The following is a 108319-nucleotide window of genomic DNA, read 5'->3' as shown; positions in this document are numbered from 1 at the left end:
GCTGCCAGGCGCGCACCACGCCGGCCACCGTGTTGCGGTCGGCAAGGCCGATCGCGGAGAAGCCCAGGAGCTTGGCCGCGACCACCAGTTCCTCCGGCTTGGAGGCGCCGCGCAGGAAGGAGAAATTCGACTGGATGCCGAACTCGGCATAGGGGATGACGGTCAGCGCGTTCATGCGAAGACCCCATGCATGAACCAGCGCGGCGCGATCCGCGAGACGCCGCCGTAAAGGCCTTGCCGGTAGAGCCAGTAGCGGCGGCCGTCGGCATCCTCGATGCGGAAATAGTCGCGTGTCGATATCGCAGCGTCGCTCGGCGCCGCGCGCCACCATTCGGCGGCGATGCGTTCCGGCCCTTCGGCACGCGTCACCCGGTAGAGCGCACGGCGCCAGCGGAAGTGCAGCGGCGGCCCCTCGGGCATTTCGGTGGCCGGCACCTCGATGGGCTCGGGCGCGCGGAACAGCCGGATTGGCCGCTCCGGCGGGAAGATGGTCATCGGCGCCTGCATCCTATCCGGTCTCTTCGGTGGCGTGGTCCGGCGCGGCGCCTCGGTGAAAGGGATGATGGCGACGGCGCGTTCCGGCAGATGGCTTTCGACGGCGACCGGCCGCAGGATCGCGCCCTCGCCCAGCCGGGCGCGGATGCGGTCGGCGAACAGCGCGATGTCGGCACCGTCATCGGTCGTCTCGCCTGTCAGATCGGTCTGCGGCATGTCGAAAGCGGCGGCGGCCAGTACGGAAAGCCGCACCAGGTCGAAGCCATAGCCGGCATCGATGTCCTGCTCGAGCGCGGCCAGCCTTTCATGGAACAGTTTCTGGATCAGCATGGGTTCGCGCATCGGCCGCGAGGTGCCCAAGGCGATGCGGCTGACGGCGCCGTCGACGCGAAACAGCAGCAGCGCCAGCGAGCGAGCGCCCTCGCCACGGCGCTCGAGATCGGTCTTCAGGGTCGTCGCCAGCAGGCCCACCAGCCGTTCGATGTCCTCGGTCAGGGTGACAGGCTCGGCGAGATGCCGTTCGACCGAAAGCGGCGCGACGGGCAGGCGCGGCGAGACCGCCTCGTCGAGGCGGCCAAGCGCCTGGTCGAGCCGCAAAAGCAAGGAGGCGCCGAAGCGGCGGGCGAGCGGCGCGCGCGGGGCGGCCATGACGGCGCCCGCCGTGCGCAGGCCGACGCTTTCCAGGCTGGTGCGGATTTCCGGCGCTATGCGCAGCGCGGCCAGCGGCAAGGGCGCGAGCAGCGCTTCCTCCTCGCCGCCCGCGATGATGCGGTCGCCGCAGAACCGTGCCGCCGCCCAGGCCGCCCCCGGTGTCGGGGCAAGCCCGGCGCGGACATCGAAACCCTGATGGAAGAAGCGCGACAGGATGTCGTCAAGCATGGCGCGTTCGCCGCCGAACAGATGGGTGCAGCCGGTGACGTCGAGAAACAGGCCGTCCGCCCCGTCCAGCGCCACCAGCGGGGTATAGCGGTCGCACCAGTCGGCAAGGCCTTCGAGCAGGCGGCGATCGGCTTCTGGATCGGCTTCGACGATGTCGATCGACGGATGCATGGCGCGCGCATCGGCAATCCCCATGTCACGCTTCAGGTGCAGCGCCTCAGCCCGCTCGTCGAGGGCCGAGATGCGTTGCGCGTTGCCCTGGCGATGGCTGATCACGAGCGGTGGGTGATCCGCCGACGGCCGGGAACGCCAGGACCGCCCCAGACGCTGCCGCAGGATCCTTTCGGCCGCGAGATAGGGAAACCACAGGGACAGGATTCTCTGTCCGGTATTGCCGGGCCCGTCTTTCTTCGCCCCTTCTTTCCTCGAATGCGCGTTCATCGGGGTTCCACTCCAGTGTGAATTGTCCAGGCAGGGCCGTGCGGCTCTTGCCGATGCTGATGGTGAAGGCGGGGCGGCCGATCGAACCGGCGAGCGGCCCGGCGACCGTGGCGCGCGGCACGGCCGGCGCCGGCGAGACGATGAGGCGGACAGGCGCCGCCGTCGGTTCGGGTTCGGCTGCCTGCCGCAGCAGGAACACCGGCCGGCCTGCACTTATCGCCCTGGCATGCAGCCGGCGCGTCGCGGTCAGGTCCAGCCGCTGCGGATTGCCGCGGATTTCGAGGATGACGGCGGCGAGCGCCGTCATCCGGGCGGCCTCCTCGGCGACCCACAGCGCATCGAGAAGCCTTGGCGCCTCGGAAAACAGCAATTGCCCGGGCTCGATGCCGAACGAGGCATGCAGCCCCCTGGCATAGGGAAAACCGGCCTCGCGGAAGATTTCCGTGGTGCCGATCCACAGCACCGGCAGCCCTTGCGCCTGCTTGAGGATCAGGCTGGTGAGCGACAGGGCGAAGCCGGCGACGGCCCCGGCATCGCGGGTTTCCAGGCCATGGATTTCGCTGAGCGCGGCTTTCGGCAGGCCGCCGCTCAGGGCGGCATCGAGGCGCTCGACACCAATGGGCAGAAAGGCATCCGGCAACGCCGCGGCCTTGCCGCGCCGGACGATGGTGAGATCGGCGCCGGGCGTGAGATCGGGCTTGGCAATCGCATTGGCGTCGGCATCAAGCGGCGCCGCGGCCGGCGCCTGCAGGCGCTCCGGCAGCGTTCCCTCGATCTTCGCGATCTGGCGGCGCAGGGCAAAAACAGTCTCCCGCGCCACGGCGTTCGTCGCCATGACGGTCAGCTTCCACTCACAATTGTTCCTGTTATGTTCCTATAGATTCCAGAGGGGGCCGGAAGAGTCAAGCAGAGTCACGAGGAATTTATTCCTTACGCCCCACACGGCACAGGCGTGGCGACCGGCCGATTTGCCTCGACCCGTCCGAAAGCCTATATGCCGGGATCAAAGGATAAAGCATGGCCCGCATCTACAAGACCCGTACCTGGCACGACCAGTTCTCGCCCTCGATGGAGGAATTGGAGTTCCTGGCGCTGGAGTCCTATGCCCATCTGCCGGAAGAGTTTCGCAAACTGACAGGTGAGATCGTCATCCAGATCGCCGAGTTCCCGACCGACGAGATCATGGACGATTTGTCGCTGGAAACGCCGTTCGACCTGCTCGGCCTGTTCGAGGGGCGCGGCATCGCCGAGCGTTGGAACCCGCAGACCGGCGAAGGCCCGAACCGTATCACGCTCTATCGCCGCGCCATGCTCGACTACTGGGCCGAAAACGAGGAAACGCTGGGCGACATCGTCACCCACGTACTGATCCACGAGATCGGCCATCATTTCGGCCTGTCGGACGATGATATGGAGCGGATCGAGGAAGCGGCCGAGTAGGCTATGCTGACATTCAGGTGAGGCCGGCCTGCAAATGGTGGTCCCCTGCGCTTCCGGTGCCCACGTACCCGAAAGTACGCTCCGCTCCGGTTCTCGGACACCACCATTTTCGACTCGGCCTGACCTGAATATCAGCATAGCCTGTGTCGGCGCCACGCACGATTACCAGTCGCTGAGCTTGGTGTCCGGTCCATACTCCTGACCGTCGACATCCTTCACCACCGCCTGGCCGCAGCGCATCGTCTTGGCTTTCTTGTCATAGGCGTAGGTCGGCGAGCCGAACAGGTGCCAGCCCTTGTTCAGCGCCGCCGTCACCTTGTGGCAGAAGCTGGCGTCGTCCGGGGCAGTCAGAAATCGATAGAGTTTCATGGTTCAGGTCCTGTCGTGAACAGCTTAGCCGGATCATGCGCCGATGGCGGCGGCCTTCGCCAGCAGTTTTTCGGCCTGCGCCAGATGCAGCCGCTCGACCATCCTGCCGTCCAGCGCGATCACGCCCTTGCCGGCATTTTCGGCAAGCGCGAAGGCGTCCTTCACCGCGCGGGCCTCGGCCACCGCCGCGGCGGATGGCGCAAAGGCGCGGTTCGCCGCTCCGATCTGCGCCGGGTGGATCAAGGTCTTGCCGTCGAACCCCATGGCGGCGGCTTCCCCGCATTCCCGAGCGAAGGTCTCCGCGTCGCGAAAATCGTTGAACACCCCGTCAAGCATGTCGAGGCCACCGGCGCGCGCTGCCAGCAGCATCTGCATCAGCCATGGCATGAGATAGCGGCGGTCCGGCGTTGCCAGCACGCCGGTATCCTTGATCAGGTCGTTTGTTCCGGCAACGAAACAATCCAGCCGCGAGGCGGGATCGCGGCCAAGCTCGGCGATGGCGCCGATATTGAGCATGGCCTTGGGCGTTTCGATCATCGCCCATAGTTTCACACTGTCGGGGGCGAAATTGTCGTCCAGCACATCGCCAACCTCGAGCACGTCGCGCGGCGTGTCGACCTTGGGCAGCAGAATACCATCAGGCTCGGCCTTCGCCATGGCCATCAGGTCGTCGGTACCCCATTCGCTGGAAAGCGCGTTGACGCGCACGATCATCTCGCGGCGCCGGCCAATCCGGTCGGCATACGGGCGGTTGGCGAAAATGCCGGCCAGCCTGTCGCGGGCGGCGATCTTGTCGGCCGGAGCGACGGCATCCTCAAGGTCGATGATGACGGCATCGCAGGAAAGCTGCTCGATCTTGGCCAGCGCCTTGTCGTTGGAGGCCGGGACGTAGAGCACCGAGCGGCGCGGGCGATAGGGTTTGGTCGTCATGCCCGATCTATGCCGGTTGCGGCTGGTCGAGGCAAGCCTGGAGAGGCAGGCATCAGCCACGTCGAAGTTGGCGCCGCCCCTCATTGCCCTGCCGGTGTCCAGCCGATAGATGGGTAACACTTTGAACCGGATACATAGGTAACAGTTTTCTCCCTCATGATGAGTTCGCCGCAGCGCCAAGCGGTCGGGGTGGCGCGGCGCTGCGGCGAACCAGTTTCATGGTCTTTTCGTCGATGAAGCCGAGCGGATGGGCATGGAAGCGCATCGCCCATTCGCCATTCTCAGTCTCCTCGATGGCGATCGGCTCGCCGGCCAAGGTGGCCGAGACATAGATTTCGGCACCCCGCCATTTGACGGCGCCGTTCTGGCGCACACCGCGCAGCGGACGAAAAGCCAATTGCTTGGCTTTTCGAACGACAAACGTCGCCTCGACCCCTGCACGAAAACTGCACGCGATTGCCGAAAACCTCCTCGGATCCGCCCTGCCGCCTCCCCGCCGGCCTGCCAGACAGGCGGCATGCATAAGCCAGTCAAACTCCCATGGTCCCTGCCTTACCGGCTGCGCAGCGAAGGCTGGTGGCTGGTCGAGCGGCCACGCGCGCAGCCTGCGGCGATCCTCATTCCTTTCATCCGCAAATGCCCGCCGGCAAATCGGCCGAAAGCCTTGGGGAAGAGGTCATGACGCCACTGTTCACCGCCGCGCCGGGCCATGGCGGCCGCCTCGGCGCAGCCGTACTGTGGCCTATCGCGGCCTCGTCTGGATGGGGCTGGTGGCGGCCGGGCTTGCCCTGATCATCGCCCGCATCGCGCTCGGAAAATCCAATGAATGGCTCTCGTCCGCCAATCTTCTGACGTTATCGGCGACGCTTTATGCCTGCTGCTTCATCAATTTCGCGGCAATGATCGCCACCTACAAGAAATGACCGGACAAGGCGTCCCCCTCGACGTCTGGCACCTGCGCTCGCTCAGCCCGGGCGCGTTTCCGGCGCTCGATCGTTTCCTCGATCACCAGGGCAGGACGGCTGGAGCCGGCGCTACACGCGAACTTGCCAGACTGCGTGGCGTCGACGAGGGATGGTACCGGAGCGCCCTGGAAAACTGGCGCGCCTGGAGCTTTCGCGACTGGCGCCTGCTCTTCTATCTCGACACCAGGGCCCTACCTGTGATTCCCTCCGTTTCCGAACCCTTCGCGCCGGGCCGCTGATCCATGCCGCATCATATCCTCGTCGCCGACGATGACCCGCATATCCGCGAAGTGATCTGCTTCGCGCTGGAGAAGGCCGGCATGAAGACGACTGCGGTTGCCGATGGCGCCGCCGCCCTGCAGGCGATCGAGCGGCGCGCGCCCGACCTCGTCGTGCTCGACATCGGCATGCCTGAAATGGACGGGCTGGAGGTCTGCCGGCGGCTGCGGCAGCGTTCCGACGTGCCGGTGCTGTTCCTGTCCGCGCGCGACGAAGAAATAGACCGTATCCTTGGCCTGGAAATGGGTGGCGACGACTACGTGACAAAGCCGTTCAGCCCGCGCGAGCTGGTCGCCCGTGTCAATGTCATCCTGCGCCGCGCCCGCCCGGCGGCGCCCGAACCGATCGACGACAGGGAGTTCGCTCACGGCAAGCTCGCCTTGGCGCCGGCCAGTCATAGCGCCAGCTTCGACGGCAAGCCGCTTGCCCTGACGGGCATCGAATTCTCGATCCTGAAAGGGTTTCTGGCGCGGCCGACGCATGTGCTCCACCGCGACGCGGTGATGGCCAGTGCCTATTCCGGCAAGATCCATGTCGCCGACCGCACCGTCGACAGCCATATCCGCAACATCCGCGCCAAGCTGGCGGCGGTGGGTTGCCCCGAAGTCATCGAGACCGTGCACGGCGTCGGCTTCCGGCTCGGCCGATGCGGCTGACGGCTTCGCGCAAATGGATCGGCCGCAAATGGCGGCCGCGCCTTGCCACCGTCGTCGTCGCCATCCTGATCCTGGTGATGGCCTTGCCGCTGGTCGGCCTGTTCTTCTTCCGCCTCTACGAGAACCAGCTGATCCGCCAGACCGAGGCGGAGCTGATCGCGCAAGGCGCGGCCATCGCCGCCATCTATGCGCAGGAGGTGCGCGACGCCGGCATTCTACCGGACAAGCTCGGCGCGCCGATGCCGCAGGCTGGTGGAAGCGCGAGCCGGGACCCCAATCCCGACGGGCCATACCGGCCGATCGAGCCGCGCCTCGATCTCGCTTCGGATTATGTGCTTCCGACAAGGCCGGCGGCTGTGCAAGCGACCGCCGATCCCGCCTTCGCCGCGATCGGCACGCGCCTGTCCGGCATTCTCGACGCGACGCAGAAAACCACGCTGGCCGGCTTCCGGCTGCTCGATCCCCGGGGCGTCGTCATCGCCGGGCGCGACGAGGTCGGGCAGTCGCTGGCCGAGGTCCAGGAGGTGCGCGCCGCGCTTGACGGCCGCTATGCCAGCGCGCTCCGGTTGCGCATTTCCGACCAGCCGGCGCCGCCGCTCTATTCGGTCAGCCGCGGCACCAGGGTGCGCGTCTTCGTCGCTTTGCCCGTGGCCGTCGACGGCCATGTCGCCGGCGTGGTCTATGTCTCGCGGACGCCCAACAACATCGTCAAGCATCTCTATGGCGAGCGCGGCAAGGTGACGTTGGCGGCCATCGCCATCCTCGGCGGCACCCTGCTCATCGGCCTGGTGTTCCTGCGCGCCGTCAGCCGGCCGATCTATGCGCTAATCGACCGCACCCAGCGCATCGCCGCCGGCGAGCGTGACGCGATCCGGCCGCTCGACCATCACGGCACCTACGAAATGGCGGAGCTTTCCGCCGCTTTCCTCGACATGGCGGAAAAGCTGCAAGCGCGCTCGGACAGCATCCAGACCTTCGCCACCCATGTCTCGCACGAGCTCAAATCGCCGCTGACGGCGATCCAGGGCGCGGCCGAGCTGCTGCGTGATTCCGGCTCGGCGATGGACGATGCCGAGCGGCGGCGCTTCTCCAACAACATCGTTACCGATGCAGGGCGGCTCAACCTGCTGGTCCGGCGCCTGCTCGATCTGGCGCGAGCCGAAAACCTCGCGCCCAGCGGCGAAAGCACCTCGGTCAGGTCGGCGCTGGCGCTGCTTCCTGTCGACACCAGGCTGGCGGTTCGCGTCGAGGCGGGCGGCGATCTGACCTTGCGCATATCGGCCGAAAACGCGGCAATCGTGCTAGGCAATCTCATCGACAATTCCGCCAGGCACGGCGCGACGCTGGTTTCGATCACCGCCGCAAGCGCCGGCGGCAAGGCGACATTGCTGGTCGGCGACGACGGCGCCGGCATCTCATCGAGCAACCGGGCGCGCATCTTCGAGCCGTTCTTCACGACACGGCGCGAGTCCGGTGGCACCGGCATGGGCCTCGGCATCGTGCTGGCCCTCCTGAAAGCGCATGATGGTATGATCCGGCTGGTTGACAGCGAGCGCGGCACGCGCTTCGAGATTATCCTGCCTGCCGCCTAGCTTCTCGATCCGCGGCTCGACTTGGAAAGGGCATAAAGCGTGCGCTACGACATCGTCATCATCGGCGGGGCCATCGTCGGATCCTCGATCGCCTACTATCTGCGTGAGGAAGGGTTTTCCGGCTCGATCGCGCTGATCGAACGCGATCCGCAATTCTCCCATGCCGCGACGACGCTATCCATGGCCTCGATCCGTCAGCAATTCTCGATTCCCGAAAACATCCGCCTGTCGCAATTCACGCTGCAGCTGTTCCGGCGGCTGAAGGAGACTTTTGGTTCCGATGCCGATATCGGCTTTCGCGAGGGCGGCTATCTCATCCTTGCCGGCGAGGCGGGGCTGCCGATCCTCAAGGCCAACCACGAGGCGCAGGTCGCCGAAGGCGCCGACATCCTTTTCGAGGATGCCGGCCAGCTGACGCGTCGTTTCCCCTGGCTGTCGGCGGAAGGCATCACCGCGGGCGCCTATGGCCGCACCGGCGAAGGTTGGTTCGACGCGCATGCGATGCTGATGCTGTTTCGCAAGGCGCTGCGGGACAAGAAAATCGATCTCATCACGGCTGATGTCACCGGCATCGTGCGGCAGGGCAACCAGGTTACCGGCGTGAGCCTCGACAATGGCGAAACGCTGGAGGCCGGCATTGTCGTCAACGCCGCCGGGCCGAATGCCGGCAAGGTCGCCGCCCTTGCCGGGCTGGCGCTGCCGGTCGAGCCGCGCAAGCGCAATGTCTTCGTCTTCGAGGCACGTGAGAAATATGCCGACATGCCGCTGCTGGTCGACCCCTCCGGCATCTATGTCAGGCCGGAAGGCTCGGTCTATCTCACCGGCGGCGCCGAGTCGGAAGAGGGCGACGGCCCTGCAAACCCCGGGGATTTCGAGGTCGACTGGCCGCTGTTCGAAGAGGTGATCTGGCCGGTGCTGGCGACCCGCATTCCGGCCTTCGAGGCGATCAAGCCGACCCGCGCCTGGGCTGGGCATTACGACTACAACACGCTCGACCAGAACGCGGTCATCGGTCCGCATCCGGAGGTCGGCAATTTCCTTTTCGCCAACGGTTTTTCCGGCCACGGCCTGCAGCAGGCGCCGGCGGTCGGCAAGGCGCTGGCCGAATTGATCGTCCATGGCGGCTACCGGACGATCGATTGCTCGCCGTTCGGATACGAGCGTGTCGCCGAAGGGCGCGCGTTCCGGGAATTGAATGTGATCTGAGGCACGGGACAATCATCGGGATTTGCCAAGGCGCCCCAAGGTCTTCGCCCTAGTCTGAAGTCGGGGCAACTATCTCATCGACAGCGAGAGCGTTGCCGAGCGCATGTCCCTTGGCCGTGTTGTCGAAGATGCCCCAGACCTCGGGACCCGATGCGGCGGCCTGCACCTGTCGGCCGATCCGGGCGAGGCTTTCGGCATCGTAGTCCGAATAATAGACGCGCGGCGCGCCATGCCAGCGGAAATAGGCAAGGCCGGGCCAGCCGCCCGGCACCGCGGCTGCCGGCACCGGCGCCGGGTCGGCGGCGACACGCGCGATGCGGCGGTCGGCCAGAAGCGCTTCCGCCTCGGCATCGAACCAGCTGGGATGGCGCGGTTCGCAGACCAGCCTCGTCTGGGTCCGCTTTTCCAACATGTCGAGGAAACCGCCCGCGACGTCCGGCTCGAACGGCAAACTCGGCGGCAATTGCACTAATAGCACGCTCAGCTTTGCGGCGAGGCCTTCGACCTGCTGGAGAAAGACATCGGCAAGCGTTTCGCAGCCGGCGAGACGATGTTCGTGGGTTATCGTCTTCGGCATCTTCACGGCAAAGCGAAAATTCTCCGGCACTGAGCCTGCCCAGCGTTCATAGGTCTCGCGACGGTGTGGCTTGTAGAAGGACGTGTCGATCTCGACGATGGGCAGCCGCGTGGCATAGCGTTCGAGACGGGAACCGGACTGCGGGAAATCATCCTTGTATGGCGTGGAAATCCCCCAGCCCGCCGTGCCTATGAACGTTCTGCGGTTTGTCATGCCTGGTGATGTGGCTCGACCGATGTGAAGATCAAGGCAGAACCGCATCGCTGCGGGGGGCGCTATTTTAAGCAGCCGCACGCCCTTGCGAGTCAAAATATCCCGCCAGCCAAGTGAGCACCCGCGCCCAGCCATCGGCATGCTCGGCAGCGGCTTCCGCCAAGCCGGCAAAACCGCCATGGCAAATGGTGAGCCGCGTGCCGGCGGCGACAGGCTGCAGCAGCCAGGCGACCGTGGTTTGCCGCCGGCCAAGCGTGGGATGGTCCCATGCATAAGCTCGCGTCTGCACGATCCGGCGCGGCGCTTCGATCTCCAGGAATTCGCCGCCCGCCGGCAGGCAGCTGCCGTCAGACGTGCGGACGACAACCGTCCAGCAGCCGCCGACGCGAAGGTCGGCGGACCATTGGACCATCCGGTAGGTGCCGGCAGACCCCCACCATTGCTCGATCTCCCTGCTGACCAGCGCGCGGAAGATGCGTTCCGCAGGCGCTTCTATCTCGGCGGATGCCATGATCGTTTCGCCATTGGTCATGCTCTGCACCGTGGGAACGTGCATCATGGAAGCCTCCGAACAAGTTTGTTTCGGTAGTGACATGATCCTTCATGCCTTGGAGGGCGGGCGCTCGAAACCCTTGCCGGTCTCGAGCAGGCTCTTGAGGCTGGCCAGCACCAGCGGCCAGCCCTTGGCGACATTCCCGATCAGTCTGTGCGGCCCATCGGCCTCGTGGGTGACGGCAAGCTTCATCAATTCGCCGTCCTGTTCGATGGTGAAGGTGCAGCGCGTGTAGCCGTCTTCCTTTACCTCGGGCATCCATTCATTGCGCCATTTGATGACGAGGCGCCGCGGCGGGTCGATCTCGAGGATCTCGCCACTGTCGGCGACGCGTCCGTCGGGAAAGATCAACTTCCAGCTGGAGCCCACTTTCCAATCGCTCTCCTGATAGGAGCAGAGGAAGAACTGCCGGTTGAATTCCGGGTCGGTCAGCGCTTCCCAAAGTTTTTCGGGCGTGGTGCGGATGTAGGTCACGTAAACGAAGGCGTTGCTCATGGCTCGTCCCTTTCAAGGCGTTTCTTCAAGTCGCTGAGGGCGGTCAGCCGTCCCCGCTCGAATTTGCCGATCCAGCGTTCGGCGATCTCGTTGATCGGAACCGGGTTGAGGTAGTGCTCCTTCTCGCGCCCCTTGCGGATGGTGGTGACGAGGTTTGCTTCTTCCAGGATCGCCAGATGCTTGGTCACCGCCTGGCGTGTCATGTCCATCTCCGCGCATAGCGCGTTCAGTGTCTGCCCGTTCCTGGCATGGAGGCTGTCAAGCAATTGCCGGCGTGTCGGGTCGGCCAGGGCGCGAAAGACGGCATCCATGCTCATGGCTTTAATATGCAACCATTTGGTTGCATGTCAAGCGCAAAATCGTGCGTCTTTGCCGGCCAGATGCGGTCACAGGAGAAAAATCAGCGTTCGCGGGAGAACCAGAAGGCGTCCGGCATGCGCTTCATGCCGATGCGCTCGTAGAAGCCGGCGGCGTCGGGCACGGAAACCAGGCTGATGGCGACGGAGGGGCCGAGTTGCCGCCGCGCCTCGTCCATCAGGCCCTTGCCGACGCCAAGCCCTTGCGCGGCTTGCGAGACGGCGAGATCGGAGATGTAACAAACCCAGGAGAAGTCCGTCATGGCGCGGGCCATGCCGATCAGCGGCTTGCCTTCGATGTCGAGACGCGCGGTCAGCACCAGATTGGCACCCGACAGCATCGCCTGCAGCCTGTGTGCGTCGTCGACGGGACGGATCTCGCCGAGGCCGGAGTCCACCAGCACACGGCGGAATTCGGCAACGCCGAGGCCAGTTTCACGGGCGTAGAGGACGTGGGAGTTTTCCGACATCGCGCCAGAGTGCACCGCCGGGCCACGAATTCGAAGCCGTTTTTGCGCGACCCCCAATGCCGGCGCGCACAAACAGTTGCCTTTTATTTGCCCGCGGCTTTGTGTAAACCGACCTCAACAAAATCCCTTGCAACGAAAACACGGGCCAAAGCCATGGAAAAATTCACCAAGCTCACCGGCGTCGCCGCGCCCATGCCGATCGTCAATGTCGATACCGACATGATCATCCCGAAGGATTATCTCAAGACGATCAAGCGCACCGGGCTTGGCACCGGCCTGTTCGCCGAAATGCGCTACAATGACGACGGTTCGGAAAACCCGGATTTCGTGCTCAACAAGCCAGCCTACCGCAACGCGCAGATCCTCGTCGCCGGCGACAATTTCGGCTGCGGTTCGAGCCGCGAGCATGCGCCGTGGGCGCTGCTCGATTTCGGCATCCGTTGCGTCATCTCGACCTCGTTCGCCGACATCTTCTACAACAACTGCTTCAAGAACGGCGTGCTGCCCATCACCGTCAGCCCCGAGGACCTGGAGAAGCTGATGGACGACGCCTCGCGCGGCTCCAACGCCACTCTGTCGGTCGATCTCGAAGCCAAGGAAATCCGGGGTCCCGACGGCGGCGTGGTCAAGTTCGACCTCGACGAGTTCAAGCGGCACTGCATGCTCAATGGGCTCGACGACATCGGCCTGACCATGGAGAAGGCCGGCGCCATCGCTTCGTTCGAGAAGCGCAACGCCGAACAGCGCCCCTGGGCCTGAGCGGCACTGTCCGGGACGGATAGCCCGGCCTCCCAGGCCGGGTTCGCGGCGACTGAAGGGAGGGACAGTCATGACACGTTCGCTTCTTGCCGGCATTTGCGGCCTGGCCTTGTTGCTGCCGCCTGCCGTCAGCGCGGTCGCGCAGACACAGACGCCCGCCGCGCAGCCGGCACCGGCAACGGATCAGTCGGCCGCCGGCCAGGGAACGAACGCCGCCGACGCTACCGACGACGACAAGCAGGCGCCGGTGCCGTTCGAGGGCGGCCAACTGACCATCACCCAGAAGGAACAGTATGGCGAGAAGGTGCTGGCTTTCGACGGCAAGGAGCTCGCCAGCAACTACGACGTCTTCTTCGACAAGATCGTCAAGATCGGCGATGTCAACGTCGCGCTGGTGGATGTCGGCGACGGTGGCAATCAATGTGGCCCGGCCAAGCTCATCGTCTGGAAGCCGAAAGACGGCAAAATCCAGACCACCACGGTCGAGCAGGACCAATGCGGCGCGCCGCCGGCAGCTGTCTCCGACAACGCCATCTATTTCGTGCCCTACCTTTTGCCGGGGGATGAGAAGCCGGCGCTGCAATGGTCGCCGACATCGGGGCTGACCACATCGGGCAACCTGACCTACATGCCGGAGCCCGGCACCGACTGGAAGGATATCGACCCGTCGAAATACGACAACATCATCGACGCCTTCCACAATGAGGCCGTCTACAAGGAAGCTGAAAAGCTGCTGGGTAAGGATATGTCCGACATGGCGACCAGCCTGCTGGTCGGCGGCGGCACGGAAAAGACCGCTTCGGGCGCCTTCTACGCCAGCGGCTGCGTACCGCATGATTGCGGCGGCAATGACGGCTTCATGGCGGTCGACCCCGCCAACCACAAGCTCTACTTCGCCCGCCGCGGCGACAATGGCCAGCCGAACGCATGGCCGGCGGTGACGACATGGCCTGCCGACGTGAAGGAAGCGCTGGACAAGGCGCTGGGCTCGCCGAATTAGTTTTTCGCTACTCCACGCTCGTCATCCTCGGGCTTGACCCGAGGATCCATGCCGTGATCGCGATCACAGGGCCCAGCGGGTCTGAACCGCGGCAACGCCTTGATGTCACGGCACGGATCCTATGGTCTGCGCTGCGTCGCTCCGCTCCTTGCTTCGCCATAGGATGACGATGCGGGGGATGCTCTGGCCAATCTCCGAGGTTGCGTATCGCCACGTGGTGACAACATTCCGACCGGCTTGGCCCATGGTCGGATCGGCCTCTTGCCTGCAAGATGACCTGAACAAACCTGCGGGGTCCTCCATGCGAAAACTCATCTCCACCGGCTCGCCTTTCGAAAAGACTGCCGGCTATTCGCGCGCGGTGGTGCAGGGCGACTGGTGCTTCGTATCCGGGACGACCGGCTACGACTATGCCACCATGACCATGCCGGAAACGGTCGAGGCGCAGACGCGCAACTGCCTGGCGACGATCGGCAAGGCACTGAAGGACGGCGGCTTCGACATGGCTGATGTGGTGCGGGCGCATTACTATATCACCGACCAGGCCTTCGTGGATGTGGTCTTTCCGATCCTCGGCGAGACCTTCGGCGACATCCGGCCGGCGGCGACGATGATCGTCTGCCAGCTCAACAAGCCTGAAATGAAGATCGAGATCGAGGTGACGGCGCTGCGGCGAACGGCATAGGGGGCGGAGCGATGGCGGTCCGGCGCATCGTAACCAACATCGCCACAAAGGATATCGCGGCGGCGAAGCGCTTCTATCATGACGTGCTCGGCCTCGATCTGCTCATGGACATGGGCTGGATCGCCACCTATGGCTCCGAGGAGCGGATGCATGTGCAGGTGAGCTTCATGGCGCAAGGCGGATCCGGCACGCCGGTGCCGGACCTGTCGATCGAGGTGGACGATGTGGACGCGGCGCTTGCCGATATGAAGAAGGCTGGCTTTGTCATCGAATACGGGCCGGCCGACGAGCCCTGGGGCGTTCGGCGCTTCTATGTGCGCGATCCCTTCGGCAGGCTGGTGAATATCCTTTCGCATCGGTAGGCGCCCACGGGTTTCTTGCGAGACGCCGGCGGGACAGCGCCCCCCTCTGCCCTGCCGGGCATCTCCCCCGCTTGGGGGGAGATTGGCTGTTTCGACGCCTCGCGCATCCCTGCAAGGTTCGAGATTGCGAAAGGCGGCGTGAAGTCTGATCTCGCCCCAAGTGGGGGAGATGGCCGGCAGGCCAGAGGGGGGCGCGAAGGATCAAGGCGATTGGTGCTTCGCACCAGTCATCCCCTTGCGCCGCAATCACTTGGCGTTTAGCAAAGCGCCGGTTCAAATCTTTCTGGGACGGTTTTCATGGCAACGAAGCATCTTTTCCTGCTCCCCGGCGACGGCATCGGCCCCGAGGCGATGGCCGAGGTCAAGAAACTGATCGCGGCCATGAACGAAAAGCTCGGCAGCGGCTTCGTCACCGACGAGGGCCTTGTCGGCGGCTGCGCCTACGACGCGCATGGCGCGGCGATTTCCGATGCCGACATGGAAAAGGCGATGGCAGCGGACGCGGTGCTATTCGGCGCCGTCGGCGGGCCGAAATGGGATGCGGTGCCTTACGAGGTGCGCCCCGAAGCCGGCCTGCTGAGGCTGCGCAAGGACATGGAACTGTTCGCCAATCTGCGCCCCGCCATCTGCTACCCGGCGCTGGCCGCCTCCTCCTCGCTCAAGCAGGAGGTGGTCGAAGGCCTCGACATCCTCATCGTGCGCGAGCTGACCGGTGGCGTCTATTTCGGCGAGCCCAAGCAGATCATCGATCTCGGCAACGGCCAGAAGCGCGGCATCGACACGCAGGTCTACGATACTTTCGAGATCGAGCGCATTTCGGGCGTCGCCTTCGAATTGGCGCGGACCCGCAAGAAACACGTCACCTCGATGGAAAAGCGCAACGTCATGAAGTCGGGCGTGCTGTGGAACGAGGTCGTCAGCCAGACCCACAAGGCGCGCTATCCGGACGTCAAGCTCGACCACATGCTGGCCGATGCCGGCGGCATGCAGCTGGTGCGCTGGCCAAAGCAGTTCGACGTCATCGTTACCGACAATCTGTTCGGCGACATGCTGTCCGACATCGCCGCCATGCTGACCGGCTCGATCGGCATGCTGCCGTCGGCCTCGCTCGGCGCGCCGGATGCCAGGACCATGAAGCGCAAGGCGCTGTACGAGCCGGTACACGGTTCGGCGCCCGACATTGCCGGCCAGGGCATCGCCAACCCGATCGCCATGATCGCCTCCTTCGCCATGTGCCTGCGCTATTCATTCGGCATGGTCGAGGAGGCCGATCGTCTCGAAGGCGCGATCGCCGCCGTGCTCGATGCCGGTCTGCGGACGAAGGACATCATGTCCGAAGGCATGACAGAGGTCGGCACGGTCGAGATGGGCGACGCCATCATCGCCAAGTTCCTGGCTTAGAGCAGTTCACCGTTTCACAGAAACGGCAATCTGCTCTACCTCTTTGTTTTGACGCAATCCCGGACGGAAAACCGTTCACACTTTTCCTGGAATTGCCTAGCCGAAGCGGGCGGCTCGGCCTCAGCGGATATCGCCGGCCAGCCGCCGCAGCAGGCCGACGAGCCGCGCCTCGTCCACCGGTTCGAAAAAGGCCGCGTCGGCGGCCTCTACGGCGGCGATGGCGCGCTGTGCCGCCGCCGCTCCGGTTGGAGTGACGCGGATCACCTTGGCGCGGGAATCCTTGGGGTCCGCCTCGCGTGCGATCAATCCCTTGGCCTCGAGCCTGGCGACGACATCCGACGTCATCTTCACTTCGGTCCCCGCCTGGGCGGCGAGTTGCACCTGGTTGGGCGGCTCGCCATCGCGGCCGAGCCACATGGCCGAGGCCAGGAGCACGAACTGGACATGCGTCAGGTCGAGCGGCGCCAGTGCCGCCGTCATGACGCGCTGCCAGCGCATGGTGGTTCGCCAGAGCAGCAGGCCGGGGCTCTCCGAAGGTCCGCCCTTGAAGCGTGTATTCAAGTCCTGTCCGTCAGCCACGGTTCGCCAACTCCTTTGCCTCTTCGAACAGCCTGGCCATCGAGGTGTCGAAATCGCCGCTGATCTGCGGCCCGAGTTCCGGTCCGACCTCGGCGGCCGACGGGCCCGAGATTTCGAGCCTGTGGGTCACCTGCGTGCCGCCTTCGACCGGCACCAGCGTATGCCGGAACAGCAGCGTCGTATCGCCGAACGAGGTTTGGTCGGCATAGGTGACGTTTTCCACGAGATCGACGATGGTGGATTCGAAGGTGTCCTGCCCCACCGGGGTCACCGAGACACGGGTGCCTTTGGCGAATGGCCCGTGCAGCACGAAGGTATCCGACCCTTCATAGGTCAGGCGGCCTTCATGCAAAGCCTTGAGCGCATTCCAGATGGCGCGAGCCGGTAGCGGGGAAATCGCGGTGTATTCATTGCTCCACATAATCTTGCCTCCATCCGTCTTGTCCGATCGATAAATCGATCTGTGCACAGATTATCTGTGCGCGGACTATAATGCAAGCGGAATCTTCAACTCCGACGCTGAACGGCGGATCTCAGCTATGTTAACCCTTGTTTCTCCGGCTGAGAAACATTCTCGTTTCCTTTTGGGGCTGGCCTCTAAACCCCAACCCCTGCCGGCACCGGCCCCCACGGGTTTTCACCGACCTGAGACGGCGCTAGCCCCAAGACCAGCACGGCCACTCCACCGATGATTGGGATGAAGCAGGGCAAGACAAGCCAGCCGCTCAGGCCGACGTCGTGCAGACGCCGCACTGTCAGCGCAATCCATGACAGGCCGAATACCGCCATGAAGATAAGGGCGGGCAGGTATCCTATCGAGCTCTTACCCGCATTGATGCCGAAGCCGTTGATGGCCAGATTGACGAGTATCCCGAAGCCAAGAAGCGCCGCCAGCACAACATTAAAGCACAGCCAAAAGGCCCAGAATTCCTTGCGGCGGGCACGTCCATCGAAATTGAAATAGTTCACGCTCACCGTGCGCCCGAAATAGGCCCACAGTCCCGTGGAACCCTTTTCGGCAGGTCGGCCTGGCCGTGGACCGGTGCTTGACGACGGTGTGATTGAGGCGGCCGTGGCTATATTGTGGGCCGTGCCGTCGTCCGGCTGGAACTCGACGAGCGTTCCCCTGACGAGGGGGATCTCCTGGCTTAGATCGGTACGCGAAAAGAAATAGCGCTTGCCGTCGGTTCCGTTGATGTACCCATAATTTTGATCCTGGTCGTAATGAACCACTGCTCCGCGCACACCCTGCCCCCCTAATCCTGTAGCAATATGCCAACTGCTACTACAGGTTGTCCACGATTGCAACATGCACGCAAAAAACTGCGACCGCGCCGTCGCTGATCGAGGCGAGCGGCGGGCTGATGCCGGCGATCGATTCCAACGATCAGGCCGGCTGGTACGCCGCGATCCGCAGGATGGCGGACGATCACGCCTGGCGATCATCGCTGGTGGAGCGCATCGCAAGGCAGCACCGGCCGACACGGCATCGGCAAGCTGGGCCGCCATCAAGGCCGGCCTGAAGGAGAGCGCGGCCAGGCAGCGCGCCGGACACCAGAGCGATTCAGCATCTGAGGCGATCGCTGACCCTCGCTAACTCTCTGTTTTTGAACAATTCCAGACGGAAAACCGCTACGCACTTCTCCTGGATTGCTCTAGGCGCGCAGATCGTGCCAGCCTGTCCTATGAAGGGCGTTTCTTCGTCTTGTGCTTTGGAGCACCGGCATTTTCGAATTTCGGCTTGCCGGGCTTTTTCGCCCACGGCTTTGCCTCATGCGCGGTTGCCGGGCGCTGATCGGCTGAAGCCGGTGCACGCTTCTCGAATTTGCGCTTCGGTGCGCTCGGGTCGAACGGCGCCTTGCCGCGATGCGGTTTCTTGTCCGGGCTTGGCGGCTGATAGCCGGCCCGCGACAGGTCCGGCGTGCCCTCGAGCCGCTTGACCGCGATGTTGCCCTGCAATTTGCGGTCCGGACCGATCGCGGCGAGAAAGCGGTCGGCCCAGTCGGCGGCGATCTGCACGAAGGTTTCCTCCGGCTGCATCTTGATGGCGCCAATCTCGCGCTTGGAGATGCTGCCGGCGCGGCACAGCATCGGGATCAGCCAGCGCGGCTCGGCATTCTGCCGGCGCCCGACCGACAGCGAAAACCAGACGCTGGCGCCGAAATCATCGCGGCGGCTGGGCGCCTCCTCGCGGCGGGCGAATTTTTCGCCTGAAGGCGTGAAGGGCGCGACATCCATGAGATCCTCGGGCGCCGAGCGGCTGGAACGGCACTGGCGCACGAAAGCGGCCGCCACCTGCTCGGCGCCGTGCTTGGAGAGAAGCGCGTCGATGAAAGCGCGTTCGTCCTCCTTCACCGGTTCGTCGAAGGCCGGATCGGCCAGGATGCGCTCGTCGTCGCGCCGCATGACGTCGTCGGCCGAGGGCGGGCTTGCCCATGTCGCTGTCAGCTTGGCACTCTGCAGCAGCCGTTCGGTGCGCCTGCGGGCGCTGTTGGGCACGATCAGCGCGCTGACGCCCTTGCGCCCGGCGCGCCCGGTGCGGCCGCTGCGGTGCAGCAGTGTTTCGGGGTTGGTCGGCAGGTCGGCATGGATCACCAGTTCGAGGTTGGGCAGGTCGATGCCGCGTGCCGCCACGTCGGTGGCGATGCAGACTTTGGCGCGGCCGTCGCGCATCGCCTGCAAGGCATGGCTGCGTTCGTTCTGGCTGAGCTCGCCCGAAAGCGCGACGACGGAGAAATTGCGATTGTTGAAGCGCGCGGTGAGATGGTTGACCGCGGCGCGCGTGTTGCAGAACACCAGCGCGTTCTTGGCTTCGTAATAGCGCAGCACGTTGATAATGGCGTTCTCGCGGTCGGCCTGGGCGACGTTGAGCGCCCGGTATTCGATGTCGAGGTGCTGCTTCTCCTCGCCAGCGGCCGAGATGCGCACGGCATCGCGCTGGTAGCCCTGGGCGAGCGTCGCGATGGAGCGCGGCACGGTGGCCGAGAACATCAGGGTGCGGCGATCGGTGGGCGCGGCGTCGAGGATGAATTCGAGATCCTCGCGAAAGCCGAGGTCGAGCATCTCGTCGGCCTCGTCGAGCACAACGGCCTTCAGTGCCGACATGTCGAGCGAATTGCGGGTGATGTGGTCGCGCAGGCGTCCAGGCGTGCCGACGACGATGTGGGCGCCACGCTCCAGCGCGCGCCGCTCGGTGCGCATGTCCATGCCGCCGACGCAGGACGCCACGGTGGCTCCGGTCAGCTCGTAGAGCCATTCCAGTTCGCGCGTCACCTGCAGCGCCAGTTCGCGCGTCGGCGCCACTGCCAATGCCAGCGGCGCGGCGGCACCGGAAAAGCGTTCGGCGCCATCGAGAAGCGTCGGCGCCATGGCGAGGCCGAAGGCCACGGTCTTGCCCGAGCCGGTCTGCGCCGACACCAGTGCGTCAGCCTGGCCGAGCTCCAGCACCGCCTTTTGCACCGGCGTCAGCTCGGCATAGCCGCGTTTTTCCAGCGCTTGTGCTAGCGCAGGAACGATACCTTCGAAGTTGGACATCTCGTTCTTTCGGAATTCAGGGTTCCGCGCTCATCATGGAGCACATACCGGGGCTGGCGCAGCGCCAGCCAAAACAATCTTGGCCGTTCGTACTTCCTGGCGCCGCTCTTGTACAGGGCAAGAGGTGGCGCTTTCCCTTCTCCCCCTGTGGGAGAAGGTGGATCGGCGCGTAGCGCCGAGGCGGATGAGGGGTGCTGGAAGGATCGCCGTCGGTGCCAAGCTGGAGCACCCCTCATCCGACCGAGCTTTGCTCGGCCACCTTCCCCCACAAGGGGGAAGGGAAGAGCAGCGCCGCGCGACCAATTGACTCCTGCCGCAAACCGCGTAAAAGCCCGCTTCGAACGGGATCGTTTTTCGATGCGCGGCCTCTCGATGGCTCCTCTTGCATTCGATGCCCCCTGCCACAATGTAAACCATTGGGCCGGGCGCGTCGGCGCGTCGCCTCGTTCCGGCAAAACCCTATTCTTGGCCAAGAAAACCACCAAAACCACCACCAAAACGGTGTGATTCCCTTGGCCTAACCACCCTCTCCCGGGTTCGGCCCGGGGGACGGAACCCGCATCGGCCGGCGGGTTTCTCCAACAACCAAGCGGAGAGGGACAGGAGATTTCGATGAGTTTCAAGGTTGCAGTCGTCGGCGCCACGGGCAATGTGGGCCGGGAAATGCTCAACATACTGGAAGAGCGCGGCTTTCCGGTGAGCGAAGTGGTGGCGCTGGCCTCGCGGCGCAGCATGGGCACGGAAGTGTCGTTCGGCGACCGCACGCTGAAGGTCAGGCCGCTCGATCAGTATGATTTTTCCGACACCGACATCTGCATCATGTCGGCCGGCGGCAACGTCTCCAAGGAATGGTCGCCGAAGATCGGCAAGCAGGGCTGCGTGGTCATCGATAATTCCTCGGCCTTCCGCTACGACCAGGATGTGCCGCTCATCGTGCCGGAAGTGAATCCCGACGCGATCTCGCTGTTCACACGCAAGAACATCATCGCCAACCCGAACTGCTCGACGGCGCAATTGGTCGTGGCGCTGAAGCCGCTGCATGATGTCGCGACCATCAAGCGCGTCGTCGTCGCCACCTACCAGTCGGTGTCAGGCGCGGGCAAGGAAGGCATGGACGAGCTCTTTACCCAGACCCGTGCGGTGTTCGTCGCCGATCAGGTCGACGTCAAGAAGTTCACCAAGCGCATCGCCTTCAACGTCATCCCGCATATCGACGTCTTCCTCGACGACGGCTTCACCAAGGAAGAGTGGAAGATGGTCGCCGAGACCAAGAAGATGCTCGACCCCAAGATCAAGCTGACGGCGACCTGCGTGCGCGTGCCGGTGTTCATCGGCCATTCGGAAGCGGTCAATATCGAGTTCGAAAAGCCGATCACCGCCGACGAGGCACGCGACATCCTGCGCGATGCCCCCGGCTGCCAGGTTTTGGACAAGCGCGAGGACGGCGGCTACATCACGCCGCTCGAATCGGCCGGCGAGGACGCCACCTTCATCTCGCGCATCCGCGAGGATTCGACCGTCGACAACGGGCTGTCGATGTGGGTTGTCTCCGACAATCTGCGCAAGGGCGCGGCGCTGAACGCCGTGCAGATCGCAGAATTGCTGATCGAGCGCGGCCTGATCCAGCCGAAGCAGAAGGCGGCCTGACGGCTGTCCACCTAGCGCTCACGGGCCGTTCCGCCGCTGCCGCAGCGGGCCCTGCACGGGCGCGCCGGACGACCGGCGGCCCGCCGTCGCGGGCTCGGCCTTCGGCCGTTGGTCCTTCTCCCCGTCACTATACGGGGAGAAGGTGCCCGAAGGGCGGATGAGGGGCAGCGCCGACCTATGAACGATCGCACCAAAATCACTCTGCGCCCGGCCATCGGTTCGGATGCCGCCGCCATCGCGACCATGATGCGCGCCTCGCTCAACGCTTTCGACTGGATGCCGGTGCTGCACACGCCGGAGGAAGACCTTTTCTTCATCCGCGACATCGTGCTGCCACGGCAGCAGGTGACGGTCGCCGAAGCCGGCAGCGAGATTGTCGGCTTCATCGCCGTCGGCGGCGAATGGGTGGAACAACTCTACCTTGGACCGGCCTGGACGGGGCAAGGCATAGGCAGCCGGTTGCTGGTCGACGCGACCGCTACTTTGCCGGTCGGGAAACTCCATTGCTTCCAAGCCAACATCGGTGCCCGGCGTTTCTACGACCGCCATGGGTTCCGTGCCGAAGCATTCGGCGACGGCTCGACCAACGAGGAAGGCCTGCCCGATATCCTTTATGTTCGCAGGCGCTGATTTCAGCCTGCGTTGTCCTTGGCCAGTTGTCGCAGCAACGTCAGCGCCTCCTGCGCTCGGTCCGTGGGGACGAACAGGTGGTCGTGATAAAAGCCCGAGACCGGATTGACGCCCATGGCGGCGTCGGCGAGCCGCGCGGTGATGGCGGCGAGGAAGCCGACTGCTTCCAGCGAGGAATGGATGCTCAGCGTGATCATCCGGCAGCGGAATGAAGCGGCCAGCCCTGCGGCGCTCGCCGCATCCCCAGTTACAATCAGCGTCGTGCCCTCGCGCTCGCGAAACATCATGACCGGATCGAGGCCTTCCGGCTGGAGAACGCCGGGCGCCAGCGTCGCGAAGACATAGGTGCCATCGAGCAATTCCGGCGTCATCGATGCCAGCAGCTTTTTCAGATCGGTCTCGCCGGTCATTTTTCTCGCCTGAACAGGGATGCCTCACCGCCGCGCATTTCCTCAATATCCGCAACTGCCGCATGCCGATAGTCCGCACACCGCGCGACATCGCGATGTCGCTGGCGGCCGGGCTTGCGCATCTGTCCGATCGCACAATACAGGAGTTGAGGGCCGACGCCGGTCCGTGAAAGGCCCTTCGATGATCGTTCGCCCGCGCCCCACCTTTCTGCAGCTGTTCTTCGTCATGCGCGGCTCCGTGGTGCCGCGCATCCTGCCGCAGATCCTTGGCTTCGCGCTTTATTCGGCGGTCATTCTGGTCGTGGCGCGCCAGTTTCACCTCGACCTCGGCGCCTTCAGCATCGCGCCTTTCGGGTTGGTGGGCGTGACCTTGTCGATCTACCTTTCGTTCCGCAACAATGCCGCCTATGACCGCTGGTGGGAGGCGCGCAAGCTGTGGGGCGCGCTGGTCTTCGAAATCCGCAATCTGGCCCGCGCCACCACCAGCCTCATTCCCGACCAGGTCGAGCAGCGCGCCCTGCTGATGGAGGCGCTGGCCTTCTGTCACTTCCTGCGCGGACAGTTGCGCAAGATCGACAGCGTGAAAGACGCCAGCGCCTTCATCGATGCCGAGGCGGAGCGGGCCGCAAGCTTCGCCAATCCGGCGGACGAGATGGTCAGGCGCATGGGCCGGCGCGCCAATACCCAGCGCCGGGGCGGTGACCTCGACGCGATCGGCTTCCGCATCCTGGATGAAAGGCTGGCGTCGATATCGGCCATCCAGGCCGGCTGCGAGCGGATCGCCGGCACGCCATTGCCCTTCGCCTATACGCTGCTGGTGCACCGCACGGCCTACATCGTCTGCCTGCTCCTACCCATCGGCCTGATCTCGACCGCCGGCTGGGCAACGCCGCTGTTCACGGCGCTGATCGCCTACACCTTCTTCGGTCTCGACGCGCTTTCGGAAGAACTCGAGGATCCGTTCGGCACCGAAGCCAACGACCTTGCCCTCGACGGCCTGTGCCGCGTCTGCGAAATCTCGGTGTTCGAGGCGCTTGGCGAGACGCCGCCGAAGATGATCCCCGCCGAGAAGTTCTACTTCTCCTAATATCCGGTCCAGCTTGCCGCCCGCGACCGAACGGATCAAAAAGACTCCAGGACCCTGTAGGATTGCCGCCCAGTGCCGCGTCCTTGGTTCGACCCCGCAAAAGGACTCAAACCAACCGGAGGAAAGAACCAATGAACATTTCCGAAGCCGCGCCCGTCTCGTCCGGCGCCTTGTGGACCGGTCGCGTGTTCAGCGGCCTCATCGTCCTGTTCATGATCTTCGACGGCGCCATCAAGCTGCCGCCGCTCGACGTGGTGACCCAGTCGATGGTGCCGCTCGGCTGGCCGGCCGATCCGAATCTCGCGCGCATGCTTGGCGCCATCGGCCTGGTCTCGACGGCGCTCTACGCATGGCCGCGCACCTCGGTGCTCGGCGCCATCCTGCTCACCGCCTATATGGGCGGCGCCATCGCCACCAACGTACGTGTCGACAACCCTTTGTTCTCGCACACGCTGTTCGGCGTCTATCTCGGCATCATCCTGTGGGGCGGCCTCTATCTGCGCGACCCCCGGGTACGCACGCTGATCCCGTTCAGCCGATAATTCCGGAGGAGAGAAAAATGTTCAGCACCATCCTCATCATCCTGGTCATCATCACTGCCGCCGTTCTCATCTACGCCGCGACACGGCCGAATGATTTCGTCACCACCCGCACGGCCACCATCAAGGCCCCGCCGGAAGCGATCTTCCCGCTGATCAACGATTTCAGCCGCTGGCCGACATGGTCGCCCTATGAAAAGATCGACCCGGATATGAAGCGGACGCTCTCCGGCGCGGCAAGCGGCAAGGGTGCCGTCTATGCCTGGGAAGGCAATGGCAAGGCCGGCAAGGGCCGCATGGAGATCGTCACTTCCGTTCCGTCCTCGCTGGTTTCGCTCAAGCTCGATTTCGAGAAGCCGTTCCGCGCCAACAACACGGTCGACTTCACCTTTGTGCCCTCAGGCGAGAACACCGCCGTCAGTTGGGCGATGCGCGGCAGCCGGCCCTTCATCGCCAAGCTGATGGGCCTGTTCATGAATTTCGACACGCTGATCGGCAGGGATTTCGAGGCAGGTCTCGCCAATTTGAAACGCAACACCGAGGCATGAGCGGCGTGGGACGCCGCTGCTTGTCCGAGCACGCGGTGCTCGATCTTCGATCTTTTCGGATCAAATTAGCCGTCTGAGAGTTAAGGGCTTGGCGGCGAGACGGCGACCCGCGTGTGAGAGGAGCGAAAATGAAGAAGATCTTGACTGTTCTGGTGTTGGCGACGGCGCTCGGTGCATGTTCGCAGACGGAAAAAGGCGCGGCCGTGGGCGGCCTTGGCGGTGCCGCGGTTGGCGCGGCCGTTGCCGGGGATCCGGTCCAGGGCGCTGTCGTGGGCGGTGCTGTCGGCGCCGTGGCGGGCGCCCTGATCGGCCATGCCAGCGAAAGCGGCCAGTGCCGGTACCGCGATCGCCATGGGCGGGTCTACATCGACCGCTGCCCGAGCGGCTATTGAGCGCTCTTGGGACCGCGGACAGCAGAACGGCGGGCATAGGCCCGCCGTTCTCGTATCCGCTAGGGATGCGAAGCGATTACTCCGCCGTGGCGGCCTCTTCCGCCGGCGCGGCGGCTGCGGCCGCAACAGCGGCAGCGGCGTCGTCCTGCGCCTTCTTCAGAAGTGCCGCGCGTTCCTGGGCCTTCTTGCCCGGCTCGGCCTTCTTCGGGTTGGAGCGGGCGTCGCGCTTGGCAAGACCGGCTTCGTCGAGGAAGCGCAGCACGCGGTCGGTCGGCTGGGCGCCGTGCGACAGCCAGTGCTTGACGCGGTCGGCGTCGACCTTGACGCGTTCGCCGTCCTTCGGCAGCAGCGGGTTCCACGAGCCGAGCGACTCGATGAAACGGCCGTCGCGCGGCGAACGGGCGTCGGCGACGACGACGTGGTAGTAAGGACGCTTCTTCGAGCCCGCACGGGCCAGTCTGATCTTCAGTGCCATTTCTTTTCTCCTAAAGCTCTGATTTCGTTGATGTGTTGGGTTGATCTCAACCCGTTTTCGTCACGCCGTTGGCAGCGGCGATCTGTTCGTGGTGCCGGATCACTTCGCGGACGACGAAGTTGAGGAATTTCTCGGCGAAGTCCGGATCGAGATGCGAGTCCTTGGCCAGCTGGCGAAGACGGGCTATCTGCTGCTGCTCGCGTGCCGGATCGGCCGGCGGCAGGCCATGCTCCGCCTTCAGGACGCCGACCGCCTTGGTGCAGCGGAAGCGCTCGGCCAGCATATGGATGAGCGCGGCATCGATATTGTCGATCGAAGCGCGGTAGCCGGCCAGGACAATGCGGGCGTCCGCCATGTCTTTTTCCTCGTTCACAGCGCGCCCCTCACTTCTTCTTGCCAAGGCCGGGCAGCCCGCCGCCACCCAGGCCCGGCAGCTTCATGCCACCAGGCAGGCCGGGCAGGCCACCGCCGGGGAGGCCGCCGGGCAAGCCCTTCATGCCGCCGAGACCGGCGGCCTGCGCCTGCTTCTGCAACGCTTCGAGCTGCTTGGGATCCATCTTCGACAGGTCGGGCATGCCGCCCATTCCACCGGGCATCATGCCGCCCCCCAAACCACCAAGTCCCATCTTGGAGGCGAGACCGCCCATCATGCCGCGCATCAGGCCGCCGCCTTTGCCCTTGCCGCCCATCGCCTTCATCATGTCGGCCATGCCGCGATGCATCTTCAGGAGCTTGTTGATCTCTGCCGCGTCGGTGCCGGAGCCGGCGGCGATGCGCTTCTTGCGCGAGTGCTTGAGAATGTCGGGGTTGGCGCGCTCGGCCTTGGTCATCGAGGAGATGATGGCGAGCTGGCGGCCGAACATCTTGTCGTCGAGGCCGGCGGCGGCCATCTGGTCCTTCATCTTGCCCATGCCGGGCATCATGCCCATGATGCCGCCCATGCCGCCCATCTTCGACATCTGCTGAAGCTGCTGGGCCAGGTCGTTCAGGTCGAACTTGCCCGACTGCATCTTCCTGGCCATCGCCGCCGCTTGTTCGGCATCGATGTTCTCGGCGGCCTTCTCGACGAGGCTGACGATATCGCCCATGCCCAGGATGCGGTCGGCGATGCGCTTGGGGTGGAATTCCTCCAGCCCGTCCATCTTCTCGCCGGTGCCGATCAGCTTGATCGGCTTGCCGGTGACGGCGCGCATCGAAAGGGCCGCACCGCCACGGCCGTCGCCGTCCATGCGGGTCAGCACGAGGCCGGTGATGCCGACGCGCTCGTCGAAGCTCTTCGCCAGGTTGACGGCGTCCTGGCCGGTCAGCGAGTCCGCGACCAGCAGGATCTCGTGCGGGTTCGACACCTTCTTGATGTCGGCCATCTCGACCATCAGCGGCTCGTCGATATGGGTGCGGCCGGCGGTGTCGAGAATGACGACGTCATGGCCGCCGAGCTTGGCCGCCTGCACGGCGCGCCTGGCGATGTCGACCGGGCTCTGCCCGGCAATGATCGGCAGCGTCGCCACCTTGGTCTGCTCGCCGAGCTGGCGCAGCTGCTCCTGCGCGGCGGGACGCCGCGTGTCGAGCGAGGCCATCAGGACCTTCTTGTTCTGACGCTCGGTCAGCCGCTTGGCGATCTTGGCCGAAGTGGTCGTCTTGCCGGAGCCCTGCAGGCCGACCATCATGACGACGACGGGCGCCGGCGCATTGAGATCGATGGCGACGCCTTCGGCGCCGAGCATGTCGACCAGTTCGTCATGGACGATCTTGACGACCATCTGGCCGGGCTTGATCGACTTCAGCACCGCGGCGCCGACGGCCTTCTCGCGCACCTTGTCGGTGAAGGAACGCACCACTTCCAGCGCGACGTCGGCCTCGAGCAGCGCACGGCGCACCTCGCGAAGTGCCGCCGAGACATCGGCCTCCGACAGCGCGCCGCGGCCGGTCAGGCCGTTCAGGATGGAGCCAAGGCGCTCCTGCAGCGATTCAAACATTCTTTGTCCTTTTCCCTGACACCCGGATGGTGCCCGAGAGGTAATGCGTCCGCGCCCCGTCTCCAAGCAAAACCCAGTCCAAGCAAAAGCAAAAGCCCAAAACCAAAAAGCACCCGGGGGCGCACAGCGCTGCCGGGTGTTGGCCTCCAGGATCTGTTTACAGCACTTGGCCTCCTAAGAGGTTTCGGCGTCCTGGTCGGCTTGCTCGGAGGGATACTCGTCGCGGAATTCGAGGCGTGTAGACAGGAAATCGGCGCAAGAGTCAAGACAAGGGCCGGGCAGCAAGGCGTATGGCGGCCCTGCGAGATGATTTTCATCTGCCCGTGTCAGCTGGCTGGCTCGGCTGTGTCAGCAGCAACCCTGAGCAGAGAGCGGGGATGAAGCAGCAGCACAATCGTCAGCAGGCTGCAGACGATGCCGATCATGGCGATGAGAACCGCGTCCGTCGTTGTCCAGCCCGGCCCTTCGAGCGGCGTGGCGGTGAACAGGGCGAAGGAATTGTAGCTTTCCTGATGCGAGATCAGCAGGAAGCCGGTCAGATTGTTGCCGAGATGGGCGCCAAGCGCGGCACCCAGATTGCCGGTGGCATAGACCACGAGCGTCAGCAGCAGCGCGAAAGCGGCGATCGAGGCCAGTACGCAGGCGTTGATGGCGGCGGATGAATTCGTGCTCCAGTGCAGCGCGGTGAACAGCAGGCCGGGCAGCAGCGCCCAGATGAACGGGCTTCTGAAGCGGTAGGCCAGACCGCGCAGCAGGTAGCCGCGAAACAGCACCTCTTCCGACGATGTCTGCAGCAAGGTGAGCGCGACGATCGGGATCAGGAACAGCAACCAGGACGACAGGCTAATCGTGCCGCGCGCGATCCCGGGATCCAGGAGGTAGAGCAGGATTTCGGATATAAGCGAGGTGATCAGCACCGCGACCAGCCCTTTGAGGAAATCCGGCCGGCAAACACGCCGGCTGTTGCCAAGAAGTGCCGACAAGGGTTCGCCATGGACCCAGCGCATCGCGATCCACAGGCCGATCCAGATTCCGGCGAAGGAGCCAAGCGCGCCGAGGATGCCGATGGGCGAGGCGAGGAAACCCTGCATCCCGCCGGCAGGCGCGGCCCCGCCCTTCGAAGCCTGCCAGGTGAACAAGGCATAGGTCCCGCCAACCAACACGATCGCGGTTGATATCACCCAGAACAGGACGACGATCCCTGTCCCGAAAAACAGTCGCCACAAGGTGGTTTTGTGGTTTGGCGAATGCCGGTAACGTTCGAAGGCGGCAGGGTCAGATATCACGACGGTTCCTTTGCCGAATCCATCACCTGCTGATCTAGCCGATGGGCCTGAAGACCGGAATCGATTTCGCAAAGGAGCGGCGCGCGCCTGCACTTCCCATCCAGGCGCGCGCCAGAAACATCGACTGGCCCTGCATGCTCGAGCGGCGGTGTTGTCGCGGCCGCTTGAGAAAGCCTATGTCAACGCATCACGTACATGATGCGCCGTGTCTGCGGGTCGATCAGCGCCTGCTGACCGTTCACATAGACATAGCGATATTTATAGTCCGGGATCGTGCGCAGCTCGACGGTGTCGGGCAAAGTCGCGCCAGTCACCACCTCGCCGTCGAGATAGACCGGGTCGACGCGGTGGGTATCGACGTAAGTCCGGATTTCAGCCGGAGGCGCGGGAAAGTCGCCCACGACCGGATCGCTGGAGATGATCGCGCCGGTATAATCATTCGAGTAGTTGCCGATGTCTTCCGGCGGCGAGACGATCGCGACGCTGGAACCGTGCGGCCGCTGCGTCAGCACCACCCGGCTGCCGCCGAAATCGGCCGTCACATAGTCGGAATAGACCCAGCCCTGGCCGCCCGCTTCGGCAATGGTGCACCATTTGCTGTTCTCGATGCAGCCATTGAGCGTTGCCGACTGGCCAGCGGCGAGCACGCCGATGACTGGATATTGCGGGCCGGGGCCGGCGCGCACATTGAGATCGGTGACGGCCGAGACGGCTGTGTCGGCAAGCGCGGCACCCGACATCACGGCCAACATGCCGGCGACCGCGGGAAACAACAGGGATTTCATGGGTTCTCTCCGTTTTCATGGTCCCTCGGCGGTGAAAACGGCGCAGCGGCGCATGCGTTCCGGCTAAAGCGCCGTTGCCAACTCACGATTTGTTCCCGCGTCTTTCGGCAAACCGGTCAGAAGGTCGTGAACGAAGGCCAGTTTTCGAGCCGTGACGTCCGAAATGACGAAGGGGTAGAGATCCGGCAGACCCATGCAGCGGTTGATCGAATTGGAGGCTTCCGACAGCACCAGCCAGCGGGCGAGGATCTTGTCGAAAGGCTCGGGTCTGTTCGCAGGCTCGGAAGGGGCTGCCTGCAGCCGGCCGCCGGTGTCGCCCCGCGGCAAGTCGTTGGCCTCCACCGTCTCCAGCCGCCCAAGCGGGAAGTTCAGCGCATGGACCATCTCCAGCGTGTCGGTGATGTGCAGATGGTGGGCCCATGTCTCGGCCCAGTCCTCCCACGGATGCGAGGTCGCATAGGCCGAGATGTGATCTTGCTGCCAGTCGGGCGCGGCACCATTGGCGTAGTAAGTCTTCAGCGCCTGTTCGTAGTCGGCGCGCTCGTCGCCGAACAGGGCGCGGAAGGCTTCCAGCCTTCGCGGATCGTCGCGGATCAGGCGGTCCCAGTAGTAATGGCCGAGTTCGTGCCGGAAATGGCCGAGCAGCGTGCGGTAGTTCTCGCCCATCTCGACACGGCGCTTCTCGCGCTCGGCCGAATCCGCCTCGGCGACGTTGAGCGTGATCAGGCCATTGTCGTGGCCGGTCAGGATGCGTTCGCCGCCGGGGCCGCAGCCGATCGGATCGGCAAGGAAGTCGAAAGCCAGGCCCACCTCCTCGGCGGGCGCATGCTTGGGCGCGACCGGCAGGCCGAAGGCGAGCAGCGAATAGACGGCACGCTTCTTCGCCGCCTCGACCCGGATCCAGCGGCGGCGGTTGCCGTCGACGGAGAGATCGGGGATCAACTGGTTCAGCGCGCAGGCACGGCAGAAAACCCGCCCCGGCTCGGCCATCCAGTTGCAGGCGCATTCATCGGCATTGGTGCATTGGATGATGCCGTCGACGCCGGACAGGACAAAGCGCGCCTGTTCGGGGTCGTAGAGCACGCGGCTGGAGCAGTTCAGACACCGGGCGTTCTCGAAGTACAGGCGGTGGCCGCATTGCGGGCAGTCGAAGAGTTTCATCTCGGTCTCGGCGTGCGGGGAGGTGTCGCTTCGAAAACGCGGGCCTTCATGCGTCGTTCCCTACGGTGACGCCAATCAGCAACACGGCAGGTGGATCAGCCAGGTCTCGGCCGCGTTCGCCACAATAAATACTTGATCGTAGGCAAATTCCCCGGCATTCGCCAGCACGGCGCCGCGGACGGTGACAAATGTGCGTTTCGCTGGCAAATTCGCAACTGGGACGTGAATCAGGCAACCAGGAGAACAGCATGGCATTTCTTGCCAAAAGTAGGATTTTAGCGGCCGCGGTGGTGGCTGTGCTTGGGCTTGCGACGACCGCGCAGGCGGCGCCAAGCTGTGGCAAGAGCGGCGCCGGCTTCGATGCCTGGAAACAGGATTTTGCCGCGGAGGCCAAGGCCGAAGGTGTAGGTTCGAGGGGTCTGGCGGCTCTTGCTGGCGCGACCTACGCGACAAGGACGATCGCCGCCGACCGCGCCATCCATAAGGCTTTCAGCGGTTCGGTGGATGATTTCATGAAGCGCCGTGGCGGGGCGGCGATCATTTCCAAGGGCCGTGCGCTGAAGAAGTCGAACGCGGCGTTGTTCGACCAGATCGAGCAGAACTATGGCGTATCGCCGGGTGTGCTGCTCGCCATCTGGGGCATGGAGACCGGCTTCGGTGCCTCCATGGGCAACCAGAACACGATCTCGGCCATTTTGACGCTGACCTATGATTGCCGCCGTCCGGACTATTTTCACCCGCATGCCATTGCGGCCTTGAAGCTGGTTGATCGCGGAACGTTGACCGCCTCGTCGGTCGGCGCCATGCATGGCGAGATCGGCCACACACAGTTCCTGCCCGGGAATGTCCTGAAATATGGCGTGGGGAGCGGAAACCTGCGCGACAAGGCCACTGCGTTGGCCTCCACCGCCAACTTCCTCAAGGGGCATGGCTGGCAGGCTGGCGCGAGCGCGCAGGCAAATATGGGCGCCATTGCCGGCTGGAATTCCGCGAGCGTCTACCAGCAGGCCATCGCCCGCATCGCGACCGCGATCGACGCCGACTGACCCGATCTTCGTCCAGCAGCAGGAGCCCGGCCATGTGCCGGGCTTTTGTTTGGTCGTAAGGAAAGCCGACGCCAGCGTCGGCTTTCTATTCTCGTCGAGCCCGGATATCAGCCGTTGCGATTGCGCGCGGCGAGCGTGCGCAGCCTCAGCGCGTTGAGGCGGATGAAGCCGGCGGCGTCCTTCTGGTCGTAGGCGCCGCGGTCGTCCTCGAAGGTGACCAGCGCATCCGAATAGAGCGTCTTTTTCGACTTGCGGCCGGTGACCATGACGTTGCCCTTGTAGAGCTTCAGCCGCACCGTGCCTTCGACATCTTCCTGGCTCTTGTCGATCATCGCCTGCAGCATGACGCGTTCGGGCGAGAACCAGAAGCCGTTGTAGATGAGTTCCGCGTAGCGCGGCATGAACTCGTCCTTGAGATGCGCGGCACCGCGGTCGAGTGTGATCGATTCGATGGCGCGGTGGGCCGCGATCAGTATGGTGCCGCCGGGCGTCTCGTAGACGCCGCGCGACTTCATGCCGACGAAGCGGTTCTCGACGAGGTCGAGGCGGCCGATGCCGTTGTCGCGACCGAGGTCATTGAGCGCCGCCAGCATGGTTGCCGGTGACAGCTTCTTGCCGTTGAGCGCGATCGGATCGCCCTTCAGGAACTCGATCTCGATCTCGGTGACGACGTCCGGCGCATCCATCGGCGAAACGGTGCGCTGGTGGACGAATTCCGGCGGTTCGCTCCACGGGTCTTCCAGCACCTTGCCCTCGGAAGAGGAATGCAGAAGATTGGCGTCGACCGAGAACGGCGCGTCGCCCTTCTTGTCTTTCGGCACGGGAATCTGGTGCTGTTCAGCGAAGTTGATCAAATCGGTGCGCGACTTGAACGACCAGTCGCGCCAGGGTGCGATGACCTTGATGTCGGGGTTGAGCGCGTAAGCCGAAAGCTCGAAACGGACCTGGTCGTTGCCCTTGCCGGTGGCGCCGTGCGCGATTGCGTCGGCGCCGGTTTCCCTGGCGATCTCGACCAGATGCTTGGAAATCAGCGGCCGGGCGATGGAGGTTCCGAGCAGATAGGTGCCTTCATAGACGGCGTTGGCGCGGAACATCGGGAAGACGAAGTCGGACACGAATTCCTCGCGCACGTCGACGACGCGGATATCCTTGATGCCCATCATTTCGGCCTTGCGGCGCGCCGGCTCCAATTCGCCGCCCTGACCGAGATCGGCGGTGAAGGTGACGACTTCGGCGCCAAGTTCGGTCTGCAGCCATTTCAGGATGATGGAGGTGTCGAGGCCGCCGGAATAGGCGAGCACGACTTTCTTGACGTCTTTGGCCTTGGACATTTCTGCTCCGTCGATGGCGGACGCCCTGACCGGGCATCACGGATGGTCGGAGCGCCTTTTAGCAGGAACGGCAAAGCGAGCAAGCAGGCGCGGCGCCAGACTGCTGATCCAGCGTGTAGCTGGGTGCTGAACACCGGCCAGGGAAACAACTTGCCGCAATCAAAGGCTGCATTTAGCTGTCGCATTTAATCAAGTTTTCATGCCCCGTCGCTAAAAGACCCGACGGAGCTGCGCCGGCCCACAGGACCGTGCCGGGGCAGCCTCGCTCGCTTCGTCGCGGGTATCCTCGGACTTGGGCCATCCTTGATGCGCGTTATATCCTGTATCATCACGGAGCATAATCTGTGGCTCGTTCTGCTGGCGGCGCTGATGTGCGTCACCGGATGCTGGGTGACGATCGGTCTGCTGGACCGCGCCAGGAAAACCGTTGGTGTGCAGATGCGGGGCTGGCTGTTCCTGGCCGCGGTCGCGGCCGGCTCCTCGGTCTGGTGTACGCATTTCATCGCCATGCTGGCCTACCAGCCCGGTGCGCCGATCACCTTCGATCCGGCGCTCACCATGATATCCCTGGTCATCGCCATGGTCGGAACCGGGACGGGCTTCGGCCTTGCTCTGGACAAAGGCCGCGGCCTGGCGCCGGAATGGGGCGGATGCCTTGTCGGATTGGCGATCTCAGCCATGCATTATACCGGCATGATGGCCTATCACGTGGCCGGCATCGTCGAGTGGGACGCCCGCTATGTCGTCGCGTCGCTGCTGATCTCGATGGTGTTTTCCGCCGCCGCGATCGGCCAGGCGGTGCGCCGGCCGTACCGCTGGTCGCACTATCTCGGCATCGGGCTGCTGGTGCTGGCGATCGTCGGCCTGCATTTCACGGCAATGGCCGCGGTGGTGGTGACGCCGCTCTCCTTCATCACCACGGGCACCAATCCCGATATCCTGGAAGCGATGGCCGTCGCGGTCGCCGTTGTCGGCCTGATCGTCGCCGCCACCGGCTTCGCCAGCTATCTGATCGACGAGCGCGGCCGGCTCGAGAGCTTCGAGCGGCTCCAGCATCTCGCCCTCAACGACGCGCTTACCGGTCTTGCCAACCGCGTCTCCTTCAACGACCGCCTCGACCATGAGATCAAACGTGCGCGCGAGGATCAGGATGCGATGACAGCCGTCATCGTCATCGATCTCGACCGTTTCAAAGAAATCAACGACCTCAGGGGACACGCGGCCGGCGACCAGGCGCTCAAGATCATCGCCCGCAGGCTGGCGAAACTTGTCGGCGACGGCGAGTTCGTCGCCCGGCTCGGCGGCGACGAATTTGCCGCCATCAAGCGCTTCAAGGACCAGAAGGATCTTATCGGCCTGGTCTCGCGGTTGGAAAAATCGTTGTTCGAGCCCGTGCGGCTCGACGATTTCGAGACCGTCACCGGCGCCAGCATCGGCGTTGCCGTCTATCCGCGTGACGGCGCCGACCGGGAGAGGCTGGTCAGCAATGCGGACCTGGCCATGTACCGGGCCAAGAACGACGTGACGCGGGCCGTCTGCTTCTATGAATCGGCCATGGACGAGACCGCGCGGGCGCGCCGCGCGCTGGCCAACGACCTTCGCCAGGCGATCGAACGCGGCGAGCTGTCGCTGCACTATCAGGTGCAGAGCTCGGTCGCGACCGGCGCCACCTGTGGCTACGAGGCGCTGCTGCGCTGGACCCACCCCGTGCACGGCATGATCCCGCCGGCCGAGTTCATCCCGATCGCCGAGGAGAATGGCTCAATCCTGGCGATCGGCGAATGGGTGCTGCGCACCGCTTGCCGCCAGGCGGCGTCCTGGGACAATGGCCACAAGATCGCGGTCAACCTGTCGCCGGCACAGTTCGCCCACGCCGACCTCGCCAAGCTCACACACCAGATCCTGGTCGAGACCGGGCTGTCGCCGAAGCGCCTCGAACTCGAACTGACGGAATCGACGATCGTCGCCGACAAGGTTCGCACGCTGCACGTGCTGCGCCAGATCAAGGCGCTGGGCGTGACGATCGCGATCGACGATTTCGGCACGGGCTATTCCTCGCTCGACACGCTGCGCTCGTTCCCTTTCGACAAGATCAAGCTCGACCGTTCGTTCATGGCCGATGTCGAGCGCAGCCCGCAGGCCAAGGCGATCATCCGCGCCGTGCTGACACTGGGGCGCAGCCTCGACATTCCAGTGCTCGCCGAGGGCGTCGAGACCCATGTCCAGCTCAGCATCCTGCAAGTCGAGGGTTGCAACGAGGCGCAGGGCTATTTCCTCGGCCGGCCCAAACCAATCGACCAGATCGTGCTGACCGGCGCGGCGGTCCCCAGGCTTGCCGAGATCGATCGGCCGGCTGCCGCTTAGCGCCAGCCTCCGGTCCGGCGCGGCTTGGCGCATCCTGCACCGGCATGCGGTCCAGCGGCTCACCGTTTTTGCGGACCGCTGGATTCCTTTTTTGACGCGCACCTGGCTTGAACAATGCGGGCGCGCCCCGGACTCAGGCGACGCGCCTTCAGGTCTGCGATCTCAAAACACTGCTCGTCCGAAGTCGACGCCATGCTGGCGACGCATCAGTCGCGCCTTCGCGCCTTGATAGCCGCTTGACAGCCGGCAATGCCGCCACTACGAAGTTGTAGACCTAACCAGACATTTAAAGAATGAACACGCCAAAACCCTCCCAATGGTTGCAAGTCTCGGACCTGCCAGGCCCCGAGGCCCCGAGACGCCAGTTGGCCCACCCTGGCCGCTGGATCAGCGGCGCGATCGGGCTCTTGATCCTGGCGCTGCTGGTGCGCGCTTTCGCGATGGGGCAGATCCGGTGGGATGTGGTCGGGCAATTCCTCACCGCCCGCGTCATTATCGTCGGGTTTGGCTGGACGTTGTTGATCTCCGCCTGCGCATTGGCCCTGGGCGTCCTGCTTGGATTGGGATTCGGCATCATGCGCACGGCGGCCAACCCGACGCTGAGGTTCGCCGCCTGGCTTTATGTCTGGATCTTTCGCGGCACGCCGGTGCTCCTGCAGCTCCTGATCTGGTTCAACATCGGGCTGGTCTTTCCGCGTCTTTACATTCCGGGCCTGGTTGACGAGCGGATGGTTGACGTGGTGACCCCTTTTGTTGCCGCCGTCCTGGGGCTTGGCGTCAATGAAGGGTCCTACCTCACGGAAGTCGTGCGCGGCGGCATCGGGTCCGTGGACCGCGGCCAGATCGAGGCGGCCAACACGCTGGGCATGACCCCTGGCCAGACGATGCGGCGGATCGTCCTGCCGCAGACCCTGCGGCTGATCCTGCCGGTCCTGGGCAACAGCGCCGTCGGCATGCTCAAGTTTTCATCGCTCGCCGCGACCATTGCCATGGGCGAAATGCTGAACGCCGCGCAGCGGATCTACTTCATCAACGGCGCCGTCATCGAACTGCTTTTCGTCTGCTCGATCTGGTACCTGGCCGGAACCACGCTTTTGTCGATCGGTCAGTTCTATCTGGAACGCCATTTCGGCCAAAGCGCCGCCAGTGCTGGGAGCCGCCGGCAATGGTTCAAAACGCGGTCGCGACAGGCGATTGCTTCGGGTGAAGCATGAGTCTCGCGGTCAAGGCGGTCGGCATCCGCAAGCGGTTCGGCACCCATGAGGTGCTCAAGGGGCTCGACCTGGACGTCAGCTATGGCGAGGTGGTCTGCATCCTCGGCCCGTCCGGCAGCGGCAAAAGCACGTTCCTGCGCTGCATCAACCACCTCGAGGTCCCGAATGCGGGCTATGTCTGGATAGACGGCTCGATCGTGGGCTACGAACTGCGCGCCGGCGTACTGCACGAGCTGCCGGTCCGCCGCCTGCGCGCCCAGCAACGCCAGCTGGGGATGGTGTTCCAGCACTTCAATCTCTTTGCCCACCGCACCGTGCTGGGCAATGTCATCGAGGGGCCCATGGTCGTGCGTGGCCTGCGCCGTGCCGAGGCGGAGGCATGCGCCATGGAACTCCTGCATCAGGTCGGCATGGCCGACCGGGCGTCGAGCTATCCCTCGCAGCTTTCGGGCGGGCAGAAGCAGCGCGTCGCCATCGCCCGTGCGCTGGCGATGGAGCCCCGGGTGATGCTGTTCGACGAACCGACCAGCGCGCTCGACCCCGAACTGGTGGGCGAAGTGCTGGAGGTGATGCGCGGCCTCGCCAGAGGCGGCACCACCATGATTGTCGTCACACACGAGATCGGCTTTGCCCGCGAGGTCGCCGACCGCGTTCTGGTGATGATCGATGGCGAGATTCGGGAAATGGGAAAACCCGAACAGGTTCTGAGCAACCCCGGTGATCCGCGGGTCAGAACATTCCTCAGCCGCGTGCTGTCCTGAGACAGGGCGCGCAAATTCTCACAATGGGAGAACTAAAAATGACACGACCGTTTTCGCTGGTTCAGCACTTTGCCTCTGTTGCCCTTCTAGGCTTGGCTGTGTGCAGCCCGGCCCGGGCCGCGACCGATGAAGCCGCGGCGGCCAAGCTGCCAGATGCCGTGCGCAGCGCCGGCAAGCTCAATGTCACCATCAGCCTTGCCTACCCGCCGATGGAATATAGCGATGCCGGCTCAAGCGACCTCAAGGGCTTCGACATCGATCTGGCAAAGGCCATCGCCGATCGGCTTGGCCTGAAGGCCGATTTCCAGAACGTCGAATTCCCGCAGCTCATTCCACAGGTCGTCACGGGACGTTCGGACCTGATCATGACGGCATTCTCCGACAAGGTCCAACGCCAGACGCAGCTGGATTTCATCGATTATTTCAAGACCGGCAATGTCTTTTATACCGCTGTCGACCTGAAGGACCAGATCAAGACCGAGGCCGATCTTTGCGGCAAGACCATCGCGGTCGCAACCGGCACCAGCTGGGTTACCTGGGCCGAGGAGCTGAGCAAGAGCACCTGTGCGGCCGACAGCCAGATGAACGTCATCCAGATACCAACGCAGGCCGAACACATCATGCAGATCCGCCAGGGGCGCGCACAGGCCTCGATCATCGGGCTGGAAGGACTGCTCGACCTGATGAAGCAGGAACCTGGCAAGTTCTATCAGATCGGCGCCGTCGGCGAGATCAACCACTATGGCATCGCGCTTGCCAAGCCGAATACGCAATTGCGCGAGGCTATCCTTGCGGCCCTCAACACCATGAAGGCAGATGGTACCTATGCCGGGATTCTGGACCGCTATGGCCTGAAAGAGGCCGGCGTCGAGGACTTCACCATAAACGGTGCAAAGAAGTAGAGGAACCATGCCGCGATCTGATCCGCACGATCCCTCCGCCGCCGATCCTTCCGTCGAGACAGGCCGCCCTGAAGTCGACCTGTCGCGGCTGCGGCTCGACACATATTCGGGGGAACAGCTCTACCGTCAGCTGTATCGAATGTTGCGGGCCGCAATCCTGAGCGGGGATATCGCCGAGGGGGAAGCCATCCCATCGGAAAACCAGCTGCGCGATCAGTTCGGCATAGCGCGAACCACCGTCCGCAACGCGATGTCGCTGCTGGTGTCGGAGGGATTGGTGCGGCAGATCCGTGGCCGTGGAACGATCGTTTCTCACCGCCCGGTCAGCCACAGCATCTGGAACTTCGGCAGCTTCACCGAGCTGGCTCGCCGGCAAGGCCAGCGTCCGGTCACACGCACGCTGGAGCATCAGGTCAGGGATGGCGAATTGCATCTGGTCCGGGCGCGCGGCCTCGCCAATGGCGAGGCCGTCACCTGGCTGAACGTGGACAAGTCGTGGTTGAGCCTTGAACTCTATCCCGGCATCGAAAGCTATGATTTCGCGGCGCAGTCGCTCTACGACGTGCTGCGCCGCGACTATGGCAGGCATCCGATGCGCTCGGAGCTTCTGCTGACGGTCGTGCCGCCATCGGAGCAGCTGAAAGAGGTGTTCGCAACGGCTCCGGACGTGCCGGGCTACCTCTGCGCCAGCGGCGACGTGCTGGATGGCAACGACCGGTTGGTCGAACGAACTTCGATCGTCTACTCGCCCGCCGTCCAGATGAAATTCGCGACGCGCTGGGGACGCAACATGGCGCAGCTCCCCACCGAGCAAAGTGCAGGAGAACATAGATGAGCCGCTTCGGCGAAACCTTCACGACCCCCAAGCCGATTTTGGCAATGCTGCATCTTGCCGGCGAAGGGCATCAGGCCAAGCTTGCGCAGGCCGAGGAAGAGGCGCGCATCCTGACCGGTGAGGGCGTGGATGGGCTGGTGATCGAAAACTACTTCGGCGACGCGGACGATGTCGAGCGCGCGCTTGACCGCATCTGCGGACTGGGCCTGGGTGCCAGGATCGGCGTCAACGTGCTGCGCGACGATGCGTCGGCCTTTGCACTGGCTGGCCGCTATCCCGTGGATTTCATCCAGATCGATTCGGTTGCGGGCCATCTGCCGCCGCAAGCCGATGCGCCCTTCGCGGCGGAACTGGCGGCACGCAGGGCCGCCGTTCCGGTGCTGCTGCTCGGCGGGGTGCGTTTCAAATACAAGCCTGTCCTTTCCGGCCGGCCGGAGGCCGACGATGTCCGGATCGGTGCCGCCCGTTGTGACGCGCTGGTCGTGACCTCGAACGCAACCGGCGAGCCGACGGAGCTGAGCAAGGTGGCGAGATTCCGTGCCGCGACCGGCGGAACGGTGCCTCTCCTAATTGGCGCCGGGATGACGGAGGCCAATGCCGCCGAACAATTGGTGGTCGCCGATGGCGCGATTGTGGGAAGCTGGCTGAAGCGCGATCACCGGGATACCGGCGCGATGGAAGCCGACCATGTCGCGCGCTTCATGCGGGCCGTACGTTCCCTGCGGGCCGCGGCATGACGCGGGATCATATCGTGGCACGCCCCGCGACCGCCGAGGCGTTCGCGCGCTTCGGCACCGTCTATGACCTCGTCGGCGGCAGCGACCGGAAGGTCGTCTGGACGCTTGGCGACGGCTGGCAGGACGGTTTCACCGACAAGCCGCTGATCGGCGGCAGCGGCCATCTCGGCATGACTCGCGGCGGAGCCGCTCCCTGGCATTGCACGGAAATGGAACGGCACCCCGGCACGGAAGAGGCCATCTTCTGCGCGGATCAACCGATCGTCCTGGCGGTAGCTCCGGCTTCCGCCATGGCGGCGCCCCGCCGCGACGAGATCGAGGCATTCGTGATTTCACCCGGCCAGGCGGTGGTGATGGATCGAGGTGTCTGGCACGATGCCTGCCGGGGCCTGACACGCCCGACGCCCTATTTCTGGATGGCGGTCTGCGGACTTGGCGCCAGCCCCTGGATTCCGGTCGAGGGCGGGGCGCTTCTGGTCCGAGCGGACGGCAACCAGGGAACGCTTGCATGACCGCCTTCTTCATCGGCGATCTGGCGCTTGACGAATACTACACCGCCGACCGCTGGCCGGGCCGCGCCGACAAGGGCATGGTCACCGAGATGCCGGCCGAAGCCGGCGGTTCGATCGCCAACGCCGCCGTCGTCCATGCGGCCCTCGGCGGGGCAACCGAGTTCATATCGCTGCTGAACGACAGCCCGCTGTCGCGGCGCCTGATCGCCGATTTGCGCGCCAATAATGTCGGCGTGGCGCATATGCTGACCGATCCGGCCATTCCAGAATCGCGCAACCTGATCTTCCTGGTCGACGGCGAACACATCGTGCTGACTGTGGAAATGGGCCAGCAACCGATGTGGCTGCCAGCGGCGACACTGGCGGCGCTGCGTGCACCGGGCTTTCTCTATACGACGCTCTACCGCGCTCGCCGGCTGCATTGCCGGATCGGCGGCGAGGTGCTTGCGCAGGCAAGATTGCTGGCTGATCTGCGCGAGCATGGGCGCCGCATGATTTTCGACCTGGATGTCGGCGGCTGCAGCGCGGAGGATCTGCCCTATCTGTCCGGGGCCGAGGCCGTCATCTTCAACCAGGTGGGCTTTCGCACCGCCTTCGGGCATGACGATCTGTCGCTCATTGGCGACTGGATGCGGGCGGCAAGGATCTCATGGGTGGTTCGTACCCTGGCAAGCGATGGAGCCGAGGCGAGCAATGGCGAGGCGATTCTTCGCATGCGGGGCTATCCGGTCGAGGTGGTCGACGTGACCGGTGCCGGTGACACTTTCGGCGGAACCTTGACCTGGTGCCTGTCGCGCGGGCAGGCCTTCGCCGAGGCACTCGATTTTGCCGTGGCGGCGGCCTCCCGCTCGGTCACCATCCATGGGCCGAGGGGTGGCAAGGCCAGGCTTGAACAGGTTTGCGCGTGGCGCGACGCAGCTCGCCCTGCTGTGTCTGGCGCCATGGCCGCGCATCCTGTATAGGCACACGCATTCCCAGAGCGGTCCATCGTTTCACGGACGGCGAGCCGTTCTGTCTCCTCTCCTTGTCTGACGCAATTCCGCCCGGAAAGCCGTTTCGCACTTTTCCCGGGACTGCTCTGGGGCCTTGCATGTCCTTCATTCCCGACACCACCACGCTGATCCAGTTCGCCATCGCCACCGTGATCCTGGCGATCACGCCCGGGCCGGACATGACCTTGTTCGTGTCGCGCACGCTGAGCCAGGGGCGCGCCACCGGCTTCGCCTCGATGGCGGGCGCGCTGTGCGGCACGCTGATCCACACCACACTGGTGGTGGTCGGCGTCTCGGCGCTGATCGTCGCCTCGCCGATGGCGTTCTTCGCGCTGAAGATCTTCGGCGCCGGCTATCTCGTCTTTCTCGCCTGGCAGGCGATCGCCAAGGGCTCGGCGTTTTCGCCGGAGAAGAAGACAGGGCCGCAAATCTCGCTGCTGCGCAGTTGGGCGGCGGGGCTCGGCGTCAATCTGCTCAACCCGAAGATCATCCTGTTCTTCATGACCTTCCTGCCGCAGTTCGTCTCCGCGCATGACCCGAACGCGCCGGGAAAGCTGTTTTTCCTCGGCGCCATGTTCATCGTGCTGTCGATTCCGGTAACGGCGCCGATGGTGCTGGCGGCGGAAAAGTTCTCGGCGGCGATGAAGGCCAGCCCGCGCGTCACACGGGTGGTCGACTATCTTTTCGCTGGCGTCTTCTCGGCCTTCGCTCTCAAGATCCTGACCGCCCAGGCGAAGTAGAGGCCTCCCGTTTGGCCAGGATCTCAAGCGAAAACCGGTTTCCGCTTTTCGCTGGCGCGATCCTTCGGCGGGATCATGGCCTGGCTTCGTCCCCCAGCCACCAGCTTCCGGCCCAGCGCCCGGCGCTGAGCCAATAGAAGATGCCGCCGACCATGCCGCCGCCGATCACCGCCATGATCGGGTTGGTGCCGGTGACCGCGAAGGTGGTGTCGCCGGCCTGATCGACAAGGCCGAGGAAGACGGCCGCGACCACCGCGCCCGACAGTGCATAGAACAGCCAGTCGCGCCGGCCGAGGATTTCGGCAACCAGGATGACGATCACCGCCGGCATGAAGGCAAAGTAGGCGACGAACAAGGCGACGAAGGGAATTGAGAAATACAGCGAAGCCGTCGCTGTCGGGTGCGTGTGGTCCGGCGTATAGCCGTGCGACGCCAGGAACAGGATGTTGAGGAAGGCGCTCGCCGCCAGCGAGGCGACGGCGTAGCCGAACAGAATGATGGCAAAGCGGACGATGTAGGCGACGAGACGGTTCATCGCGGACTCCGCGGCATGAGGTGACCGGACTTGCGTCCAGCCACAAGCCAATAGACCGAACCGGCGGCGGTGCCGGCCGTGGCCAGGAATCCGAGAAAGCCCGGATTGAAGACAAACCCACCGGCCGAGCCCGGGATAAAAACGCCAAACGCGATGGACGTGATCGCTCCCGTGGCCGCGAAGTAGAACCATCCTCGCAGGCAGAGCCGCTCGGCGAGGAAGATCGCGGGCCCAACGATCAGCAGCGCGCAGACCGCCACGGTCAACACGGCAAGCGGGAAGGAACCCAGCCAGTCGAACGCGAAGACCATGGACCAGTTGTCATCCTCGATCCCTGCCAGAAGCGCGATCAGCAGCACGGGCACCAGAATCGAGGTCAGCACGGCGGCGACATAACCGACCGCTATCATGGCGATGCACTTGAGCCCGGCGACGAGACGGCTCACGCCTCGCCGTGCCCCGCGATCATCATGGCTTCCAGCGCCAGCCGGTCGACCTTGCGCATGCGCTCGGATTCCGACTTCAGCTGGCCACAGGCGGCCAGGATGTCGCGGCCGCGCGGCGTACGGATCGGCGAGGCATAGCCGGCATTGTTGATGTAGTCGGCGAACTTCTCGATCGTTTCCCAGTCCGAGCACTGGTAATTGGTGCCCGGCCACGGGTTGAACGGGATCAGGTTGATCTTGGCCGGGATGCCCTTGAGCAGCTTGACCAACGCCTTGGCATCCTCGAGCGAATCGTTGACGTCCTTCAGCATCACATATTCGAAGGTGATGCGCTTGGCGTTCGACAGGCCGGGGTAGGCGCGGCAGGCGGCGATCAGTTCCTTGAGCGGATACTTCTTGTTGATCGGCACCAGGAGGTCGCGCAGATCGTCATTGGTGGCGTGCAGCGAGATCGCCAGCATGACGCCGATTTCCTCGCCGGTGCGGAAGATTTCCGGCACGACGCCGGAGGTCGACAGCGTGATGCGGCGCTTGGACAGCGACAGGCCGTCGCCGTCGGAGGCGATCAGCAGCGCCTTCTTCACCGCCTCGAAATTATAGAGCGGCTCGCCCATGCCCATCATGACGACGTTGGACACCTTGCGGCCCTCGGCCGGCACGATGGCGCCATCGGGCGTGTCGCGGTCGGGAAAATCGCCGAGCCGGTCGCGCGCGGTGAGCAACTGGGCGAGGATTTCTTCCGCCGTCAGGTTGCGCACCAGCTTCTGCGTGCCGGTATGGCAGAACGAGCAGGTGAGCGTACAGCCGACCTGCGAGGAGATGCAAAGCGTGCCGCGGCCTTCCTCGGGAATGTAGACGGTCTCGATCTCGACCGGCCGGCCGGCGCCGCGCGGCGGGAAGCGGAACAGCCACTTTCGCGTGCCGTCGGAAGAGATCTGTTCCTCTACGACCTCTGGCCGGGCGATGGTGAAGTGCCGGTCCAGTTCGGCGCGCAAATCCTTGGAGATGTTGAACATGCCGGCGAAGTCGGAAACGCCGCGCACATACATCCAGTGCCAGAGCTGCTGGGCGCGCATTCTTGCCTGGCGTTCCGGCACCGCACCGGACGCAACGAGAGTCTCCGCCAGCTCGGCGCGCGTCAGGCCGATCAGCGACGGCTTTTCGGAGGGCATGGCGCGGGCGCGCAACGCGTCACGGGCACCGTCGGCGGTGAGGTCAAGCGAAAGGGTCATGGTTGCACTGATATAAGCGGTTTGCGGCCGATTTCATCCATCGTGCCGGACATCAAGCGCGGCGCATAGCACAGGTTGAGCGCGGAGTCATGCGCGGGCGAAGCGACCGGCTCGTCATGCGGAACCGCCAAGGTCTTCTCCACCGCCATCGCCGCCAGCGCTCCGGTCACATGTTCGTGTTGAGGTAACAGCAGGCCCCGCGGCCGCGAAGGCTGAAAGGGGCAACTGTGCTCCAGAAAAATGGGAGTTCGTGGAATGCACTCGATCAAGCTTGTTTTTATTGCCAGCCTTATCGGCCTGTCCGCCTCGCAGGCTTTTGCCGAAGACGCCATGGGCACGATGACGATGATGAAGGCCGGACAAGTGACGGCGATCATGCCGGACGGCCACATGGGCACCATGACGCCGGACGCAAAGATGAGCGGCGAAATGATGAAGATGGCGAAGCCTATCAAGCATTGCATGATGATGATGACCGACGCCAAAGGCAAAGCCTACATGGTCGATACGTCGACCAAGAAGGCACAGGCCGAATGTGAGAAGATGGCCATGTAGTCGTGCCACCGCCCCGCCGGCGAGAGCCGGCGGGGTCCGTCGCCAGCTTCTCGTGGCTTTGGCTCGAGCAAGCACGCGACGACCGCTCAGACGCGCGGCAGCGATCTCACCTCACAGGCTCAATCGGCCCCGTGTGTACCATGTGACCATGGCCTCTTAGCCGAGCTGAACCCAGTCCGTGGCCTCCAGCACATAGGTAGCGAACAGGAAATCCCGGATCCCGATGATCCTGTTTTCCGACCAGCCGACCAGGACAAAATGCGCGGGCCTGTCCATCGGGCCGGTGCTGTCGAAGACCAGCATGGCCGGTTGTCCTTCGACCGCGCCAAGGGCGAACCGCCATTTCGTCACTTCCGCATAGCGCGCGAAATAGGGAACAATCCTGTCGCGCCCTTCCAGGTGCAGCCGGTTCACAAGTTCGAGCTTCACATCGTCGGCGAGCATGGCGCGGATGGCGTCGAAATCGCCACCGCGAAACAGATCGACGAAGGCGGCGATCTTGCGCCGGTCCGTATCCGACATCAGCGGCAACCTGGTGTCCTCGGGCACCTGGGAAAGTTGGCGCAGCGCGACGCGGCCGCGCTGAAGCGCCGATTTGGCGGCTGCTGCAGAGCACTCGGCAATGCTTGCGATCTCCTCGACCGAATGCCCCAGCACATCCTTTAGGATCACCGCGCAGCGCTGAAGTTCAGGCAGCCGCAGGAAGGTCTGAAAGCTGATCGCGACGATATCCGCCTCGGGCATGGGCGCGGCCTCGACGTCTTCGGTAAGCGGAACGATGGTGTTGCGGGACCTGCCGCGCAGGAAATCCAGGCTCGCATTGTGGGCGATGCGAAACAGCCAGCCCTCGAGATTATCCACCTCGGCGCCTTGGGCTCGCGCGTGCAGGGCCTTGACGAGCGCATCCTGAAGGACATCCTCGCCAGCGATCGCCGACCCCGTCATGCGCGCGCAGTAGCGATGAAGGCGTGGCCGCAGAGCTTTCAGCCGATCCTCGAATTCTTCCGTATTCATCGATCGAGACCCACGGTGCTTCCGCGCTTTGTTCCGCCACCGACTGGACGCCGATGTCGATGAGAATTTTCGACAGGGCCGCCGGTTGTGACAGGAATGGCGAGTGGCTGCTTTCCAATATGGGTAATTGTCTTGCCGCCGATGGCGCCGTCAACCGTCGCGATGTAGCGGACAGGGGACGGGTCAAACTTCCCTGGTGTCGAAAACGAACATTTGAACGCCTGATTCATCAGGCGCATAAAGCCGCCGATCCGCCCCAGCCGCTTGCCCCTCCGGGCTTGCGAAGCCTTTTTTCATCGCGTCAAGATCGTCAAAATACACCGTCGCGATCAGGTGAACATCGGGCCGTCCGGCTATCACCGTGACAGGTCCGCTGCTGATCTCATATTTCCGGAGCCCCGGAATTTTCTTGGCCAGAGGTATGTGCGTTCCGAAATAATGCTTTTCGAACGCATCGACGTGAGCCGGCTTCCTGTAGACGACGACCATCTTGGCCATTGCGGTTCTCCTTTCGCTGATTTCGTGATGGTTGCTTGCTCGCACGTCCGGTCGTCACCGGGTCTCGCTCAACATCGTCGATCCCACGATCGAGTCCAGGCTCGCCAGCTCGATGATCTTCGGAAAATACGCTTTCATGCGCGGGTCGCCGCGCATCGCCTCTATGGCCGCGGGTGCCTCCCATTCGGAGTAGATGACGACGCCGGCACCGTCCGCCGCCGCGATCAGCCGGGTTGCCTTCCAGCCGGGGAGAGTGCGGATCACCGTGTCGATGTTCTGTTTCAGGAGCGCGATCAGCGCATCCTGCTTGCCGGGTTTGACCTTCAGCAGATTGACCAGAATAACGGATTTGTCGGACATGGCATGTCTCCTTCTGTTTCGGACGCAGCAAGGACGATCCGCGGGATGGAAACGGATCGCGACACAAAAGATTTTTTGATGGATCGTCCCGAAGCGGGCGCTTGCCGCAGTTGCAGCGCCGGTCGCAATGACCACGGTTGGATCAGCGCTTGTGCGGTCCGTCACCGACGACGCTTCGCGAGGCCCTTCCTCACGGGGAGAGGAGGAAGAATCGCTCCCTATGCAGGGCTGGCCGCGCACGTCGTGGCTGTGTTAGGTCGGAACCACCCTTCCCGAGGACAGACATGGCCGGCACATCGCGAAAATATCCCATGCTGCGGCGGTCGCGGGCGATGTTGGGGTCGCGGCGCGTGTGGCAGCCGCGCCTGGTGTTCTGGGCCGGCGCGGTGTCGATCGGCGTCATCAGCGTGCTGTTCGCGGTGCTGGCCGACAGGGCGCAGGAACTTTTCCATGTCATGACTGGCGCCGATGGTGGCTGGCGTTTCTACCTGCCGCTCGCGATCACCCCGCTGGGCTTCGTGCTGAGCGCGTGGCTCGCCTACGCTTTCTTCCCCGGCTCGCAAGGCAGCGGCATTCCGCAAGCGATCGCAGCGCGCCATTTGCGCGACGAGGAGGATCGAGGGCATCTCCTGTCGCTTCGACTGGCAGCGGGAAAGATCGCACTCACCATCGTCGGGCTGTTCTGTGGCGCTTCGATCGGCCGCGAGGGCCCGACCGTGCAGGTCGGCGCCTCGCTGATGCTGCAGGCGGCGCGTTGGGGCGGCATGGCGCAGGCGCGAGGCCTGATCCTGGCCGGCTCGGCCGCCGGCATCGCCGCCGCCTTCAACACGCCGCTGGCCGGCATCGTCTTCGCCATCGAGGAGATGGGCCGAACTTATGAATCGCGCACCAACGGGCTGGTGCTGACGGCGGTGATCCTGGCCGGCATCGCCTCGCTCGGCCTGCTTGGCAACTACACCTATTTCGGCGTGTCAAAGGACACGATCTCGTTCGCCGCCGACTGGCCGCTGGTGATCGCCTGCGGCGTCATTGGCGGCGGTTTTGGCGCGCTGTTTTCCTTGCTGGCCCTGAAGACGACGCGGCGGATCCGGCGCTGGCACACGCAGCAGCCCTTGCGGCGCGCGCTGCTGGTGGCCGCCACCTGCGGACTTGCCGTGGCGGCAATCGGCATTGCGTCGGGCGGGCTCACCTTCGGCACTGGCTACGCGCAGGCGCGCGGCGCCGTCGAGGGCACGCCGCTGCCATGGCTCTTCTTTGCCGAAAAGTTCCTGGCCGGGCTGCTGTCGATGGTTTCGGGCATTCCCGGCGGCATCTTCGCGCCTTCGCTGGCGGTCGGCGCCGGCATTGGCAGTTCGCTCGGCCTGTTGTTCGGCGCCAGCACGGGCGCGGCGGCGCTGCTCGGCATGGCAGGCTATTTCGCCGGCGTCGTGCAGGCGCCGATGACGGCCTTCGTCATCATCCTGGAGATGACCGGCAATCACGACAATGTCATCGCGCTGATGCTGGCCTCGATGCTGGGCTACGGCACGGCGCGCATGATCTCGCACGAGCCGCTCTATCACGCGCTGTCGCGGGTGTTCATTGCCGAGGCGATCCGGCGGCGGCGGGCGGAAGCCGCGCCAGCTTCCGAAGGCTGAGAGACATACACAGAAGCAAAAGGCCGAGCTTGCGGCCCGGCCTTCGGTTTCAAATGCGGCTTGTGCTTACTTGCACTTGGCGATCGACGACAGCGCCGCCGAAATACCCTTCAGCGAAAAGACATAGGAGGTGGGGTTGCCGCGGCCGGACTTCGCCGTCACCTTCATGTCGGTGCCGGTCTTCATGGCGGCGATCAGCACCGGTTCCTCGGCCGCGTTCTCGACCCAGGCCGACTTGCCGCGCGTGAACATCGAGAAGGACTTCTTGTCGATTGTGACGGTAGCCTTGGAGCCTTCCTGGAAATTGTAGCCGGCAATGAACTGCGGTTCGTAGGACACCTGCTGGCCTGGCCGCTGACTGACGAAGAAGAACATGTCGCCGTGGTCGAGCGTCGGCGGCTGCTTGTCGGTCGGCACGGTGAGCACGTAGCAGACCTTGCCGCCCGATGCCTGGTAGCTGTAGGTGCCCCAGGCATTGTGCTGGCCGATCTTGGTCGCTTGCTGCGCCGCTGCCGGCGCTGCGAAGGCCACCAGGACCAGGCTCGAAACTATAGCTATCAATCCGCGCATCGTCTTTCCCGTATTCCAAATGGTGCGGAGGCGGGCCGCCTTGCGTCCTGCCGTCGCTTCATTTTGATTTAATCTGGGTTACCAAACGGTGAATTTCCTTTGAGAAAAGGACCCACACCCCCAGGAAACCGCCGCCATCTCCGCGCCGCCGCCTTGTCAGCGGCCGGCACGGCGTCCCTTTGGCGACTTGGAGGCCACGAAAGCGGCAAGAGTTTGACTTTTCAAGCCAGGTCCGGCAGCCACCCTGACTTCCGGGACACGTGACGAATTTCCCTCCAGCCGCTAAGATGCCCGCTTTCGTTTCCGAGGCGCTCCGAGGCGCTCGGCCTGGGCGCCCTCATTGGTGGCGTATGGGAGATTTCAGTCATGGCCATATCCGGGAAGGTCCTGATCCTGGTGGGTGGCACTGTTGTCCTGTTGGTCGTGTTCGGCATTCGTGTTGCCATTCGGGCGGTGGCCGGTGGCGCCGCGGCGGCGCTGCGATCGGGTGATCGGGAGGCTGCAGGCGGATCGGGCGCGCCCGACGTGGCGGGGGTCATCGCGCTGCCACCTTTGATCTTTCTCGGCTTCCTGGCAGCGGCAGCGGTCCTCGAGGCGGTCATTCCCCTCCCGGTCCTGGCCGCGCCGTCGCCCACCCGCTATCTGGGCGGGGCCGTGCTCGCGGCGTGCGGCTTCGTCATCATCTTCATGGCGGCGGGGCGCTTTCGCGCCGCTGGCACCAATATTCCGCCGACACTGCCGACGACGGCGCTGGTCGTCGACGGCATCTATCGGCGGACCAGGAACCCATTTTATCTGGGAGCGACCCTCGTCTATTTGGGCCTGGGCGTCGCGGCGGGAAGTTTTTGGGTCATCGGGCTGGTCGTCCCCCTGCTGTGGGTGATCAATGCCGGCGTCATCGCGCGGGAAGAGCGCTATCTCGAGCGGAAATTCGGCGATGCGTATCGTGCCTACAAGGCGCGGGTGCGGCGGTGGGTTTGACCGGCCGCGGAGCAGAGCCTCGTCCACGCCTTACACCGCGCCGGTTCAGCTCCTATCGGCGATGGCATCCTTGGCGGCCTGGCGATGCGCCGGCGTGATATGGGCGCTGACGGCGGTGATCGCGGCGGTCAGCACCGCGATATCGTCGGTGAAGCCGAGCCCGAAGATGAAGTCCGGGATCAGGTCCACCGGCAGGACGAAATAGCCGAGCGCCGCCACCAATATGCCCTTGGCGCGCAGCGGCGTGTTCTTGTCCATGGCGCAGTAGTAGGCCGCGACGACGTCCTCCATAAACGGGATCTGCCGCGCGGCCTTCTTGGCCGTGCGCCAGAACTTCTCGCGCACTTCGCCTTCGCCGCCGAGCTTGTCGCCAAAGCCGAAGAAATCAAAACCGGATTCTTGCGCCATCAACATCTCCTTGCTGGCCGATGCGCTTCCTGGCGCATGTCCGCGCGGGAAGATGTGGTGAAAGCCCAACCCCCCTGCAAGATGCCGACGCCAATTTGGCTGTCTCGCCGGGATTGCGGACAGGAAGCGAAGCTGTTCAGCCGCCGGCGAAACGGTTCATCTTCTTCGCCAGCTCGACGTCCAGCGCGGTCACGCCGCCGGCATCATGGGTGTTCAAGGTCACGTCGACCGTCTTGTAGACATTCGACCAGTCCGGATGATGGTCCATCTTCTCGGCGGCCAGCGCGACGCGGGTCATGAAGGCGAATGCTTCGGAGAAATTGCCGAAGACGAAGCTGCGCTTGATCGAGGCGCCGTCAGAGGCCGGCGCCCAGCCGGCGAGCCCGGCCAGGGCTTCGGTGATGGCATCCTTGGACAGTTTTTCTCTCGTCATGTTCGGTTCCCATGCTATTTGCAAAACGACCCTCACCATACTGCATGTCGCCCAAAAGTGCGTTGCGGTTTTGGGAAAACGACATGCGCAAAGCAGGCATGTCGCCCAAAAGTGCGTTGCGGTCTTGGGAAAACGACCGGATAGAACAGCCTGGGATCGATGAGCGCAAAGCCCATAAAATCCATTCTCTTCGTCTGCCTCGGCAATATCTGCCGCTCACCGTTGGCCGAGGGCGTCTTTCAGGCCGTATGGACGGAGCGCGGACTGGCGCGGGACATGCTGCTCGATTCGGCGGCGACCAGCGGCTGGGAGGTCGGCTCGGCGCCCGATCCGCGCGCGATGGCGATCGCGGCGCATCACGGCAGAGACATTTCCGGGCAGCGCGCGCGCAAGATCACGCCGCAGGATTTTCACCGCTTCGACCTGATCCTCGGCATGGACCGTTCGAATGTCGCCGACCTCAGGGCACTGGCGCCCGCCGCCATGCGCGACCGGGTGCACCTGTTCCTCGAGTTTGCACAAGGCGACGCGCGCGACGTGCCGGATCCTTACTATGAAGGGCAGGAGGCCTTTGCCGAGGTCTACCGCATGATCCGCGAGGCATCGGAGGCATTGGCGACGCGGCTGACGGCGCGGGCATCGCCGCCCGACAACGGCCAGGCCTCCTCGACGATATAGGGGCCGCCCCCGACCGAATCGCGCGACGACATCAGGACGAAGCGGCTGATGCGGAACGGCATGGTCGAGAAATTGCCGCGCGCCGAGAGATACTGGGCGACATCCAGCGGGCTTGAATTGCGCAGGCGCGCCAACGTCACATGCGGCATGAACTTGCGCGGGTCGGCGGGAATGCCGAGCCGCTGGCAGATGCGCTCGATCTCGCCCTGGAGCGCGTTGAGGTCCGGCGAGGGGACGGCGCCGGCCCACACGGCATGCGGCTTCTTCTGGCCGAAAGCACCGACGCCGGACAAGGTCAGCGAGAAGGAGGGGCGATGGACCCGGTCGAGCGCATTGGCGATCTCGTCGGCGACATGGCCCTCGACATCGCCGATGAAGCGCAGCGTCAAATGGTAGTTTTCGACATCGATCCAGCGGGCCCCGGGCAGGCCGCCCCGCAGCAGGGACAGCGAAAGGGCAGCGTCACGCGGAATTTCGAGGGCGGTGAAAAGACGCGGCATGAAGAGCCTCCCTTCCTCGAATCGAACTGTCACCCATAGCGAATCATCGATAGTCAAACGGAGCAAGAGGTATATTGGTCACAGGCTTTGCTAAATATTTCCCTTAGGGAAGGAAGTTTTCTCCGGTTTCACGAGCCTCCCGGCGCCGCCGTGATGAGCTTCTCGACCGTCGGCAGGATGCGCTCGACCATCAGGTCGACCCCCTTTGCGTTCGGATGCAGGCCGTCCTCGAGCTGCAAAGCGGGCTGGCCGGCGACACCGTCGAGGAAGAACGGGTAGAGAGCGACGTCGTATTTCTTGGCCAGATCCGGAAAGACGGCGTCGAAGGCGCTTTGGTAATCCGCGCCGAGATTGGGCGCGGCGCGCATGCCGGCGAGCAGCACGGCAATCTTGCGCTGTTTCAGCTTGCCCAGCATCTCGTCCAGGTTCTTCCTTGTGATGTCGGGCGAGATGCCGCGCAGCATGTCGTTGGCGCCGAGTTCGAGGATGACCAGTTGCGTGCCGTCTGGCACCGACCAGTCGAGCCGCGCCAAGCCGCCGCTCGACGTATCGCCGGAAACACCGGCATCGCTGACGGAGACGTCATGGCCCTTGGCGCGCAGCGCTGCCTGCAGCTTGTCGGTAAATCCATCGCCGGGCCCGAGGCCGAAACCCGCCATCAGGCTGTCACCGAAGCCGACGATCTTGAATGGCTCGGCCCGCGCCGACGAAATGACGCCGCAAATGGCAAGGAATAGGATCAGTCCTGCGGCAAATCGGCGTTTGAAAGACATGCGTCAGGCCCCATATGACCAAGAGATTCTTTCGGGCGGCGGCTTCCGGTAAGCAAAGCCTTCATCCTCCATATAGGACGCTTTCATTTTGACAGAAGCGGTCATCGCGCTGAAAGACGTATCGCTCACGCTCGGCGAAGGCGCTTCGTCGGTCCATGTACTGAAAGGCGTCAGCCTTGAGGTGGCGCATGGCGAGGCAACCGGCATCGTTGGCCCTTCGGGCTCCGGCAAATCGACTCTCCTGATGGTGCTGGCAGGACTGGAAAGGGTCGATTCGGGCACGGTACGAATCGCTGGCGAGCTGCTCAACGGCAGGAGCGAGGATCAGGTCGCTTCGTTTCGCGGCCGAAACATTGGCATCGTGTTCCAGTCCTTTCATCTCATCCCCAACATGACGGCGCTGGAAAATGTCGCCGTGCCACTGGAGCTGGCCGGCCATGCCGATCCGTTTTCGGTGGCGGAACGGGAACTGGCGGCGGTTGGCCTGAGCGACCGCGTCACCCATTACCCCGGCGAATTGTCGGGCGGCGAACAGCAGCGCGTGGCGATCGCCCGGGCGCTGGCGCCTTCCCCACGCATTCTCATCGCCGACGAGCCGACCGGCAATCTCGACCAGGCAACGGGGCGGCAGGTCGCCGACCTTCTGTTCGCCAAGGCGGCCGAACGTGGCATGACGCTGGTGCTGGTCACCCATGATCCGGCGCTGGCGGCGCGCTGCTCGCGCCAGGTTTCGATGCGCTCCGGCCGGATCGAGGCGTCGGAGCCGTTGAAGGTCACCGCCTGATGCCGTTGGCGCGGATGTTGAAGCTTGCCGTCCGCTTCTCGCTGCGCGAGATGCGCGGCGGCCTGTCCGGCTTCCTGATCTTCCTCGCCTGCATCGCACTCGGCGTCGCGGCGATCGGCGGCGTCAATTCGGTGGCCCGCTCGATCACCGCCGGCGTCGCCAATCAGGGCCAGACGCTGCTTGGTGGGGATATTCGGTTCCAGATCAACCAGCGCGACGCCAGCCCGGCGGAGCGCGGTTTCCTCGAGGGGCTGGGCGCTGTTTCGCGCACCGCAAGCATGCGCTCGATGGCGCGGCTGGCCGACGGAACCGACCAAGCGCTGGTCGAGGCCAAGGCGGTCGACGATGCCTATCCGCTCTATGGCGCGCTGGAAACCGAACCGAAGCTGACGAAGCAGGAACTTTTCGGCGAGGAATTCGGCGTCTTTGGCGCGGCCGCACCCGATCTGCTGTTCGAACGGCTGCATCTCAAGCCTGGTGACCGGCTGAAGCTTGGCACCGCCACGTTCGAACTGCGCGCCAGGCTGGTGACCGAGCCGGACGCCGTGTCCGACGGTTTCGGCTTCGCGCCAAGGCTGATGATCTCGACCGAGGCCCTGGCGGCCACAGGGCTGGTCCAGCCGGGCAGCCTGGTCGAAAATGCCTACAAGGTCCGGCTGCCCGCCGATGCCGACGAGGCGCGGCTCAAGGCCATCCAGAACCAGGCCGCCGAGGATTTCCCCGAGGCCGGCTGGTCGATCCGCACCCGCGGCAACGCGGCACCCGCGCTGTCGTCCAACATCGAGCGCTTCTCGCAATTCCTGACGCTGGTCGGGCTGACGGCGCTTGTTGTCGGCGGTGTCGGCGTCGCCAATGCGGTGCGCGCCTATCTCGATGGCAAGCGCGGCGTCATCGCCACCTTCAAGAGCCTGGGGGCTTCCGGCGGCTTCGTCTTTGCCGTCTATCTCGTGCAGATTCTCATAATCGCCCTGCTCGGCATTGTCCTTGGCCTGATGCTCGGGGCGCTGATGCCGTTCGTGGCAAGTGCCGCGCTGCAGTCCGTCATTCCGGTGCCGGCGCAAGGCGGCTTCTACCCCGGCGCGCTCGCCATGGCGGCGCTGTTCGGGCTGCTGGTGACGCTGGCCTTCGCGCTTTTGCCGCTCGGCCGCGCCCGCGACGTGCCGGCAACCGCGCTGTTCCGGGAGATGGGCCTGGAAGGCCGCGGCTTTCCGCGCCCGATCTATGTCGCGTCGGCGATCGGCATCGCGCTGCTGCTGGCGGCGCTCGCCATCCTGTTCTCCGGCGACCAGCGCATCGCCTCGATCTTCGTCGGCGCCACCATCTTCGCCTTCCTGGTGCTGCGCCTGGTCGGCGGACTGGTGCAATGGGTGGCAAGGAAGAGCCCGCGCGTGCGTTTCGTGGCGCTGAGGCTCGCCGTCGGCAACATCCATCGGCCAGGCGCCTTGACGCCGTCGGTGGTGCTGTCGCTGGGGCTTGGGCTGACGCTGCTGGTGACGCTGGCGCTGATCGACGGCAATCTGCGGCAGCAGATCTCCGGCAGCCTGCCGGAGCGGGCGCCGAACTTTTTCTTCGTCGATATCCAGGGCAGCGATGTCGACGCGTTCTCCACGCTGATCGGCAAGGAGGCGCCACAGGGGACGCTGGTCAAGGTGCCGATGCTGCGCGGGCGGGTGATGGCGCTCAACGGCGTCGATGTCGACAAGGTCAAGGTCCCGGCCGAAGGCGCGTGGGTGCTCAAAGGCGATCGCGGCCTGACCTATGACGCCAGGCAACCGGTAAACGCGACGCTGACCGAGGGCAATTGGTGGCCGGACGATTATACCGGCGAGCCGCTGGTCTCGTTTTCGGCGCGGGAGGGCAAGGAGATCGGGCTGAAGCTCGGCAATACCGTCACCGTCAATGTGCTCGGCCGCAACGTCACGGCCAGGATCGCCAATTTCCGCCAGGTCGAATGGGAGACGATGGGCATAAATTTCGTCATGGTGTTCTCGCCCAACACCTTCGCCGGCGCGCCGCATGGCTGGATGGCGACGCTGACCGAAAAGAGCGCCACCACGGCCGACGATGCCCGCATCCTCAATGCCGTCACCCGCGCTTTCCCGGCGGTGACCACGGTGCGCGTCAAGGACGCGCTCGATGTCGTCAACCGGCTGGTCGGCCAGCTCGGCACCGCGATCCGGGCGGCGGCCGGCGTGGCGCTGATCGCTTCGGTGCTGGTGCTGGCCGGCGCGCTCGCCGCCGGCAACCGGGCGCGTATCCACGATGCGGTGGTGCTGAAGACGCTGGGCGCCACCAGGAGAACGCTGATCACGGCATTCTCCCTGGAGTACATGCTGATCGGATTGGCCACGGCGATGTTCGCGCTGGCGGCCGGCGGGATCGCGGCCTGGTACATCGTCGCCCACATCATGACATTGCCATCGCATTTCATGCCCGAGGTGGCGGTGGCGACCATCCTGTTTTCGCTTGTCATCACCGTCGGCATCGGCCTCGCCGGCACCTGGCGGGTGCTCGGCCACAAGGCGGCACCCGTGCTGCGCAATCTCTGATTCGCCGGTCGGCGCGCCCTGTCTCGGGTTAAATCTTGGTAAGAATGCCGCCTGAAGGCACTGATGGAGCTGGATTTCGTGCTTTCACGAACCGTTACACGCCGTTACGGTCTTGTTCTCGACGCGAATAACCATCATATTTCGCCACAGGCATGCTGGAGCCCCGCCAGCGGCGCCTGGGTTCGGCGGATGTATATCCGGCAGGACCCGCACCGGACGGGGCAGAAGCAATAGAGGACTACAATGGCTGATCCCATTCGCAATTATCAGACGCGCGCCGTGCCCGGCGCCGCCGTCGATATCGACCAGGGCCTGCGCGCCTACATGATCAAGGTCTACAATTTGATGGGGCTTGGCCTCCTCATCACCGGCCTTGCCGCCGTCGGCACGATCATGCTGGCGACCACGACCGATCCGGCCTCGGCTGTCGCCACGCTGCCGAGCGGCGAGATGCTGACCTCGTTCGGCTACGCGATCTTCGGTTCGCCGCTGCGCTGGGTGGTGATACTGGCGCCGCTCGCCGCCGTGTTCTTCCTGTCGTTCCGCGTCCAGTCGATGAGTGTTTCGGCGGCGCAGACCACATTCTGGGTCTATGCCGGCCTGGTAGGCCTGTCGCTGTCTTCGATCTTCCTGGTCTACACCACGGCAAGCATCTCGCAGACCTTCTTCGCCACCGCCGCCGCCTTCGGCGCGCTGTCGCTGTACGGCTACACGACCAAGCGCGACCTGACGGCGATGGGCTCGTTCCTGATCATGGGCGTGTTCGGCATCATCATCGCGTCGGTGATCAATATTTTCCTGCAGTCGTCGGCGCTGTCCTTCGCCGTTTCGGCGATCGGCGTTCTGGTCTTCGCCGGTCTCACCGCCTATGACACGCAGAACATCAAGGAGATGTATTTCGAGGGTGACGCTTCCGATGTCGCCGGCCGCAAGGCGATCATGGGCGCGTTGAGGCTCTACCTCGACTTCATCAACCTGTTCATGTTCCTGCTGCAGTTCATGGGCGACCGCCGCTAAGGCTTCGTCCGCGGTCCCACTGGACCATCGACTTCCGGAAGGGCGGCCCAACAGCCGCCCTTTCCTTTTGTGCTGGTCTTTGCTGTTATTGGAGGCAGATGAAGGGCTTGCATAAAAAATGAGCATTATCGTGATTCGGCCGGCGACCGCGGCCGACCTCGACGCCGTCACCGAAATCTATGCCGACGCAGTAACCAACGGCACGGCGAGTTACGAGTTGGAGCCGCCAGGCCGCGCCGAGATGGGTGCGCGATTCGAAACGCTCGCGGCAGGCGGGTTCCCCTATCTGGTGGCGGAAAAGGCTGGCGTCGTGCTCGGCTATGCCTATGCCGGTCCCTTCCGGCCGCGCCCGGCCTATCGTTTCATCGTCGAGGATTCAGTCTATATCGCGCCCGACGCCAAGGGCCAGGGCGTCGGCCTCAAGCTGATGCAAAGCCTGATCGCGGCGGTCGAGGCGGTCGGCTTCCGCCAGATCGTCGCGGTGATCGGCGACGGCCATGCCGACAGCGCCTCGGTCAAGCTGCACGAAAAGCTCGGCTTCCGCCATTCAGGCCGCCTCGAAGGTTCCGGCTACAAGCACGGGCGCTGGCTGGACACGGTGTTCATGCAGTTGCCACTGAATGGTGGAGCGTCAGTGCCGCCTGATCCGGCTTCCCTACCGGAGCGTAGATTTCAGCAGCAGAAATAAGACATTGATTGCTTTACGCAATTCCGGACGGAAAACCGCTTCGCACTTTTCCTGGAATTGCTCTAGCTAGGCCTGCACCAGCTTCAGCTTGCCATCGAAGACGCCGAGCACGCGGCCAAGCTCCTGCCCGCGCTTGAGGATGCGCCCTCCCGCCGCGATGACGGCGAAGGCACCCTGCTTGCGCGCCAGCTTCGGATCCTTGACGATCTGGAACAGCGGCACTTCGCTGGCGCGGCGGAAGACGGAAAACACGGCTCGGTCGGTCAGATGATCAATGGCGTAGTCGCGCCATTCATTGGCGGCGACCATGCGCCCGTAGAGCCTGAGGATCTGATCCAGTTCCCGCCGGTCGAAGCGCACCGGCTGGTCGAGGCGGTCACGTCGCGCCTCGTGCAGCGGGATCAATATTGCGGAGGCGTCACCATCCCCCGACCCGCCGCCGTCATCACTCATGCCTCGATCCTTCAAAATGAACCTTTGCCAACCAAAGTTGGCCCCTTCGCGTTACAATTGCAAGAGCCGGCGAGGAGAGCGGCGATGCGCCTTTTTCGGACACGTCCAGTCACTTTTGTAATGCGTTCTGTTGGAATTGGTGATGCTTCGCCACATTTCTGCCTTTTTTTATCCGCGCTCATGCCCCAATGTCCGACGAATTTACCGGCGTTGCCTGAGACGGTTCGGTCCGGCACCGGCTCGTAAACCCCAAGCCCCCCGCCCACGGGTCTGCGTCGGATCGAACCAACCTCGGTTTTTCTTGGAGAAATCGGGTGCGACGATCCCAAAATACCTGAATAACCGGCGTCAGAAGCAAGCTGACGTCGGTTTTTTCATGCCCGCGGTTTGGCGTGCCGGTTCCGGTCTCTCCCGAACAGCTCAGACTCCTGTTGCAATCGGCAAAGCAATTCCAGGAAGTGTGAAACGGTTTGCGCCCGGAATTGCGTTGAAGACGGCGACAGGTTCAGCGTCTTCGTGAACCGATGAACCGTTCGCTATGGCCGTCAGGGCCTGTGAATGAAAGCCGCACCCAGGATAGGCCCCGGCATGCCGTCCTTGCCGACGGACTGCAGCAGCACGGCGCAACCGCCCCTCTTGGAAATCTCGCTCAGCGGCAATTCATAGCGTTGCGCCTTGCCGTGCCACATGCCGGCTGTCTGGATGTCGGTGACCGCGTTCCAATAGGTCATCTTGCGGCCGGTGTTCTCGCCCTGGGCGATCTTGATCGTCTGCGGCGGCTCGAAATAGACGATGACGATATGGGCATCGCTGGGGCCGGCGCCGGCGTCGCCGGCGTCGATGATCACGCGGTCGCCGCTCCGACTGACCTTGACAGGGACCCGAATGCCTTCGCCAACCCTAGCCATGCGGGCGAGCGCGCCATTGACCTCGCCGCGATTGGCGCCGTTGACATGGATGCGGCCGTTGATGACCGCCTGCGGCGTATAAACGGACCGGTTGCCGAAGGCGCGCATATAATCATTCTGCCGCTCGGTGTTTTCCTTGCGGCTCAGCGTGTCCTTCCAGCCGAGATAGTCCCAATAGTCGACGTGATAGGCGAGCGCGACAATGTCTTCCTTGTTGGCAAGTTCGGCGAAGAAGGCGTCGGCTGGCGGACAGGAACTGCAGCCCTGGCTGGTGAACAGTTCGACCACGCCGAGTGGCCTGTCGGGTTGGGATTTTTCGGCCTGGACCCTCTCGGGTTCGCCGGCATGGCCGGCACCGGCAAACGCCGAGAAGGCCAGCGCAAAGGCTGCCAGCCACAGTGATCTTCGCCAGGCCATGACCATTCCAATTCCCGCCGGTGGTGCCGGCTTTGTTCTGATTTGCGGAAATATGTGGCAGAAGCGCAAGTCAACGGGAAGTCACGTTGCGGTGAAATTTTTTGCATCGCAGCCGCAGATAAGGCCGCAATAGGAGCGGCACTGCATTTCACGACGCGGTTCGATTCGGGGGTGGCATCACCACCACGTGGCAAGCTCTCTTGCCTCCGTCGATCTCTATTGCGGGCGAATCAGGCCGGAACTTGGGCCGAGCCCGCTAATGCTTTGAGCAGTCTGGCTTTTATTGCAGGGCAGTAGGGCAGTAGGGCAGTAGGGCAGTAGGGCAGTAGGGCAGTAGGGCAGTAGGGCAGTAGGTACTGTCTTCCCTACTCCCTTACTGCCTTACTGCCCTACTGCCTTATTCCCTTGCTGCCTCAGGCAGCGAGATCGCGCAGCACGTATTGCAGGATGCCGCCGTTCTTGAAGTAGTCGAGCTCATCCAGCGTATCGATGCGGCAGACGATCGGCACGTTCTTCACCGTGCCATCGCCATAGGTGACCTTGGCGTTCATCGTCTGGCGCGGCTTGATCGCATTCAGGCCGTCGATCTCGACGAGCTCGTCGCCCTTCAGGTTGAGCGAGGCCCAGGAGGTGCCGTCCTCGAAGACGAAGGGGATGACGCCCATGCCGACCAGGTTCGAGCGGTGGATGCGCTCGAAGGACTGGGCGATGACCGCGCGGACACCAAGGAGATTCGTTCCCTTGGCCGCCCAGTCACGCGACGAGCCGTTGCCGTATTCGACCCCGGCGAAGATGACCAGCGGCACGCCTTCCTTCTTGTACTCCATCGCCGCGTCGTAGATCGATTCCTCTTCTTTCGACGGGTAGTGGATGGTGTAGCCGCCCTCGCGGCCGTTCTCGCCCAGCATGTGGTTGCGGATGCGGATGTTGGCGAAGGTGCCGCGCATCATCACCTCATGGTTGCCGCGCCGCGTGCCGTACTGGTTGAAGTCGGCAACGCCGACGCCGTGGTCGGTGAGGTACTTGCCGGCTGGCGAGGCGGCCTTGATCGACCCCGCCGGCGAGATGTGGTCGGTGGTGATCTTGTCGCCGAACAGGCCGAGGATGCGCGCCCCCTTGATGTCGCCGATCTTGCCGAAGCCTGCTGTCATGCCGGCGAAATAGGGCGGGTTCTGCACATAGGTCGAATTGTCGTCCCAGGCATAGGTCTGGCCTTCCGGCGCCTTGACGTTCTGCCAGTATTCGTCGCCCTTGAAGACATCGGCATATTTGCGGGCGAACAGCTCGCGGGTGACGTTCTTCTCGATGAACTCCTGGATCTCGGCCGAGCTTGGCCAGATGTCCTTGAGGTAGACCGGATTGCCATTCCTGTCCTCGCCAAGCGGCTCTGACGTCAGGTCCTTGGTCACGGTGCCGGCGAGCGCATGCGCGACGACCAGCGGCGGCGAGGCGAGGTAGTTCGCCTGCACGTCGGGCGAGACGCGGCCTTCGAAGTTGCGGTTGCCGGACAGGACCGCGGCGGCAATCAAACCTTTATCGTTGATGGTCTTGGAGATCGGCGCCGGCAGCGGGCCGGAATTGCCGATGCAGGTGGTGCAGCCGAAGCCGACCAGGTTGAAGCCGATCTGGTCGAGTTCCTTCTGCAGGCCGGATTTCTCCAGATATTCCGCCACCACCTGGCTGCCGGGCGCCAGCGAGGTCTTCACCCACGGCTTCTGCTTGAGGCCAAGGCGATTGGCGTTGCGGGCGAGCAGGCCGGCGCCGATCAGCACGCTCGGGTTCGAGGTGTTGGTGCACGACGTGATGGCGGCGATGACGACGTCGCCATGGCCGAGATCATGATCGGTGCCTTCGACGGCGTAGCGCTTGGAAATCTCGGCCGCCTTCCTGTATTCGGTGTCCATCGCCTTGGCGAAGCCGGCCGGAATGCCTTCGAGCGCGACACGGCCTTCGGGACGCTTGGGGCCGGCCATCGACGGCACGACATCGCCGAGATCAAGCTCGAGCAGGTCGGTGAAGACGGGGTCGGCGGAACCTGCCTCGCGCCACATGCCTTGCGCCTTGGAATAGGCCTCGACCAGCGCGATGCGGCTTTCCTCGCGGCCGGACATTGTGAGGTAGCGGATGGTCTCGCTGTCGACCGGGAAGAAGCCGCAGGTGGCGCCGTATTCCGGCGCCATGTTGCCGATGGTGGCGCGGTCGGCCAGCGTCATGTTGGAGAGGCCGGGCCCGAAGAACTCGACGAACTTGCCGACGACGCCCTTCTTGCGCAGCATCTGGGTGACGGTGAGCACGAGGTCGGTGGCGGTGACGCCCTCCTTCAGCTTGCCGGTGAGGCGGAAGCCGATGACTTCCGGCAAAAGCATGGAAACGGGCTGGCCGAGCATGGCCGCCTCGGCCTCGATGCCGCCGACACCCCAGCCGAGCACGCCAAGGCCGTTGATCATGGTGGTGTGCGAATCGGTGCCGACGCAGGTGTCGGGATAGGCCGTCGTTTCACCATCCTCGGTGTTGGTCCACACCACCTGGCCGAGATATTCGAGGTTGACCTGGTGGCAGATGCCGGTGCCGGGCGGCACGACGCGGAAGTTGCGGAACGCCTGCTGGCCCCATTTCAGGAACTTGTAGCGTTCCTCGTTGCGCTCATATTCGAGTTCGACATTGCGGGCGAAGGCCATCGGCGTGCCGAACTCGTCGACGATGACGGAATGGTCGATGACGAGGTCGACCGGCACCAGCGGGTTGATCTTCTGCGGGTCACCACCGAGCGAGGCCATGGCGTCGCGCATGGCGGCGAGGTCGACCACCGCCGGAACGCCGGTGAAATCCTGCATCAGCACACGCGCCGGGCGATAGGCGATCTCGACGCCGGCGGTGCCTTTGTCGGTCAGCCAGCCGGCAACCGCCTGGATGCTGTCCTTGGTGACGGAGCGGCCATCCTCGTTGCGCAGCAGGTTCTCCAGCAGCACCTTCATCGAGTAGGGCAGCTGGGCGATGCCGGTGATGCCGTTCTTCTCGGCCTCGACGAGGTCGAAATAGGCATATTCCGCCCCACCCGCGGTCAGCGTGCGGCGGCAATTGAAACTATCCAGGGATTTTGACACGTGCGATCCGTCCTTGTCTGTTCAGCCTGAAAGGGAACGGACGCCGATGGCATGCAATCACGCGCAAAGGTGCGGGTACGGCCATTTCCGCTGTCCGTTCCCAAGCAACCCGAGCCGTTCAAGGCGGCGCGTGCGCTGGTTCGGCGCAAATTCTATTCCCGCGCCGACCGCTGGCACGGATGCACCGCATATAGAGAATTTTCTGGAATAGTTCTAGACAGTTGCGGAGCAAATTTGTGCGACGCGGCAGCGGTCGCGAAACATTGTTTTCAGGGCAGGCGAGGGATGCGGCTTATCGCCGAAAATCTGGGCGGCGAACGCGGCGGCGAATCGGTTTTTTCCGGCATTGGCTTCGCGCTCGACCAGGGCCAGGCGCTGGTCGTCACGGGGCCGAACGGGGCCGGCAAATCAACCCTGCTCCGGATCATCGCCGGGCTGCTGCCGAAGGCCGAGGGCGGTCTGTTGCTCGAGGGCGGTGGTGAGGCGTTTCCGTCGATCGCTTCGGCCTGCCATTATCTCGGTCATCAGAACGCGATGAAGACCGCGCTCAGTGTGGCCGAGAATTTGCGCTTCTGGCGGGAGTTCGATGGCAGCGGAGATGTCGGCGTCGAAGAGGCGCTGGAAACGGTCGGGCTGGGTGGCATCGGCCATCTGCCGTTCGGCTATCTCTCGACGGGGCAGCGGCGCCGCGCGGCGATCGCGAAACTGCTGGTCAGCCATCGGCCGTTGTGGCTGCTCGACGAGCCGACGGCGGGGCTGGACAAGGCTTCGGAAGCGCGGTTCGCGGGGCTGATGCGCAAGCATCTGGGGGGCGGAGGGATTGTCGTGGCGGCAACGCATCTGCCGTTGGGTATCGAGGGGGCAAAGGCGCTGCGGATGGGGGAGGCCGGCTGATGTCCGGGCTCTACGGCGCTCCCCTCTGCCCTGCCGGGCATCTCCCCCGCAAGGGGGGAGATCGGCTGTCATCTCTGCTTTCGCCAATCGCTAACGCTGCAGAAAGAACACTCCCATCGAAGCTGCCAATCTCCCCCCTTGCGGGGGAGATGTCCGGAAGGACAGAGGGGGGTGTGACAGAACGCCGTCGTTGGGATGGTATATCCGCACCGGCGCTCCGCTCATGCTAGCCCTCTTCCTGCGCGACATCCGCCTCTCGATCCGCGCCGGCGGCGGCGCGCTGACCGGCGTCATCTTCTTCCTTGCCGTCATCGCCACCATTCCGTTCGGTGTCGGGCCGGACCTGAAGCTGCTTTCCCGCATCGGCCCGGCGATCCTTTGGATCGGGGCGCTGCTGTCCTGCCTGCTGGGGCTCGACCGACTGTTCCAGGCCGACCGTGAGGACGGTTCGCTCGACCTGCTGGTTCTCGGCAACGACCGGCACATGCTGGCTCTGACGGTGTTGGTGAAATGCCTGGCGCACTGGGCCGGAAGCGTGCTGCCGCTGGTGGTCGCAGCCCCCTTGCTCGGCCTGTTCATGAACATGGAGCCGCTGGCAATCGGCGCCACGGCGCTCACTTTGCTGGTCGGCACGCCGGCGATCACCTTTATCGGCGCCGCGGGGGCGGCCGTGGCGGTGGCGCTGCCGCGCGGCGGGCTGCTGATCTCGGTGCTGGTGCTGCCGCTGACCATCCCGGTGCTGATCTTCGGCGTTTCGGCGAGCTACGGCGCGACGGCCAGTCCCGACCCGTTCCTGCAACCCTTCCTCATTCTTGCCGCGCTGACGCTGTTTCTTGCCGTGCTGGGGCCGGTCTCGGCGGCACTGGCCTTGCGCCATGGTACGGATTGAGTGACGTCGGCCAGGGTTTGCGCGACATCAAGGCGGCGGCACGGCGACCATGCAGGTTTGGGACTGCGGCGCGGCAGCCGATTGCGAAGCCGCGGGCAGGCCGGTAAGGGAAAAGCATGATCGAGCGAGGTGAAACGGTCCGGCCGGAAAAAAGGACGTCGATGGAGCGGCCGGCATGAGCGCGCATGCCCTCTATGTCACCGCTGCCTATGGCATCACCGCCGTGGTCCTGGCCGGGCTGATCGGCTGGATCCTGCTCGACCAGCGGGCGCGCAGACGCGAGCTTGCCGAACTCGAAGCGGCCGGCGTGCGACGCCGTTCCGACAAGGCCGGGACACCAAAGTCATGAGCAGTGAAAGCGAAACACCGCCCCCCCGTCGGGGCCTGTTCGTATTTTTGCCGCTGCTGGTCTTCCTCGGCCTGGCGGGACTGTTCCTGTCGCAGCTGCTGTCGGGACGCGATATCTCGGAAGTGCCCTCGGCGCTCATCGGGTTGCCGGCGCCGCAAACCAGCCTGCCGGCGCTGGAAGGGTCAAACCTGCCGGGGCTCGATTCGAAGGCCTTCGCCGGCAAGGTCACGCTGGTCAATGTGTTTGCCTCATGGTGCGCGCCGTGCCGGGAAGAGCATCCGGTGCTGCTGGCGCTGGCGCAGGACAAGCGCTTCACCATGGCGGCACTGAACTACAAGGACCGGCCGGAAAACGCCCGCCGCTTCCTCGGCGACCTCGGCAATCCGTTCCAGGCCATCGGTGTCGATGAGGCCGGCCGCACGGCGATCGACTGGGGAGTCTATGGCGTGCCGGAAACCTTTGTCATCGGCAAGGACGGCCGAATAGCCTACAAGCATGTCGGCCCGCTGACGGCGGAGTCGGCGAGGGATCTCCTGCTGCCGCAGATCAAAAAGGCACTGGCGGCGCCGGGTTAACGCGGCCCCTTCGGTCGTCATTCCAGGGCGAAGCAAGGAGCGAAGCGACGCGGCGCAGACCCTGGAAGCCATTCCGTGACATTCGTTAGAAGTGCGGCGGTTCGAAACGCGCACAAGTCCTGCACCGCAGTAACTCTCGAAAATCACGGCATGGATCCTTGGGTCTTCGCTCCGCTTCGCGTCGCTACGCCCAAGGATGACGAACGTGATTGGCCGACCGAATACTAGCCGTAGATCTGCTTGTGGATCTGGTAGAGCATTTCCGAGCGGTCGGCGCGCATGTCGGCCAGATCGCGGCTGGAGAAGCTGTCGATTTCGGCGACGAGGCGGTTGTACTGCTTGCGCTTGGCGATGCTGGTGCGAGCGCGGGTCATGAGATCGTTGAAGATCATGGCAAGGTTCCTTCTATGCCGCATTTGTCGCGGCCGGTTCTTCCTCCCTTGATCGGTACGGAGCATGACATAGGAATGGTGCATTGCAAAAAGAAGATGTTGCAATGCACCATTGCGCGCAGCGCATAGCCGGTTAATGGCGTCCCAAAGCGTCCTCCGCACGTCGGACCCCGCCAGCGCGAAAGGCTGGCCCAATCCGTTTTGTCTTACAAATGCGAAATCCACGGCTTGCCAGATCGATCGCGGGCTGGCTTGATCCCGGCGTCACGTGATGCCGGGAGGAAATGCATGGCGGCCGCAGACTATTACGAAGTTCTCGATCCGCGCTTCGCGCGCCTGTTCAATGGCAGCGCGCAGGTGGAAAAGCTGTTCACCGGATGCCGCTGGGCGGAAGGGCCGGCCTGGTTCGCCGCCGGCCGCTACGTCGTCTGGTCGGACATCCCGAACAACCGCATGCTGCGCTACGACGAGACGGACGGCAGCGTCAGCGTCTTCCGCCAGCCCTCGGGCAATTCCAACGGCAACAGCGTCGACCGGCAGGGCCGGTTGGTCACTTGCGAGCATTCGGGCCGCCGTGTCAGCCGCACCGAGCATGACGGCTCGGTCACCACGATTGCCGCCAAATGGAAGGGCAAGCGGCTGAACTCGCCCAACGACGTTGTGGTGAAATCCGACGGCTCTATCTGGTTCACCGATCCGAGCTATGGCATCGACACCGACTATGAGGGCGACAAGGCCGAGAGCGAGATCGGCGCCTGCCATGTCTACCGCGTCGATCCCGAGACAGGCGAGATCGAGGCCGTCATCACCGACATGGTGAGACCCAACGGGCTCGCCTTCTCGCTCGACGAAAGCCTGCTCTATGTCGTCGACACCGGCCGCACGCATGGCGCGCAGAATCCGGCGCATATGCGGGTGTTCAATGTCGGCAAGCATGGCAAGAAGGTTTCGGGCGGCAAGGTCTTCGCCGACTGCACCGCTGGCCTGTTCGACGGCTTCCGGCTCGACGCGGACGGACGCATCTGGACCAGTGCGGCCGACGGCATCCATTGCTACGATCCGGACGGGATGCTGATCGGCAAGGTCAAGGTGCCCGAAGTGACCGCCAATTGCGTGTTCGGCGGCGCCAAGCTGAACTGCCTCTACATCGCTGGCACCACCTCGCTCTATTCGGTGCGGCTGATGGTCAACGGGGCCAAGACCTATTGAGGCTACTGGAAACTTTTCTCTGGCGGCCTCTGCTGGCGTTTCTGCGTCTGTCTGCCGCGCCCGCCGCGCCACGGGTACCGGAACCACCGCCATGCGGTTTGCCGGAGCGAGTTTCGAAACAGTTGCCGGGCGGCAACCGGCAGAATCCAAGGGGAGGACGACATGCCATTCGTCAACATCCGCATCGTCAAGGAAGTGATCGCCGCCGATCCGGCCGGCAAGAAGGCTGACATCGCCAGGAAGGTCACGGCCGCCATCATGGACGCCACCGGCCTCGGCAACGACGATGTCTGGGTGGTCTTCGAGGAGGTCAACGCCCGCGACTGGTATGTCGGCAAGACCGATGTCGAGACGCGGCGGAAGGGGTAGAGCGGGTTACGTTCGAGTGTGGGCCCTCCTTCGGCAACGTCAGGAGTGGGGTCGCGCCCTTCCATTCGTCATCCTTGGGCTTGACCCGAGGATCCATTCCGTGACGTTCGACATGGAGTGCAGCGGCGCGGAATTCTGTAACGATTGCAACGCCTTGGCGTCACGGCATGGATCCCAGGGTCTGCGCCGCGTCGCTGCGCTCCTTGCTCCGCCCTAGGATGACGACGTTACGTTTGCCCGCGGATAAAACCCGCGAAAGCCCGCACCGCCTCACGCATCGCCTGCCGGTTCGGGTCCTCGTTGAGGATCATCTCTGTCTCGGCGGACTTCTTCCCCAGCAAGGCAATCTCAAGCCCGCCGTCGTAAAGCGCGAACGACATGGTGCGCATGATCTCGGCCAGCGCCGCCCGCGCATAGAGCGAGCGCGGCGAGGCGTGCACCAGCATGGCCGGCTTGTCGATGGCTGCGTCGCCCGACACCAGCCAGTCGAGCGCGTTCTTCATGCCGCCGGGCACGCCATGCGCATATTCCGGGCAGGAGACGATGACGCCGTCCGCGCGGGTGATCATCTCGATCAGGCGTGCCGCTTCGGAAGGCGTGCGCTCGCCTTCGTCGTCGGGATTGAAGATCGGGAGCCGGCCGAGGCCGTCATAAAGGTGGACGCGGCAGTCCGCAGGCGCGCTGGCGGCCAAGGCCGCCAGCAGGGCCGAATTGGTCGAGGCGGCGCGCAGGCTGCCGGAGATGGCAATGATGTTGAGCACGGTGAAGAAGGCCGGTTCGGACGAATCGTGTCCGTACGAGCCTACCACATGGTCCGCCGGTAATCGTCGTCCAGCCAGCGGTCGGTCGCCTCGGCGGAGTCGGCCAGTGCCAGCTGGTCGCGCAGGATCTGGCCGAGCGTCGGCAATGTCGTGCGGTCGTACCAGCTCTCCGGCTTCCACAAATCGGAGCGCATGAAGGCCTTGGCGCAATGCATGTAGGTTGCCTTGACTGACACCACGATGATGCTTTGCGGCTCCTTGCCGTCGACGGCAAGGCGCTCGCGCAAGGTTGCGTCGACAGTGATACGGGCATCGCCATTGACGCGCAGCGTCTCGTTCATGCCGGGAATGAGGAAGAGCAGGCCGATCGAGGGATTGCGCAGGATGTTCTCCAGCGTATCCAGCCGGTTGTTGCCGGGCCGGTCGGGAATGGCGATGGTGCGGTCGTCGAGAATGGCGGCAAAGCCGGGCTTGTCGCCTTTCGGGGTCACGTCGGCATTGCCTTCGCCGTCGGAAGAGCCGATCAGCACGAAGGGGCTCTTGCCGATGAAGGAACGACAGTGGCCGTCGAGTGCCTTCAATTCCTTGCGGATCGAACCGTCGGTCGGGCGAGGCGTCTTGTAGATCGTCCTCAGCTCCTCGCGCGTGGTGACGAATTCCATGGCTCTTCCCCTTATTCGCAGGCCTTATTTGCCAGCCTTCTCTTCCCCGCCGGTCTTGTCGTCCAACGAATGGCGCAGGATCAGCGGCATCTGGCTGAAGGTGAACAGGAGCGTGATCGGCATGATGCCCCAGACCTTGAAGGTAACCCAGGCATCGGTGGAGAAATTCCGCCACACCACCTCATTGACGAGGGCCAGGAACAGGAAGAACAGGCCCCAGCGGAAGGTGAGCTTGCGCCAGCCTTCCGCATCGAGCCGGAACGCCGAATCGAAGACATAGCCGAGCAGCGACCTGCCGAAGAACAGGCCTCCGAGCAGCACGCCGCCGAACAGCGTGTTGACGATGGTCGGTTTCATCTTGATGAAGATATCATCCTGCAGATAGAGCGTCAGCGCGCCGAAGATGAGGACGACGACGCCCGACACCATCGGCATGATCGGCAAGGTGTGGGTGAGCAGCCACGAGACGGCAAGGGCGATGACGGTTGCCGCCATGAACAGGCCGGTGGCGACAAAGATCGGCCCGCCGAATTCGGCCAGCACCGGAAATTTCTGCGTCAGCCATTCGCCACGCGCATTGGCGAAGAAGAAGACCATCAGCGGCCCGAGTTCAAGCACCAGCTTGAGCACGGGATTGATGCCTTCCTTCTTCTCTTTCTGCGGATCGGAGGGATCGCGCTCGAGGATAGGTGGGTTCATGGGGTCTCTTTCTTACGCGCTCCAAAAAGCCAGCGGCTTCCTGGGATATGCTTGTCAGGCCACTCCAGCGATCGCCCTGGCGAATTCGCTTGCCGAGAAAGGTTCGAGGTCGTCGACCTGTTCGCCGACGCCGATGAAATAGACCGGCAATTTGTGCTTTGCCGCGATCGCCACCAGAATACCGCCGCGCGCCGTGCCGTCCAGCTTGGTCATCACCAGGCCGTTGACGCCGGCGACATTGCGGAAGATCTCGACCTGGTTGAGCGCGTTCTGGCCGGTGGTGGCGTCGACCGTCTGCAGCACGGTGTGCGGTGCTTCGGGATCGAGCTTGCCGAGCACGCGCACGATCTTTTCCAGCTCGGCCATCAGTTCGGCTTTGTTCTGCAGGCGGCCGGCGGTGTCGATGATCAGCACGTCTGAACCCGCCTCCTTGGCCTTCTCGAAGGCGTCATAGGCGAGGCCGGCGGCGTCGGCGCCAAGTTTCGAGGCGATCACCGGCGATTTCGTCCGCTCGCCCCAGATCTTCAGCTGCTCGATGGCCGCGGCGCGGAACGTGTCGCCGGCGGCCAGCATCACCGACAGGCCGCCATCGGTCAGTTTCGCCGCCAGCTTGCCGATGGTGGTGGTCTTGCCGGTGCCGTTGACACCGACCACCAGGACGACATGCGGCTTGTGCGAGAGATCGAGCTCCAGCGGCATGGCGACGGGTGTCAGCACCTTCTCCACCTCGGCCGCCATGATGGCGCGCACTTCGGTGTCGGAGACATCCTTGCCATAACGGCTGGAAGCCAGCGCATCGGTGACGCGCAGCGCCGTCTCCATGCCGAGGTCGGCGCGGATCAGCACATCCTCCAGATCCTGCAGCGTGTCCTCGTCAAGCTTGCGCCGGGTGAAGACGCCGGCGATGTTACCGGTAAGTTCGCGCGACGAGCGGGCAAGCCCGTCCCGCATGCGCTGGAACCAGGAACGTCGCGGCGCCGGCTCCGGCGCTTTCACCGGCTCGGCCTTCTGCTCGACCTTTTTGGAGACGGTTACCTTGCCCTGGGCGGGTTTCGGTTCCGATGCCGGTTGTAGGGCTGGCGGCGGGACCGGCTGTGGTTCAGGCGCGATCTCGGCAAGGACAGGCTGTGCTTCGACCGGGGATGGTTGGCGAAGGGGAGGCGCGATTTCCGCTGGTGGGGCGGCAATCGTCGGCGAAGCTTCGGCGGTTGGTGCGGAACTTTCCGCAGGTTGGCGCCGGCCCTCACCCTTACCCTCTCCCCGTAAAGTACGGGGAGAGGGGGCCGCCAGCGTCGAGGCTTCTTCTTCGGTATCAGCAAAAGGGGTTCCAGCGTCGCGATCAGCGCCCTTCTCCCCGTCCTTATACGGGGAGAAGGTGCCGGCAGGCGGATGAGGGGCGGCGCTGACTTCCGGGGGAAGCCTTGCTGACGGAATTGCCGACGGCGTCTCGACCGGTGCCGGCACTTCGGCGGGCGCTGGCTCTGGCAGTTCCTCCGGTTCCGGCGCGATCCCTGGCCGTTCAGGTGCCGGAATTTCCCGTGGCGCAGGTTCCGGGAGGCGTTCCGGCACCACCGGCACGTCGGGGGTTTCTGGCGGCGCTGGCTCTTCGGGTATTTCGGGAGCCGGCGGCTTCGGGGCGGGCTCGACCGGCTGCGGTTCTTCGGCCGGAGCAGGCTCAGGCTGGATTTCGGGCTCGGACGGAACCGTCGGCTCCGGCGCCGGTGGGATAGTCGGAATGGGCTCGGGTGCCGGCTCCTCGACAGGCGCCAGCGGGGACGCGTCCTTTACCTCCCCCTCGATGGGGGAGGTCCCGAGCGCGGCTCGGGGGTGGGGGTGATCGGCGCCAACGCCGGCGCTATCACCCCACCCCGCCGCTTCGCGTCCACCCTCCCCATCGAGGGGAGGGTGGGGCGCTGCTTCTGGTTCTTCACGCTTCAAAAATTCCGGCACGGCCTGCTCGGCCGCCGGCTTTAGCGCGTCCAGTGCGTCCCATTTGATCGGCGGCAGCGGGGCGGTCTCGTCGATCCGCTCCTCGACAACCTCTTTCTTGCCGAACGAAAATATCTTCTTGAAAAAACCAGCCATGCTTTGCGTTTCTCAGGCGGCGCGGGCCGCAAGGGGTGTCGCGATCAGCCGGGTACCATCATGGCCCGATATGTCGGCCTCGACGATCTCGCCCGGCGCGCCGGTGCCCAGCGCGGCAAGCGTGAACCCTTCGGTGCGGCCAAGGCCATCGCGTTCGATCAGGATCGACTGGCGTGTTCCGGCAAGCGAGGCCAGATGGCGCCGATAGGCCGCCTCGCCGGCGGCGCGCAGCCTTGCGGCGCGCTGCTTGACCACTTCGCGGCGCACTTGCGGCATGCGTGCGGCGGGCGTGCCTTCGCGCGGGGAAAACGGGAAGACGTGGAGGTGGGTCAGGCCGCACTCCGCGACGATCCTTATCGAGTTCTCGAACATGTCGTCGGTCTCGGTCGGGAAGCCGGCGATGATGTCGGCGCCGAAGACGATGTCCTTGCGCAGCTTGCGCACATCCTCGCAGAAGCGGATCGACTGATCGCGCACATGGCGGCGCTTCATGCGCTTCAGGATCATGTCGTCGCCCGACTGCAGCGACAGGTGCAGATGCGGCATCAGCCGTGGTTCGGTCGCGATGGCATCGAGCAATTCGCCGTCGGCCTCGATCGAATCGATCGAGGACAGCCGCAGGCGCTTCACGTCGGGCACCTGCTTGAGGATGGTTTTCACCAGTTTGCCGAGTTTCGGCGCGCCCGGTAGGTCGGCGCCGAAAGACGTCATGTCGACACCGGTCAAAACGACCTCGGCATAGCCGTTGCCGGCAAGCCGCTTGACCTGCTCGACCACCGCGCCCATCGGCACCGAGCGCGAATTGCCGCGGCCATAGGGAATGATGCAGAAGGTGCAGCGATGGTCGCAGCCATTCTGCACCTGGACGAAGGCGCGGGCCCGGCCCTCGATGGCGTCGACCATATGACCGGCGGTCTCGCGCACCGAAAAAATGTCGTTGACGCGCGCCTTCTCGGTATCGTTGACGCCGAAATCCGGCAGCGCACGGTAGGAGTTCGCCTTCAGCTTCTCCTCATTGCCGAGAACGAGATCGACCTCGTCCATTGCCGTGAAATCCTGTGGCGCGGTCTGCGCGGCACAGCCGGTGACGATGATGCGCGCGCTAGGGTTGTCGCGGCGGGCCTTGCGGATCGCCTGCTTGGCCTGGCGGACCGCCTCGCCGGTGACGGCGCAGGTGTTGAAGATCACGGCTCCGCCGGCCAGCGTGCCAAGGCCGGCGCTTTCGGCCTCGCGCCGCATTACCTCGGATTCGTAGGTGTTCAGCCGGCAGCCGAAGGTCACCACGTCAATGCCATTGGAACGGGGAGCCTCGGAGAGGGGGCCCTCGAAGACAGGGCTCTTCGACAGAGCCGACATCAGGCGGCGCTTTCGGTGTCGCGAGCCCAGGTGCCGTTTGACGGATCGAAGCTGCCGGAAAACTCCCATTCGGCCGCACCGGTCAGGATGACGTGGTCGTCGCCGCGCCATTCGACATGCAGCGTGCCGCCGCCGGGGGTCAGCAGGCTGACGCTGCGCCCGGTCCGCCGGGTGCGGGCCGCCGCCACCACGGCGGCGCAAGCCGCCGAGCCGCAGGCCTTGGTCAGGCCGGCGCCGCGCTCCCAGGTGCGGATGATCATGGTTTCGGGCGACGTCACCTGCGCGATGGTGATGTTGGCGCGCTCTGGGAAGATCGGGTGGTTTTCGAGCAGCGGGCCGAAGCGCTCGAGTTCATAGGACCAGACGTCGCGGTCGACCCAGAAGATGGCGTGCGGGTTGCCCATCGAGACGGCGGAGGGCGAATGCAGCACAGGCGAGTCGATCGGCCCGATCTGCAATTCGATCATGCGGGTGTCGCGGAATTCTTCGGCCAGCGGAATTTCCTGCCAGCCGAAACGCGGCGTGCCCATATCGACCGAGATCAAGCCGTCGGCATGTTCTTCTGCATTGAGAATGCCGGCGCGGGTCTCGAAGGTAAACGTCTTCCGGCCGGTCTCGGCGGCAAGCGCCTGAACGACGCAACGCATGCCATTGCCGCAGGCCTGCGCGCCCGAGCCGTCGGAATTCAGGATGTCGACATAGTAGGCAGTGCCCGGCGTCTTCGCGTCATGGATCGCCATGATCTGGTCGAAGCGGGTCGCGGGATCGGCGTTGAGCGCGACCGCCGCCGCCGCCGTCACCCGGTCGGCACGGCTGCGCATATCGGCGACGATGATCTCGTTGCCGATGCCGTTCATCTTGGCGAAGGGGGCAATGCCTGCTGCCATTTTCTTGCGGTCGTTCCATATCCGTTTGGCGCTATATGGCGGAAACGGGCGGGAATTACCAGTCTGCCGGCGTGTTCAGCCGCGCCGAAGGCGTCGGCCTTACGTCACCGCGAAGATGCCAAGCACCACCAACAGGAAGATGATCAGAACGATGCCGATGAGAACGCGCGCGCCGGTGGCGGCGGCTCCCGCGAGCGCCGGCATGCCGAGCAGGCTCGCCGCGGCGGCGATGATGAGAAGAATGATGATCCATTTAATCATGGGGATGCCTCAGACGTCGGATTTTTGAAACCGTTTGAAAACGTCCCCATGGCATTTGGGTTCCAGGCTACGAAATTAGCCGGCGATCTCGATGTCGGTGCTGAACGGCGCCGTCTTGGCCGAATTCTCGTCGTGCATGAGGAAGTCGCAGCGATATTTGCCGGGCGGCAGGCCATCGAGCGAGAGGTCCAGCTTGAAGAACAACTCGCGGTTGTGCGAGCGCGAGGCGACTTGCACACGGCCAACCTTCTCCATCGTGCCCAGCGTTTGTCCCGCGGCGGAAACGACGGTGATGTCGACCGAAAGCGCAATGGAGCTGTTGCCGAGCCCGTCCGAGCCATAACCATAGCCGACCGGTTCCATGTACAGGACGATCTTCTCGCCGGGCTTGTAGATGTGATTGGCTCGTTCGCCGTAGATGCCGAAGCCGGTGGCGCTGTCCACCTGCTTGAGGTTGAGCACGCCAAGCGGCATCGCCTTCCAGAAGGCTTCCTCGGCGCTGTTGAATTTTTCCATCGCGCCGGGGCCATCCCCCGACTGGAGCAACTTCTCGGCCTCGGCGGCCCGGTCGCTGATTTCGCTAGCGAAGGCCGCCGGCGTGCAGATGGCGGTGGCGAGCAGGGCTGCCAGGATTATTTTCACGAGACGCGTCTCCGTTCCTTTGAGCCGGCATGGTGGGGCAAAACAGCCACGGCGTAAATGGCAATCGCCGATGCGCCTCAAGGCACGTTCCAGACCTCGCCGGGCCGCAAGGCCCGAAAGCGCTCCGGCGCGATGCCTTGATCGTCCAGCGCCTCGGCCAGCTTGCGAACCGGCTCGTCGAAGGACTCGTCGGTGAGCTGGAAAGTGCCCCAGTGGCAACCCGCGGCCAAGGCGGCGTTGCACAAAAGCATGCCTTGCACCGCCTCCTCCGGGTTCTGGTGCTGCGGCGCCATGAACCAGCGCGGCTCATAGGCGCCGATCGGCAGGATGGCGAAGCGGAAGCCGCCATGCTTCCCGGCGATCAGCCGGTAGTTAATGCCTTCATGGAAGCCGGTGTCGCCGGCGAAGTAGATCTTTCCGCCCGGTGTCTCGATGACGAAGCCGGCCCACAGCGCCATACGTCGGTCCCGGGCGCCGCGCGCCGACCAGTGATGCGCGGGTTCGACGTGGATGGCGATGCCATCTCCAACGGCGACCCTGTCGCCCCAGTCATGCGCCGTCAGCCGCATGCCCGGCACGGCGGCGTTGATGATGGTGTCGTTGCCGAGCGGTGTCATGACCAGCGGGTCGTGCGTTTCCTTCAGCCGCTTCAGCGTGGCGAGGTCGAGATGGTCGTAGTGATTGTGGCTGACCAGCACGAGGTCGATCGGCGGCAGGTCGGCGAAAGCGATGCCTGGCGGACCGACGCGTTTGGGACCGGCGAACGAAAACGGCGACGAGCGCCGCGACCAGATCGGATCGGTGAGGATGTTCAGGCTAGCCGTTTGGATCAGCAATGTGGAATGGCCGACCATGGTAACCTTCAGATCGGAGCCTTCCACCCGTGCAGCCGGCCTTGCTCGCTGAAACGGGCTCGGCTGCGCCGCCGGCCATTTCGAGCGCCGGCCATTCAGCTTCCATTTCAGGAGATCGGCAAAGCGGCCAGGCGGCTTGCCATCGGGATTGAAGAACAAGGTGCCGTCGAAATGGTCGCTGGTCGGGCCGCTATAGTAGCGATTGGCGGCTCTCTTTCTCGCGATCAAGTCTTTGCTCCGGCGGGGGTTCGTTTCCCTGACATAGGCCCTGCCTCGCCTGGCGCAAGCGTTTGCCGGCCGAATGCCATCGGTCAGGGCGGCACCTTGGCTACTTCGGGCTGCCAACTGGCCATATGTCGCCCGGGATCATTTGACGTATGCCGTGTCCCAAAACCGCCGCGCATTTTTGGCGACACGCATTATGTGATAAATCTGCAACAAATCTTGCTGCAAACCCTATTTTAACCATATCGGGTTGAAATTTCGCCACCTTCTCCATTTTGGTGGAGGTGAGATTGCGCGGACGGCGTTCCCCCAGCCGGATCCGACGGAGGTGGTAATGAATTTTTCGAAAAGCGGCCTGGCGGCCGTATCCCTGGCTGCGCTTTTTGCAAGCGGCTGCACGACCTCGCGATTCTCGTCGATGGACGAACAGCAGCCAGCGCCGCTGCAGCCGGCGCCTTCCGGCCAGGTGACCTCCAACCAATTGCCGCCGCCGGCTTCGCCCGGCACCACCGACCCGTCGCAATTCCCGACCGCGCCGCAGAACACGCAGGTGGCTTCGCTGCCGCCGGACGGCTCCGCGCCCGCCGGCGCCGCGGACCTTAGCGCCGCAAGCGTCGCGGGCGTGTGGAACGCCAGCGTTTCCGGGCAGAGCTGCAAGATCGCGACGCCGCAGACCAAGTTCGGCGCCGGCTTCCGCGCCGGGCCGCTGCACTGTCCGGCGCCGATCGACGGCATCAAGTCGTGGAACGTCACCGGCAAGCAGCTGACGCTTTACGACGAGAATGGCGGTTCGCTGGCGCGGCTCTATTCCTCGGGCGGCTCAAAATTCGACGGCCAGACTTCCAACGGCCAGCCGATTTCGCTTACAAGGTAGCTAGTGTGCCGATATTCAGGTGATGCCGGCCTGCGAACGGCGGCTTTCTGCGCTTCCGGTGCTCACGTGCCCAAAAGTACGCTCCGCTCCGGTTCTCGAAAGCCGACATTCTCGGCTCGGCCTGACCTGAATCTCAACACACCTAGTCCTCCCCGGAGCATCCTGCTCTGAACAAACGACGTGACCGATGCATCTGCGTGACGGCCTCCAGACCCATGTGACCGTCAGGCAGCGCTACGACCATCTGGTGGAAACCGGCGTGATCGGGCGCGATGCGGCGCAAGAGAGAATCACCGCCGCGCTCGACCGATTGATCGACGAGATCTCGGCCAAGCGGCTGGCGCAAAAATCCAGTGCGCTGGGCTGGCTGTTTGCCCGCAAGCGCGACACGCATGCGGCCGTCAAGGGCCTCTACATCCATGGCGGTGTCGGCCGCGGCAAGACCATGCTGATGGACATGTTCTTCGAGCTGGTGCCGGTCAGGCGCAAGCGCCGCGTCCATTTCAACGACTTCATGGCCGAGGTGCAGGACCGCATCCAGAAGCACCGGCAGGCGCGCAAGAACGGCGACGTCAGGGAAGACGATCCGATCCCGCCCGTGGCCAAGGCGCTCGCCGAGCAGGCCTGGGTGCTGTGCTTCGACGAGTTCTCGGTCACCGACATTGCCGACGCGATGATCCTGTCCAGGCTGTTTTCGGCGCTGTTCACCAATGGCGTGGTGCTGGTCGCCACCTCGAACGTGGCGCCGGAAGACCTCTACAGCGACGGGCTCAATCGCCAGCTCTTCCTGCCCTTCATCGGCATTCTGGAACGGCACGCGCAGGTGCTGTCGCTCGACAGCGACAAGGACTATCGACTGGAAAAGCTTGCCCGCACGCCGGTCTATGTAACGCCGGCCAATGCCGCGGCCGACCAGGCGCTCGACGAGGCCTGGCGGACGATGACGCGCGGCGCGCCGACAGCGGCGACATCGCTTACGCTGAAGGGACGGCAAGTGGCGGTGCCGGCCGCAGCCGGCGACGCGGCGCGGTTTTCCTTCGCCGACCTCTGCGAAAAGCCGCTCGGCACGCGCGATTTCCTGGCCATCGCCGGGCGCTTCTCGACCGTTTTCATCGATCACGTGCCGATACTGGGCGAAGGCAAGCGCAATGAAGCCAAGCGCTTCATCCTCTTGATCGACACGCTCTACGACCACCATGTCCGGCTGGTGGTGAGCGCCGAGGCGCCGCCGCAAGAGCTTTACGTGGCCAAGCGCGGTGTCGAGGTGTTCGAGTTCGAACGCACGGCGTCACGGCTTATCGAGATGCAAAGCCGCGACTGGCTGGAGGATTGGGCGGAGCGGCGGAAGGCGCGGACGATACCAGCGGAAGCGGGGCGGGCGCAGGCGTAGACATCAAAAGCCGGTCTGTCGCGTTCCGTCCCACCCTCTGTCCCGCCAGCATCAAAACTACAGCTGATACGCATACATCACAGAACTCTCCGCCTCGCCACGCGGCTCCTTGCGCGATTCATGAAGCGCCCGGGCCGGAAGATTGTCCGGCTCGGTGCCGACCCAAGCCTCCGCGCAGCCATTTTCCCTGCCGATCGCGAACACGGCGTCAAGCATTTTTCGGGCGATGCCCTGGCGCTGGAAAGCTGGCGAGACGCCGACCTCGCCGATGTAGAGTTCGGCCGGCTTGTCGGATGGATGACCGCCGCGCATCGGCCGACGACAGCGCCCTCGGCCACGGCCATGATCATGAAATGGCCCGATTGCGCGAGATAGCTGGCAAGGAGATCGGGCCCCACCGGCTCATCGAACACCTCGCCGGCCATCCGTATCACAAGGGCGTCATCGCTGGGAAAGAGCCTTCTGATCTCGATCGTCATTGTGTAAATTCCCCCAAGTGGCTTGTAAACTTTGACGTTTACGTAAGTCCCAACTGGTCTAACCGATTGAAAATGCTCGCTTCGAAATAATCGGTTGAATTTATCGTGCGCCGAGGCTATGGGTGCGGCGAAATCTCGCGGTTCCCGCATCCTTCCAGCCTCTTCCTCGACGCCGTCATCAAGTCGTCAAAGATTTGGGCGCAGTCACAGACAAAGGGACATCATCCTCACATGGCACGCAACAAGATAGCGCTTATCGGCTCGGGCATGATCGGCGGCACGCTCGCCCACATGATCGGCCTCAAGGACCTCGGCGACGTGGTGCTGTTCGATATCGCCGAGGGCATTCCGCAGGGCAAGGGGCTCGATATCGCGCAGTCGTCGCCGGTCGATGGTTTTGACTCCCGGCTGACCGGCGTCAACGACTATGCCGGCATCGAGGGTGCCGATGTCTGCATCGTCACCGCCGGCGTGCCGCGCAAGCCGGGCATGAGCCGCGACGACCTGCTCGGCATCAATCTGAAGGTCATGGAACAGGTCGGCGCCGGCTTGAAGAAGTACGCGCCGAAGGCTTTCGTCATCTGCATCACCAACCCGCTCGACGCCATGGTGTGGGCGCTGCAGAAGTTTTCCGGCCTGCCCAAGACCCATGTGGTGGGGATGGCCGGCGTGCTCGACTCGTCGCGTTTCCGCTATTTCCTGGCCGAGGAATTCAAGGTCTCGGTCGAGGACGTCACCGCCTTCGTGCTGGGTGGCCACGGCGATTCCATGGTGCCGATGATCCGCTATTCGACGGTCGCCGGCATCCCGCTGCCCGACCTCGTCAAGATGGGCTGGACCTCGAAGGAGAAGCTCGACCAGATCGTGCAGCGCACCCGCGACGGCGGCGCCGAGATCGTCGGCCTGCTCAAGACCGGCTCGGCCTACTACGCGCCCGCGGCCTCGGCGATTTCGATGGCGGAAGCCTATCTGAAGGACAAGAAGCGCGTGCTGCCATGCGCGGCGCACCTCTCCGGCCAGTATGGCGTCAAGGGCACCTATGTCGGCGTTCCCGTGGTGATCGGCGCCGGCGGTGTCGAGCGCATCATCGAGATCGACCTGTCGAAGGCCGAGCAGAAGATGTTCGATAGCTCGGTGGCGGCGGTGCAGGGCCTGACCGAGGCCTGCGTCAAGATCGCGCCGCAACTCGCCTCGAAGTAAACCCCGCCAAAACGACCTGGAGACAGTTCCCGATGAACATCCATGAATATCAGGGCAAGGCGCTGCTGAAGAGCTTTGGCGCGCCGGTGGCCGAAGGCGTGCCGGTGTTCAAGGCAAGCGAGGCGGAAGCCGCGGCACAAGCGCTGCCCGGCCCGCTCTATGTGGTAAAGAGCCAGATCCATGCCGGCGGCCGCGGCAAGGGCAAATTCAAGGAACTCGGCCCCGACGCCAAGGGCGGCGTGCGGCTGGCGAAGTCGGTGGCCGAAGTGGTCGCCAACGCCAATGAGATGCTCGGCCACACGCTGGTGACCAAGCAGACTGGTCCGGCCGGCAAGCAGGTCAACCGGCTCTATATCGAGGACGGCGCCGACATCGAGCGCGAGCTCTATCTGTCCATCCTTGTCGACCGCTCGGTCGGCCGGATCGCCTTCGTCGTCTCGACCGAGGGCGGCATGGACATCGAGGCGGTCGCGCATGACACGCCGGAGAAGATCATCACCGTCGCCATCGATCCCGAAAAGGGTGTGACGGCGGACGACGTGGAGAAGCTCAATGCCGCGCTGAAGCTCGACGGCGACGCGGCCAGCGATGGCGGCACACTGTTCCCGATCCTCTACAAGGCCTTCGTCGAGAAGGACATGAGCCTGCTCGAGGTCAATCCGCTGATCGTCATGAAGAACGGCCGGCTGCGCGTGCTCGACGCCAAGGTGTCGTTCGATAACAACGCGCTGTTCCGCCATCCCGACCTGATGGAACTGCGCGACACCACCGAAGAGGACGAGAAGGAGATCGAGGCGTCGAAATACGACCTCGCCTATGTCGCGCTCGACGGCAATATCGGCTGCATGGTCAACGGCGCCGGGCTTGCCATGGCGACGATGGACATCATCAAGCTCTACGGCGCTGAGCCGGCTAATTTCCTCGATGTCGGCGGCGGCGCGTCGAAGGAGAAGGTGACGGCGGCGTTCAAGATCATCACCAAGGATCCGGCCGTCAAAGGCATCCTGATCAACATCTTCGGGGGCATCATGAAATGCGACATCATCGCCGAGGGGGTGATCGCCGCGGTCAAGGAAGTCGGGCTGAAAGTGCCGCTGGTGGTGCGCCTGGAAGGCACCAATGCCGAGCTCGGCAAGAAGATCATCAATGACAGCGGCTTGAATGTCGTCTCGGCCGATGATCTGGACGATGCCGCCAAGAAGATCGTCAAGGCGGTGAAGGGCTGAGCGGATGCCCCCGCGCAAGATAAACCTGGTCGAGGCGGCGGACCGGAAGATCAGCAAGGTCTTCGATCCGCATATTGCCGGCGACGTGAACGACAGCCAGGCGAAGGTCGCCAAGTTCGGTGAGGTTTTCGATTGGCACGCGCATGACCATGAGGACGAGGCCTTTCTCGTGCTGCGCGGGCGCATTGCCATTGATTTCCGTGACGGTCCCGTCGAGCTTGGCGAGGGCGATTTCATCGTCGTGCCGCGCGGCGTCGAGCATCGGCCGCGATCGCTCACGGCGGAGCCGGTGGTGCTGATGTTCGAGCCGGCGACGACGCTCAACACTGACAATGCCAAGAGCGACCTCACCGTCTCCGACCTGAAGTGGCTCTGACCATGAACGCCGCATCCTTCTCTTCGCTCTCGTCCGGTCATCAGCGCCTGCAGGCGCTGATCGGCGCATGGCGCGGCGAGGAAGAGGTGGCGGGCACGCAATGGACCGACGCCGGCACGGCGACCGCGGATGTGCTGGCGGAGGCGCAGTTCGGCGGCCTGTTCGTGCTGCAGCGCTATCGCCAGCGCCGCGACGGCACGGTCTCCTTCGGCGCGCACACCGTGTTCGGATTCGACCAGCAAAACAGCGTCGTGACCATGCACCAGTTCGACTCGACGGGGTTCGTGCCGGCCTTGCCTGCGTCCGGTGCCTGGAACGGCGACGAACTCACTCTGGATCGGTCGTCACCGCGTGGCTCGGCGCGCGTGGCTTATATTTTCGACGATGCCGACACCTACCGCATGCGACTGCACTTCAAACCCGCTGGCAGCGATGCCTGGCAAGACATGGTGAGCGGCATCTACCGGCGCGTCTCGCCTTCCTCGATCAACGGTTTTTAGAAAAGGGCTCCGATGTCCATTCTCGTCGACAAGAACACCAAGGTGCTGGTGCAAGGCCTGACCGGCAAGACCGGCACGTTCCACACCGAACAGGCGCTGGCCTATCACGGCACCAAAATGGTCGGCGGCATCCACCCGAAGAAGGGCGGCGAGACCTGGACCGGCGCCAAGGGCGAGACCTTGCCGATCTTCGCCAGTGTCGCCGAAGGCAAGGAAAAGACCGGCGCCAATGCGTCCGTCGTTTATGTGCCGCCGGCGGGTGCTGCCGAAGCCATCATCGAAGCTATCGAGGCAGAGATCCCGCTGATCGTCTGCATCACCGAAGGCATTCCCGTCATGGACATGGTCAGGGTCAAGGCGCGGCTCGACCGTTCGACCTCGCGACTGATCGGTCCGAACTGTCCGGGCGTGCTCACCCCCGACGAATGCAAGATCGGCATCATGCCCGGAAACATCTTCCGCAAGGGTTCGGTCGGCGTTGTATCGCGCTCGGGAACGCTTACCTATGAGGCGGTGTTCCAGACCACCAATGTCGGTCTCGGCCAGACGACAGCCGTCGGCATCGGCGGCGACCCCGTCAAGGGCACCGAGTTCATCGACGTGCTCGAGATGTTCCTCGCCGACGACGAGACCAAGTCGATCATCATGATCGGCGAGATCGGCGGTTCGGCGGAGGAAGACGCCGCGCAGTTCCTCAAGGACGAAGCCAAGCGTGGCCGCAGCAAGCCGATGGCCGGCTTCATCGCCGGGCGCACGGCGCCGGCCGGCCGCACTATGGGCCATGCGGGCGCGGTCATCTCCGGCGGCAAGGGCGGCGCGGAAGACAAGATCGCGGCGATGGAGTCGGCCGGCATAAAAGTTTCGCCATCGCCGGCGCGGCTCGGCACGACGCTGGTCGAGGCGATCAAGGGTTAGTGAATAGTCAGTAGTCAGTAGTCAGTAGGCAGTAGTGAAAAGGGAAGAACGTATGAGTAGTCGCTGAGTCGGAAATTTCCATTTTTCTACTCACTACCGACTACTCACTATTCCCCTTGAAAAGGAGACGAAGCCAAGGCTTCGACAATCACATGGCACGACAAGATCAGGCCAACGATCAGTTTTCGCTCACCTCTTTCCTCTATGGCGGTAACGCCGACTATATCGACGCGCTCTACGCGGCGTATGAGGACGATCCCGCCTCGGTCAATCCCGAGTGGCAGGAGTTCTTCGCCGGGCTGAAGGACGATGCCGGCGATGTGCGCAAGAACGCCAAGGGTGCGTCCTGGGCCAAGCCCTCCTGGCCGCTGCAGGCCAATGGCGAACTGGTGTCGGCGCTCGACGGCAATTGGGGCATCGTCGAAAAGCACCTGGAAAAGAAGGTCAAGGACAAGGCGGTCACCAACGGCGTCGTGCTGTCCGACGCCGACGTGCACCAGGCGACGCGCGATTCGGTGCGCGCCATCATGATGATCCGGGCCTTCCGCATGCGCGGCCATCTGCACGCCAATCTCGACCCGCTCGGCATCGCCAAGCCGCTCGAGGATTATAACGAGCTGTCGCCGGAGAATTACGGCTTCACCGCAGCCGATTACGACCGGCCGATCTTCCTCGACAATGTGCTCGGGCTCGAATTCAGCACCATCCGGCAGATGCTGGAAATCCTGACCCGCACCTATTGCTCGACGCTGGGCGTCGAGTTCATGCACATTTCCGATCCCGAGGAGAAGGCCTGGATCCAGGCGCGCATCGAGGGCGCCGACAAGGAAATCTCGTTCACCGCCGCCGGCAAGAAGGCGATTCTGTCGAAGCTGGTCGAGGCGGAAGGCTTCGAGCAGTTCATCGACGTCAAGTACAAGGGCACCAAGCGCTTCGGCCTCGACGGTGGTGAATCGCTGATCCCGGCGCTGGAGCAGATCGTCAAGCGCGGCGGCCAGCTCGGCCTGAAGGAAATCGTGCTCGGCATGGCCCATCGTGGCCGCCTCAACGTGCTCTCCCAGGTGATGGCGAAGCCCCATCGCGCCATCTTCCACGAGTTCAAGGGCGGTTCGGCCGCTCCCGACGAGGTCGAGGGCTCGGGCGACGTGAAGTACCATCTCGGCGCCTCCTCAGACCGCGAGTTCGACGGCAACAAGGTGCATCTGTCCTTGACCGCCAACCCGTCCCACCTGGAAATCGTCGACCCGGTGGTGATGGGCAAGGCGCGCGCCAAGCAGGACTATCTGTTCGGCCGCGGCCGCGAGGAGATCGTGCCGCTGGAGGAGCGGGCCAAGGTGCTGCCTCTGCTCCTGCACGGCGACGCCGCCTTCGCCGGCCAGGGCGTGATCGCCGAAATCCTCGGCCTGTCCGGCCTGCGCGGCCATCGCGTCGCCGGCACGCTGCATTTCATCATCAACAACCAGATCGGCTTCACCACCAATCCGCGCTTCTCGCGCTCGTCGCCCTATCCGTCAGACGTAGCCAAGATGATCGAGGCGCCGATCTTCCACGTCAATGGCGACGATCCGGAAGCCGTGGTCCATGCCACCAAGGTGGCGATCGAGTTCCGCATGAAGTTCCACAAGCCGGTGGTCGTGGATATGTTCTGCTATCGCCGCTTCGGCCACAATGAGGGTGACGAACCGGCCTTCACGCAGCCGATCATGTACCGCAACATCCGCACCCATAAGACGACGGTGCAGATCTATGCCGACCGCCTGATCGCCGAAGGCCACATCGCCCAGGCCGAATTCGACAAGATGAAGGCCGACTGGCGCGCGCATCTGGAATCCGAATGGGAAGTCGGCCAGCACTACAAGCCCAACAAGGCCGACTGGCTGGACGGCGCCTGGTCGGGCCTGCGCACGGCCGACAATCAGGATGAGCAAAGGCGCGGCAAGACCGCCGTGCCGGTCAAGACGCTGAAGGAAATCGGCAAGAAGCTGGCCGAGGTGCCGAAGGGCTTCGAGGCGCACAAGACGATCATCCGCTTCCTTGAGAATCGCCGCGAGGCGATCGAGTCCGGCGAAGGCATCGACTGGTCGACGGCCGAGGCGCTGGCTTTCGGCGCCATCCTGCTGGACGGCAATCCGATCCGCCTGTCGGGGCAGGATTCCGAACGCGGCACCTTCTCGCAGCGCCATTCCGTGCTCTACGACCAGCGTGACGAGACCCGCTACATCCCGCTGAACAATCTGTCGGCGGCGCAAGCCGGCTACGAAGTCATCAATTCGATGCTGTCGGAAGAGGCGGTGCTGGGCTTTGAATATGGCTACAGCCTGGCCGAACCGAAGGCGCTGACCCTGTGGGAAGCGCAGTTCGGCGACTTCGCCAACGGCGCTCAGGTGGTGTTCGACCAGTTCATCTCGTCGGGCGAGCGCAAGTGGCTCAGAATGTCGGGCCTCGTCTGCCTGCTGCCGCATGGCTATGAAGGCCAGGGCCCGGAACATTCCTCGGCCAGGCTGGAGCGCTTCCTGCAGCTTTGCGCCGAAGACAACATGCAGGTGGCGAATTGTACGACGCCGGCTAACTATTTCCACATCCTGCGCCGGCAACTGAAGCGCGACTTCCGCAAGCCGCTGATCCTGATGACGCCGAAGTCGCTGCTGCGTCACAAGCGGGCGGTGTCGACGCTGCCGGAAATGTCGGGCGAAAGCTCGTTCCACCGGCTGCTGTGGGATGACGCCCAGCTGTTGCCGAACCAGGCGATCAAGCTGGTCAAGGACAGCAAGATCCGCCGCGTCGTGCTGTGTTCGGGCAAGGTCTATTACGACCTCTACGAGGAGCGCGAGAAGCGCGGCATCAATGACATCTACCTGCTGCGCGTCGAACAGCTCTATCCGTTCCCGGCCAAGGCGCTGATCACCGAATTGTCGCGCTTCCGCAATGCCGAGATGGTGTGGTGCCAGGAGGAGCCCAAGAACATGGGAGCCTGGTCGTTCATCGACCCGTATCTGGAATGGGTGCTGGCGCATATCGACGCCAAGCATCAGCGGGTGCGCTACACCGGCCGACCGGCGGCCGCGTCGCCTGCGACCGGATTGATGTCGAAGCACCTTGCCCAGCTCGCCGCCTTGCTCGAAGACGCGCTTGGCGAATAGACCTCAGGAACAACGGACAGGCACAATGGCTACCGAAATCCGCGTCCCCACTCTCGGCGAATCCGTCACCGAGGCGACCATCGGCAAATGGTTCAAGAAGGTCGGCGATGCCATTGCCGTCGACGAGCCGCTGGTCGAACTCGAAACCGACAAGGTGACGGTCGAGGTTCCGGCCGCCGCCGCCGGCACGCTGGGCGAAATCACCGCCAAGGAAGGTGAGACAGTCGGCGTCGGCGCATTGCTGGGCTCGATTTCGGCTGGAGGCGCGGCCGCGCCGGCGGCCAAGCCGCAGGCCGTGGCGCAGGCGTCGAGCCCCGACGCGGCGCAGACCACCAAGCAGGCCGCCGCCGAGACCGCCAAGATCGCCGGCGATGCCGGGCCGGTCGAGCCTCGCACCATGCCGCCGGCGCCGGCGGCTGCGAAATTGATCGCCGAAAACAATCTGTCGGTCGACCAGCTTTCCGGCTCGGGCAAGCGCGGTCAGGTGCTGAAGGGCGATGTCCTCGACGCCATCTCCAAGGGGGCGCCATCGCAGCCGGCAGAGACGCCGAAGGCGGCACCCGCTCCGGTGGCTCCGGCCGCCGCCCGCGCCCCGTCCTCGGGTGACGACGCCACGCGCGAGGAGCGCGTGCGCATGACCAAGCTGCGCCAGACCATCGCGCGCCGGCTGAAGGAAGCGCAGTCGACCGCCGCCATGCTGACCACCTTCAACGAGGTCGACATGTCAGCGGTGATGGCGCTCCGGACCAAGTACAAGGACGTGTTCGAGAAGAAGCATGGCGTGAAGCTCGGCTTCATGGGCTTCTTCACCAAGGCCGTCACCCACGCGCTGAAGGAAATCCCGGCGGTCAACGCCGAGATCGACGGCACCGACATCATCTACAAGAATTTCGCCCATGTCGGCGTCGCTGTCGGCACCGAGAAGGGCCTTGTCGTGCCGGTGGTGCGTGATGCCGACCAGATGTCGATCGCCGAGATCGAGAAGGAGATCGGCCGGCTGGGTATCGCCGCGCGCGACGGCAAGCTATCGGTCGCCGATATGCAGGGCGGCACGTTCACCATTTCCAACGGTGGCGTCTACGGGTCGCTGATGTCGACGCCGATCCTCAATGCGCCGCAATCGGGCATCCTCGGCATGCATAAGATCCAGGACCGGCCGGTCGTGGTCGGCGGCCAGATCGTCATCCGGCCGATGATGTATCTGGCGCTCAGCTACGATCACCGCATCGTCGACGGCAAGGAAGCGGTGACCTTCCTGGTGCGGGTCAAGGAAAGCCTGGAGGATCCGGAACGGCTGGTGCTCGATCTGTGATCGGAGCTGATCCGCAATGGGCAACTGGGTAGAGGAGTTAGGGTTCAGGCTAGGCCGTGTGCTGCGGATGTTGCGGCGTGAGCCCTGGACTTCCATGACCATGCCGACCGCGTCGGCCGAATGGAATCCGGCGCAAGCGAGCAGCAATCTCGGCCTCTTCGACCTGAGCGAAGCGCAAATGGCGGAGCGAGAGATAACCGTCACAGCGATCGGCGAGTTGAATTTGCCGACAGGCGAAATCATCGCCTGCGATCCGCTGACTACCGGAATCGACTGGCCAGCATTGAGCCGTAAGATCAAACCGGGGCGCTACCCGGTCTCGCTGCTTGAGGCACAAGGCCGTGTTGCCGCGGCAGTCCTGTGTTTCCGGCCCGGCAAGCCAATTCGCTGGGAACTGGCAACCTTGCCCGGCCAGGATGCATCGACCTTGAAGGGCGACGAGATATTTGGCTATCCCGTCGATGCCGGCCTTGGTTCGTTCATGGACAGGATGGCGATGGCGTTGATGTCGGATCAGCAAGACAAACTTGAGGCCGACCAGAATTACTATGACGACGTGCTCGCAACCGAGTTCGCGCCCAACCAGGACCGGTTCGTCATGCACTATCCCGTTGCTGGTAACCCGATCAACGTTGCGATGTTCTGGAGTGGTTGGGGTGACGGGATCTATCCGTCTTTCTGGGGATTGAATGCGGCCGGCGAGCCGTTGCTTTTGATGACGGATTTCGGCGTGCTGGAAAACGCCGACGGCCGCGAAAGCCACTAGGCCGCTATAATGCAACGCAACGCCCTGGCATCCCTCATGATCAAATGTGCCGCTGGGGTGCCAGCGATCCTGTTCGCCGGCTCGACAGCCTTCGCCACCTGCCCGATCGAGCTTGCCATCTATGGTGATGCCCAAGGCGGTGCCGAGACGAGCGGCGCCGAGATAGATTTTATGCCGGCCGGTACCTCGGCGACCGTCACCAACACGTTTCGGTTGATCCTCGACAACAATGTCGTGCTGAACGGCATCGTCATGTGGACGCAAGGGGCTCCTCGGCCGAACGGTTCCTTGATGTACAGATGCCCGGAGGGCGATGCCACCGGCCAGGAGCTTGCCGCCTGCACATTGTGGGGCGGCGTCATCTACACTGGGGATGACAAGGGCACGATCGGCCTGTTGCCGGCCGAGGGCATAGAGGCGCCGAAAACCCTGGTCCTGGCTGACCTCGGGCCGGTGCTGCGGCAATCCCGCGCCTTTGGCGGCGGCGGCTTTTCCAAAGTGCCGTCGGATGTGTTCGTCTTGAAGGGATGCCAGGAATGAGCGGGAAGGTTCTGCTGGTCACCGGCGGCAGCCGCGGCATTGGCGCGGCGATCTGCCGGCTCGGGTCGAAGGCCGGCTATCGCGTCGCGGTGAACTACGCCTCGAACAAGGCTGCCGCCGACGCGCTGGTCGCCGAGATCGAGGCCGCCGGCGGGGAGGCTTTCGCGGTAAAGGGCGATGTCGGCAGCGAGGCCGATATCATGGCTATGTTCGGCGCAGTCGATCGCGCCTGCGGCCGGCTCGACGCCTTCGTCAACAATGCCGGCATCGTCGACGTCAAGGCACGTATCGACGAGATGAGCGCTGAACGTCTGGAGCGCATGATGCGCATCAACGTCGTCGGTTCGTTTCTCTGCGCCCGCGAGGCGGTGAAGCGCATGTCGACACGCCACGGCGGCAAGGGCGGGGCGATCGTCAACATCTCGTCCGCCGCCGCCAGGCTCGGTTCGCCCGGCGAATATGTCGACTACGCCGCCTCCAAGGGCGCGATCGACACCATGACCATCGGCCTGGCGCGTGAGGTGGCGCTGGAGGGCGTCCGGGTCAATGCGGTCAGCCCCGGTATCACCGACACCGAAATCCATGCCTCCGGCGGCCAGCCCGATCGCGTGGCACGGATGCAGGACATGCTGCCGATGAAGCGGGCGGGCACGGCCGATGAAGTCGCAAGCGCGGTTCTCTACCTTCTGTCGGATGCGGCTTCCTATATAACGGGCGCGATCCTGAACGTAAGCGGCGGCCGCTGAGCGCCAAGCAAAAGGAAAACATGGATGGCTTATGACGTCGTTATTATCGGATCGGGGCCGGGCGGCTATGTCTGCGCCATCAAGGCGGCACAGCTCGGGCTGAAGGTCGCGGTGGTCGAGAAGAACGCAACCTTCGGCGGCACCTGCCTCAATATCGGCTGCATCCCGTCCAAGGCGCTGCTTCATGCCTCCGAGATGTTCGCCGAGGCTAGCCATTCCTTCGATACGCTGGGCGTCGAGATACCGGCACCGAAGCTCAATCTGAAGAAGATGATGACGCACAAGGACACGACCGTGGCGTCGAACGTCAATGGCGTCGCCTTCCTGTTCAAGAAGAACAAGATCGACTCCTTTCGCGGCACCGGCAAGGTGATTTCGGCCGGCAAGGTGTCGGTGACCGGCGAGGACGGCAAGGTCGAGGAGATCGAGACGAAGAACATCGTCATCGCCACCGGCTCCGACGTCGCCGGCATTCCCGGCGTCAAGGTCGATTTCGACGAAAAGGTGATCGTGTCGTCGACAGGCGCGCTTTCGCTGGAGAAGGTTCCCGGCCATCTCGTGGTGGTCGGCGGCGGCGTCATCGGGCTCGAGCTCGGTTCGGTCTGGGCACGGCTTGGCGCCAAGGTCACGGTCGTCGAATTCCTCGACACGATCCTCGGCGGCATGGACGGCGAGGTCTCCAAGCAGTTCCAGCGGATGCTCTCCAAGCAGGGTTTCGAGTTCAAGCTCGGCGCCAAGGTCACCGGCGTCGCCAAGGCCAAGAAGGTCGCCAGCGTCACCTTCGAGCCGGTCAAGGGTGGGGCGGCCGAGACGATCGAGGCCGACGTCGTGCTGATCGCCACCGGCCGCCGCGCCTATGCCGACAGTCTCGGCCTCAAGGAGGCCGGAGTAGAGGTCGACGAGCGTGGCCGGGTCAAGACCGACGGTCATCTCAGGACCAATATGCCTGGCATCTATGCCATCGGCGACGTCATCGCCGGACCGATGCTGGCGCACAAGGCCGAGGACGAGGGCATGGCGGTGGCCGAAACCATTGCCGGCCAGGCCGGCCATGTGAACTACGACGTCATTCCGAGCGTCGTCTATACCAGCCCGGAAATCGCCTCGGTCGGCAAGACCGAGGAAGAGCTGAAGAAGGCCGGCATCGACTACAAGGTGGGCAAGTTTCCGTTCAGCGCCAATGGCCGGGCGCGCGCCATGCTGCACACGGACGGTTTTGTGAAGATCCTGGCCGACAAGGCCAGCGACCGCGTGCTCGGCGTGCATATCGTCGGCTTTGGCGCCGGCGAAATGATCCATGAGGCGGCTGTGCTGATGGAGTTCGGCGGCTCGTCGGAGGACCTCGCCCGAACCTGCCACGCGCATCCGACGATGTCCGAAGCGGTTAAGGAAGCGGCGCTGGCGACCTTCTTCAAGCCGATCCATATCTAGGGGGCAACGGTTCGCCGGGCCATGCTTCGCCCGTCCTGCTCCGTGGCGCTCGCAAGAGTTTGTCAGCGTCGCGCTGCCCCTCATCTGGCTGCCGCCATCTTCTTCCCGTGAACGGGGAGAAGGACGCTGTCGTCGGCGGTTTCGCCAATTGTCAGCGTTGCAAGGAAGAAGCGCCGGCGCTGGCACCAGCCTCTTTCTCCCCGTTACGGCAGGGCAATGAGGGGCGGCACTGCCATTGACGGTATCCCGCGGAGGCAGTTCCCGTCCGGGTTGCCGCATGCTCCAAAACAAGACGGCCCGCTTTTCAGCGGGCCGTCTCGGATTTGGCACTGAGCCGCTTACTGGGCGGGTGCTGGTGCCGGAGCTGGCGCGGGTGCCGGAGCCGGAGCGGGTGCTGGCGCAGGTGCCGGAGCGGGTGCTGGAGCCGGAGCCGGGGCGGGAGCAGGTTCGGCTGGCTTGGCCGGTTCAGCAGGCTTCATCGGTTCAGCCGGTGCGGGCGCCGGGGCCGGTGTGCTGGCGGCCGGTGGCTCGGCGGGTGCCGGATGTTCACCTCTTCTTCCGAAAACGTAATACGCTACAACCGCCAGGATGACCACGACCAGCGCAATCAGCCAAGTGCTGCCGCCGCCGCTCGGCCGTGGAGCATTGGTGGTCGAATTGTACGGGTCGTTTGGATTTGGTGCGTTCGCCATAAATCTGTCCTCCGAGAAAATGAAAATGATCAATCAACATCCATCAACGCGCAACCGTTGAATGGGTTTCACGCTAGGGGAGGAAAACGCCGGAAACGCGGCGCTTGGTTCCCTCCGCTGCCATCCGACTCAATTGACGGCGGTGACAGTATAACCGGCTTTGCGGAAATCTTCGACCAGCCCCTCTGGACCGGGAAGGTGCAGGGCGCCGACCGCCATGAAGGCATTGCCCCTGGCCAGGATCGGTCCGGCGTGGTCGACCATCACCTTGTTGCGGCTGGTGATCATGGTTTCCTCGAAGGCCGCATAGCCCGCAGCGTCGTTCTGCTCTTCCGGCACGGCGGCGCGGAACAGCGGCCAGAACATGCCGGTGTCGCCGCGCTGGTAGAGCACGATCATGGTCTCGTTGATATCGTTGACCTTGTCGCCCAGTTTCAGCGTGTCGACCAGACCCTTCATGTGAAAGGCGAGCGGTAGCGAGGCCATGGCGCGCAACTGGCTCTCGGCCGTTTCCAATCCTTCCACCGGCTTGCCGGCCGCCTTGGCGCTCTGCGCCAGCTTGACGTCGAGCACCGGCGCTCCGCCGGACTGGCGGGCGAGTTCGCAAGCCGGAAGCGCCATCATGGCCGAAAGCATCCAGGGCTTCATCTTGGCGACCGTTGCCGGCGGAATGCCGCGCGCGTCGAGTGCTGCATTCATCGCCGCCGCATCGTCGGGCGACAGCAATGACGACAGCGTCGTGGAGTCCGTGAACATCATCAGATCCGGCTCCTTGAGCATCGCCGTCATCATCTTCTGCTTATCGAGCACATCAGTGGTTTCGATGATGAGGGTGCCTGATGCATCGAAGGCCTTCTGCGCTTGCGGCGGCAGCGTGGTGACACGTTGGTCGGTCATGTGCATGGTGCCAAATAGGTAGGACGGCTGTTCGCCTGATTTCTCCAGTTTCCACAACAGGCCCTTGCCATTGAGCGTGGCGGCGGCGTCCGCCTCGATCTTGCTGTAGGTGGCTGGGCTGTTCTTCTGCAGGGCCGACAACATGTCGGCGCCGGTGCAGGTCGGCATTTCCGCATGCGCCCTGCCGGCCGCGAATAAAAGGACAGCCAGGAAGGACAGGAAAAACAGGACGTTGAGCGCGACAAGCAGCTTCAGCGACACGGACGCTGCGCGGTCGGCGATAACAATGATGCGTTTCATGGTCTTTTTCCTAAGACCAAAAAACGGCGAAACGGTTAACTGGCGTTACGAAATTGTCCTAACCGGCTACCGCCCTCAGAGCTTCACGCTCTCGGATGAGCCGATTCGTAGATTTCCAGCAGCCTTGCGGTGTCTACGCCGGTGTAGATCTGCGTCGTCGACAGGCTGGCGTGGCCGAGCAGTTCCTGGATGATGCGCAGGTCGCCGCCACGGCCGAGCAGATGCGTGGCGAAGGAATGGCGCAGCGCGTGCGGCGTCGCGGTGTCGGGCAGGTTGAGCACCGAGCGCAATTTCGCCATCTCGCGCTGGACGATGGCCGGGTTGAGCGGGCCGCCGCGCGCGCCGCGAAACAGCAGGCCCTTCGGATCGAGATGGTAAGGACAGAGCCGGCGGTATTCGGCAGTCGCCTTGAGCGCGACCGGCAGCACCGGCACCAGCCGCGTCTTGCCGCCCTTGCCGGTGACGCGCAGCACGGTGTCGGCTTCCGAGGCCAGATCGGCTCCGGCGAGGCCGAGTGCTTCGGAAATGCGCAGGCCAGAGCCGTAGAGCAGCGTCAGCACGGCAGCATTGCGGGCGGCGATCCAGGGTTCCTCCGCCAGTTGGCCTTCCACCGACACGACATGTTTGGCGTCGCTCGCCGTCAGCGGTTTTGGCAGGGATTTGGGCTGGCGCGGGGCGCGCAACGCGGCGGCGCCCGCCGCGTTGGCGAGGCCATTCCGTTCGAGGAAACGCAGAAGCGAGCGGATGCCGGCGAGACCTCGGCCGAGGGTGCGGGCGCCGGCGCCGGCGTTGCGGCGGGCGGCGAGAAAACCGCGCAGGTCGGCCGGGCGCAGATCGGCGATGTCCGAAATGCCTGGCGGCCCGCCGAGATGACCGGTGAGGAAATGCAGGAACTGGCGCGTATCGCGCTCATAAGCCTCGACGGTTTCGGGCGACAGCCGGCGCTCGCGCGCCAGCATCTTCAGCCAGCTTTCGCGCGCCGCCTGGAGATCGGGTTTTGCCGGGATGAGGAATTCCTGCATGGCGTCTGTTCCGGTTCGCCGCCATTTTCCGCCGGTCGGGTTAGGAAGCGGTGAAGAGCCCGTCATTGAAATGCTGGCCCGGCGGGGCTAGGAGATTGGCTGGAACGAGACTGGTGAGCCTTTTCTGAATTGCCGTGTGTTTTGGTCACCGTAACGGAATGGATCCTCGGGTCTGCGCAGCCGCTGCGCGCCTGCTGCGCCCGTGGATGACGAAGGTAAAAGCGCCGATGAGCAAACCGCAAAATCCCGTCCAGATGGCCGTTATCGGCGCCGCCCACGGCATCAAGGGCGAGCTCAGGGTGAAAACCTTCACCGGCGAGCCGATGGCGCTGGCCGACTATGGGCCGCTCTATGCCAGGGATGGCCGTGCCTTTCAGATAACAGACATAAGGTCCGCCAACACCGTCGTCGTGGTCCGTTTCAAGGGTGTCAATGACCGCAACGCCGCCGAGGCGCTGGCCGGCACCGAACTGTTCGTCGACCGCTCGATGCTGCCCGACGACGGCGAGGAGGACGAATTCTACCATGCCGACCTGATCGGACTGGAAATACGGGATGATACGGGTGCGGCCGTCGGCAAGGTGGTCGCGGTGCATAATTTCGGTGGCGGCGACATCCTCGATGTGACGCTCTCCGGCCGCAAGGGCGTGCTGATCCCGTTCACGCAGGCAGCCGTGCCGCAGGTGTCGATCGCCGAGGGTTTTGTCCGCGTCGACCCGGTGGCCGCCGGACTGGTCGAGGACGAGGATGGCGACGCGCCGCGCGAGGAAGGCTTCGACCCGAAGGGCAGGCCGCGCGGACCGCGCGATGCCGGGGGCAACCGGTGAGTTTTGCCGCTTCGGTCCTGACGCTCTATCCCGAGATGTTCCCGGGCCCGCTCGGCCTGTCGCTGGCGGGGCGGGCGCTGGAGGCTGGAACCTGGTCGCTGGACGCGATCCAGATCCGCGACTTCGCCACCGACAGGCACCGCACCGTCGACGATACGCCGGCCGGCGGCGGCGCCGGCATGGTGATGCGCGCCGATGTGTTGGCGACGGCTATCGACCATGCTTCGCCGGCGGGCGATGTGCGTCCGCGCCTGCTGATGAGCCCGCGAGGAGAACCCCTCACGCAGAGGCGCGTGCGCGAACTGGCCTCTGGACCAGGCGCCATCATCGTCTGCGGCCGCTTCGAGGGCGTTGACCAGCGGTTGATCGAGAGCCGTGGTTTGGAGGAGATGTCAATTGGAGATTTCATCCTCTCCGGCGGTGAACCGGCCGCGCTTGTGCTGCTCGACGCGGTGGTGCGGCTGTTGCCCGGTGTCATGGGCAATGCCGTGTCTGGAATGGAAGAGAGTTTCGAGAACGGCGTGCTAGAACATCCGCAGTACACGCGGCCACAGGAATTCGAAGGACGGGAGATTCCCGATGTCCTGGTTTCTGGCAACCACAAAAAGATCATGCACTGGCGGCGCGGTGAGGCAGAGAAGCTGACGGTTGAACGGCGGCCGGACCTGCTGACGGTCGTAGACTACGACCCCTCGACAAAGGTTCTCTCGGTGCGGTTCGCACCAAGCGGGACCCAATATGACTATGAGGGAGTCGAGCTAGAGACCTTCGCGAAATTCAATGCTGCCTTCTCCAAGGGTCGGTTCTTCACCGAATTCATCCGCGACCACTACAAGTACCGTCGCGTCGGGCACTAGCGCGTACTGAGCACTCCAGTCGGCTGGTTATGCTTTGCCGAAGTAGTAAAAGGCGAGAAACAGGCCGACGGCGATGACGAAGCCGCGCACCACATTCTGCGGCACGCGCTTGACGATCCAGACGCCGGCATAGCCGCCGAGCGCGCCGCCCGGGATCATCACGATCGCCTGCGGCCAGGCGACGACGCCGCCCGAGACGAAGACGACGATGGCGACAGCCGCGATGACGATGGCCAGCATATTCTTCAGCGCGTTCAGCCGGTGGTAGTCGCCGGCCTGGGTGAGGCCGAGCGTCGCCAGCATCATCACGCCCATGCCGGCGCCGAAGAAGCCGCCATAGATGGCGGTGACGAATTGCGCGAGCGAACCGGCGAATGAGCCTACCGACGCTTCATGGCCGGGTTTCGGCGCCGGCTTCAGCCATGGCCCGGCGGCGAACAGCGCCGTTGCGCCCAGAAGCAGCCACGGCACCAGGATCCGAAAGGACGGATTGTCGAGCGCCAGCAGGATCAGCGCGCCCGCCAGCGCGCCGACCGCCGAGATCAGGCTGAGCAGCAGGGCACCGCGCCAGAAATGCCTGATGTCGTCCCAATAGGCCAGCGTCGAGGTGATGTAGCCTGGAAATTGGGTGACCGAGGAAGTTGCGTTGGCGACGATCGGCGGCAGGCCGACCAACGTCATGGCGCCGAAGGTGATGAAGGTGCCGCCGCCGGCGACCGCATTGGCGGCGCCTGACAGGAAGCCCGCGAAGAAGAGAAGGATGGCGTCGAAGAGAGACATGGGTGCGGCCGCTTGGAATTGTGCTACCGCTGGCTTAGAAAGCTTGTCGAACGTATACAACCCGGCACGGCGCGATTACGATGGTGCCATGCTGGCGAAAAATACAGCGTTCGGGCGTGACAAAGCGCCGAAATAGCTGTATGTGCCCGCCCGTACTGGCTGGAAAACCCGCCGGACCCGTCAACGATGGCGGTGTAGTCGCCCCTGTCCGATGTCTTGGAGGCAAATGTCTCAGGGACAAAGGGCATAGCCGAGCGGTCGATGGTACTGCAAGGCAAGTGTTGGACGCTCTGACTGTCGGAAGAACAAGAAGTGGATTATTGAGATGGATCTCATCCGTCAGCTCGAGGCCGAACAGGCCGCCAAGATCGAAGCCAAGCGCAAGCTTCCCGAATTCCAGCCCGGCGACACCGTGCGCGTGCAGGTCCGCGTGACCGAAGGCACCCGCACCCGCGTCCAGGCCTATGAGGGCGTCGTCATCGCCCGCTCCGGCGCCGGCTTCCAGGAAAATTTCACCGTCCGCAAGATCTCCTATGGCGAAGGCGTCGAGCGCGTGTTCCCGGTCTACTCGCCGATGGTCGAGGGCGTCGAGATCGTCCGTCGCGGCAAGGTGCGTCGCGCCAAGCTCTATTACCTGCGCGATCGTCGCGGCAAGTCGGCCCGTATCTCGGAAAACACCGGCGTGCGCGCCCGCAAGCTCAATGACGAAGAGCGCGATGCGCTGAACGCCGAGAAGGCCCGCATCGAGGCCGAGAAGGTCGCCGCCGCCCAGGCGCTGGCCGCCGAGACGGCCGCCAAGGAAGCCGCGGAGAAGAAGGCGGCCGCCGAGGCAGCCAAGGCCGCGGAAGCGACCCCCGCCGAATAAGTTTCGACGAACGTTTTTTGAAAGGCGGCTTCGGCCGCCTTTTTTCGTTTCACCAGACCGTGAACGCTTCCGTCCCAGGAATCCGGAGCGAGGTGTTGACGGCATATTATCTTGTGTACTAAACAATAGCGCACAAGATAAATGGAGAAATATGATATGGCACTCTACACGGCACAGGCTCACGTCACCGGCGGCCGCGCCGGCCACGGCGAAACCAGCGACGGCCTACTGAAAGTCGATCTGGCCATGCCCAAGGAACTCGGCGGGCCGGGCGGCGCCACCAATCCCGAGCAGCTTTTCGCCATCGGCTACGCCGCCTGCTTCGAAAGTGCCATCCGCTTCGTCGCGCGCAAACAGAAGCTGCCGCTTCAGGACGCCGCGATGACCGCCACCGTCAGCCTGCTCCCCAATGGCGAGGGCTTCAAGCTCGGCGTCGCGCTGGCGGCTGAAACGAAAGGCCTTGATCAGGCGGCGGCGGAAGCGCTTGTATCGGAGGCGCACAAGATCTGCCCCTATTCGAACGCCATCAGGGGAAATGTCGATGTGGCGCTTTCGGTAAAGGCGGCATGACGACAAAGGTCGAAACGAGAGCCAAGGATGTCCCGGCGAAAGCCGCCGGGGCGATCCCGGTTCCGCGTCTCGACCAGCAGCTCTGCTTCGCGCTCTATTCGGCGAGTGGGTTGATGACCAAGCTATACCGCCCGCTGCTCGAGCCGCTTGGCCTGACCTATCCGCAATATCTGGTGATGCTGGCGCTGTGGGAGCGCGCGCCGCGCACGATCGGCGAGCTTGGCGAAGCGCTTGGGCTTGATTCGGCGACGCTGACGCCGCTGCTCAAGCGGATGGAGGCGGGTGGCCTCGTTACCCGCCGGCGTGATGCCGCCGACGAACGCCGGGTGCTGGTCGAGCCGACGGCCAAGGGCCAGGCCCTGCGCGCCCGCATCAAGGATGTGTCCTCGGCGCTTGCTTGCAGCGTGCCTCTGGGACCGGCCGAGGTGGACGCCCTGCACGCGACGCTCACGCGTCTTGTCGCCGACCTGCGTAAGGCAACGGTCGATGACCGGCTGGTAGATAGGGAGTCGTCGGTTCCCGACCTGGGATAAGCTCACGCCATCACTGGGTACGGGCTGTCCCCGAATTTCCGCGTTGATGGCATCTGAATCCGTTTTCGCGTGAGCTGACGCAGCGGACCGTCTTGCATGGCGCTTGCGGAAAGCTAAAGTCGGCGCCGGATTTCCTGCAGGCCCGGCCGACGTCCGGGCGCTTTAATTTCCGGGGGTGTGTCATGACCAAATCGAAACTGCTGCTGGCCGGCCTGCTGGCTCTCGTCCTGGCGCCTGTCGCCGCCTTCGCGCAGGCGCTGCCCGATCTTGGGGGCAGGAAGGTGGTAGTGGTGACCGAAAACGCCTACCCGCCGCTGCAATTCATCGACGCCAAGACGGGAAAGCAGATCGGCTGGGAATATGACGCGATGAACGAGATCGCCAAGCGGCTGAATTTCAAGGTCGAGTACCAGAGCACCTCCTGGGACGCGATGATCCAGGCGGTTTCCGACAACCAGTACAATATCGGCATGACCGGCATCACCATCAAGGACGACCGCAAGGAGAAGGTCGATTTCTCCGACCCCTATATGCGCTCGGAGCAGTTCATGCTGGTGCGCGGCGACGAAAGCCGCTTCTCCGACGCCAAGACATTCGGCGCCTTCAAGGACGGGCTGATCGGCGCGCAGCCGGGCACGACGCCTTTCTACACCGCCGTCTACAGCGTGCTCGACGGCAATGAGCAGAACCCGCGCATCAAACTGTTCGAGACCTTCGGAGCCACCGTGCAGGCATTGAAGTCGGGCGACGTCGATGTGGTGCTCACCGACGGCACCGCCGGCAAAGGCTATGTCGATGCCTCGGAGGGCAAGCTGAAGCTGATCGGCGGTCCGCTCGGCAGCGAGGATTTCGGCTTCATCTTCCCGAAAGGCTCGGATCTGGTGAAGCCGGTCAACGCGGCGATTGCCTCTCTCAAGGCGGACGGCACTTTCGACACCCTCAACAAGAAGTGGTTCCTTGATTACAAGATGGGGCAGTGAGCTCGTCTTGGCGAGCGCTCCACTGCGTGAGGACCATGTGCTGACTTTCCAACGGACGGAGTTTCTTCCCACCCCGGAACGCGACCTTCGCAACCATCCCGCTGGCGCTGCCTGATGCCTGCCGGACCGTCTTCCTCCAAATCCGAATTCCCGTGGTGGCTCGCCGTTGCCGCCGTCCTCGCACTGGCGGCGGCGTTGTTCATCGCCGCCAGCGACCTCTATGCCCAGGTCTTCGCCACCGTCGCCAAGGGCGTCGGCATCACCGTCTTCGTCACGGTGGTCGCCTTTGCGCTGGCCTCGATCATCGGCCTCGGCATTGCGCTGATGGGCCTGTCGGGTTCGCCCTGGTTGCGGCAGATCGCCCGCTTCTATGTCGAGATCATCCGTGGCGTGCCGATCCTGGTGCTGCTGTTCTGGATCGCCTTCGCCGGCGCGCCGGCCTTTGTCGCGGCCTGGAACACGCTGACCGCGCCGCTGCAGAGCGCCGGTCTGCTCGGCGAGCTTCTGGTGCGGGATGTCTCGCTCTTGTGGCGCGCCATCATGGCGCTGACCATCGGCTACTCCGCCTTCATTTCGGAGGTTTTCCGGGCCGGCATCCAGGCTGTCGAAAAGGGCCAGATCGAAGCGGCCAAAGCGCTTGGCCTGAGCCGCTCGCAACGCTTCCGGCTCATCGTTTTTCCGCAGGCGATCCGCACCATCCTGCCGCCGCTGGGTAACGACTTCGTCGCCCTGGTCAAGGATTCCTCGCTGGTCTCGGTGCTCGGCGTCGCCGACATCACCCAGATGGGCAAGGTCTATGCCGCTGGCTCTTTCCGCTTCTTCGAGACCTATTCGATCGTTGCCTATATCTATCTCATCCTGACCGTCGGCCTGTCGCTGTCGCTCAGGGCGCTGGAGCGGCGCTTGCGCCGCCAGCACGAGGAATAGTTTTTGAGCGAAGGCAGGGTTATCTTGCCTTATGCATGTCGTTGTCCCAAAACCTCGACGCACTTCTGGGCGGCATGCATGAGCGGGGAGACTCACGACCGATGATCGTCGACAAGGCCAATGCGGCGCTGGATTCCGTCTATGGAGCCGACACGCCGGAAACGCTGGCGCATGCCTATGCCGCATGGGCCGCGACCTATGACAGCGAGACCGCATCACTCGGTTATCTGCTCCCTTTCCTCATCAGCGCCTGGGTGGCGCGCCACGTGCCGGCGGGCGAAGGGCCGCTGCTCGACGCCGGCTGCGGCACCGGCCTGTCGGGGCCGTCGCTCAAGGCGCTGGGTTACGGCGATATTGCCGGGCTCGACCTGTCGGACGACATGCTCAAGATCGCCGGCAGCCGCAATGCCTATAGCGAGCTGAAAAAGGCGATGCTGGGCGGCCCTCTGCCCTGGCCGGATGGCCATTTCCGCGCCTTTTTCTCGACCGGTGTCTTCACCATCAGCCACGCGCCGGCGTCGGGCCTGCACGAGCTGGTGCGCATCACGCGCAAAGGCGGCCACGCCATCTTCACCGTGCGCGACCAGGTTTTTGAAAGCGGCGGTTTCCAGGCAGTGTTCGACGAGATGGAGCAGGCAGGTAAATGGCGCCTGGTCGAGCAAAGCCCGTGGTTCCGCTGCTATGCCATCGCCGAGCCCGATGCGCTGGTGAAGACGTTTGTGTTCGAAGTTCTGTAGGGTCTCAAATTCGCGGAGTCGCGCTGCCCCTCATCGCCCTGCCGGGCACTTCTCCCCGTGTAGGGACGGGGAGAAGGGGGCTGGCCGCAACGCCGGCGCCCCTCCTGTAACCCTGACGATTGGCGAAATCGGTGACGACAGCGCCCCTCTCCCCGTCCCTATACGGGGAGAGGATGCCGGCAGGCAGGTGAGGGGCAGCGCCAACGTCTGGATGGGTTGAGGGATAATTCAAAACCTGAGCGGTTGCCTGAGTCATCGGATCAACCAATTGCCGAAAAGGCAAAACATTGCTATTTACCCCGCCATGGAAGAGCTTTTTGGCGATCCAGCCTATAAGGGTTTCGTGCTGCAGGACAGAAAACGCCTGCCGTCGCGATTTTCCGCGCGCGTGTCCGGCGCCCTGACCAGCCGACTTCGCTGATCCCCGACGCTCGGCCGCAGGCTTGCGGCATCTGCTCCTTTCCTCATTCTCATATCGACGGATTTACGCACATGAGCGCACCGCGCACCCTCTACGACAAGATTTTCGACGACCATGTCGTCGACCGCCAGGACGACGGCACCTGCCTGCTCTACATCGACCGCCACCTCGTCCACGAAGTCACCAGCCCGCAGGCCTTCGAGGGCCTGCGCATGAGCGGCAGGAAAGTCCGGCATCCGGAAAAGACGCTGGCCGTGGTCGACCACAATGTCTCGACCTCGCCCGAGCGCAAGTTCGGCATCAAGAACGAGGAAAGCCGGATCCAGGTCGAGGCGCTGGCCAAGAACGCCAAGGATTTCGGCGTCGAATATTATTCCGAGAACGATATCCGCCAGGGCATTGTCCACATTATCGGCCCGGAGCAGGGTTTTACCTTGCCCGGCATGACCATCGTCTGCGGCGACAGCCACACCTCGACGCACGGCGCTTTCGGCGCGCTGGCGCACGGTATCGGCACGTCCGAGGTCGAGCATGTGCTGGCGACGCAGACGCTGATCCAGCGCAAGGCCAAGAACATGCTGGTGCGCGTCGACGGCCAGTTGCCGGAAGGCGTAACCGCCAAGGACATCATCCTTGCCATCATCGGCGAGATCGGCACCGCCGGCGGCACCGGCTATGTCATCGAATATGCCGGCGAGGCGATCCGCTCGCTGTCGATGGAAGGCCGCATGACCATCTGCAACATGTCGATCGAGGGCGGTGCCCGCGCCGGCCTGATTGCGCCCGACGAGACGACCTTCGCCTATGTCAAGGACAAGCCGCGCGCGCCGAAGGGCGCGGCGTGGGACGCGGCGCTCGAATACTGGAAGACGCTGCAGTCCGACGAAGGCGCGCATTTCGACAAGGTGATCGTGCTCGACGCTGCGAAACTGCCGCCGATCGTCTCCTGGGGCTCCTCGCCGGAAGACGTCGTATCGGTGCAGGGCGTGGTGCCAAATCCGGAGGAGATCACCGACGAGAACAAGCGCACCTCGAAGATCCGCGCGCTCGACTATATGGGGCTGACGCCGGGAACCAGGATCACCGACATCGAACTCGATCGCGTCTTCATCGGCTCCTGCACCAATGGCCGTATCGAGGACCTGCGCGCCGCCGCCAAGGTGGTCGAGGGCAGAAAAGTCAATCCGCGTGTCAACGCCATGATCGTGCCGGGCTCCGGTCTGGTCAAGGAACAGGCGGAAGCCGAGGGTCTCGACAAGATCTTTCTCGCCGCCGGTTTCGACTGGCGCGAGCCGGGTTGCTCGATGTGTCTTGCCATGAACGACGACCGACTGAAGCCACATGAGCGCTGCGCCTCGACCTCGAACCGCAATTTCGAGGGCCGGCAGGGCTTCAAGGGCCGCACCCATCTGGTCTCGCCGGCCATGGCGGCGGCGGCGGCGATCGCCGGCCACTTCGTAGACATCCGCGACTGGAAATAATCCAGCCCGGGCCTCGCGGCCCGGGTCAAGCCTTCCCGTCGCGCCGGATGAGTTCGTGGAATTCCTCCCGGTGCCCAGGTTCGTCGGCCGCGACGACAAGCGCCAGTTGCTGCTCCTCAAAGATCTTGAACCACTCGTCCCACTCGACGAGCTCATAGCCACCGGCATTGACCGGCCGTTCCGGTTGGTCTTGATCCTGATAGGCGTGCTGGCCAAAGACCAGCCTCAACATCGGCTGCGTTCCCGCCTCGGGCGATATGTCGACGATTGCCGGAAAGCCGGCGCGCCCGGCAGTCCATGAACGGATTGCATCGTGGTCGGTCAATGTGATCGTGTCGGCCATGATCTGCTCCTGATGGTGAATGCATGAACGCCGCCGACAGCGCCGGGTTCCCCCGCAACACATCGTGGCGACACTCCGAGTTTAACCGCTTGTTTGCGCTTGCCCTCTAAGCTCTTCCCTGACGTCAAGCAAGGGGAAGTCACCGTCCTTTGGACACCGGCCTGCTGATAGCGCTGCTCAATCCAACGATCGCGCTGGCCCTCGGCGCGGCCTTCCTCGTGCTATGGACCTATCAGCGCCACCGTCCTTATCTTGCCGTGCTGGCGTTCAGCTACTGTGTTTCGGCACCCGGCTTTCTGTTCCAGTATTTCACCTTGCCCATTGGCATGGCACTGACCAAGCTGGTGTCCAACATCTGCTTCACCATCGCCGGCTGTTGCCTGTCGGGCGCCATCGTCGCCCGCTACGGCCGCAAGGTGCCCTATCTGGGTATCGGCATGCTGGCAGGGGGTGGCCTGGCATCGTTCTGCTGGTTCCTGTTCGTTGAGCCGGACCTCACCTGGCGTATCCTGGCGATGAATTTCGCCCTCGGGGGCATCAGTCTTCTGGTCGGCGCCGAATTGCGGCCGGTTCGCAACAACGGCCCGACAGAAAAGATCCTGTTCGTGCTGTCGCTGCTGTCGGGCCTCAATTTCTTCGTGCGCACCCTTATCGTCGTCATCGCGCACGGGCCGTTCACCACCTATGACGGGTTCTATGATTCGTCCTACTGGACGACGGCGCTGCTGTCGCATGCGCTGTTGTCGCTGCTGATCGCGCTTTGCCTGTTCACCGCCGCGGCACTCGACGTGATGAAGGCGCTGAAGGCCGAGACGCACACCGATCCGCTGTCGGGCCTGCTCAACCGACGCGGTTTCGAGGAGCGCGCGGCCCTGCTGCTGGACCGTTGCGCGGCGGCGAAGTTCCCGGTGGCGCTGGTGCTGGCCGACCTCGATCATTTCAAGGCGCTCAACGATATGCACGGGCATGCCGCGGGCGATCGGGTAATCGCCGACTTCGCCGACAAGCTCCGGTCGGCAGCCGGTGCGCGCGGCGTCGCCGGGCGTATCGGTGGCGAGGAGTTCGCGGTGCTCTTGCCCTTGAGCGATCTTGCCGCGGCGCGATTGCTGGCGGAAGCCGTACGCACGCTCTACTCGGCTGGCCGTGTCGACGGATTGCCCGCCGGCATCAAGGTCACCGCCAGCTTCGGCGTCGCGGCCCGCACCGGTGACGAGGCCCTGGGGCCGTTGATGCGCCGCGCCGACGAGGCGCTCTACAAAGCCAAGAAGACCGGCCGTGACAGCGTGCGGCTCTCCTATGAACGACCGGAAACGGTGTTCATGCCGGAGTCGGTCAGGGCCGGCTGACACCGCGTATCCCAGCTCACGTTAACGTCTTTTTCGCCCGTCCATGGTTAGCTGACGCCCCGGGGGATCGAAACAGATATGAGCGGCGCCAACTTCATCCTGTTGATCAATTTGTCGGCTGCCGGCCTGCTGGCGGCGGCCTTCATGGCGGTCGCGTTCCATGATGTCGGCCGTGTGCCGGCCCGCTGGCTGGCATCAGGCTATCTCCTGGGCATAGCCTATTTCGCCATCGAATTCAGCATCCCCGCCTTTGCCGATGCGCGGTTTCCGGTGGTCACAGCCTTTGCCGTGTTCCTTGGCGCCACCATGGCCTTCAATGCCGGACTGGCCCGCAAATATGGCGTGGCGCCGCCATGGTCGCCAATGCTGTTCTTCCTCTTCGCCACCACCATCGCCGTCTATTATGTGCAGGACCTGCCGCGCCAGTCGCTGGCTCGCATGATGGCCTACCAACTCCCCTACGCCGTCATGCAATTCGTCGCGCTCGCCATCGTCTGGTCCTCAAGGCAGAGGCTGGCCGGTCTCGACCGCATCCTGATGGCCGTGCTGGCGCTCAGCGGCATGCAGTTTGCCTCCAAGCCGTTCATCGCGCATGCGCTCGGCGGCTGGGGTGCTGATCCGCAGGCCTATCTGCAAAGCAACTACGCACTGGTGTCGCAATCGCTCGGTACCATCTTCGGCCTTGCGCTGGCGCTGCTGATGCTGGCAATCCTCGTTCGCGACGTGCTGGCTGAAGTGACGTCGAAATCGGAGACCGACACGCTCTCGCGGCTGCTCAATCGCGGCGCCTTCACGCGTCGGGCGGAGCAGGCGGTGCTTGGCGCCACGCGGCAAGGCGTGCCGGTCGCCCTGGTCATCGCCGATCTCGATCATTTCAAGGCCATCAACGACAGTTTCGGCCATGCCTCGGGCGACCTTGTCATCGAGACCTTCGCCGGCCTGCTGCGCGAGGCCGCCGCCGGCCACCATGTCGCGGGCCGTATCGGCGGCGAGGAGTTCGCCATCATCCTTCCGGGGACCAACCTTGCCGCCGCACGGCTGTTCGCCGAAGGCACCCGCAGCGCGTTCAGCGCGCTGCCCATCGACGGGCTGCCGGCGGACAGTCGCTGCACGGCGAGCTTCGGGGTCGCCGAACTTCATGCAAGCGAAGATGTCGCCGATCTCATGCGGCGAGCGGACGAGGCGCTCTATCAGGCGAAGAATGCCGGGCGTGATTGCGTGCGCGTCGCGCCCGTCGAAGCCCGATCGTCAGGCGAGGCCGAAGCCAGCTCCAACTCTCTATTTTGACGCAATTGCTAACGGAAATCGCTACGCATTTTTCCTGGAATTGGTCTAGCGGCAAGGGCTGAGTTGCGGCATCTCGCCGTCGGAAAGCCCGTACATGTAGCTGCGGCCCTTCACGAACACCGGCGGGCGGTAGCAATCGCTGTAGCCAGTGATCTCGTCGGCTTCGTTCTGATAAATCACCTTCGGCTGGCCGGCGCTGGTGTAGGCCGACAGCTGCTTGGCCAGTTTGCCCTCGCCGACGATGATGCGCTTGTAGCCGGCGGCACTGTCGATGACGAGATTGCCGAAGGAATCGGCGTAGACTCGGTCCTGATGCTGTCCGGCGCATGCCGGCGCAGTGAAGCCGACGGCCAGGCCCGCAACCGCCGCGAGGCAAGCCAGCACTGAATTCGAACGCATTTTGTCCTCCTTTCACCGGCGTGACCCAGGGCCTCGGCCCGGACTTCCTCCGAATCGGAAATTAACCCTTTCTTAACCTTTGTTAAGGGGTGGACGGCCTTCGGCGGCAGATCTTGATGAACATGGTTAATTTCACGGGATGGGCCGCGGGCATCCGCTTGCCTGTTCCGACCTGCTGACTCCAGGTGAACTTGATCTTGCCGCGCCGCATGGCTAGAGCATTCCGCTGTTTCACGGAAACGGCGGAATGCTCTATCTCTTTGTTTTGACGCAATTCCGGACGGAAAACCGCTCACACTTTTCCTGGAATTGCTCTAGCGTGCCGCGCACGAAAGGGGCAGCGCATGACCTTTGGCCACACGGTTCGGGTGATCACTATCCCGCTGCTTCTCGTTGCCGCGGGCTGTGTGCCGCAAGATGGCGCACCGAAGGCGGCATCGGCCGCGGTCCCGCCTGCTCTGGCTCAGCAGTCCGCCGCACCCGCGGTGCCCTTGGCGCCGGCAACCTCGGCACCCGCAACCAAGATCACCACCGACCTTACCGTGCCGCGATCAAGCACCGGCACGGCCACCTATAGATGCGGCAACGGCGACATGATCACCATCCAGAGTCTCGGCACGTCGCTTCGCGCGGTAGGGCGGGATGGCGTGGCCGAGGAGTTTGCAGCGTCACCCGCCAACCAGACCAGCCGCTACCAGGCGGCGACGCATGACGCAATCGTGATCGACGGACGCGAAGCGCTGGTCATGAAGAAGGGGTCGACACCACAGACCTGCAAGCGATAAGCCGGCGCGAATCGCAGCTATATACCGCAGTGCAGCGACGCTGCGCCGGCTTCGAATCGCGCGCTAATCGATTGAAGCGGAAGCGACCCAGTTAATCAGACTAAATTACGTTTTCGAAACGGTTTTCTGGCTTTGACGCGGTGCAAAAAGAGCATTAGAAACCGGCTGTCCGAAGTCGCAACCGGAAGCGGCAATGCCGCATTTCCACCTGAGGCTCCAGAGACGCCGAACTGGGGGAGCCATGAGCAAATCACCAGCCACCCGCGCGAATATCAGACGTGAACGGCCGCTTTCGCCGCACCTGAGCGTGTACCGGCCGCCGATCACCATGACGATGTCGATCATCCATCGCATCACCGGCGGCGCGCTCTATTTCGGCACCCTGCTTGTCGCCGCCTGGCTGACGGCGGCGGCAAGTTCGCAGGGCGCCTTCGACTGGATCAACTGGGCGTTTGGCACCTGGCTCGGCCGGCTCATCCTGTTCGGCTACACCTGGGCATTGATGCATCACATGCTGGGCGGCGTGCGCCACCTGGTCTGGGACACCGGCGCCGGCCTTGAAAAGCATACGGCCTCCAGGATCGCCTGGGCGACGCTCGCCGGCTCGATCCTGCTCACGCTGCTGATCTGGATCGTCGGCTATATGGCGCGGGGGGCCTGATCATGAGCGGCAACAACACCGATATGCGCACGCCGCTGGCGAAAGTCCGCGGCCTGGGTTCCGCCCACGAAGGCACCGGGCATTTCTGGCGCCAGCGGCTGACGGCCATTGCCAATATCCCGCTGATCCTGTTCTTCGTCGGCTTCCTGATCGCGCTCAACGGCGCTGGTTACGCGGAGGTGCGCGCGGCACTCGCCAATCCGTTCGTAGCCTTGGTGCTGGCCCTGGTGCTGATCTCTCCGCTTTATCATATGCGGATCGGCATGCAGGTCATCATCGAGGACTATGTGCATGGCGAAGGCATGAAGCTGGCGCTGATCGCGCTCAATACATTTTTCACCGTAGCGGTTGGGGTCGCCTCGCTCTTCGCCCTGCTCAAACTGGCATTCGGAGGCTGAGTTGGCCAAGGACGCGAAATCAGCCAACACGGCGGGCTATACCTTTGTCGACCACAAGTTC

At 64.0% G+C, this 108319-nt stretch carries 126 protein-coding genes and 1 pseudogene (2 of these 127 cut by a window edge); 73 read left to right on the top strand and 54 right to left on the bottom strand.

What is annotated here, in order from left to right; translation table 11 throughout:
• The 3 genes in view from FJ958_RS05485 to FJ958_RS31915 are tightly spaced (each overlapping or abutting the next) and all read right to left on the bottom strand, a layout consistent with a single transcriptional unit that may run on beyond the window.
• A protein-coding gene (locus tag FJ958_RS05485) for an error-prone DNA polymerase (protein ID WP_140740404.1) crosses the window boundary here: on the bottom strand, positions 1-175 show its 5' end (the start). 3173 nt of this gene lie to the left of the window's left edge; only the first 175 of its 3348 coding nucleotides appear in the window; its start codon is at positions 173-175; its stop codon lies beyond the left edge, outside the window.
• The gene (locus FJ958_RS05480; protein WP_246679500.1) at positions 172-1650 is read right to left on the bottom strand and encodes a DNA polymerase Y family protein; all 1479 of its coding nucleotides are present in this window, start codon (positions 1648-1650) and stop codon (positions 172-174) included. Before FJ958_RS05480 ends, FJ958_RS05485 begins: the two co-directional genes overlap by 4 nt.
• Positions 1592-2650, bottom strand: coding sequence for a hypothetical protein (locus tag FJ958_RS31915; RefSeq protein WP_140740402.1), 1059 nt, complete (start codon positions 2648-2650; stop codon positions 1592-1594). The genes FJ958_RS05480 and FJ958_RS31915 overlap by 59 nt, the downstream gene beginning before the upstream one ends.
• A gap of 182 nt (positions 2651-2832) precedes the next feature.
• On the opposite strand from FJ958_RS31915, the gene FJ958_RS05470 reads away from it, so the two are divergent.
• Positions 2833-3255: a metallopeptidase family protein gene (locus tag FJ958_RS05470; RefSeq protein ID WP_140610249.1), complete on the top strand. Its 423-nt coding sequence runs from the start codon at positions 2833-2835 to the stop codon at positions 3253-3255.
• A 162-nt stretch (positions 3256-3417) separates the two neighbouring features.
• Here FJ958_RS05470 and FJ958_RS05465 read toward each other — a convergent pair whose 3' ends face one another.
• From FJ958_RS05465 to FJ958_RS05455, 3 genes are all read right to left on the bottom strand, one after another.
• Positions 3418-3624 carry a DUF1737 domain-containing protein gene (locus tag FJ958_RS05465; RefSeq protein ID WP_027145959.1) on the bottom strand — a complete coding sequence of 69 codons (207 nt, stop codon included), beginning with the start codon at positions 3622-3624 and terminating at the stop codon, positions 3418-3420.
• Positions 3625-3657: 33 nt separating this feature from the next.
• Entirely contained in the window at positions 3658-4554 is an 897-nt protein-coding gene (locus FJ958_RS05460; protein WP_181176303.1) for a CoA ester lyase, read from the bottom strand.
• 154 nt (positions 4555-4708) lie between these two features.
• On the bottom strand, positions 4709-4951 hold the full coding sequence (locus FJ958_RS05455) for a hypothetical protein (RefSeq protein ID WP_246679497.1): 243 nt from the start codon (positions 4949-4951) through the stop codon (positions 4709-4711).
• Between the two features lie 340 nt (positions 4952-5291).
• On the opposite strand from FJ958_RS05455, the gene FJ958_RS32525 reads away from it, so the two are divergent.
• Genes FJ958_RS32525 through FJ958_RS05435 form a run of 5 tightly spaced genes read left to right on the top strand, consistent with a single transcriptional unit; the run spans position 5292 to position 9252 of the window.
• A complete protein-coding gene (locus FJ958_RS32525; protein ID WP_348642193.1) occupies positions 5292-5477 on the top strand; it encodes a DUF4153 domain-containing protein in 186 nt (61 codons plus the stop codon).
• On the top strand, positions 5474-5758 hold the full coding sequence (locus tag FJ958_RS32520) for a hypothetical protein (RefSeq protein WP_348642192.1): 285 nt from the start codon (positions 5474-5476) through the stop codon (positions 5756-5758). Before FJ958_RS32525 ends, FJ958_RS32520 begins: the two co-directional genes overlap by 4 nt.
• A 3-nt stretch (positions 5759-5761) precedes the next feature.
• On the top strand, positions 5762-6454 hold the full coding sequence (locus FJ958_RS05445; RefSeq protein ID WP_140740397.1) for a response regulator transcription factor: 693 nt from the start codon (positions 5762-5764) through the stop codon (positions 6452-6454).
• Positions 6445-8046: an ATP-binding protein gene (locus tag FJ958_RS05440; protein WP_140740395.1), complete on the top strand. Its 1602-nt coding sequence runs from the start codon at positions 6445-6447 to the stop codon at positions 8044-8046. Before FJ958_RS05445 ends, FJ958_RS05440 begins: the two co-directional genes overlap by 10 nt.
• A gap of 39 nt (positions 8047-8085) precedes the next feature.
• Positions 8086-9252 carry an FAD-binding oxidoreductase gene (locus FJ958_RS05435; protein ID WP_140740393.1) on the top strand — a complete coding sequence of 389 codons (1167 nt, stop codon included), beginning with the start codon at positions 8086-8088 and terminating at the stop codon, positions 9250-9252.
• A 49-nt stretch (positions 9253-9301) separates the two neighbouring features.
• On the opposite strand, the gene FJ958_RS05430 is transcribed toward FJ958_RS05435, so the two are convergent.
• From FJ958_RS05430 to FJ958_RS05410, 5 genes are all read right to left on the bottom strand, one after another.
• Positions 9302-10042 (bottom strand): DUF72 domain-containing protein, encoded by a 741-nt coding sequence (locus FJ958_RS05430; RefSeq protein ID WP_140740391.1) that lies wholly within the window; start codon positions 10040-10042, stop codon positions 9302-9304.
• Between the two features lie 67 nt (positions 10043-10109).
• Complete coding sequence (locus FJ958_RS05425; protein WP_140740389.1) at positions 10110-10601, bottom strand: SRPBCC domain-containing protein; 492 nt, start codon at positions 10599-10601, stop codon at positions 10110-10112.
• A 42-nt stretch (positions 10602-10643) separates the two neighbouring features.
• On the bottom strand, positions 10644-11090 hold the full coding sequence (locus FJ958_RS05420) for an SRPBCC family protein (protein ID WP_140740387.1): 447 nt from the start codon (positions 11088-11090) through the stop codon (positions 10644-10646).
• Positions 11087-11401: a metalloregulator ArsR/SmtB family transcription factor gene (locus FJ958_RS05415; protein WP_140740799.1), complete on the bottom strand. Its 315-nt coding sequence runs from the start codon at positions 11399-11401 to the stop codon at positions 11087-11089. The genes FJ958_RS05420 and FJ958_RS05415 overlap by 4 nt, the downstream gene beginning before the upstream one ends.
• An 89-nt stretch (positions 11402-11490) precedes the next feature.
• Positions 11491-11916, bottom strand: a complete 426-nt coding sequence (locus FJ958_RS05410; RefSeq protein ID WP_140740386.1) for a GNAT family N-acetyltransferase — start codon at positions 11914-11916, stop codon at positions 11491-11493.
• 153 nt (positions 11917-12069) lie between these two features.
• On the opposite strand from FJ958_RS05410, the gene leuD reads away from it, so the two are divergent.
• The 5 genes from leuD (at position 12070) to leuB (ending at position 16123) form a co-directional block, all read left to right on the top strand.
• Positions 12070-12675, top strand: a complete 606-nt coding sequence (leuD, locus tag FJ958_RS05405) for a 3-isopropylmalate dehydratase small subunit (RefSeq protein ID WP_140740385.1) — start codon at positions 12070-12072, stop codon at positions 12673-12675.
• 70 nt (positions 12676-12745) lie between these two features.
• Positions 12746-13675, top strand: a complete 930-nt coding sequence (locus FJ958_RS05400; RefSeq protein ID WP_140740384.1) for a hypothetical protein — start codon at positions 12746-12748, stop codon at positions 13673-13675.
• Positions 13676-13976: 301 nt separating this feature from the next.
• Positions 13977-14360, top strand: coding sequence for a RidA family protein (locus tag FJ958_RS05395; RefSeq protein WP_140740383.1), 384 nt, complete (start codon positions 13977-13979; stop codon positions 14358-14360).
• Positions 14361-14371: 11 nt separating this feature from the next.
• Entirely contained in the window at positions 14372-14722 is a 351-nt protein-coding gene (locus FJ958_RS05390) for a VOC family protein (protein WP_140740382.1), read from the top strand.
• A 297-nt stretch (positions 14723-15019) separates the two neighbouring features.
• Positions 15020-16123, top strand: coding sequence for a 3-isopropylmalate dehydrogenase (leuB, locus tag FJ958_RS05380; RefSeq protein ID WP_140740381.1), 1104 nt, complete (start codon positions 15020-15022; stop codon positions 16121-16123).
• A 120-nt stretch (positions 16124-16243) separates the two neighbouring features.
• On the opposite strand, the gene FJ958_RS05375 is transcribed toward leuB, so the two are convergent.
• The 3 genes from FJ958_RS05375 to FJ958_RS05365 form a co-directional block, all read right to left on the bottom strand.
• Positions 16244-16702: a MarR family winged helix-turn-helix transcriptional regulator gene (locus tag FJ958_RS05375; protein WP_140740378.1), complete on the bottom strand. Its 459-nt coding sequence runs from the start codon at positions 16700-16702 to the stop codon at positions 16244-16246.
• Positions 16695-17123: a polyketide cyclase gene (locus FJ958_RS05370; RefSeq protein WP_140740375.1), complete on the bottom strand. Its 429-nt coding sequence runs from the start codon at positions 17121-17123 to the stop codon at positions 16695-16697. Before FJ958_RS05370 ends, FJ958_RS05375 begins: the two co-directional genes overlap by 8 nt.
• A 176-nt stretch (positions 17124-17299) precedes the next feature.
• A complete protein-coding gene (locus FJ958_RS05365; RefSeq protein ID WP_246679495.1) occupies positions 17300-17935 on the bottom strand; it encodes a DUF805 domain-containing protein in 636 nt (211 codons plus the stop codon).
• 76 nt (positions 17936-18011) lie between these two features.
• On the opposite strand from FJ958_RS05365, the gene FJ958_RS05360 reads away from it, so the two are divergent.
• The gene (locus FJ958_RS05360) at positions 18012-18299 is read left to right on the top strand and encodes a hypothetical protein (RefSeq protein WP_246679494.1); all 288 of its coding nucleotides are present in this window, start codon (positions 18012-18014) and stop codon (positions 18297-18299) included.
• Positions 18300-18385: 86 nt separating this feature from the next.
• Here the strand turns inward: FJ958_RS05360 and FJ958_RS05355 are convergent, their stop codons facing one another.
• Positions 18386-20236, bottom strand: a complete 1851-nt coding sequence (locus tag FJ958_RS05355; protein ID WP_140740370.1) for a DEAD/DEAH box helicase — start codon at positions 20234-20236, stop codon at positions 18386-18388.
• Positions 20237-20848: 612 nt separating this feature from the next.
• On the opposite strand from FJ958_RS05355, the gene FJ958_RS05345 reads away from it, so the two are divergent.
• Together FJ958_RS05345 and FJ958_RS05340 are read left to right on the top strand one after the other, a co-directional pair.
• Complete coding sequence (locus FJ958_RS05345) at positions 20849-21883, top strand: aspartate-semialdehyde dehydrogenase (protein ID WP_140740365.1); 1035 nt, start codon at positions 20849-20851, stop codon at positions 21881-21883.
• A gap of 177 nt (positions 21884-22060) precedes the next feature.
• A complete protein-coding gene (locus FJ958_RS05340) occupies positions 22061-22513 on the top strand; it encodes a GNAT family N-acetyltransferase (RefSeq protein ID WP_140740362.1) in 453 nt (150 codons plus the stop codon).
• Between the two features lie 2 nt (positions 22514-22515).
• Here FJ958_RS05340 and FJ958_RS05335 read toward each other — a convergent pair whose 3' ends face one another.
• Positions 22516-22923 (bottom strand): ACT domain-containing protein, encoded by a 408-nt coding sequence (locus FJ958_RS05335; protein ID WP_140740359.1) that lies wholly within the window; start codon positions 22921-22923, stop codon positions 22516-22518.
• Positions 22924-23104: 181 nt separating this feature from the next.
• On the opposite strand from FJ958_RS05335, the gene FJ958_RS05330 reads away from it, so the two are divergent.
• The 4 genes from FJ958_RS05330 (at position 23105) to FJ958_RS05315 (ending at position 25489) form a co-directional block, all read left to right on the top strand.
• Positions 23105-24010, top strand: coding sequence for a bestrophin family protein (locus tag FJ958_RS05330; protein WP_140740356.1), 906 nt, complete (start codon positions 23105-23107; stop codon positions 24008-24010).
• Positions 24011-24141: 131 nt separating this feature from the next.
• The gene (locus FJ958_RS05325) at positions 24142-24552 is read left to right on the top strand and encodes a DoxX family protein (RefSeq protein WP_140740353.1); all 411 of its coding nucleotides are present in this window, start codon (positions 24142-24144) and stop codon (positions 24550-24552) included.
• 17 nt (positions 24553-24569) lie between these two features.
• Complete coding sequence (locus FJ958_RS05320) at positions 24570-25097, top strand: SRPBCC family protein (protein ID WP_140740350.1); 528 nt, start codon at positions 24570-24572, stop codon at positions 25095-25097.
• A 128-nt stretch (positions 25098-25225) separates the two neighbouring features.
• Positions 25226-25489 (top strand): YMGG-like glycine zipper-containing protein, encoded by a 264-nt coding sequence (locus tag FJ958_RS05315; RefSeq protein WP_140740348.1) that lies wholly within the window; start codon positions 25226-25228, stop codon positions 25487-25489.
• A gap of 76 nt (positions 25490-25565) precedes the next feature.
• Here the strand turns inward: FJ958_RS05315 and rpsP are convergent, their stop codons facing one another.
• From rpsP to FJ958_RS05285, 6 genes are all read right to left on the bottom strand, one after another.
• Positions 25566-25964, bottom strand: a complete 399-nt coding sequence (gene rpsP, locus FJ958_RS05310) for a 30S ribosomal protein S16 (protein WP_140695945.1) — start codon at positions 25962-25964, stop codon at positions 25566-25568.
• Positions 25965-26010: 46 nt separating this feature from the next.
• A complete protein-coding gene (locus FJ958_RS05305) occupies positions 26011-26337 on the bottom strand; it encodes a chorismate mutase (RefSeq protein WP_140740345.1) in 327 nt (108 codons plus the stop codon).
• A gap of 10 nt (positions 26338-26347) precedes the next feature.
• Entirely contained in the window at positions 26348-27940 is a 1593-nt protein-coding gene (ffh, locus tag FJ958_RS05300) for a signal recognition particle protein (RefSeq protein WP_140740342.1), read from the bottom strand.
• A gap of 326 nt (positions 27941-28266) precedes the next feature.
• A complete protein-coding gene (locus FJ958_RS05295) occupies positions 28267-29226 on the bottom strand; it encodes a type II CAAX endopeptidase family protein (RefSeq protein WP_140740339.1) in 960 nt (319 codons plus the stop codon).
• 179 nt (positions 29227-29405) lie between these two features.
• The gene (locus FJ958_RS05290) at positions 29406-30011 is read right to left on the bottom strand and encodes a DUF1236 domain-containing protein (RefSeq protein ID WP_140740336.1); all 606 of its coding nucleotides are present in this window, start codon (positions 30009-30011) and stop codon (positions 29406-29408) included.
• Between the two features lie 63 nt (positions 30012-30074).
• A complete protein-coding gene (locus tag FJ958_RS05285) occupies positions 30075-31172 on the bottom strand; it encodes a putative zinc-binding metallopeptidase (protein ID WP_140740333.1) in 1098 nt (365 codons plus the stop codon).
• Between the two features lie 248 nt (positions 31173-31420).
• Here FJ958_RS05285 and FJ958_RS05280 point away from each other — a divergent pair, with 248 nt between their 5' ends.
• Positions 31421-32218 carry a lytic transglycosylase domain-containing protein gene (locus tag FJ958_RS05280; protein WP_140740330.1) on the top strand — a complete coding sequence of 266 codons (798 nt, stop codon included), beginning with the start codon at positions 31421-31423 and terminating at the stop codon, positions 32216-32218.
• A gap of 107 nt (positions 32219-32325) precedes the next feature.
• Here the strand turns inward: FJ958_RS05280 and FJ958_RS05275 are convergent, their stop codons facing one another.
• The gene (locus FJ958_RS05275; protein WP_140740327.1) at positions 32326-33549 is read right to left on the bottom strand and encodes an argininosuccinate synthase; all 1224 of its coding nucleotides are present in this window, start codon (positions 33547-33549) and stop codon (positions 32326-32328) included.
• Between the two features lie 306 nt (positions 33550-33855).
• Between FJ958_RS05275 and FJ958_RS05270 the strand changes: the two genes are divergently transcribed.
• The 9 genes from FJ958_RS05270 (at position 33856) to FJ958_RS05230 (ending at position 42606) form a co-directional block, all read left to right on the top strand.
• Positions 33856-35913: a bifunctional diguanylate cyclase/phosphodiesterase gene (locus FJ958_RS05270; RefSeq protein WP_140740325.1), complete on the top strand. Its 2058-nt coding sequence runs from the start codon at positions 33856-33858 to the stop codon at positions 35911-35913.
• A gap of 407 nt (positions 35914-36320) precedes the next feature.
• Positions 36321-37127, top strand: coding sequence for an amino acid ABC transporter permease (locus FJ958_RS05265; protein ID WP_246679493.1), 807 nt, complete (start codon positions 36321-36323; stop codon positions 37125-37127).
• Positions 37124-37888, top strand: a complete 765-nt coding sequence (locus FJ958_RS05260; RefSeq protein ID WP_140740319.1) for an amino acid ABC transporter ATP-binding protein — start codon at positions 37124-37126, stop codon at positions 37886-37888. The genes FJ958_RS05265 and FJ958_RS05260 overlap by 4 nt, the downstream gene beginning before the upstream one ends.
• 38 nt (positions 37889-37926) lie before the next feature.
• On the top strand, positions 37927-38790 hold the full coding sequence (locus FJ958_RS05255) for an ABC transporter substrate-binding protein (RefSeq protein WP_181176288.1): 864 nt from the start codon (positions 37927-37929) through the stop codon (positions 38788-38790).
• Positions 38791-38797: 7 nt separating this feature from the next.
• A complete protein-coding gene (locus FJ958_RS05250; protein ID WP_140740313.1) occupies positions 38798-39625 on the top strand; it encodes a GntR family transcriptional regulator in 828 nt (275 codons plus the stop codon).
• Complete coding sequence (locus tag FJ958_RS05245; protein ID WP_140740310.1) at positions 39622-40362, top strand: BtpA/SgcQ family protein; 741 nt, start codon at positions 39622-39624, stop codon at positions 40360-40362. Before FJ958_RS05250 ends, FJ958_RS05245 begins: the two co-directional genes overlap by 4 nt.
• Positions 40363-40376: 14 nt before the next feature.
• Positions 40377-40874 carry an ureidoglycolate lyase gene (locus FJ958_RS05240; protein ID WP_181176287.1) on the top strand — a complete coding sequence of 166 codons (498 nt, stop codon included), beginning with the start codon at positions 40377-40379 and terminating at the stop codon, positions 40872-40874.
• A complete protein-coding gene (locus tag FJ958_RS05235; protein ID WP_140740304.1) occupies positions 40871-41836 on the top strand; it encodes a carbohydrate kinase family protein in 966 nt (321 codons plus the stop codon). Before FJ958_RS05240 ends, FJ958_RS05235 begins: the two co-directional genes overlap by 4 nt.
• A 128-nt stretch (positions 41837-41964) precedes the next feature.
• On the top strand, positions 41965-42606 hold the full coding sequence (locus tag FJ958_RS05230) for a LysE family translocator (RefSeq protein WP_140740301.1): 642 nt from the start codon (positions 41965-41967) through the stop codon (positions 42604-42606).
• Positions 42607-42679: 73 nt separating this feature from the next.
• On the opposite strand, the gene FJ958_RS05225 is transcribed toward FJ958_RS05230, so the two are convergent.
• The 4 genes from FJ958_RS05225 to FJ958_RS31505 are packed head-to-tail and all read right to left on the bottom strand — an operon-like array spanning position 42680 to position 44968.
• Positions 42680-43141, bottom strand: a complete 462-nt coding sequence (locus FJ958_RS05225; protein ID WP_140740298.1) for a hypothetical protein — start codon at positions 43139-43141, stop codon at positions 42680-42682.
• Positions 43138-43587, bottom strand: coding sequence for a hypothetical protein (locus FJ958_RS05220; RefSeq protein ID WP_140740295.1), 450 nt, complete (start codon positions 43585-43587; stop codon positions 43138-43140). Before FJ958_RS05220 ends, FJ958_RS05225 begins: the two co-directional genes overlap by 4 nt.
• Positions 43584-44819, bottom strand: coding sequence for a 23S rRNA (adenine(2503)-C(2))-methyltransferase RlmN (gene rlmN / locus FJ958_RS05215; RefSeq protein ID WP_140740292.1), 1236 nt, complete (start codon positions 44817-44819; stop codon positions 43584-43586). Before rlmN ends, FJ958_RS05220 begins: the two co-directional genes overlap by 4 nt.
• Positions 44816-44968: a hypothetical protein gene (locus tag FJ958_RS31505; protein WP_181176286.1), complete on the bottom strand. Its 153-nt coding sequence runs from the start codon at positions 44966-44968 to the stop codon at positions 44816-44818. Before FJ958_RS31505 ends, rlmN begins: the two co-directional genes overlap by 4 nt.
• A gap of 106 nt (positions 44969-45074) precedes the next feature.
• Between FJ958_RS31505 and FJ958_RS05210 the strand changes: the two genes are divergently transcribed.
• On the top strand, positions 45075-45374 hold the full coding sequence (locus FJ958_RS05210; protein WP_140740289.1) for a hypothetical protein: 300 nt from the start codon (positions 45075-45077) through the stop codon (positions 45372-45374).
• A gap of 156 nt (positions 45375-45530) precedes the next feature.
• On the opposite strand, the gene FJ958_RS05205 is transcribed toward FJ958_RS05210, so the two are convergent.
• The 3 genes from FJ958_RS05205 to FJ958_RS05195 form a co-directional block, all read right to left on the bottom strand.
• The gene (locus tag FJ958_RS05205) at positions 45531-46388 is read right to left on the bottom strand and encodes a sigma-70 family RNA polymerase sigma factor (RefSeq protein WP_140740286.1); all 858 of its coding nucleotides are present in this window, start codon (positions 46386-46388) and stop codon (positions 45531-45533) included.
• A gap of 183 nt (positions 46389-46571) precedes the next feature.
• Positions 46572-46886, bottom strand: a complete 315-nt coding sequence (locus FJ958_RS05200) for an EthD family reductase (RefSeq protein WP_140740283.1) — start codon at positions 46884-46886, stop codon at positions 46572-46574.
• A gap of 54 nt (positions 46887-46940) precedes the next feature.
• The gene (locus tag FJ958_RS05195) at positions 46941-47246 is read right to left on the bottom strand and encodes an antibiotic biosynthesis monooxygenase family protein (RefSeq protein ID WP_140740280.1); all 306 of its coding nucleotides are present in this window, start codon (positions 47244-47246) and stop codon (positions 46941-46943) included.
• 284 nt (positions 47247-47530) lie between these two features.
• Between FJ958_RS05195 and FJ958_RS05190 the strand changes: the two genes are divergently transcribed.
• Positions 47531-48883: a chloride channel protein gene (locus tag FJ958_RS05190; RefSeq protein WP_140740277.1), complete on the top strand. Its 1353-nt coding sequence runs from the start codon at positions 47531-47533 to the stop codon at positions 48881-48883.
• Positions 48884-48949: 66 nt separating this feature from the next.
• Here FJ958_RS05190 and FJ958_RS05185 read toward each other — a convergent pair whose 3' ends face one another.
• Positions 48950-49453, bottom strand: coding sequence for an invasion associated locus B family protein (locus FJ958_RS05185; protein ID WP_140740274.1), 504 nt, complete (start codon positions 49451-49453; stop codon positions 48950-48952).
• A gap of 366 nt (positions 49454-49819) precedes the next feature.
• Between FJ958_RS05185 and FJ958_RS05180 the strand changes: the two genes are divergently transcribed.
• On the top strand, positions 49820-50434 hold the full coding sequence (locus FJ958_RS05180) for an isoprenylcysteine carboxylmethyltransferase family protein (protein WP_140740271.1): 615 nt from the start codon (positions 49820-49822) through the stop codon (positions 50432-50434).
• 45 nt (positions 50435-50479) lie between these two features.
• On the opposite strand, the gene FJ958_RS05175 is transcribed toward FJ958_RS05180, so the two are convergent.
• The gene (locus FJ958_RS05175; protein ID WP_140740269.1) at positions 50480-50842 is read right to left on the bottom strand and encodes a YkvA family protein; all 363 of its coding nucleotides are present in this window, start codon (positions 50840-50842) and stop codon (positions 50480-50482) included.
• A 136-nt stretch (positions 50843-50978) separates the two neighbouring features.
• Positions 50979-51275: a 4a-hydroxytetrahydrobiopterin dehydratase gene (locus FJ958_RS05170; RefSeq protein ID WP_140740266.1), complete on the bottom strand. Its 297-nt coding sequence runs from the start codon at positions 51273-51275 to the stop codon at positions 50979-50981.
• Positions 51276-51434: 159 nt separating this feature from the next.
• Between FJ958_RS05170 and FJ958_RS05165 the strand changes: the two genes are divergently transcribed.
• On the top strand, positions 51435-51953 hold the full coding sequence (locus FJ958_RS05165; RefSeq protein WP_140740264.1) for a low molecular weight protein-tyrosine-phosphatase: 519 nt from the start codon (positions 51435-51437) through the stop codon (positions 51951-51953).
• Here FJ958_RS05165 and thpR read toward each other — a convergent pair.
• Both thpR and FJ958_RS05155 read right to left on the bottom strand, forming a co-directional pair.
• Positions 51857-52453 carry an RNA 2',3'-cyclic phosphodiesterase gene (thpR, locus tag FJ958_RS05160; protein WP_140740261.1) on the bottom strand — a complete coding sequence of 199 codons (597 nt, stop codon included), beginning with the start codon at positions 52451-52453 and terminating at the stop codon, positions 51857-51859. The genes FJ958_RS05165 and thpR overlap by 97 nt on opposite strands.
• Before the next feature lie 128 nt (positions 52454-52581).
• Positions 52582-53226 carry an arylesterase gene (locus tag FJ958_RS05155; protein WP_140740258.1) on the bottom strand — a complete coding sequence of 215 codons (645 nt, stop codon included), beginning with the start codon at positions 53224-53226 and terminating at the stop codon, positions 52582-52584.
• An 88-nt stretch (positions 53227-53314) separates the two neighbouring features.
• Between FJ958_RS05155 and FJ958_RS05150 the strand changes: the two genes are divergently transcribed.
• The 4 genes from FJ958_RS05150 (at position 53315) to FJ958_RS05135 (ending at position 58264) form a co-directional block, all read left to right on the top strand.
• The gene (locus FJ958_RS05150; RefSeq protein WP_140740255.1) at positions 53315-54010 is read left to right on the top strand and encodes an ABC transporter ATP-binding protein; all 696 of its coding nucleotides are present in this window, start codon (positions 53315-53317) and stop codon (positions 54008-54010) included.
• Complete coding sequence (locus FJ958_RS05145; protein ID WP_140740252.1) at positions 54010-56559, top strand: ABC transporter permease; 2550 nt, start codon at positions 54010-54012, stop codon at positions 56557-56559. The genes FJ958_RS05150 and FJ958_RS05145 overlap by 1 nt, the downstream gene beginning before the upstream one ends.
• Positions 56560-56802: 243 nt before the next feature.
• Positions 56803-57576, top strand: a complete 774-nt coding sequence (locus tag FJ958_RS05140) for a Bax inhibitor-1/YccA family protein (RefSeq protein ID WP_140695999.1) — start codon at positions 56803-56805, stop codon at positions 57574-57576.
• 118 nt (positions 57577-57694) lie between these two features.
• Positions 57695-58264 carry a GNAT family N-acetyltransferase gene (locus tag FJ958_RS05135; protein WP_140740249.1) on the top strand — a complete coding sequence of 190 codons (570 nt, stop codon included), beginning with the start codon at positions 57695-57697 and terminating at the stop codon, positions 58262-58264.
• 66 nt (positions 58265-58330) lie between these two features.
• Here the strand turns inward: FJ958_RS05135 and FJ958_RS05130 are convergent, their stop codons facing one another.
• The 3 genes from FJ958_RS05130 to acnA all read right to left on the bottom strand — a co-directional run bounded on the left by FJ958_RS05130 (position 58331) and on the right by acnA (position 63146).
• A complete protein-coding gene (locus FJ958_RS05130; RefSeq protein WP_140740246.1) occupies positions 58331-58717 on the bottom strand; it encodes a DUF2794 domain-containing protein in 387 nt (128 codons plus the stop codon).
• 545 nt (positions 58718-59262) lie between these two features.
• The gene (locus FJ958_RS05125; RefSeq protein ID WP_140740243.1) at positions 59263-60048 is read right to left on the bottom strand and encodes a thioredoxin family protein; all 786 of its coding nucleotides are present in this window, start codon (positions 60046-60048) and stop codon (positions 59263-59265) included.
• A 407-nt stretch (positions 60049-60455) separates the two neighbouring features.
• A complete protein-coding gene (gene acnA / locus FJ958_RS05120; protein ID WP_140740240.1) occupies positions 60456-63146 on the bottom strand; it encodes an aconitate hydratase AcnA in 2691 nt (896 codons plus the stop codon).
• Positions 63147-63431: 285 nt separating this feature from the next.
• On the opposite strand from acnA, the gene ccmA reads away from it, so the two are divergent.
• The 4 genes from ccmA (at position 63432) to FJ958_RS05095 (ending at position 65853) form a co-directional block, all read left to right on the top strand.
• Positions 63432-64040: a heme ABC exporter ATP-binding protein CcmA gene (ccmA, locus tag FJ958_RS05115; RefSeq protein ID WP_140740238.1), complete on the top strand. Its 609-nt coding sequence runs from the start codon at positions 63432-63434 to the stop codon at positions 64038-64040.
• Between the two features lie 223 nt (positions 64041-64263).
• A complete protein-coding gene (gene ccmB / locus FJ958_RS05105; RefSeq protein WP_140740232.1) occupies positions 64264-64929 on the top strand; it encodes a heme exporter protein CcmB in 666 nt (221 codons plus the stop codon).
• A 175-nt stretch (positions 64930-65104) separates the two neighbouring features.
• The gene (gene ccmD, locus FJ958_RS05100) at positions 65105-65278 is read left to right on the top strand and encodes a heme exporter protein CcmD (RefSeq protein WP_140740229.1); all 174 of its coding nucleotides are present in this window, start codon (positions 65105-65107) and stop codon (positions 65276-65278) included.
• Positions 65275-65853 carry a DsbE family thiol:disulfide interchange protein gene (locus tag FJ958_RS05095; protein ID WP_140740226.1) on the top strand — a complete coding sequence of 193 codons (579 nt, stop codon included), beginning with the start codon at positions 65275-65277 and terminating at the stop codon, positions 65851-65853. The genes ccmD and FJ958_RS05095 overlap by 4 nt, the downstream gene beginning before the upstream one ends.
• A 224-nt stretch (positions 65854-66077) precedes the next feature.
• On the opposite strand, the gene FJ958_RS05090 is transcribed toward FJ958_RS05095, so the two are convergent.
• A complete protein-coding gene (locus tag FJ958_RS05090; RefSeq protein WP_140610188.1) occupies positions 66078-66245 on the bottom strand; it encodes a hypothetical protein in 168 nt (55 codons plus the stop codon).
• Between the two features lie 288 nt (positions 66246-66533).
• Between FJ958_RS05090 and FJ958_RS05085 the strand changes: the two genes are divergently transcribed.
• Entirely contained in the window at positions 66534-67454 is a 921-nt protein-coding gene (locus FJ958_RS05085) for an SMP-30/gluconolactonase/LRE family protein (protein WP_140740223.1), read from the top strand.
• 162 nt (positions 67455-67616) lie between these two features.
• Positions 67617-67823, top strand: coding sequence for a 4-oxalocrotonate tautomerase family protein (locus FJ958_RS05080; protein ID WP_140740220.1), 207 nt, complete (start codon positions 67617-67619; stop codon positions 67821-67823).
• Positions 67824-68050: 227 nt separating this feature from the next.
• On the opposite strand, the gene FJ958_RS05075 is transcribed toward FJ958_RS05080, so the two are convergent.
• The 9 genes from FJ958_RS05075 to FJ958_RS05035 all read right to left on the bottom strand — a co-directional run bounded on the left by FJ958_RS05075 (position 68051) and on the right by FJ958_RS05035 (position 76258).
• Positions 68051-68584 carry an NADPH-dependent FMN reductase gene (locus FJ958_RS05075; RefSeq protein ID WP_140740797.1) on the bottom strand — a complete coding sequence of 178 codons (534 nt, stop codon included), beginning with the start codon at positions 68582-68584 and terminating at the stop codon, positions 68051-68053.
• Positions 68585-68625: 41 nt separating this feature from the next.
• Positions 68626-69246 carry a pyridoxamine 5'-phosphate oxidase family protein gene (locus FJ958_RS05070; RefSeq protein ID WP_140740217.1) on the bottom strand — a complete coding sequence of 207 codons (621 nt, stop codon included), beginning with the start codon at positions 69244-69246 and terminating at the stop codon, positions 68626-68628.
• A 24-nt stretch (positions 69247-69270) separates the two neighbouring features.
• Positions 69271-69945 (bottom strand): septation protein A, encoded by a 675-nt coding sequence (locus FJ958_RS05065; RefSeq protein ID WP_140740214.1) that lies wholly within the window; start codon positions 69943-69945, stop codon positions 69271-69273.
• 54 nt (positions 69946-69999) lie between these two features.
• Positions 70000-72030 carry a signal recognition particle-docking protein FtsY gene (gene ftsY, locus FJ958_RS05060; RefSeq protein WP_140740211.1) on the bottom strand — a complete coding sequence of 677 codons (2031 nt, stop codon included), beginning with the start codon at positions 72028-72030 and terminating at the stop codon, positions 70000-70002.
• A gap of 12 nt (positions 72031-72042) precedes the next feature.
• The gene (mtaB, locus tag FJ958_RS05055; RefSeq protein ID WP_181176302.1) at positions 72043-73389 is read right to left on the bottom strand and encodes a tRNA (N(6)-L-threonylcarbamoyladenosine(37)-C(2))-methylthiotransferase MtaB; all 1347 of its coding nucleotides are present in this window, start codon (positions 73387-73389) and stop codon (positions 72043-72045) included.
• Positions 73386-74273: a diaminopimelate epimerase gene (dapF, locus tag FJ958_RS05050; RefSeq protein ID WP_140740208.1), complete on the bottom strand. Its 888-nt coding sequence runs from the start codon at positions 74271-74273 to the stop codon at positions 73386-73388. The genes mtaB and dapF overlap by 4 nt, the downstream gene beginning before the upstream one ends.
• A gap of 99 nt (positions 74274-74372) precedes the next feature.
• The gene (locus FJ958_RS05045) at positions 74373-74534 is read right to left on the bottom strand and encodes a DUF1328 family protein (protein ID WP_140696027.1); all 162 of its coding nucleotides are present in this window, start codon (positions 74532-74534) and stop codon (positions 74373-74375) included.
• Between the two features lie 75 nt (positions 74535-74609).
• Positions 74610-75176: a hypothetical protein gene (locus tag FJ958_RS05040; protein WP_140740205.1), complete on the bottom strand. Its 567-nt coding sequence runs from the start codon at positions 75174-75176 to the stop codon at positions 74610-74612.
• A gap of 77 nt (positions 75177-75253) precedes the next feature.
• The gene (locus tag FJ958_RS05035; protein ID WP_140740202.1) at positions 75254-76258 is read right to left on the bottom strand and encodes an MBL fold metallo-hydrolase; all 1005 of its coding nucleotides are present in this window, start codon (positions 76256-76258) and stop codon (positions 75254-75256) included.
• 331 nt (positions 76259-76589) lie between these two features.
• Between FJ958_RS05035 and FJ958_RS05030 the strand changes: the two genes are divergently transcribed.
• Together FJ958_RS05030 and zapE are read left to right on the top strand one after the other, a co-directional pair.
• Entirely contained in the window at positions 76590-77129 is a 540-nt protein-coding gene (locus FJ958_RS05030; protein WP_140740199.1) for a protease inhibitor Inh/omp19 family protein, read from the top strand.
• A 187-nt stretch (positions 77130-77316) separates the two neighbouring features.
• Positions 77317-78519, top strand: coding sequence for a cell division protein ZapE (gene zapE, locus FJ958_RS05025; RefSeq protein WP_140740196.1), 1203 nt, complete (start codon positions 77317-77319; stop codon positions 78517-78519).
• 57 nt (positions 78520-78576) lie between these two features.
• Here the strand turns inward: zapE and FJ958_RS31910 are convergent, their stop codons facing one another.
• Positions 78577-78831 carry a GNAT family N-acetyltransferase gene (locus FJ958_RS31910; RefSeq protein WP_246679492.1) on the bottom strand — a complete coding sequence of 85 codons (255 nt, stop codon included), beginning with the start codon at positions 78829-78831 and terminating at the stop codon, positions 78577-78579.
• Positions 78832-79229: 398 nt separating this feature from the next.
• Between FJ958_RS31910 and mdh the strand changes: the two genes are divergently transcribed.
• The 13 genes from mdh to FJ958_RS31495 all read left to right on the top strand — a co-directional run bounded on the left by mdh (position 79230) and on the right by FJ958_RS31495 (position 91903).
• The gene (gene mdh, locus FJ958_RS05015) at positions 79230-80198 is read left to right on the top strand and encodes a malate dehydrogenase (RefSeq protein ID WP_140612906.1); all 969 of its coding nucleotides are present in this window, start codon (positions 79230-79232) and stop codon (positions 80196-80198) included.
• Between the two features lie 32 nt (positions 80199-80230).
• Positions 80231-81424 carry an ADP-forming succinate--CoA ligase subunit beta gene (gene sucC, locus FJ958_RS05010; RefSeq protein ID WP_140740193.1) on the top strand — a complete coding sequence of 398 codons (1194 nt, stop codon included), beginning with the start codon at positions 80231-80233 and terminating at the stop codon, positions 81422-81424.
• Positions 81425-81428: 4 nt separating this feature from the next.
• On the top strand, positions 81429-81800 hold the full coding sequence (locus FJ958_RS05005; RefSeq protein WP_140740190.1) for a cupin domain-containing protein: 372 nt from the start codon (positions 81429-81431) through the stop codon (positions 81798-81800).
• Positions 81801-81802: 2 nt separating this feature from the next.
• Positions 81803-82300, top strand: coding sequence for a DUF1579 family protein (locus FJ958_RS05000; protein WP_140740187.1), 498 nt, complete (start codon positions 81803-81805; stop codon positions 82298-82300).
• A gap of 12 nt (positions 82301-82312) precedes the next feature.
• Positions 82313-83215 carry a succinate--CoA ligase subunit alpha gene (gene sucD / locus FJ958_RS04995; protein ID WP_140740184.1) on the top strand — a complete coding sequence of 301 codons (903 nt, stop codon included), beginning with the start codon at positions 82313-82315 and terminating at the stop codon, positions 83213-83215.
• 152 nt (positions 83216-83367) lie between these two features.
• Positions 83368-86355 carry a 2-oxoglutarate dehydrogenase E1 component gene (locus FJ958_RS04990; protein WP_140740181.1) on the top strand — a complete coding sequence of 996 codons (2988 nt, stop codon included), beginning with the start codon at positions 83368-83370 and terminating at the stop codon, positions 86353-86355.
• A gap of 25 nt (positions 86356-86380) precedes the next feature.
• Entirely contained in the window at positions 86381-87667 is a 1287-nt protein-coding gene (odhB, locus tag FJ958_RS04985; RefSeq protein WP_140740178.1) for a 2-oxoglutarate dehydrogenase complex dihydrolipoyllysine-residue succinyltransferase, read from the top strand.
• 16 nt (positions 87668-87683) lie between these two features.
• Positions 87684-88433: a DUF4241 domain-containing protein gene (locus tag FJ958_RS04980; RefSeq protein WP_140740175.1), complete on the top strand. Its 750-nt coding sequence runs from the start codon at positions 87684-87686 to the stop codon at positions 88431-88433.
• A gap of 36 nt (positions 88434-88469) precedes the next feature.
• Positions 88470-88973, top strand: coding sequence for a hypothetical protein (locus FJ958_RS04975; protein WP_181176285.1), 504 nt, complete (start codon positions 88470-88472; stop codon positions 88971-88973).
• Positions 88970-89719, top strand: a complete 750-nt coding sequence (locus tag FJ958_RS04970; protein WP_140740169.1) for an SDR family oxidoreductase — start codon at positions 88970-88972, stop codon at positions 89717-89719. Before FJ958_RS04975 ends, FJ958_RS04970 begins: the two co-directional genes overlap by 4 nt.
• A gap of 24 nt (positions 89720-89743) precedes the next feature.
• Complete coding sequence (gene lpdA / locus FJ958_RS04965) at positions 89744-91150, top strand: dihydrolipoyl dehydrogenase (protein WP_140740166.1); 1407 nt, start codon at positions 89744-89746, stop codon at positions 91148-91150.
• 277 nt (positions 91151-91427) lie between these two features.
• Positions 91428-91742 carry a hypothetical protein gene (locus tag FJ958_RS31500; RefSeq protein WP_181176284.1) on the top strand — a complete coding sequence of 105 codons (315 nt, stop codon included), beginning with the start codon at positions 91428-91430 and terminating at the stop codon, positions 91740-91742.
• Positions 91739-91903, top strand: coding sequence for a hypothetical protein (locus FJ958_RS31495; protein ID WP_181176283.1), 165 nt, complete (start codon positions 91739-91741; stop codon positions 91901-91903). Before FJ958_RS31500 ends, FJ958_RS31495 begins: the two co-directional genes overlap by 4 nt.
• Before the next feature lie 68 nt (positions 91904-91971).
• Here the strand turns inward: FJ958_RS31495 and FJ958_RS04955 are convergent, their stop codons facing one another.
• The gene (locus FJ958_RS04955; RefSeq protein ID WP_140740163.1) at positions 91972-93039 is read right to left on the bottom strand and encodes a TraB/GumN family protein; all 1068 of its coding nucleotides are present in this window, start codon (positions 93037-93039) and stop codon (positions 91972-91974) included.
• An 83-nt stretch (positions 93040-93122) separates the two neighbouring features.
• Positions 93123-94061 (bottom strand): tyrosine recombinase XerC, encoded by a 939-nt coding sequence (locus FJ958_RS04950; protein WP_140740160.1) that lies wholly within the window; start codon positions 94059-94061, stop codon positions 93123-93125.
• Between the two features lie 227 nt (positions 94062-94288).
• Between FJ958_RS04950 and rimM the strand changes: the two genes are divergently transcribed.
• From rimM to FJ958_RS31905, 3 genes and pseudogenes are all read left to right on the top strand, one after another.
• Entirely contained in the window at positions 94289-94888 is a 600-nt protein-coding gene (gene rimM, locus FJ958_RS04945) for a ribosome maturation factor RimM (RefSeq protein WP_140740157.1), read from the top strand.
• Positions 94885-95559 (top strand): annotated as a pseudogene (trmD, locus tag FJ958_RS04940) (tRNA (guanosine(37)-N1)-methyltransferase TrmD); the annotation flags it as partial. The gene rimM and the pseudogene trmD, both read left to right, overlap by 4 nt.
• A complete protein-coding gene (locus FJ958_RS31905; protein ID WP_281406645.1) occupies positions 95554-95745 on the top strand; it encodes a KTSC domain-containing protein in 192 nt (63 codons plus the stop codon). The pseudogene trmD and the gene FJ958_RS31905, both read left to right, overlap by 6 nt.
• A 27-nt stretch (positions 95746-95772) precedes the next feature.
• Here FJ958_RS31905 and FJ958_RS04935 read toward each other — a convergent pair whose 3' ends face one another.
• On the bottom strand, positions 95773-96525 hold the full coding sequence (locus FJ958_RS04935) for a sulfite exporter TauE/SafE family protein (RefSeq protein WP_140740150.1): 753 nt from the start codon (positions 96523-96525) through the stop codon (positions 95773-95775).
• A gap of 325 nt (positions 96526-96850) precedes the next feature.
• Here FJ958_RS04935 and rplS point away from each other — a divergent pair, with 325 nt between their 5' ends.
• From rplS to leuC, 7 genes are all read left to right on the top strand, one after another.
• Positions 96851-97390: a 50S ribosomal protein L19 gene (rplS, locus tag FJ958_RS04925; protein WP_140740147.1), complete on the top strand. Its 540-nt coding sequence runs from the start codon at positions 96851-96853 to the stop codon at positions 97388-97390.
• 156 nt (positions 97391-97546) lie between these two features.
• Positions 97547-97960 carry an organic hydroperoxide resistance protein gene (locus tag FJ958_RS04920; protein WP_140740145.1) on the top strand — a complete coding sequence of 138 codons (414 nt, stop codon included), beginning with the start codon at positions 97547-97549 and terminating at the stop codon, positions 97958-97960.
• Complete coding sequence (locus tag FJ958_RS04915) at positions 97957-98493, top strand: MarR family winged helix-turn-helix transcriptional regulator (RefSeq protein WP_140740142.1); 537 nt, start codon at positions 97957-97959, stop codon at positions 98491-98493. The genes FJ958_RS04920 and FJ958_RS04915 overlap by 4 nt, the downstream gene beginning before the upstream one ends.
• Before the next feature lie 182 nt (positions 98494-98675).
• Positions 98676-99473 carry a transporter substrate-binding domain-containing protein gene (locus FJ958_RS04910; RefSeq protein WP_140740139.1) on the top strand — a complete coding sequence of 266 codons (798 nt, stop codon included), beginning with the start codon at positions 98676-98678 and terminating at the stop codon, positions 99471-99473.
• Positions 99474-99587: 114 nt separating this feature from the next.
• On the top strand, positions 99588-100400 hold the full coding sequence (locus FJ958_RS04905) for an amino acid ABC transporter permease (protein WP_140740136.1): 813 nt from the start codon (positions 99588-99590) through the stop codon (positions 100398-100400).
• Positions 100401-100501: 101 nt separating this feature from the next.
• Complete coding sequence (locus FJ958_RS04900; RefSeq protein WP_140740133.1) at positions 100502-101137, top strand: class I SAM-dependent methyltransferase; 636 nt, start codon at positions 100502-100504, stop codon at positions 101135-101137.
• Positions 101138-101629: 492 nt separating this feature from the next.
• Positions 101630-103039, top strand: a complete 1410-nt coding sequence (gene leuC / locus FJ958_RS04885) for a 3-isopropylmalate dehydratase large subunit (RefSeq protein ID WP_140740127.1) — start codon at positions 101630-101632, stop codon at positions 103037-103039.
• A gap of 25 nt (positions 103040-103064) precedes the next feature.
• Here leuC and FJ958_RS04880 read toward each other — a convergent pair whose 3' ends face one another.
• A complete protein-coding gene (locus FJ958_RS04880; protein WP_140612882.1) occupies positions 103065-103382 on the bottom strand; it encodes a hypothetical protein in 318 nt (105 codons plus the stop codon).
• 149 nt (positions 103383-103531) lie between these two features.
• Between FJ958_RS04880 and FJ958_RS04875 the strand changes: the two genes are divergently transcribed.
• Both FJ958_RS04875 and FJ958_RS04870 read left to right on the top strand, forming a co-directional pair.
• Positions 103532-104728 (top strand): GGDEF domain-containing protein, encoded by a 1197-nt coding sequence (locus FJ958_RS04875; RefSeq protein WP_140740124.1) that lies wholly within the window; start codon positions 103532-103534, stop codon positions 104726-104728.
• A gap of 78 nt (positions 104729-104806) precedes the next feature.
• Positions 104807-106015, top strand: coding sequence for a GGDEF domain-containing protein (locus FJ958_RS04870; protein ID WP_140740121.1), 1209 nt, complete (start codon positions 104807-104809; stop codon positions 106013-106015).
• Positions 106016-106060: 45 nt separating this feature from the next.
• On the opposite strand, the gene FJ958_RS04865 is transcribed toward FJ958_RS04870, so the two are convergent.
• Positions 106061-106414 (bottom strand): hypothetical protein, encoded by a 354-nt coding sequence (locus FJ958_RS04865; RefSeq protein WP_140740118.1) that lies wholly within the window; start codon positions 106412-106414, stop codon positions 106061-106063.
• A gap of 344 nt (positions 106415-106758) precedes the next feature.
• Here FJ958_RS04865 and FJ958_RS04860 point away from each other — a divergent pair, with 344 nt between their 5' ends.
• The 4 genes from FJ958_RS04860 to sdhA form a co-directional block, all read left to right on the top strand.
• The gene (locus FJ958_RS04860; protein WP_140740115.1) at positions 106759-107199 is read left to right on the top strand and encodes a hypothetical protein; all 441 of its coding nucleotides are present in this window, start codon (positions 106759-106761) and stop codon (positions 107197-107199) included.
• A 241-nt stretch (positions 107200-107440) separates the two neighbouring features.
• On the top strand, positions 107441-107860 hold the full coding sequence (sdhC, locus tag FJ958_RS04855; RefSeq protein ID WP_140740112.1) for a succinate dehydrogenase, cytochrome b556 subunit: 420 nt from the start codon (positions 107441-107443) through the stop codon (positions 107858-107860).
• A gap of 2 nt (positions 107861-107862) precedes the next feature.
• The gene (gene sdhD / locus FJ958_RS04850; RefSeq protein ID WP_140740109.1) at positions 107863-108258 is read left to right on the top strand and encodes a succinate dehydrogenase, hydrophobic membrane anchor protein; all 396 of its coding nucleotides are present in this window, start codon (positions 107863-107865) and stop codon (positions 108256-108258) included.
• Between the two features lies 1 nt (position 108259).
• Positions 108260-108319: the 5' end (the start) of a succinate dehydrogenase flavoprotein subunit gene (gene sdhA, locus FJ958_RS04845; RefSeq protein WP_140740105.1), read on the top strand. The gene runs 1776 nt beyond the window's last position; only the first 60 of its 1836 coding nucleotides appear in the window; it begins with the start codon at positions 108260-108262; the stop codon falls past the right edge of the window.

Source organism: Mesorhizobium sp. B2-3-5 (genome assembly GCF_006442395.1).
GTDB lineage: Bacteria > Pseudomonadota > Alphaproteobacteria > Rhizobiales > Rhizobiaceae > Mesorhizobium.
This window is presented reverse-complemented; position numbering and strand designations above follow the sequence as displayed.

Coding starts and splice junctions, on each gene's coding strand:
- FJ958_RS04915 (WP_140740142.1), top strand. CDS start 97,957: ATGACGACAAAGGTCGAAACGAGAGCCAAGGATGTCCCGGCGAAAGCC.
- sucC (WP_140740193.1), top strand. CDS start 80,231: ATGAACATCCATGAATATCAGGGCAAGGCGCTGCTGAAGAGCTTTGGC.
- FJ958_RS05080 (WP_140740220.1), top strand. CDS start 67,617: ATGCCATTCGTCAACATCCGCATCGTCAAGGAAGTGATCGCCGCCGAT.
- FJ958_RS04870 (WP_140740121.1), top strand. CDS start 104,807: ATGAGCGGCGCCAACTTCATCCTGTTGATCAATTTGTCGGCTGCCGGC.
- ccmB (WP_140740232.1), top strand. CDS start 64,264: ATGCTAGCCCTCTTCCTGCGCGACATCCGCCTCTCGATCCGCGCCGGC.
- mdh (WP_140612906.1), top strand. CDS start 79,230: ATGGCACGCAACAAGATAGCGCTTATCGGCTCGGGCATGATCGGCGGC.
- FJ958_RS05135 (WP_140740249.1), top strand. CDS start 57,695: ATGAGCATTATCGTGATTCGGCCGGCGACCGCGGCCGACCTCGACGCC.
- FJ958_RS05170 (WP_140740266.1), bottom strand. CDS start 51,275: ATGACGAGAGAAAAACTGTCCAAGGATGCCATCACCGAAGCCCTGGCC.
- FJ958_RS04950 (WP_140740160.1), bottom strand. CDS start 94,061: ATGCAGGAATTCCTCATCCCGGCAAAACCCGATCTCCAGGCGGCGCGC.
- FJ958_RS05410 (WP_140740386.1), bottom strand. CDS start 11,916: ATGTCGGAAAACTCCCACGTCCTCTACGCCCGTGAAACTGGCCTCGGC.
- FJ958_RS05280 (WP_140740330.1), top strand. CDS start 31,421: ATGGCATTTCTTGCCAAAAGTAGGATTTTAGCGGCCGCGGTGGTGGCT.
- FJ958_RS05395 (WP_140740383.1), top strand. CDS start 13,977: ATGCGAAAACTCATCTCCACCGGCTCGCCTTTCGAAAAGACTGCCGGC.
- FJ958_RS04900 (WP_140740133.1), top strand. CDS start 100,502: ATGATCGTCGACAAGGCCAATGCGGCGCTGGATTCCGTCTATGGAGCC.
- FJ958_RS05345 (WP_140740365.1), top strand. CDS start 20,849: ATGAGTTTCAAGGTTGCAGTCGTCGGCGCCACGGGCAATGTGGGCCGG.
- FJ958_RS05415 (WP_140740799.1), bottom strand. CDS start 11,401: ATGGATGCCGTCTTTCGCGCCCTGGCCGACCCGACACGCCGGCAATTG.
- FJ958_RS05465 (WP_027145959.1), bottom strand. CDS start 3,624: ATGAAACTCTATCGATTTCTGACTGCCCCGGACGACGCCAGCTTCTGC.
- FJ958_RS05440 (WP_140740395.1), top strand. CDS start 6,445: ATGCGGCTGACGGCTTCGCGCAAATGGATCGGCCGCAAATGGCGGCCG.
- FJ958_RS05445 (WP_140740397.1), top strand. CDS start 5,762: ATGCCGCATCATATCCTCGTCGCCGACGATGACCCGCATATCCGCGAA.
- FJ958_RS05320 (WP_140740350.1), top strand. CDS start 24,570: ATGTTCAGCACCATCCTCATCATCCTGGTCATCATCACTGCCGCCGTT.
- FJ958_RS05260 (WP_140740319.1), top strand. CDS start 37,124: ATGAGTCTCGCGGTCAAGGCGGTCGGCATCCGCAAGCGGTTCGGCACC.
- ccmD (WP_140740229.1), top strand. CDS start 65,105: ATGAGCGCGCATGCCCTCTATGTCACCGCTGCCTATGGCATCACCGCC.
- FJ958_RS05370 (WP_140740375.1), bottom strand. CDS start 17,123: ATGTGGAGCAATGAATACACCGCGATTTCCCCGCTACCGGCTCGCGCC.
- FJ958_RS31910 (WP_246679492.1), bottom strand. CDS start 78,831: ATGCGCGGCGGTCATCCATCCGACAAGCCGGCCGAACTCTACATCGGC.
- FJ958_RS05230 (WP_140740301.1), top strand. CDS start 41,965: ATGTCCTTCATTCCCGACACCACCACGCTGATCCAGTTCGCCATCGCC.
- FJ958_RS05190 (WP_140740277.1), top strand. CDS start 47,531: ATGGCCGGCACATCGCGAAAATATCCCATGCTGCGGCGGTCGCGGGCG.
- FJ958_RS05195 (WP_140740280.1), bottom strand. CDS start 47,246: ATGTCCGACAAATCCGTTATTCTGGTCAATCTGCTGAAGGTCAAACCC.
- FJ958_RS05330 (WP_140740356.1), top strand. CDS start 23,105: ATGATCGTTCGCCCGCGCCCCACCTTTCTGCAGCTGTTCTTCGTCATG.
- FJ958_RS04970 (WP_140740169.1), top strand. CDS start 88,970: ATGAGCGGGAAGGTTCTGCTGGTCACCGGCGGCAGCCGCGGCATTGGC.
- FJ958_RS05000 (WP_140740187.1), top strand. CDS start 81,803: ATGAACGCCGCATCCTTCTCTTCGCTCTCGTCCGGTCATCAGCGCCTG.
- FJ958_RS05030 (WP_140740199.1), top strand. CDS start 76,590: ATGAATTTTTCGAAAAGCGGCCTGGCGGCCGTATCCCTGGCTGCGCTT.
- FJ958_RS05175 (WP_140740269.1), bottom strand. CDS start 50,842: ATGGCGCAAGAATCCGGTTTTGATTTCTTCGGCTTTGGCGACAAGCTC.
- FJ958_RS04920 (WP_140740145.1), top strand. CDS start 97,547: ATGGCACTCTACACGGCACAGGCTCACGTCACCGGCGGCCGCGCCGGC.
- FJ958_RS05225 (WP_140740298.1), bottom strand. CDS start 43,141: ATGAACCGTCTCGTCGCCTACATCGTCCGCTTTGCCATCATTCTGTTC.
- FJ958_RS05355 (WP_140740370.1), bottom strand. CDS start 20,236: ATGTCCAACTTCGAAGGTATCGTTCCTGCGCTAGCACAAGCGCTGGAA.
- leuB (WP_140740381.1), top strand. CDS start 15,020: ATGGCAACGAAGCATCTTTTCCTGCTCCCCGGCGACGGCATCGGCCCC.
- FJ958_RS05130 (WP_140740246.1), bottom strand. CDS start 58,717: ATGAGTGATGACGGCGGCGGGTCGGGGGATGGTGACGCCTCCGCAATA.
- sdhD (WP_140740109.1), top strand. CDS start 107,863: ATGAGCGGCAACAACACCGATATGCGCACGCCGCTGGCGAAAGTCCGC.
- FJ958_RS05460 (WP_181176303.1), bottom strand. CDS start 4,554: ATGACGACCAAACCCTATCGCCCGCGCCGCTCGGTGCTCTACGTCCCG.
- lpdA (WP_140740166.1), top strand. CDS start 89,744: ATGGCTTATGACGTCGTTATTATCGGATCGGGGCCGGGCGGCTATGTC.
- FJ958_RS05145 (WP_140740252.1), top strand. CDS start 54,010: ATGCCGTTGGCGCGGATGTTGAAGCTTGCCGTCCGCTTCTCGCTGCGC.
- FJ958_RS05065 (WP_140740214.1), bottom strand. CDS start 69,945: ATGAACCCACCTATCCTCGAGCGCGATCCCTCCGATCCGCAGAAAGAG.
- FJ958_RS04990 (WP_140740181.1), top strand. CDS start 83,368: ATGGCACGACAAGATCAGGCCAACGATCAGTTTTCGCTCACCTCTTTC.
- ccmA (WP_140740238.1), top strand. CDS start 63,432: ATGCGGCTTATCGCCGAAAATCTGGGCGGCGAACGCGGCGGCGAATCG.
- FJ958_RS04975 (WP_181176285.1), top strand. CDS start 88,470: ATGATCAAATGTGCCGCTGGGGTGCCAGCGATCCTGTTCGCCGGCTCG.
- FJ958_RS04905 (WP_140740136.1), top strand. CDS start 99,588: ATGCCTGCCGGACCGTCTTCCTCCAAATCCGAATTCCCGTGGTGGCTC.
- FJ958_RS05095 (WP_140740226.1), top strand. CDS start 65,275: ATGAGCAGTGAAAGCGAAACACCGCCCCCCCGTCGGGGCCTGTTCGTA.
- FJ958_RS05085 (WP_140740223.1), top strand. CDS start 66,534: ATGGCGGCCGCAGACTATTACGAAGTTCTCGATCCGCGCTTCGCGCGC.
- FJ958_RS05245 (WP_140740310.1), top strand. CDS start 39,622: ATGAGCCGCTTCGGCGAAACCTTCACGACCCCCAAGCCGATTTTGGCA.
- zapE (WP_140740196.1), top strand. CDS start 77,317: ATGCATCTGCGTGACGGCCTCCAGACCCATGTGACCGTCAGGCAGCGC.
- FJ958_RS05200 (WP_140740283.1), bottom strand. CDS start 46,886: ATGGCCAAGATGGTCGTCGTCTACAGGAAGCCGGCTCACGTCGATGCG.
- rlmN (WP_140740292.1), bottom strand. CDS start 44,819: ATGACCCTTTCGCTTGACCTCACCGCCGACGGTGCCCGTGACGCGTTG.
- FJ958_RS05090 (WP_140610188.1), bottom strand. CDS start 66,245: ATGATCTTCAACGATCTCATGACCCGCGCTCGCACCAGCATCGCCAAG.
- FJ958_RS05340 (WP_140740362.1), top strand. CDS start 22,061: ATGAACGATCGCACCAAAATCACTCTGCGCCCGGCCATCGGTTCGGAT.
- FJ958_RS04980 (WP_140740175.1), top strand. CDS start 87,684: ATGGGCAACTGGGTAGAGGAGTTAGGGTTCAGGCTAGGCCGTGTGCTG.
- FJ958_RS05005 (WP_140740190.1), top strand. CDS start 81,429: ATGCCCCCGCGCAAGATAAACCTGGTCGAGGCGGCGGACCGGAAGATC.
- FJ958_RS05335 (WP_140740359.1), bottom strand. CDS start 22,923: ATGACCGGCGAGACCGATCTGAAAAAGCTGCTGGCATCGATGACGCCG.
- FJ958_RS04910 (WP_140740139.1), top strand. CDS start 98,676: ATGACCAAATCGAAACTGCTGCTGGCCGGCCTGCTGGCTCTCGTCCTG.
- FJ958_RS05180 (WP_140740271.1), top strand. CDS start 49,820: ATGGCCATATCCGGGAAGGTCCTGATCCTGGTGGGTGGCACTGTTGTC.
- ftsY (WP_140740211.1), bottom strand. CDS start 72,030: ATGGCTGGTTTTTTCAAGAAGATATTTTCGTTCGGCAAGAAAGAGGTT.
- FJ958_RS31495 (WP_181176283.1), top strand. CDS start 91,739: ATGACCACGACCAGCGCAATCAGCCAAGTGCTGCCGCCGCCGCTCGGC.
- FJ958_RS05140 (WP_140695999.1), top strand. CDS start 56,803: ATGGCTGATCCCATTCGCAATTATCAGACGCGCGCCGTGCCCGGCGCC.
- FJ958_RS04880 (WP_140612882.1), bottom strand. CDS start 103,382: ATGGCCGACACGATCACATTGACCGACCACGATGCAATCCGTTCATGG.
- FJ958_RS05360 (WP_246679494.1), top strand. CDS start 18,012: ATGCACGCAAAAAACTGCGACCGCGCCGTCGCTGATCGAGGCGAGCGG.
- FJ958_RS05185 (WP_140740274.1), bottom strand. CDS start 49,453: ATGCGCGGATTGATAGCTATAGTTTCGAGCCTGGTCCTGGTGGCCTTC.
- FJ958_RS04860 (WP_140740115.1), top strand. CDS start 106,759: ATGACCTTTGGCCACACGGTTCGGGTGATCACTATCCCGCTGCTTCTC.
- FJ958_RS05425 (WP_140740389.1), bottom strand. CDS start 10,601: ATGATGCACGTTCCCACGGTGCAGAGCATGACCAATGGCGAAACGATC.
- FJ958_RS05155 (WP_140740258.1), bottom strand. CDS start 53,226: ATGTCTTTCAAACGCCGATTTGCCGCAGGACTGATCCTATTCCTTGCC.
- FJ958_RS05250 (WP_140740313.1), top strand. CDS start 38,798: ATGCCGCGATCTGATCCGCACGATCCCTCCGCCGCCGATCCTTCCGTC.
- FJ958_RS05205 (WP_140740286.1), bottom strand. CDS start 46,388: ATGAATACGGAAGAATTCGAGGATCGGCTGAAAGCTCTGCGGCCACGC.
- odhB (WP_140740178.1), top strand. CDS start 86,381: ATGGCTACCGAAATCCGCGTCCCCACTCTCGGCGAATCCGTCACCGAG.
- FJ958_RS04955 (WP_140740163.1), bottom strand. CDS start 93,039: ATGAAACGCATCATTGTTATCGCCGACCGCGCAGCGTCCGTGTCGCTG.
- FJ958_RS05275 (WP_140740327.1), bottom strand. CDS start 33,549: ATGTCCAAGGCCAAAGACGTCAAGAAAGTCGTGCTCGCCTATTCCGGC.
- leuD (WP_140740385.1), top strand. CDS start 12,070: ATGGAAAAATTCACCAAGCTCACCGGCGTCGCCGCGCCCATGCCGATC.
- FJ958_RS31915 (WP_140740402.1), bottom strand. CDS start 2,650: ATGGCGACGAACGCCGTGGCGCGGGAGACTGTTTTTGCCCTGCGCCGC.
- rplS (WP_140740147.1), top strand. CDS start 96,851: ATGGATCTCATCCGTCAGCTCGAGGCCGAACAGGCCGCCAAGATCGAA.
- FJ958_RS05325 (WP_140740353.1), top strand. CDS start 24,142: ATGAACATTTCCGAAGCCGCGCCCGTCTCGTCCGGCGCCTTGTGGACC.
- FJ958_RS05070 (WP_140740217.1), bottom strand. CDS start 69,246: ATGGAATTCGTCACCACGCGCGAGGAGCTGAGGACGATCTACAAGACG.
- FJ958_RS05270 (WP_140740325.1), top strand. CDS start 33,856: ATGCGCGTTATATCCTGTATCATCACGGAGCATAATCTGTGGCTCGTT.
- sucD (WP_140740184.1), top strand. CDS start 82,313: ATGTCCATTCTCGTCGACAAGAACACCAAGGTGCTGGTGCAAGGCCTG.
- FJ958_RS05285 (WP_140740333.1), bottom strand. CDS start 31,172: ATGAAACTCTTCGACTGCCCGCAATGCGGCCACCGCCTGTACTTCGAG.
- dapF (WP_140740208.1), bottom strand. CDS start 74,273: ATGGCAGCAGGCATTGCCCCCTTCGCCAAGATGAACGGCATCGGCAAC.
- FJ958_RS05165 (WP_140740264.1), top strand. CDS start 51,435: ATGAGCGCAAAGCCCATAAAATCCATTCTCTTCGTCTGCCTCGGCAAT.
- FJ958_RS05255 (WP_181176288.1), top strand. CDS start 37,927: ATGACACGACCGTTTTCGCTGGTTCAGCACTTTGCCTCTGTTGCCCTT.
- FJ958_RS05290 (WP_140740336.1), bottom strand. CDS start 30,011: ATGAAATCCCTGTTGTTTCCCGCGGTCGCCGGCATGTTGGCCGTGATG.
- FJ958_RS05420 (WP_140740387.1), bottom strand. CDS start 11,090: ATGAGCAACGCCTTCGTTTACGTGACCTACATCCGCACCACGCCCGAA.
- FJ958_RS05400 (WP_140740384.1), top strand. CDS start 12,746: ATGACACGTTCGCTTCTTGCCGGCATTTGCGGCCTGGCCTTGTTGCTG.
- FJ958_RS31500 (WP_181176284.1), top strand. CDS start 91,428: ATGCTCCAAAACAAGACGGCCCGCTTTTCAGCGGGCCGTCTCGGATTT.
- leuC (WP_140740127.1), top strand. CDS start 101,630: ATGAGCGCACCGCGCACCCTCTACGACAAGATTTTCGACGACCATGTC.
- FJ958_RS04865 (WP_140740118.1), bottom strand. CDS start 106,414: ATGCGTTCGAATTCAGTGCTGGCTTGCCTCGCGGCGGTTGCGGGCCTG.
- FJ958_RS05430 (WP_140740391.1), bottom strand. CDS start 10,042: ATGACAAACCGCAGAACGTTCATAGGCACGGCGGGCTGGGGGATTTCC.
- FJ958_RS05210 (WP_140740289.1), top strand. CDS start 45,075: ATGCACTCGATCAAGCTTGTTTTTATTGCCAGCCTTATCGGCCTGTCC.
- sdhC (WP_140740112.1), top strand. CDS start 107,441: ATGAGCAAATCACCAGCCACCCGCGCGAATATCAGACGTGAACGGCCG.
- FJ958_RS05125 (WP_140740243.1), bottom strand. CDS start 60,048: ATGGTCATGGCCTGGCGAAGATCACTGTGGCTGGCAGCCTTTGCGCTG.
- FJ958_RS04935 (WP_140740150.1), bottom strand. CDS start 96,525: ATGTCTCTCTTCGACGCCATCCTTCTCTTCTTCGCGGGCTTCCTGTCA.
- FJ958_RS05045 (WP_140696027.1), bottom strand. CDS start 74,534: ATGATTAAATGGATCATCATTCTTCTCATCATCGCCGCCGCGGCGAGC.
- ffh (WP_140740342.1), bottom strand. CDS start 27,940: ATGTTTGAATCGCTGCAGGAGCGCCTTGGCTCCATCCTGAACGGCCTG.
- FJ958_RS05470 (WP_140610249.1), top strand. CDS start 2,833: ATGGCCCGCATCTACAAGACCCGTACCTGGCACGACCAGTTCTCGCCC.
- thpR (WP_140740261.1), bottom strand. CDS start 52,453: ATGCCGCGTCTTTTCACCGCCCTCGAAATTCCGCGTGACGCTGCCCTT.
- FJ958_RS05390 (WP_140740382.1), top strand. CDS start 14,372: ATGGCGGTCCGGCGCATCGTAACCAACATCGCCACAAAGGATATCGCG.
- FJ958_RS31505 (WP_181176286.1), bottom strand. CDS start 44,968: ATGGCGGTGGAGAAGACCTTGGCGGTTCCGCATGACGAGCCGGTCGCT.
- rpsP (WP_140695945.1), bottom strand. CDS start 25,964: ATGGCACTGAAGATCAGACTGGCCCGTGCGGGCTCGAAGAAGCGTCCT.
- rimM (WP_140740157.1), top strand. CDS start 94,289: ATGAGCAAACCGCAAAATCCCGTCCAGATGGCCGTTATCGGCGCCGCC.
- FJ958_RS32520 (WP_348642192.1), top strand. CDS start 5,474: ATGACCGGACAAGGCGTCCCCCTCGACGTCTGGCACCTGCGCTCGCTC.
- FJ958_RS05315 (WP_140740348.1), top strand. CDS start 25,226: ATGAAGAAGATCTTGACTGTTCTGGTGTTGGCGACGGCGCTCGGTGCA.
- FJ958_RS05235 (WP_140740304.1), top strand. CDS start 40,871: ATGACCGCCTTCTTCATCGGCGATCTGGCGCTTGACGAATACTACACC.